Below are 113111 nucleotides of genomic sequence, written 5' to 3' on the forward strand. Positions count from 1 at the left end.
CTGCCGAAGGTCCCGGTCAAGGCCGAGAACGGCAAGCTGATCGCGGGCCCCGAGGCCTGAGAGCCGCCCGCAGCGGAACGACCGCGAGCGAAGCGACGGAACCTCACCGTCCGCCCACCTCAAGGGAGTTGAGCGCTCAGCCGACGGCAAGCCGCCCGGATCCGCGTACGCGCGTCGGTCAGGACGGGCGGCTACCCACCATGAGCGATCAGTGGCGAGCCGTGACCTCGCGCTAGGCCCCGGTTGTCGGTCCCCGCCAGTAGGGTGAGAGTCATGGCTGACCCCTCCACCTACCGCCCCAAGCCGGGACAGATCCCCGACTCCCCGGGGGTCTACAAGTTCCGCGACGAGCACCGCCGGGTGATCTACGTCGGGAAGGCCAAGAGCCTGCGCCAACGGCTCGCCAACTACTTCCAGGACCTGGCGAGTCTGCACCCCCGCACCCGCTCCATGGTCACCACCGCGTCCTCCGTCGAGTGGACCGTCGTGACCACCGAGGTCGAGGCGCTGCAACTCGAGTACACCTGGATCAAGGAGTTCGACCCGCGGTTCAACGTCAAGTACCGCGACGACAAGAGCTACCCGTATCTGGCCGTCACCCTCAACGAGGAGTACCCGAGGGTCCAGGTCATGCGTGGCGCCAAGAAGAAGGGCGTGCGCTACTTCGGCCCGTACGGACACGCGTGGGCCATCCGCGAGACGGTCGACCTGATGCTGCGCGTCTTCCCGGTGCGCACCTGCTCGGCCGGAGTCTTCAAGAACGCCGCGCGGACCGGCCGCCCCTGCCTCCTCGGGTACATCGGCAAGTGCTCGGCACCCTGCGTGGGCCGCGTCACCCCCGAGGAACACCGCGAACTGGCCGAGGACTTCTGCGACTTCATGGCCGGGCGCACGGGCGCGTACCTCCGCCGCCTGGAGAAGGAGATGGCCGCCGCAGCCGAGGAGATGGAGTACGAGCGGGCGGCCCGCCTGCGCGACGACATCCAGGCGCTCAAGCGCGCCATGGAGAAGAGCGCCGTGGTCCTCGCGGACGACACCGACGCCGACCTCATCGCCCTCGCCGAGGACGAGCTGGAGGCGGCCGTGCAGATCTTCCACGTCCGTGGCGGCCGCGTCCGCGGCCAGCGCGGCTGGGTCACCGACAAGGTCGAGGCAGTCACCACAGGAGACCTGGTCGAGCACGCGGTGCAGCAGCTGTACGGCGAGGAGAGCGGTGACGCCGTGCCCAAGGAGGTCCTCGTCCCCGCCCTGCCCGACCCGGTCGCGCCCGTGCAGGCGTGGCTGGCCGAGCGCCGCGGCAGCAGCGTCGACCTGCGCGTGCCGCAGCGCGGCGACAAACGCGCCCTCATGGAGACGGTCCAGCGCAATGCCCAGCAGTCCCTCGTCCTGCACAAGACGAAGCGCGCCTCCGACCTCACGACCCGCTCCCGCGCCCTCGAGGAGATCGCCGAAGCCCTCGACCTGGACAGCGCCCCGCTGCGCATCGAGTGCTTCGACATCTCGCACCTCCAGGGGGACGATGTCGTCGCCTCCATGGTCGTCTTCGAGGACGGCCTGGCCCGCAAGAGCGAGTACCGCCGCTTCCAGATCAAGGGCCGAGTAGGCGACACCCAGGTCTGGCACGGCGAGGGCCAGGACGACGTTCGCTCCATGCACGAGGTGATCGCCCGCCGCTTCAAGCGGTACATCGCCGAGAAGGAGAAGACGGGGGAGTGGGCCGAGGAGACCTCCCCCGAGGACGCCCTCACGGAGGAGGACGGCCGCCCCAAGAGGTTCGCGTACCCGCCGCAGCTCGTCGTCGTGGACGGCGGAAAGCCGCAGGTCGCGGCGGCCAAGCGGGCCATGGACGAGCTGGGGATCGACGACGTCGCGGTGTGCGGCCTAGCCAAGCGCCTGGAGGAGGTCTGGCTGCCGGACGAGGAGGACCCGGTGGTCCTGCCCCGCTCCAGCGAGGGCCTCTACCTGCTGCAGCGCGTACGTGACGAGGCGCACCGCTTCGCGATCGCCTATCAGCGAAAGAAGCGGGCCAAGAGGTTCCGGGCCGGGCCGCTCGACGCGGTGCCGGGCCTGGGCGAGACGCGCAAACAGGCGCTCATCAAACACTTCGGTTCCGTGAAGAAACTGAGATCCGCCACAATTGAGCAGATCTGCGAGGTCCCCGGGATAGGCCGCAAGACGGCCGAGACGATCGCCGTGGCCCTCGCCGAGGCGGCCCCGCCCGCCCCGGCGGTGAACACGGCGACCGGAGAGATCATTGAAGAAGAGGCACCCGTGACGGCGGAGGCCGCAGAGGCACCCGCGGGCGCCGTGGAGAGACGGGGGCAGGACACATGACAGAGCGCGAAGAAGACGGAGCACAGGTGAGTACGGCAACGGGCGCCACCGAGCCCGGCGGCGCCGCGGAAGCGGCCATCCCCGAGCTGGTGATCATCTCCGGGATGTCCGGTGCGGGCCGCTCCACTGCGGCCAAGTGCCTGGAGGACCTCGGCTGGTTCGTGGTCGACAACCTGCCGCCCGCGCTGATCCCCACCATGGTGGAGCTCGGCGCACGCTCGCAGGGCAACGTGGCGCGCATCGCGGTCGTCGTGGACGTCCGCGGCCGCCGCTTCTTCGACAACCTCCGCCAGTCCCTCGCGGACCTGGAGGCCAAGAACGTCACCCGGCGGATCGTCTTCCTGGAGTCGTCCGACGACGCCCTGGTGCGCCGCTTCGAGTCGGTGCGCCGCCCGCACCCGCTCCAGGGCGACGGCCGCATCACCGACGGCATCGCCGCCGAGCGCGACCTGCTTCGCGAACTGCGCGGCGACGCCGACCTGGTGATCGACACCTCCAGCCTCAACGTCCACGAGCTGCGCGCCAAGATGGACGCCCAGTTCGCCGGCGACGAAGAGCCCGAACTCCGGGCCACCGTCATGTCGTTCGGGTACAAGTACGGCCTGCCGGTCGACGCCGACCTGGTGGTGGACTGCCGCTTCCTGCCCAACCCGCACTGGGTCCCGGAGCTGCGCCCGTACACTGGCCTGAACGAGGAGGTCTCGGGTTACGTCTTCAACCAGCCCGGCGCCAAGGAGTTCCTCGACCGGTACACGGAGCTGCTCCAGCTGATCGCGACGGGCTACCGCCGCGAGGGCAAGCGGTACGTCACCATCGCCGTGGGCTGTACGGGCGGCAAGCACCGCTCCGTCGCCATGTCGGAGAAGCTCGCCGCGCGCCTCGCCACCGAGGGCGTGGAGACCGTCGTCGTCCACCGGGACATGGGGCGCGAGTGACCTCCCAGCCCCGTCGGGCGAGCGCCCCGCCCCGTCGGGCCCGGCTCACCCGCCTCAGCCGCAGGCGCTCGGCCCAGCCCAAGGTCGTCGCGCTCGGCGGCGGCATGGGCCTGTCCGCCTCGCTCGCCGCGCTGCGCCGGATCACCGGCGACCTCACGGCCGTGGTCACCGTCGCCGACGACGGCGGCTCCAGCGGCCGGCTCCGCGACGAGCTGGGCGTGCTCCCGCCCGGCGACCTGCGCAAGGCCCTGGCCGCCCTGTGCGGGGACGACGACTGGGGCCAGACCTGGGCCCGCGTCATCCAGCACCGCTTCCAGTCCAAGGGCGAGCTGCACGAGCACGCGGTCGGCAACCTGCTGATCGTGGCCCTCTGGGAGCAGCTCGGCGACCACGTCCAGGCGCTCGACCTGGTCGGCAAGCTGCTCGGCGCGCACGGCCGGGTGCTGCCCATGTCCGCCGTGCCGCTCGAGCTGCAGGCGCTGGTCAAGGGGCACGACCCGGAGCGCGCGGAAGAGGTGGGCACGGTCCGGGGGCAGGCCAACGTGGCGCTGACCCGCGGCGAGGTGCAGTCTGTGCACCTCGTGCCGCACGACCCGCCCGCCGTGCCCGAGGCCGTGGCCGCGGTCCTCGACGCGGACTGGGTGGTGCTCGGCCCCGGTTCCTGGTTCTCCTCGGTGATCCCGCACCTGCTCGTACCCGAGCTGCTCCAGGCGCTCACCGAGACCAAGGCCCGCAAGGTCCTCTCGCTCAACCTCGCACCGCAGCCGGGAGAAACCGAAGGGTTCTCCCCGCAGCGTCATTTGGAGGTTTTGGGACGACACGCCCCTAAACTCGCCCTGGACGTGGTGCTGGCCGACGAGGCCGCCGTGCCCGATCGCGACAGCCTCACCGACGCCGCCAAGCGTCTGGGGGCGGCGGTCGAGCTGGCGCCGGTGGCCGAGGCCGCAGGTTCTCCGAAGCACGACCCGGAGCTGCTGGCCGCCGCGTACGACCGTATTTTTCGGATGCATGGAAGGATCGGCCCATGGCGATGACGGCAGCGGTGAAGGACGAGATCTCCCGGCTCCCCGTCACCCGGACCTGCTGCAGGAAGTCAGAGGTCTCGGCGATCCTTCGCTTCGCGGGAGGCCTCCACCTGGTCAGTGGCCGCATCGTGATCGAGGCGGAGCTGGACACCGCGATGGCGGCCCGGCGGCTCAAGAAGGACATCCTGGAGATCTTCGGGCACGGCTCGGAGCTCATGGTGATGGCCGCGGGCGGCCTGCGCCGCGGCTCCCGCTATGTCGTACGCGTGGTGGCCGGTGGTGATCAACTGGCGCGCCAGACCGGCCTGGTGGACGGTCGCGGCCGTCCCATCCGCGGCCTGCCCCCGCAGGTCGTCTCGGGTGCCACCTGTGACGCGGAGGCCGCGTGGCGCGGCGCGTTCCTGGCGCACGGTTCGCTGACCGAGCCGGGCCGCTCCTCCTCCCTCGAGGTGACCTGCCCGGGGCCCGAGGCTGCGCTCGCGCTCGTGGGTGCGGCCCGCCGTCTGTCGATCGCCGCGAAGGCCCGCGAGGTGCGCGGCGTGGACCGCGTGGTCGTCCGTGACGGTGACGCGATCGGCGCGCTGCTCACCCGGCTCGGCGCCCACGAGTCGGTGCTCGCCTGGGAGGAGCGGCGGATGCGCCGCGAGGTCCGGGCCACCGCCAACCGCCTGGCCAACTTCGACGATGCCAACCTGCGCCGCTCGGCGCGCGCCGCGGTCGCCGCGGGCGCCCGTGTGCAGCGCGCCCTGGAGATCCTGGGCGACGAGGTGCCGGAGCACCTCGCGGCGGCCGGCCGGCTGCGCATGGAGCACAAGCAGGCCTCTCTGGAGGAGCTGGGCGCGCTCGCGGACCCGCCGCTGACGAAGGACGCGGTCGCGGGCCGTATCCGCCGCCTCCTGGCGATGGCCGACAAGCGGGCTCAGGACCTCGGCATTCCGGGTACGGAGTCGAACCTGACCGAGGAGATGGCCGACAACCTGGTGGGCTGACCGCTTAGCCGTCGTCGAGGCGGCAGCCACAGCATCCGAAAGCCGTCGGTGTCCGGAGAGATCCGGACACCGACGGCTTTTCTGTGCTCATCCCGGTCTGAGCCTCCCGGCCGAGGCTTCGTCGACGCCGGTCGTCTCACGCCTTGAGCGTGATCCGGGTTCCCGGGCGGCGTTTTCTCGTGGCACCAAGTGTCACTCGATGTTGTCGAGGTCACTTTCCTGAGCGACCGTCAGAACCTCTCCGAAGGGTCTCGCGAAACCTGCGGAGGCTGCCTCCGGACAGGTCCCGGAATGATCCCCTCCGGAGCCTCGGGGGTGACTTGCGCAGGCCTCGCCCGGTCGTCACACGGTGTGACAGCGGAGGTGTCGGAGGCGGCTCCGGAGGGTACTCAAATGAGGCCGCTTGCGCCCGTCTGATGGGCCAAGCGCTTGCTTCCCCGTGCCGATGACTCTGAGTGACGAACGGAGGGCCGTATCTACAAACAGGGTGTGGGTCACCGCAACTCGTACGGACCGTCTCGATGTCACTCGAACGACTCAGGAGAGGTAGGGTCGAAGGCGGTCGGGGACATCCCATTCAGCTCGCCGGCGCACAGACCGGCGTACCAACGAGGAGATCGGTTCGTGACGATCCGCGTAGGCATCAATGGCTTCGGTCGCATCGGCCGCAACTACTTCCGGGCGCTCCTGGAGCAGGGCGCGGACATCGAGGTCGTTGCCGTCAACGACCTGGGTGATACCGCGACCACGGCCCACCTGCTGAAGTACGACACCATCCTTGGGCGCCTCAAGGCCGAGGTCACCCACACCGAAGACACCATCACCGTCGACGGGCACACCATCAAGGTGCTGTCCGAGCGCAACCCCGCCGACATCCCCTGGGGCAGCCTGGGCGTCGACATCGTCGTCGAGTCGACCGGCATCTTCACGAAGAAGGAAGACGCCGCGAAGCACATCGCCGGTGGCGCAAAGAAGGTCCTGATCTCGGCTCCGGCCAAGGACGAGGACATCACCATCGTGATGGGCGTCAACCAGGAGAAGTACGACCCCGCGCAGCACCACGTCATCTCCAACGCCTCCTGCACCACCAACTGTGTGGCGCCGATGGCCAAGGTTCTCGACGAGAACTTCGGCATCGTCAAGGGCCTGATGACGACCGTGCACGCGTACACCAACGACCAGCGCATCCTTGACTTCCCGCACAAGGACCTGCGCCGCGCCCGTGCCGCCGCGGAGAACATCATCCCGACGACCACCGGCGCCGCGAAGGCCACCGCTCTCGTCCTGCCGCAGCTGAAGGGCAAGCTGGACGGCATCGCCATGCGCGTCCCGGTTCCCACCGGCTCCGCCACGGACCTGGTCGTCGAGCTCTCCCGCGAGGCCACCAAGGACGAGGTCAACGCCGCGTTCAAGAAGGCCGCGGAAGGCGAGCTCAAGGGCTTCCTGTACTACACCGAGGACCCGATCGTGTCCTCGGACATCGTCAGCGACCCGGCTTCCTGCACCTTCGACTCCTCCATGACCATGGTCCAGGAGGGCAGGACGGTGAAGATCCTCGGCTGGTACGACAACGAGTGGGGTTACTCGAACCGTCTGGTCGACCTCACCACCTTCGTCGGCGGCCAGCTCTGACCCGGATTTGATTCGGACAGGCAATTCGATGTGAGCTACGGGGCTCGGGCAGCGCGATCTCGCGCCGCCCGAGCCCCGTAGCTTGTTGCTCGGAAGCTTTCAAGGAGTCCCTGAGAAATGAAGACGATCGACGAACTTCTCGCCGAAGGCATCGCCGGAAAGCGGGTATTCGTCCGCGCCGACCTGAACGTGCCGCTGGACGGCACCACCATCACCGACGACGGCCGCATCCGCGCGGTGGTCCCGACCGTGAAGGCGCTCGCCGACGCGGGCGCGCGGGTCCTCGTCGCCTCCCACCTGGGCCGTCCCAAGGGCGCTCCGGACCCGGCGTTCTCGCTGGCCCCGGCCGCCGCCCGGCTCGGTGAACTCCTCGGCGCCGATGTGCAGTTCGCCACCGACACCGTCGGCGACTCCGCCAAGTCCGTCGTCGCCGGCCTCGCCGACGGCCAGGTCGCCGTCATCGAGAACCTGCGCTTCAACGCCGGCGAGACCTCCAAGGACGACGCCGAGCGCGGCGCCTTCGCCGACCAGCTGGCCGGCCTCGCCGACCTGTACGTGGGCGACGGCTTCGGCGCCGTGCACCGCAAGCACGCCTCGGTCTACGACCTCCCGGCGCGACTGCCGCACGCCGTCGGCTACTTGATCGCCAAGGAGGTCAGCGTCCTCAAGAAGCTCACCGAGGACGTCAAGCGCCCGTACACCGTGGTCCTCGGCGGCGCCAAGGTCTCCGACAAGCTCGCCGTCATCGACGAGCTCCTCGGCAAGGCCGACCGCCTCCTCATCGGCGGCGGCATGGCGTACACCTTCCTCAAGGCCAAGGGGCACGAGGTCGGTATCTCCCTCCTTCAGGAGGACCAGATCCCGGCCGTCAAGGAGTACATGGAGCGCGCGGAGAAGAACGGCGTCGAGCTGGTCCTGCCCGTGGACGTCCTGGTCTCCACCGACTTCCCGGACCTGAAGACCAAGGCCCCGGCCGACTTCGACACCGTCGACGCCGACAAGATCCCCGCGGACAAGGAGGGCCTGGACATCGGCCCCAAGTCCCGTGAGCTGTTCGCCTCGAAGATCACCGACGCCGAGACGGTGTTCTGGAACGGCCCCGTCGGAGTCGCCGAGCACCCCGACTACGCTGGCGGCACGACGGCCATCGCGCAGGCCCTGCTCGACAGCAAGGGCTTCACGGTGGTCGGCGGTGGCGACTCCGCCGCCGCCGTCCGCAACCTGGGCTTCGACGAGTCGAAGTTCGGCCACATCTCGACCGGTGGCGGTGCCTCCCTCGAATACCTCGAGGGCAAGACCCTGCCCGGCCTCGCCGCACTGGAGGACTGACCCCGAATGAGCACGCGCACGCCCCTGATGGCGGGCAACTGGAAGATGAACCTCAACCACCTCGAGGCCATCGCCCACGTCCAGAAGCTCGCCTTCGCGCTCGCCGACAAGGACTACGAGGCCGTCGAGGTCGCGGTCCTGCCGCCGTTCACCGACCTGCGCTCCGTGCAGACCCTGGTGGACGGCGACAAGCTCAAGATCAAGTACGGCGCCCAGGACATCTCGGCGCAGGACTCCGGTGCGTACACCGGTGAGATCTCGGGCCCGATGCTGTCGAAGCTCAAGTGCACCTATGTCGCCATCGGTCACAGCGAGCGCCGCCAGTACCACCACGAGAACGAAGAGACCTGCAACGCCAAGGTGAAGGCCGCCTACAAGCACGGCCTGACCCCGATCCTCTGCGTCGGCGAGGGCCTGGACATCCGCAAGGCCGGCCAGCAGGTCCAGTACACGCTGAACCAGCTCGACGGCGCCCTCAAGGACCTTCCTGCTGAGCAGGCCGAGTCCATCGTGATCGCCTACGAGCCGGTGTGGGCCATCGGCACCGGTGAGGTCGCAACGCCCGAGGACGCCCAGGAGGTCTGCGGCGCGATCCGCGGCAGGCTCGCCGAGCTGTACTCGCAGGAGCTCGCCGACAAGGTGCGCATCCAGTACGGCGGTTCGGTCAAGTCCGGGAACGTGGCCGCGATCATGGCGCAGCCCGACGTCGACGGGGCGCTCATCGGCGGCGCCGCCCTTGACGCCGACGAGTTCGTCAAGATCGTCCGATTCCGCGACCAGTGAGCCGGAGAACCGACAAGCACTGAGTATGCGGTAGCGACGTAACGTCGTACCCTTGCGGGGTCCGAGGCTTGCTTTTCTGAGCTTTTCGCTCATTCACGCGAGACTCGGGCCCCGTCGTCGTACAGATACCGAGGAAGTTGGTCCAGCCGTGGTTATGGGGTTCTCGATCGCCCTGATCGTCTTCAGCGGACTGCTGATGCTTTTGGTGCTCATGCACAAGGGCAAGGGCGGTGGCCTCTCCGACATGTTCGGTGGCGGTATGCAGTCCTCCGTCGGCGGCTCCTCGGTCGCCGAGCGCAACCTCGACCGCATCACCGTCGTGGTCGGTCTGCTCTGGTTCGCGTGCATTGTCGTTCTTGGCCTGCTGATGAAGCTCGACAGCTGACGCTTTATCGTCCTACCGGTTGACGCAGTATTGCCATCCGCCTTTTATGGGCGGCTTATTATGGCCGTGCGTCTCCGGGGCGAGGGTGTAACTCCGAACACTGGACGCGCGTTGGGCCTTACGTAGACTGGGGCACCCGCGGCACGGCCGCCGGTGAGCAACGCTGTGCAGCACTGTTACGCAGGGAGTTACGACCGTGGCAAGTGGCAACGCGATCCGTGGAAGTCGGGTCGGAGCGGGGCCGATGGGCGAGGCGGAGCGGGGCGAGTCCGCGCCGCGCCTGCGCATCTCCTTCTGGTGCTCCAACGGGCACGAGACGGTGCCGAGCTTCGCCAGTGACGCGCAGGTGCCCGACACGTGGGACTGTCCGCGCTGCGGATTCCCGGCCGGCCAGGACCGGGACAACCCGCCGGACCCGCCCCGCACCGAGCCCTACAAGACGCACCTCGCGTACGTGCGCGAGCGGCGCAGCGACGCGGACGGCGAGGCGATCCTCGCCGAGGCACTCGCCAAACTGCGCGGCGAGATCTAGGAATTGAGATCGGCCGGACACCCTCGGGGTGTCCGGCCGGATCTGTTTCGGAAGCCCGCCCGGGGCGGAATTCGATATTCCGGCTCAACTCCCCACGCACCCCCGTTCGTCGCCCCGGTCGATTGTCAGTGGCTCCGCCTAAGGTCGTGAAGTACCTGACTGGAGGGGGGAGTTATGACGGCAGTGGAGGCCACGCAGACGCTTGCGCCGTCCTGGCGCGGGGGATTCGGGCGGCTCTGGTCCGCGGCGATCGTCTCGCGCTTCGGGGACGCGCTGAGGATCGCGGCCCTGCCCCTGCTCGCCGCATCGCTGACGGACGATCCGATGCTGGTCGCCCTCGTCACCGCCTCCGGCTATCTGCCCTGGATCCTCTTCGGCCTGCTCGGCGGCGCGGTCGCCGACCGGGTCGACCAGCGCCGCGCCATGTGGGCCGTCGATCTCGTACGAGGGCTGCTGCTCGCCGGGTTCGCGCTCGCCGTGGGGCTCGGGCACGCCTCGATCGGGCTGCTGATCGCGCTCGCCTTCCTCCTCACCAGCCTGCAGACCCTCTTCGACAACGCCGCCACGGCCCTCCTGCCCGATCTGGTGCCGCCCGAGGCGCTCGGCAGCGCCAACGCCCGGTTGCAGACCGGGCAGATGCTCGTCAGCAGCTTCCTGGCCACCCCGCTCGTGCCGCTGCTCCTCGCCGCCGGCGCAGCCGTGCCGTACGCGGCGGACGCGGCCACCTACCTTCTCGCCGCGGCGCTCGTCGCCTCGCTGCGGCCGTCGCCCCGCGAGCGGGACGCGCGGCCCAGCGGGCGTACCTTGCGGGCGGACATCGCGGAAGGGCTGCGGATCCTGTGGCGGGACCGGACGTTGCGCGGCCTGTGCATATCGACCACGTTGTGCAACATCGGCGTCGGCGGGCTCATCGCCACCCTCGTCCTGCATGTGACGGGCTGGCTCGGCGCGGGCGAGGCGGCGTACGCGCTGTGCCTGTCGGCGTACGGCGTGGGCAGTGTGACCGGCGGGTTCTTCGCCAACCGGATCGGGCGGCGCATCGGCAGGCTGCGCAGCGTGCTCGTCGCGGGCGCCCTGCAGATCGGGCCGCTCGTCGCGATCGGCGTGATCCGCAGTGTGTGGGCGGTCGTGGTGGGCCTGGTCGTCTTCGGCTTCATGGGCATGGTGTGGAACGTCAACCAGGTGACGCTCATGCAGCAGCGCAGCCCCACTGCCGCGCTGGGCCGGATCAGCGCCGCCTTCCGGACCGTGTCGCTCGGCGGGACGCCGTTCGGCGCGCTGCTCGCCGGGGCCGTCGCGGCGGGGTGGGGGCTCAACACCCCGGCGCTTCTTGCCGCTGCGCTGTTCGTGCTCTCCGTCGCCGCGCTGATACCCGCGCTCAAGTCACCCGTCACCGCTCCTTAAGTCGGCCGACAGGGGACAGACAGCTCATACCGCTCGCTGATCAATTAGGTTGGAAGGGCAGCGGGGAAGTGCAGGATCAGGTAAGAGAGAAGGCTGAAGTCCGAGATGAACGCAGCAAGCCGCACCAGGCTCAACCAGTTGCCGGAGTGGACCGCGCTCGGCAAGCACCGGGAGCAGCTGGGCGACGCTCACCTGCGGGAACTGTTCGCCGCTGACCCGCAGCGCGCCGGGAAGTACACGGCGCAGGTGGGCGACCTGCACATCGACCACTCCAAGCAGCTGGTCACGGACGAGACCCTTGAGCTGCTGCGAGAACTGGCCGCCGCGACCGACGTGTTCGGGCTGCGGGACGCCATGTTCCGCGGCGAGAAGATCAACACCACCGAGGACCGCGCCGTCCTGCACACCGCGCTGCGCGCCCCGCGAGACGCCGTGATCGAGGTCGACGGGGAGAACGTCGTGCCGAAGGTGCACGCCGTGCTCGACAAGATGAGCGCCTTCGCCGAACGCGTCCGCTCCGGCGAGTGGACCGGCCACACCGGCAGGCCCATCAAGAACGTCGTGAACATCGGCATCGGCGGCTCCGACCTCGGCCCCGCGATGGCGTACGAGGTGCTGCGCTCCTACACCGACCGCAATCTGACGTTCCGCTTCGTCTCCAACGTCGACGGCGCCGATCTGCACGAGGCCGTACGGGACTTGGACCCGGCCGAGACGCTGTTCGTCGTCGCGTCGAAGACCTTCACCACGATCGAGACGATCACCAACGCCACCTCGGCGCGGAACTGGCTCCTGACCGGTCTTCAGGCCGGGCAGGAGGCCGTGGCGAAGCACTTCGTGGCATTGTCCACCAACGCCGGGAAGGTCGCTGAGTTCGGCATCGACACGGCCAACATGTTCGAGTTCTGGGACTGGGTCGGCGGCCGCTACTCCTACGACTCGGCGATCGGCCTCTCCCTGATGATCGCCATCGGGCCCGAGCGCTTCCGCGAGATGCTCGACGGCTTCCACCTCGTCGACGAGCACTTCCGCACGGCCCCGCCGGAGTCCAACGTCCCGCTGCTTCTGGGGCTGTTGGGGGTCTGGTACGGCGCGTTCTTCGACGCCCAGTCGCACGCGGTGCTGCCGTACTCGCACTACCTGTCCAAGTTCACGGCGTACCTGCAGCAGCTGGACATGGAGTCCAACGGCAAGTCCGTGGACCGGGACGGCAACCCGGTGGACTGGCAGACCGGGCCGGTCGTCTGGGGCACGCCGGGCACCAACGGGCAGCACGCCTACTACCAGTTGATCCACCAGGGCACGAAGGTCATCCCGGCGGACTTCATCGGCTTCGCCGAGCCGGTGGCGGATCTGCCGCCCGGTCTGGTCGGCCAGCACGATCTGCTGATGGCCAACTTCTTCGCGCAGACGCAGGCCTTGGCGTTCGGTAAGACGCCGGACGAGGTGCGGGCCGAGGGGGTGCCCGAGGAACTCGTCGCGCACAAGACGTTCCGCGGCAACCACCCGACGACCACGATCCTCGCCGCCGAGCTGACGCCGTCCGTGCTCGGGCAGCTGATCGCCCTCTACGAGCACAAGGTGTTCGTGCAGGGGGCGATCTGGAACGTCGACTCGTTCGACCAGTGGGGGGTCGAGTTGGGGAAGGTGCTTGCGAAGCGGGTGGAGCCTGCGTTGACGGACGGGGTCGAGGTGGAGGGCTTGGACGCTTCGTCCCGGGCGTTGGTGGCGAAGTATCGGGAGTTGCGGGGGCGTTGAGGGTCGGTACGCGGAAGGGACGGGGCTGGGTTTTCTTCCCCAGTCCCGCCCCTTCCCGGCTGTGCCTGATATGCGGCTGCCGCCGCGTGGCTGCGGCGCTTCGGGGGCCAGCCCACGGACCCCCTCCCCCAAGCTCTCGGCTGCGCTCGAGCAGGGGGACCCCCATCTCAAACGCCGGAGGGGCTGAATTCAGCTGATCACGGCGAAGCCGGCGGGTACAGGCCCCTCGGCAACTGCGAAGCCGCCGCCGAGTCCAGCAGCCACAGCGTGCGCGAGCGGCCGTGCGCGCCCGCTGCCGGGGCCTGGACCTCGCCCGCGCCGGACAGGGCGATGGCCACGGCCTGCGCCTTGTCCTCGCCCGCCGCGAGCAGCCACACCTCGCGGGCGGAGCGGATCGCGGGCAGGGTGAGGGAGATCCGCGTCGGCGGCGGCTTGGGCGCGCCGTGCACACCCACGACCATCCGCTCGGTCTCGCGCACCGCGGGCAACTCCGGGAACAGCGACGCCACATGGGTGTCCGGGCCGACACCGAGGAGCAGCACGTCGAAGGTCGGGGCCTCCGAGTGGTTCTCGGGCTGTGCGGCCTTGGCCAGTTGGACCGCGTACGCCTCGGCCGCGGTGTCCGCGTCGATGCCGTACGGGCCGTCCGACGCGGGCATCGCGTGCACCCGGGCCGGGTCGAGCGGCACCGAGTCGAGCAGCGCCTCGCGGGCCTGCGTGTAGTTGCGGTCCGGGTCGCCCTCCGGCAGGAACCGCTCGTCGCCCCACCACAGGTCGAGGCGGCTCCAGTCGACGGCGTCCCGCGCGGGGGAGGAGCCGAGCGCGGCGAGCAGGCCGTTGCCGTTGCGGCCGCCGGTGAGGACCACGGACGCGGAGCCGCGGGCGGCCTGCGCGTCCACGATCTTCGTGATCAGGCGGGCCGCGGCGGCCTGGGCCATGAGCTCCTTGTCGCGGTGGACGACGAGCTGCGGGGAGACGCTCACTTCGACCCCGCCTTCGAGCCGGAGGCTGCCGAAGTCGCCTTCTTCGCCTGGGACTTGGCGGCCTTCTTCGTACCCGAAGGCGCAGCCGTACGCGAACCCGAACCCGAAGCCGCGCCCGTACTCGCATCCGAAACCGGATCCGAAGCCGCAGCCTCGTCCGGCGCGGCAGCAGCAGCCGCAGCCGGCGCCGGCGGAACCGTCTCCGGCTGGACGAGCCGGTCCACGCCGTACTTCAGCGCCGAGGCGTACGTGTCGTCCGGGTCGAGGCGGCGCAGCTCCTCCGCGATCAGCTCGGCCGTCTCGCGCCGCTTCAACGCCACCGCGCGGTCCGGCTGTCCCTGCATGGAGAGCGTCGCGAGGGCGCCGTCGGGCCGGTCGAGGACGATCGGGCCGCCGTCGGTCTCCAGGCGTACCGCCGTGAGCCCCGGGCCGCTGGACAGTGAGCGCGTCACCGGCACGGAGAGCCGGTCGGCGAGCCACATGCCGAGCAGCTCACAGCTCGGGTTGAACTCCTCGCCCTCCACCTCGGCCGCGGTGACCTTGCAGGTCACCTGGTCGAGAGCGGCGGCCAGCATGGAGCGCCACGGGGTGATCCGGGTCCAGGACAGATCCGTGTCACCCGGCGTGTACGTCTCCGCGCGCGAGGCCAGCTCGTGGATGGGCTGCTCGCACGCGTACGTGTCCGTGACGCGGCGCTGCGCGAGCGCGCCCAGCGGGTCGTTGGCCGGGTCGAGCGGCGCGTTCACCGGCCACCACACGACGACCGGCGCGTCCGGCAGGAGCAGCGGCAGGACCACCGACTGGGCGTGGTTGAGGACGTCGCCGTACAGCCGAAGGATCACCGTCTCGCCGGTGCCCGCGTCCGCGCCCACGCGCACGTCGGCGTCCAGGCGCGAGGACGTGCGGTCACGCGGGGAGCGTGCGGCCCGCTTGATGACGACGAGGGTGCGCGAGGGGTGCTCGCGCGAGGCCTCGTTGGCCGCCTTCAGGGAGTCGTACGCGTTCTCCTCGTCGGTGACGATGACCAGCGTGAGCACCATGCCGACGGCCGGCGAGCCGATGGCGCGGCGGCCCTGCACGAGAGCCTTGTTGACCTTGCTGGCCGTGGTGTCCGTGAGGTCGATCTTCATGGGCGGCGCCAGCTCCGTCCGTCTCGTTCGAGCATTTCGTCCGCCTCGACGGGGCCCCAGGTGCCGGAGGGGTACTGCGCGGGCTTGCCACTCACGTCCCAGTTCTGCTCGATCGGGTCGAGGATGTTCCAGGACAGCTCGACCTCCTCGGTGCGCGGGAAGAGGTTCGAATCGCCCAACAGGACGTCCAGGATGAGGCGTTCGTACGCCTCGGGGCTGGACTCGGTGAAGGACTCGCCGTACGCAAAGTCCATGGACACGTCCCGGACCTCCATCGACGTGCCCGGCACCTTCGAGCCGAACCGCATCGTCACGCCCTCGTCCGGCTGGACCCGGATGACCAGGGCGTTGTGCCCGAGCTCCTCGGTCGCCGTGTGGTCGAAGGGGGAGTGCGGGGCGCGCTGGAAGACGACGGCGATCTCGGTGACGCGGCGGCCGAGGCGCTTGCCGGTGCGCAGATAGAACGGCACGCCCGCCCAGCGGCGGTTGTCGATCTCCAGCTTCATCGCGGCATACGTGTCGGTCGTCGACGCCGGGTCGATGCCGTCCTCCTGGAGGTAGCCGATGACCTTCTCGCCGCCCTGCCAGCCGGCCGCGTACTGGCCGCGGACCGTGTGCTTCGACAGGTCCTTGGGCAGCTTCACCGCGCCGAGGACCTTGGTCTTCTCGGCGGCGAGCGCGTCCGCGTCGAAGGAGGAGGGCTCCTCCATCGCGGTCAGCGCGAGCAGCTGAAGGAGGTGGTTCTGGATGACGTCACGGGCGGCGCCGATGCCGTCGTAGTACCCGGCGCGGCCGCCGATGCCGATGTCCTCGGCCATGGTGATCTGCACGTGGTCGACGTACGACCGGTTCCAGATCGGCTCGAAGAGGGTGTTGGCGAACCGGAGCGCCAGGATGTTCTGGACGGTCTCCTTGCCGAGGTAGTGGTCGATCCGGAAGACCTGCTCGGGCTTGAACACCTCGTGCACGATGGCGTTCAACTCGCGTGCGGAGGCGAGGTCGTGGCCGAAAGGCTTCTCGATGACGGCGCGCCGCCAGGAGCCCTCGCTCTGGTCCGCGAGGCCGTGCTTCTTCAGCTGCTGCACGACGTTGGGGAAGAACTTCGGCGGCACCGAGAGATAGAACGCGAAGTTGCCGCCCGTGCCCTGCGCCTTGTCGAGCTCCTGCATCGTCGACTTCAGCGTCTCGAACGCCTCGTCGTCGTCGAAGTTGCCCTGGACGAACCGCATGCCCTGGCTCAGCTGCTGCCAGACCTCCTCGCGGAACGGGGTGCGGGAGTGCTGCTTGACGGCGTCGTGCACTTCCTGCGCGAAGTCCTCGTCCTGCCACTCGCGGCGGGCGAAGCCGATGAGCGAGAAGCCCGGCGGCAACAGGCCCCGGTTGGCCAGGTCGTAGACGGCAGGCATCAGCTTCTTACGGGACAAATCGCCCGTGACGCCGAAGATCACCAGGCCCGACGGCCCCGCGATACGCGGGAGCCGTCGGTCCAGTGCGTCACGAAGCGGGTTGGCTCCGTCGACAGTGGGGGACAAGATCAGCCTTCCGAAGGGGCGAGGCGCTTGAGTTCCGCCTCGGTCGACTTGAGCAGGTCGTTCCAGGAGGACTCGAACTTGTCGACGCCCTCGTCCTCGAGGAGCTGCACGACCTCGTCGTACGAGATCCCGAGCTTCTCGACGGCGTCGAGCTCGGCGCGGGACTGCTCGTACGTGCCCGACACGGTGTTGCCGGTGATCCGGCCGTGGTCGGCGGTCGCGTCGAGGGTGGCCTCCGGCATGGTGTTCACCGTGTTCGGCGCGACCAGGTCGTCGACGTACAGGGTGTCCTTGTACGCCTTGTCCTTCACACCGGTCGAGGCCCACAGCGGGCGCTGCTTGTTGGCGCCGGCCTTGTCGAGCGCGGCCCAGCGGTCGGACGAGAAGACCTCCTCGTACGCCTCGTACGCCAGGCGGGCGTTGGCCAGGCCGGCCTTGCCGCGGGCGGCCTTGGCCGCGTCCGTGCCGAGGGCGTCGATGCGCTTGTCGATCTCCGTGTCCACGCGGGACACGAAGAAGGACGCCACCGAGTGGATCTGCGAGAGGTCCAGGCCCGCGGCCTTGGCCTTCTCCAGACCGGCGAGGTAGGCGTCCATGACGGCGCGGTACCGCTCGAGGGAGAAGATCAGCGTGACGTTGACGCTGATGCCCTTGCCGATGACCTCGGTGATCGCCGGCAGACCGGCCTTCGTCGCCGGGATCTTGATCAGCGTGTTCGGGCGGTCCACCAGCCACGCCAGCTGCTTGGCCTCGGCGACCGTGGCCGCCGTGTTGTGCGCCAGGCGCGGGTCGACCTCGATCGACACGCGGCCGTCCTTGCCGCCGGTGGCCTCGAAGACCGGGTGCAGGATGTCGGCGGCGTCGCGCACGTCCGCCGTCGTGATCATGCGGATCGCTTCCTCGACGGTGACCTTGCGGGCCGCGAGGTCGGCGAGCTGCTGCTCGTAACCGTCGCCCGAGGAGATCGCCTTCTGGAAGATCGACGGGTTGGTGGTGACGCCCACGACGTGCTGCTGGTCGATCAGTTCGGCGAGGTTGCCGGACGTGATCCGCTTGCGCGACAGGTCGTCCAGCCAGATCGCCACGCCTTCTTCGGAGAGGCGCTTCAGTGCGTCTGTCATGGAAATTGCATCTCCTGCTGTGATGAGGGGTGAGTCGTCGTGTACCGGCGTCAGCGCCGGGCGGCGGCCAGGGATTCCTTCGCGGCGGAGGCGACCGCGTCCCCGGTGAAGCCGAACTCCTTGAAGAGGACCTTCGCGTCCGCGGAGGCGCCGAAGTGCTCCAGGGAGACGATCCGGCCGGCGTCGCCCACGTACTTGTGCCAGGTCAGGCCGATGCCGGCCTCGACCGCCACGCGCGCCTTGACCGACGGCGGCAGGACGCTGTCGCGGTAGTCCTGCGACTGCTCCTCGAACCACTCCACGCACGGCATCGACACGACCCGGGTCGGGACGCCCTCCGCCTGGAGCTGCTCGCGCGCCTCGACGGCCAGCTGCACCTCGGAACCGGTGCCGATGAGCACGACCTGAGCCTCAGCGTTCTGCCCGGAGGGCCCTTCGGCGTCGAACAGCACGTAGCCGCCCTTGGCCGCGTCCTCGTTGCGCTCGTACGTCGGCACGCCCTGGCGGGTGAGGGCGAGGCCGTGCGGGGTGCCCTTGCCGAACTCCTTGGTGTAGCGCTTCAGGATTTCGCGCCAGGCGATCGCGGTCTCGTTGGCGTCCGCGGGACGGACCACGTTGAGGCCGGGGACGGCGCGCAGCGAGGCCAGGTGCTCGACCGGCTGGTGCGTCGGGCCGTCCTCGCCGAGGCCGATGGAGTCGTGCGTCCACACGTACGTCACCGGCAGGTGCATCAGGGCCGACAGCCGGACCGCGTTGCGCATGTAGTCGGAGAACACCAGGAAGGTGCCGCCGTAGATACGCGTGTGGCCGTGCAGCGCGATGCCGTTCATGGCCGCGGCCATGGCGTGCTCGCGGATGCCGAAGTGGATCGTCCGGCCGTACGGGTCGGCGCCCGGCAGCGGGTTGCCCTCCGGCAGGAACGAACTCGTCTTGTCGATCGTGGTGTTGTTGGAGCCCGCCAGGTCGGCCGAGCCGCCCCACAGCTCCGGCAGGACCGCGCCCAGCGCCTGCAGGACCTTGCCCGATGCGGCACGCGTCGCGACGCCCTTGCCGGTCTCGAACTCGGGGAGCTTCTCCTCCCAGCCGGCCGGCAGCTCGCCCGCGTTGATGCGGTCGAACTCGGCGGCGCGCTCCGGGTTGGCGGTGCGCCAGGCGGCGAAGGACTTCTCCCACTCGGCCTTGGCCTGCACGCCGCGCTCGAGCGCCTCACGGGTGTGGCCGATGACCTCGTCGGAGACCTCGAAGGACTGCTCCGGGTCGAAGCCCAACACCCGCTTGGTGGCGGCGACTTCGTCGGCGCCGAGCGCCGAGCCGTGCGCGGCCTCGGTGTTCTGCGCGCTCGGGGCGGGCCAGGCGATGATCGAACGGGCCGCGATGAACGACGGCTTGTCCGTGACGGCCTTCGCGGTCTGCAGCGCCTCGAACAGGCCCTTCGGGTCCAGGTCGCCGTTGGGCAGCTGCTCGACGCGCTGCACGTGCCAGCCGTACGCCTCGTACCGCTTGAGGGTGTCCTCGGAGACGGCCGTCTCCGTGTCGCCCTCGATGGAGATGTGGTTGTCGTCCCACAGCAGCACCAGGTTGCCGAGCTTCTGGTGGCCCGCGAGGGAGGACGCCTCGGCGGCGATGCCCTCCTGCAGGCAGCCGTCGCCGGCGATGACCCACACCGTGTGGTCGAACGGGGACTCGCCCGCGGGCGCCTGCGGGTCGAAGAGACCCCGCTCGTAGCGCGCGGCCATGGCCATGCCCACCGCGTTCGCGACACCCTGGCCGAGGGGGCCCGTGGTGGTCTCGACGCCCGTGGTGTGGCCGTACTCCGGGTGGCCCGGGGTCTTCGAGCCCCAGGTGCGGAACGCCTTCAGGTCATCGAGCTCCAGGCCGTACCCGGCCAGGTAGAGCTGGATGTACAGCGTCAGTGAGGAGTGGCCCGCGGAGAGGACGAACCGGTCGCGGCCCACCCAGTCGGCGTCGGCGGGGTCGTGCCGCATCACCTTCTGGAAAAGGGTGTACGCGGCGGGCGCGAGGCTCATGGCCGTACCGGGATGGCCGTTTCCGACCTTCTGTACGGCGTCGGCGGCCAGGATGCGGGCGGTGTCAACGGCCCGCTGGTCCAGATCGGTCCACTCGAGGTCTGTGGTGGTCGGCTTGGTGCTCACCCTGGGTCAGGGCTCCTCTCCACATGCTCTACATGTCGAACGTCGTCGTCGAACCTCGTCGTCCGCCGTCGAGCGTCGTCGACGCGCGGCGCCTCGTGCGCCGGTCTGCGTCGAGCCTACCGTCGCCCGAGCGTCCATTTTTTCGACTCGTTCCAGACTGCCGGGGGTCTGTCGCCTTCGCCTCCCGAGCGGCCTCGGCCGCAGCCTCCGCGGACGCCTCGGACACCCGCCCCGGCAACCGGCCCAACACGACCCACCCCCGCGAAGAGCCGGGTATGGCCTACGTCTACAGTGGCGTGGTACGCGCGAGCCTTTACCGGGTCTTCATGTTCAGGTGACACCCACGGTGGCTTGCTGGGAGTCTCTTTCAGGGGTGTGCGTGACGGCCGTCGAATCCCGTCCATCAGGTCGGGGCACCGCCAGCGCCGAGGGCGCGGCGGGTGAGCTCGGGGCGAACTCCGGCCGTCGGCCGATCGGTCCCCTCGTCATGGGGTTCGTGGCGCTGACCAAGCCCCGCATCATCGAGCTGCTGCTCATCACCACGGTCCCGGTGATGTTCCTCGCCGAGCAGGGCGTGCCCAACCTGTGGCTGGTCCTCGCGACCTGCTTCGGCGGCTACCTCTCCGCGGGCGGCGCCAACGCCCTGAACATGTGGTACGACCGGGACATCGACGCCCTGATGGAGCGCACCCGGAGCCGTCCGCTGGTCACGGGCCTGATCAGCCCCACCGAGGGCCTGGTCTTCGGCGTCTCCCTCGCCGTGATCTCCACGGTCTGGTTCGGACTCCTAGTCAACTGGCTCTCCGCCGCGCTCTCGCTCGGCGCCCTGCTCTTCTACGTCGTCGTCTACACGATGATCCTCAAGCGCAGGACCGCACAGAACATCGTGTGGGGCGGCATCGCCGGCTGCCTGCCGGTCCTCATCGGCTGGTCGTCCGTCACCAACTCGATGTCCTGGGCCGCCGTCATCCTCTTCATGGTGATCTTCTTCTGGACGCCGCCGCACTACTGGCCGCTGTCCATGAAGGTCAAGGACGACTACGCGCGCGCCCAGGTCCCGATGCTCCCGGTGCTCGCCTCCAACAAGGTCGTCGCCCGGCAGATCGTGCTCTACAGCTGGGTCATGGTCGGCATCTCGCTGCTGCTCCAGCCGCTCGGCTACACCGGCTGGTTCTACACCGCGGTCGCGCTGCTCACCGGCGGCTTCTGGCTCTGGGAGGCGCACGCCCTGCAGGCCCGTGCCAAGTCCGGGGTGACGGGCGCGAAGCTCAAGGAGATGCGCCTCTTCCACTGGTCCATCACCTACGTGTCGCTGCTGTTCGTGGCGGTCGCGGTGGACCCGTTCCTGCGCTGACGCACTCGACTCTCCGAACGCCGGGCGGCTGACCCTCAGCCGCCCGGCGTCCGTGTGTCAGGGGCCATAGCCGCCGCCGGTTACGCGCAAGTAGCATCACGGTATGGCAGACACCAAGGTCGACACCACGGTCGAAGAGAAGCCCGCGGACGCGCGCGCGGAGCGACAGGCGGCGAAGCTCGCCAAGCAGATCAACGCCTTCGCGAAGGCGCACGGCGGCGCCGAGGCGCAGGTCGCGTACATCGGGGAGCGCGGCTCCCGCATCGTGCTCGTCGGTGAGGACGGCGGCTGGGGCGACCTCGTCGCGCGCACCGACGCCGTGGCCCGCAAGGCCGTCGAGAAGTCCGGGCTCACCCTCCACGAGGACTTCGACGGCGAGTTCGCCGCCAAGGTCGTCACCGGCCGGTACGAGTGGTCGCGCATGGCGGGCATGCAGGTCGGGGGCCCGAGCAACACCTGAGACCGGGTTCACCCGTTAGGACCGTAGACGGACAGCAGTCCGCGCCACGGTCCACGCACGGGAGCCCGGATGATCGAGACACCGCCCCTGGTGGACCAGTGCTGCCACGGGGTGCTGCGTACGGAGCTGGGCCTCGGCACCTTCGAGGCCCACCTCGGCCGGGGCGAGGGCCCGCCCGCCCCCGGCACCACCTTCTTCGACACCCAGACCGGCTTCGCGGTGCGCCGCTGGTGCCCGCCGCTGCTCGGGCTCGAACCGCACTGCCAGCCCGCCCGCTATCTGGCCCGGCGCCGCGAGCTCGGCGTCGTCGAGGCCGGCCGCCGGCTGCTACGGGCCACCGGGATCGGCACGTATCTCGTCGACACGGGAGTGCCCGGCGATCTGACGGGGCCGCCCGAACTGGCCGCCGCGGGCGCCGCCGAGGCCCACGAGATCGTCCGCCTCGAACTCCTCGCCGAGCAGGTCGCCGACACCTCCGGCACCGTCGAGACCTTCCTCGCCAACCTCGCCGAGTGCGTGCACGGAGCCGCCGCGGGCGCGGTCGCCTTCGCCTCCGTCGGGGGCGCGCACGGCCTCGCCCTCGCGCCGGAGCCGCCGGACGCGGGGGAGGTGCGCGGGGCCGCCGCGCGCTGGCTCGCGGGGCGCCGTGTGGGCGACCGCCTCACCCATCCCGTACTGCTCCGGCACCTCGTCTGGATCGCCGTCGCCTCCGGGCTGCCGCTCCAGCTGCATGCGGGTACGGGCGATCCGCAGCGGTACGTGGGGGAGTTCGCGCGGGCCACGGCGGGGCTCGGCACGGATCTGGTGCTGCTGCACGGCTACCCGTACCACCGGCAGGCCGCGTACCTCGCCGGGGCGTTCCCGCACGTCTACGCGGACCTGGGGCCCGCGCTCGTACGGACCGGGGCGCGGGCGGCGACGCTGCTCGCGGAGGTTCTCGAACTCGCGCCGTTCGGCAAGCTGTTGTTCTCCAGCGGTGCGCACGGGCTGCCCGAGCTGCATGTGGTGGGGGCGCAGCTGTTCCGGGAGGCGCTGGGGAGGGTGCTCGGGGGGTGGGTGGCCGAGGGGGCGTGGTCGCGCTCGGACGCGGATCGCGTCGCTGGACTCATCGCGTCGGGGAACGCGCGCAGGGTGTACGGCCTTCCTTGATCCCCTCCCCGCCCCTTCCCGAAAGACTGCCGTCGGCACGGGGGCCAGCCCCCGGACCCCCGCTCCTCAAACGCCGGAGGGGCTGGTTTTTCAGGGGCGCGGGGAACTGCGCGACCAGCCACGACGGCGCAGCAGCCGAAACACAGCGCCGCAGGCTTTCGGGAAGGGGCGGGGCGGGGAGAGAACCAGGCGGTCAGACCGCTGACAGTTCCGGGTCCGGCTGGGCGGGAATGTCCGGCTCGCTGCGGGGGCGTTCCTGGAGGGACATCAGGACGCGTACCGCCGCGATCCACACCAGGCACGAGCCCAGCATGTGCGCGCCGACGAGGACTTCGGGCAGCTCCGTGAAGTACTGGACGTACCCGATCACGCCCTGCGCGAGCAGGATCAGGAACAGCGCGCGCGTGCGGGCGAGCGGACCGCGCGGGGCGTCGACCGCCTTGAGCACGAACCACAGGGCGAAGGTCAGCGACACCACGATCCAGGCGAGCACGGCGTGCAGCTTGGAGACGCCCTCCCAGTCGAGGCCGAGGGCGCCGATGTCCATGCGGGGTACGTCGCTGGAGTCACCGGCGTGCGGGCCCGAACCCGTGACCACCGTGCCGACCGCGACGAGCAGCCCCGAGGCGACGATCAGGCACCACACCAGCTGCTGCACGGCCTGGCCGACCAGCGGGCGCGGCGGTGCGTCGCCCTCGCCGTCGGCGGTGCGCACCCACATCAGGGTGGCGACGGTGATCAGCGCGGTGGAGAGCAGGAAGTGCGCGGCCACGGTGTACGGGTTGAGGCCCACGAGGACGACGATGCCGCCGAGGATCGCGTTGCCCATCACGATCCAGAACTGGGCCCAGCCGAGCCGGGTCAGGCTGCGCCGCATCGGCTTCTGCGAGCGGGCCGCGATGATCGCCCAGCCGACGGCCGCGCACAGCACGTACGTCAGGAGGCGGTTGCCGAACTCGATGTAGCCGTGGAAGCCCATCTCGGCGGTCGTGGTCAGCGAGTCGGCCGTGCACTTCGGCCAGGTCGGGCAGCCGAGGCCCGAGCCGGTCAGTCGCACGGCGCCGCCGGTCACCACGATCACGCAAGCAAGGATGAGAGCGCCGAGCGCCGCCCGCCGGACCGTCCGGTTCTCCGGAGTCCAGCGCTCGGCGATGAAGGCGAGCGGATTGCGCACGGCTTGAGCCAGCGTGGCTCGGGTCGATTTCGGCACGCGCACCATCGTAGAGGGGGCCTTGTGCATCGGTTCACGAGGGGGAGGGAAACCACGAAACCGGTACGGGACCGTACGGGCCTACTCCCAGCGGAAGAACCGGGCCGCCGCGCCGAGGCCGAGCACCGACCACACCGCGAGCACACCCACCGCGCCCCACGGCAGCGACGCCCCGTCCTGCAGTACGTCGCGCAGCCCGTCGGAGAGCGCCGAGATGGGCAGCAGGCCGAGCACCGACTGGGCGGCGTCCGGGAACTTGTCGAGCGGCACGACCACGCCGCCGCCGACGAGCAGCAGCAGGAACACCAGGTTCGCGGCGGCAAGGGTCGCCTCGGCCTTGAGCGTGCCGGCCATCAGCAGCCCGAGCCCCGAGAACGCCGCCGTGCCGAGGACCAGCAGCAGCGCCACGGACAGCGGGTTGCCGTGCGGGGACCAGCCGAGGGCGAGGGCGATCGCCGTCAGGAGCGCGATCTGCAGCACCTCGGTGACCAGGACCGACAGGGTCTTCGCGGTCATCAGCGCCCAGCGCGGCAGCGGCGAGGCGCCGAGCCGCTTGAGCACGCCGTACCGCCGCTCGAAGCCGGTGGCGATGGCCTGGCCGGTGAACGCCGTCGACATCACCGCGAGCGCGAGCACGCCCGGAGCGAGGAAGTCCACGGCCTTCCCCTCGCCCGTGTCGACGATGTCGACCGTCGAGAAGAGGACGAGGAGGAGCGAGGGGATCACGACCGTGAGGAGCAGCTGCTCGCCATTGCGCAGCAGCATCTTCGTCTCCAGGACCGCCTGCGCCGCGATCATCCGCCCGACCGGAGCGGCCCCCGGCTTCGGCGTGTACGTACCGGCGCTCATCCGCGCAGCTCCTTACCGGTCAGCTCAAGAAAAACGTCCTCGAGGGTGTGCCGCTCCACCGAGATCTTGTCCGGCATCACGCCGTGCTGCGCGCACCAGGACGTGACCGTGGCGAGCAGCTGCGGGTCGACGGCGCCGGTCACGCGGTACGAGCCCGGGGTGAGCTCGGCCGCCGCGCTGTCCATCGGCAGGGCCTTGAGCAGCGACGCCACGTCGAGCCCGGGGCGGCCGGTGAAGCGCAGGGTGTTCTCGGCGCCGCCCTTGCAGAGCTGCTCGGGGCTGCCCTGGGCGACGACCTTGCCCTCGTCGATGATCGCGACGTCGTCCGCGAGCTGCTCCGCCTCGTCCATGTAGTGCGTGGTGAGGACCACGGAGACGCCGTCGGAGCGCAGCTCGCGGACCAGGTCCCAGGTGGAGCGGCGGGCCTGCGGGTCGAGCCCCGCGGTCGGCTCGTCCAGGAAGACAAGCTCGGGCCGGCCCACCACGGCCATGGCGAGCGCGAGCCGCTGCTGCTGCCCGCCGGAGAGCCGCCGGTAGGTCGTACGGCCGCAGGAGCCGAGGCCCAGGCGCTCGATCAGGTCGTCCACGTCGAGCGGGTGGGCGTGCAGCTTCGCCATGTGGCGGAGCATCTCGTCGGCGCGGGCGCCGGAGTAGACGCCGCCGGACTGCAGCATCACGCCGATCCGTGGGCGCAGCGCCGCGGCCTGCGTGACCGGGTCGAGGCCGAGGACGCGGACCTGGCCGGCGTCCGGCCTGCGGTAGCCCTCGCAGGTCTCGATCGTGGTGGTCTTGCCGGCGCCGTTGGGGCCGAGCACGGCGGTGACGCCCTCGTGGGCCGTGAGGTCGAGGCCGTCCACCGCGGTCTTCGGTCCGTACCGCTTCACCAGGCCGCGTACCTGGAGGACGCCGCCTGCGACGGGCTCTTCATGCATGCCGGGAAGTCTAGAGAGCGCGCCCGGCTGCCCGGTACGGGGCCTGGTGGCTGCGCACCGAGGGGCCTGGTGGCTTCCCACTACGGACAAGCCGCGCGGCCCGCCCGGGGCCGTGGAAACACACAGAAATTAGGTGAACCTTAGTGATCGAGGCCACCGGGGCGGGGTCCGATCGCGGCTTGTCGGGGCCTGAGGAATTACGCAACAATGGCGTTGTGAAAAACGTTGGCGAGGCTCCGCAGGAGGAACTCGCGACCGGTGAGCGCAGTACGCGCAACCGCGTCGCGCGCTCCATCCTGGACCACGGCCCGTCCACCGTGGCCGAGCTCGCAGGCAGGCTCGGCCTCACCCAGGCCGCAGTGCGCAGGCACCTCGACGCCCTGGTCGCCGACGACGTAGTGGCGCCCCGCGAGCAGCGGGTCTACGGCGCACGCACCCGAGGCCGCCCGGCCAAGGTGTTCGCCCTGACCGACTGCGGCCGGGACGCCTTCGACCAGTCCTACGACAAGCTCGCCGCGGAGGCCCTGCACTGGATCTCCCAGGCGGCCGGCGGTGGGGAGCCCGGCGAGGCCGCGGTGGCCGCGTTCGCGCGCGCCCGGCTCGCCGCGACCGCCGAGAAGTACCGGGAGCAGCTGGCCGCAGCACCCCCCGAGCAGCGCACGGAGACCCTGGCCAGGGCTCTGACGGCCGACGGGTACGCTGCTACGGCGCGTAGCGCACCGGTCGGCGAGCAGCTGTGTCAGCACCACTGCCCCGTCGCCCACGTGGCGGAGCAGTTCCCGCAGTTGTGCGAGGCGGAGACGGAGCTCTTCAGCCGCCTGCTCGGCACCCATGTGCAGCGACTGGCCACCATCGCCCACGGGGACGGGGTGTGCACCACCTTCATCCCCGGCGTCGAGACCGTCTCGCCACAGCAAGAACCGAAGACCACCACAGCATCTGCAAGCACGGCCGGGAGGAACCCCGCATGACGCTCCCCATCGAGGAGACTGCTCACCCCGAGCTCGAGGGCCTGGGCAAGTACGAATACGGCTGGGCCGACTCCGACGCGGCCGGCGCCGCAGCCAAGCGCGGTCTGAACGAGGACGTCGTCCGCGACATCTCGGCGAAGAAGAACGAGCCGGAGTGGATGACGAAGCTCCGCCTCAAGGGCCTGCGCCTGTTCGACAAGAAGCCCATGCCGAACTGGGGCTCGGACCTGTCGGGCATCGACTTCGACAACATCAAGTACTTCGTGCGGTCCACCGAGAAGCAGGCCCAGTCCTGGGAGGACCTGCCCGAGGACATCAAGAACACGTACGACAAGCTCGGCATCCCCGAGGCGGAGAAGCAGCGCCTCGTCGCCGGTGTCGCCGCGCAGTACGAGTCGGAGGTCGTCTACCACCAGATCCGTGAGGACCTGGAGGAGCAGGGCGTCATCTTCGTCGACACCGACACCGCGCTGAAGGAGCACGAGGAGCTCTTCAAGGAGTACTTCGGCACCGTCATCCCGGTCGGCGACAACAAGTTCGCGTCGCTCAACACCGCGGTGTGGTCCGGCGGTTCCTTCATCTACGTGCCGAAGGGCGTGCACGTGGAGATCCCGCTCCAGGCCTACTTCCGGATCAACACCGAGAACATGGGCCAGTTCGAGCGGACGCTGATCATCGTCGACGAGGACGCCTACGTCCACTACGTCGAGGGCTGCACCGCGCCGATCTACCAGTCGGACTCGCTGCACTCCGCGGTCGTCGAGATCATCGTCAAGAAGGGCGCCCGCTGCCGCTACACGACGATCCAGAACTGGTCGAACAACGTCTACAACCTGGTCACCAAGCGCGCCGTGGCGTACGAGGGCGCGACCATGGAGTGGATCGACGGCAACATCGGCTCCAAGGTCACCATGAAGTACCCGGCCGTCTACCTGATGGGCGAGCACGCCAAGGGCGAGACCCTGTCCATCGCCTTCGCGGGCGAGGGCCAGCACCAGGACGCCGGCTCCAAGATGGTCCACATGGCGCCGAACACCTCGTCCAACATCGTCTCCAAGTCGGTGGCCCGCGGCGGCGGTCGTACGTCGTACCGCGGTCTGGTCGAGATCGGCGAGGGCGCCCCGGGCTCCAAGTCCAACGTCCTCTGTGACGCCCTGCTCGTCGACACCATCTCCCGCTCGGACACGTACCCGTACGTGGACGTCCGCGAGGACGACGTCTCCATGGGTCACGAGGCCACCGTTTCCAAGGTCTCCGAGGACCAGCTCTTCTACCTGATGAGCCGCGGTATGACCGAGTTCGAGGCCATGGCCATGATCGTGCGCGGCTTCGTCGAGCCGATCGCCAAGGAGCTGCCGATGGAGTACGCCCTGGAGCTCAACCGGCTGATCGAGCTGCAGATGGAGGGCGCGGTCGGTTAAGCACCGGCCGCGGGGAGCCGGTCAGCGGACCGGCTCCCCGCCCCAGACCCGCAGCTACACGTCTTGATCCAAGAAAGTGAGCACTACGACAGCCATGGCTGAGGCTCAGAATCTCCCGGTGGGCTCCACCACCGCCGGCTCGGTCGCAGTGGCCGCCGAGTCCACCGTCGCGACGCGCATGAGCGCCCCCCCGTCGTTCGACGTGGCCGACTTCCCGGTCCCGCACGGCCGCGAGGAGGAGTGGCGCTTCACGCCGCTCGACCGCCTCAAGGGCCTGCACGACGGCACCGCGAAGGCCGACGGCGCCCTGAAGGCCGAGATCGACGCGCCCGAGGGCGTCACCGTCGAGTCGGTCGGCCGGGACGACAAGCGCATCGGCAAGGCGGGCACGCCCGTCGACCGCATCGCCGCGCAGGCGTTCTCCTCCTTCGAGAAGGCCACCGTCGTCTCGGTCCCCAAGGAGCAGGTGCTCGACCAGCCCGTGCGCGTCACGCTGCACGGCGAGGGCGGCACCACCTTCGGGCACACCGTCTTCGACATCGGCGCCTTCGCCGAGGCTGTCATCGTCATCGACCACACCGGTGACGCCGTGCGCGCCGCCAACGTCGACTTCATCGTCGGCGACGGCGCCAAGGTCACCGTGGTCTCCGTGCAGGACTGGGACGACACCGCCGTCCACGTCTCCCAGCACAACGCCCTCGTCGGCCGCGACGCCAGCTTCAAGTCGGTCGTCGTGACCTTCGGCGGCGACGTCGTCCGCATCCACCCGCGCGTCAACTACGCGGGCCCCGGCGGCGAGGCCGAGCTGCTCGGCCTGTACTTCACGGACGCGGGCCAGCACCAGGAGCACCGCCTCCTGGTCGACCACAACGTCCCGCACTGCAAGTCCAACGTCGTGTACAAGGGCGCCCTCCAGGGCGACGACGCGCACGCCGTGTGGATCGGTGACGTCCTCATCGAGGCCGCCGCCGAGGGCACCGACACGTACGAGATGAACCGCAACCTGGTTCTGACCGACGGCGCCCGGGTCGACTCCGTGCCGAACCTGGAGATCGAGACCGGCGAGATCGTCGGCGCCGGTCACGCCTCCGCGACCGGCCGCTTCGACGACGAGCAGCTCTTCTACCTGATGGCCCGCGGCATCCCGCAGGTCGAGGCCCGCCGCCTCGTCGTGCGCGGCTTCTTCGCCGAGCTGGTCCAGCAGATCGGTGTCAAGGACATCGAGGAGCGCCTCATCGCGAAGATCGAGACGGAGCTGGAGGCCACCGTCTGATGGCCTTCGAACGCGCCTGCGACCTGAGCGAGCTGGAGGAGGACACCCCGAAGCGGGTGGAACTCGACGGCACGCCGGTCTCGGTCGTCCAGACCGAGGGCGAGGTGTTCGCGATCCACGACATCTGCTCGCACGCGAACGTCTCCCTCTCCGAGGGCGAGGTGGAGGACTGCCAGATCGAGTGCTGGCTGCACGGCTCCGCGTTCGACCTCCGCACCGGCAAGCCGTCCGGCCTTCCCGCGACGCGCCCCGTCCCCGTATACCCCGTAAAGATCGAAGGAGGCAGCGTCCTCGTTGACGTACGCGCCTCCCTCACCCAGGAGTCCTGAGGCACCCATGGCAACGCTTGAAATCCGAGACCTGCACGTCACCGTCGAGGCCGACAACGCCACGAAGGAGATCCTCAAGGGTGTCGACCTGACCGTGAAGCAGGGCGAGACCCACGCCATCATGGGCCCCAACGGCTCCGGCAAGTCGACGCTCGCCTACTCCCTCGCGGGTCACCCGAAGTACACGATCACCTCCGGCTCCGTCACCCTCGACGGCGAGGACGTCCTGGAGATGGAGGTCGACGAGCGCGCCCGCGCCGGCGTCTTCCTCGCGATGCAGTACCCGGTCGAGGTCCCGGGTGTCTCCGTCTCCAACTTCCTGCGCACGTCGGCCACCGCCGTCCGCGGCGAGGCCCCCAAGCTGCGCACCTGGGTGAAGGAGGTCAAGGAGGCCATGGAGCGCCTCAACATGGACCCGTCCTTCGCCGAGCGCAACGTCAACGAGGGCTTCTCCGGCGGTGAGAAGAAGCGCCACGAGATCCTCCAGCTCGAGCTGCTCAAGCCGAAGATCGCGATCCTCGACGAGACCGACTCCGGCCTGGACGTCGACGCGCTGCGCATCGTCTCCGAGGGCATCAATCGCGTCCGCGAGGGCGGCGAGGTCGGCACCCTCCTGGTGACGCACTACACGCGCATCCTGCGCTACATCAAGCCCGACTACGTCCACGTGTTCGCGGGCGGCCGCATCGTCGAGTCCGGCGGCGCCGAGCTCGCCGACCAGCTCGAGGCCGAGGGCTACGACAAGTACGTGAAGGGCGGCGCAACGGCGTGACACAGCTGCCTGGCCTCCTCGACACCGAGGCGATCCGCAAGGACTTCCCGATCCTGGATCGGGTGCTCCACGACGGCAAGAAGCTCGTCTACCTGGACAACGCGGCGACCTCGCAGACGCCGCGCCAGGTGCTCGACGTGCTCACCGAGTACTACGAGCAGCACAACGCCAACGTCCACCGCGGCGTGCACGTCCTCGCCGAGGAGGCCACGGCGCTGTACGAAGGCGCGCGTGACAAGGTCGCCGAGTTCATCAACGCGCCGAGCCGCAACGAGGTGATCTTCACGAAGAACGCCTCGGAGTCGCTCAACCTCGTGGCGAACATGCTCGGTTGGGCCGACGAGCCCTATCGCGTGGACAGCGACACCGAGATCGTCATCACGGAGATGGAGCACCACTCCAACATCGTGCCGTGGCAGCTGCTCGCGCAGCGCACGGGCGCGAAGCTGAAGTGGTTCGGTCTCACGGACGACGGCCGCCTGGACCTGTCCAACATCGACGAGATCATCAATGAGAAGACGAAGATCGTCTCCTTCACGCTGGTCTCCAACATCATGGGCACCGTCAACCCGGTCGAGGCCATCGTGCGCCGCGCGCAGGAGGTCGGCGCGCTGGTCTGCATCGACGCCTCGCAGGCCGCGCCGCACATGCCGCTCGACGTGCAGGCGCTGCAGGCCGACTTCGTGGCCTTCACCGGCCACAAGATGTGCGGCCCGACCGGCATCGGCGTGCTGTGGGGACGGCAGGAACTCCTGGAGGACCTGCCCCCGTTCCTCGGCGGCGGCGAGATGATCGAGACCGTCTCGATGCACTCGTCGACGTACGCTCCGGCGCCGCACAAGTTCGAGGCGGGCACCCCGCCGATCTCGCAGGCCATCGGCCTCGGGGCGGCGGTGGACTACCTCACCTCGATCGGCATGGACAAGATCGCGCAGCATGAGCACGCGATCACGGAGTACGCCGTCAAGCGCCTCCAGGAAGTCCCGGACCTCCGCATCATCGGCCCCACCACGGCCGAGGACCGCGGCGCCGCGATCTCCTTCACGCTCGGCGACATCCACCCGCACGACGTGGGCCAGGTCCTCGACGAGCAGGGCATCGCGGTCCGCGTGGGCCACCACTGCGCGCGGCCCGTCTGCCTGCGGTACGGAATTCCTGCGACCACGCGAGCGTCGTTCTATCTGTACTCCACTCCGGCCGAGGTGGACGCCCTGGTCGAAGGACTGGAGCACGTACGGAACTTCTTCGGCTAGGCCGCGGGAAACACGGAATCAGAGACGGACAGGGCTGACTGGTGAAGCTGGACTCCATGTACCAGGACGTGATCCTGGATCACTACAAGCACCCGCACGGACGCGGTCTGCGCGACGGCGACGCCGAGGTGCACCACGTCAACCCGACGTGCGGTGACGAGATCACGCTCCGGGTGAAGTACGACGGCGAGCGCATCGCGGACGTCTCGTACGAGGGCCAGGGCTGCTCGATCAGCCAGGCCAGCGCGTCCGTCCTGAACGAACTGCTCGTCGGCAAGGAGCTCGCCGAGGCGCAGCGGATCCAGGAAGTGTTCCTGGAGCTGATGCAGTCCAAGGGCAAGATCGAGCCGGACGACGCGATGGAGGAGACCCTGGAGGACGCCGTCGCGTTCGCCGGAGTCTCCAAGTACCCGGCACGGGTGAAGTGCGCTCTGCTGAGCTGGATGGCGTGGAAGGACGCGACCGCCCAGGCGTTCGGCGAGGACGAGACCCAAGCGAGGAAGACCGCATGAGTGACAACGAGACGGCCACGTTGAAGCCGGCCTCCGAAGAGGAGGTCCGCGAGGCGCTGATGGACGTCGTCGACCCCGAGCTGGGCATCGACGTCGTCAACCTGGGCCTGATCTACGGCATCCACATCGACGACGCGAACATCGCGACGATCGACATGACCCTGACGTCCGCGGCCTGCCCGCTGACCGACGTCATCGAGGACCAGGCCAAGTCGGCCACCGAGGGCCTGGTCAGCGAGCTGCGCATCAACTGGGTCTGGATGCCGCCGTGGGGCCCGGACAAGATCACGGACGACGGCCGCGAGCAGCTGCGCGCGCTCGGGTTCAACGTCTGAACCTCCCCGCGTACGTACGAAGAGGCCCCCGGAGCTCTGCCGCTCCGGGGGCCTCTTCGTGTGCTCGGCCGCTGTGCTCGGCCTCGTGTGCTCAGCCCTGGTACGGGGTGGGCGCGGGGGCCGGGGTCAGCGGGACGCCGGCTGCCTGGGCCAGGGTGACGTCGAGGCTTTCCTTGCGGATGCGCTGGTCGACGTAGAGGAGGCTGGTGGCGAGCTGGGGGAAGAGGGAGGTCACCAGCTGGCTGATCAGGGCGCCGAGCATGATGAAGAACATGAACACGCCCATGACGGCGAAGACTTCGGCGGGGTCGGGGTTCGGGCTCATGGTGCCGGCGGCGGGCATCGCCGAGAACATCCCGATCATGTTGAACGGGAGCTGGATCAAGTACCCGGCGATTCCCGCCATCAGGTGGACGAGCAGCGAGATGCCGAAGATCCGCCACCAGGAGCCCCGCACCAGGCGGGCCGAGCGGCGCAGTGCCGTGACCGGGCCCGCCGACTCGAAGACGGCGGCGGCCGGGGCCAGCGAGAAGCGGATCCACAGCCAGGTGACCAGCGGCATCATCGCGAACATGCCGAGCACCCAGAGCGCGAGGACCGGCCCGGGGTCGGTCCGGTCGGTGACCGAGACGACGGTGATCACCAGGCCGACGCCGGCGAGGAGCAGGATCGGCACCGCCACGATCAGGGCGGTGAGCAGGCCGGTGCCGATGACGGCCGGGACCCGCGCCATGGTGCGGCGCCAGACCGCGCCGAACGTGGACGGCTTGCCGAGCACCGCGTCCTGCAGGGCGGCCGGGCAGACCGCGGAGACCGTCGCGGACGCGACGATCATGACGAGAACGGCGAACACCCAGAGCGAGATCCCGGCCACGATCACCGGCTGGGTGTGGGTCCAGAGCGGCTCGTCGTGGTCAGGAGTGTCGGCGAAGGCGCGGAAGTGGTCGCCGACCAGGCCGTACGCCAGGCCCACCGCGAGGGCGAGGGCGAGGATCGCGCCGCCGTAGGCGATCAGCGATATCCCGAACAGGGACTTCCAGCAGCGGCCGACCGCGGCGAAGGTGCCGCCGAGGATGTCGCCGAGCTGCAGCGGGCGCAGCGGGATCACGCCGGGCTTCGGCGCGGGCGGCGGCCCCCACGCGCCCCAGCCGGGCCGGCCCCAGGCGTCCGGGCCGGGTGCTCCGGGGTACGGGCCGCCGGGCCCGGGGCCGTACGGACCGGGAGCACCCGGGTACGGGCCGGGCGGCGGCGCGGCCTGCGGTGTTTGCGGTGCCGGTGGCGCCTGCGGTGCCTGCGGCGGTTGCGGTTGCGGTTGGTGGTGTTGCTGCGGGTCCGGCTGGGGCTGCGGGCCCGGCCGGTCCTGCGCGGGCGGCTGGTCGTGCGGTTCCTGCGGGCCCTGCTGGTCGTGCTGTTGCTCGGCCGTCGGCTCCGGGTGCTCCGGGTGCTCCCCGCCGTTCGGTCCCTCGGGCCGCTCCGGCCCGCCCCGCCCCTTGTCCATCGACATGCGTGTTCGCTCCTGTGTCTTGTCCCCCTGGACCGGGACACGGTAGCGGGTCGTGATCGGGCCGGGCCTACCGGTGCGGACCCGGCGGCCCTATGTACACCCGTACACAAGGTTGCGTACGCTAGTACACATGGGATACGGACTGCTGGCCGCGGCCATAGCGGCGGAGGTGGCCGGGACGACGGCCATGAAGTACAGCGAGGGATTCACCCGCCTCTGGCCCTCGCTCGCCACGCTCGCCGGCTATCTCCTCGCCTTCACGCTGCTCGCGCAGACGCTGAAGACGATGCAGGTCGGCACGGCGTACGCGATCTGGGCCGGGGTCGGGACCGCCGCCGTCGCCGTCATCGGCATCCTCTTCCTCGGGGAGTCCACAAGCCTCGCCAAGATCGCCGGGATCGCCCTGGTGATCGTCGGCGTCGTGCTGCTCAACCTGGGGGGTGCGCACTGATGGCGGAGAGCAAGGCCGTGCGCAGGTACGACCCCGAGCGGCGGCAGCGGATCATCGACGCCGCGATCCGGGTCGTCGGCGCGAAGGGCATCGCGGGCCTCAGCCACCGCACCGTCGCCGCCGAGGCCGACGTCCCGCTCGGCTCCACCACGTACCACTTCAAGACCCTCGACGACCTCATGGTGGCCGCGCTGCGGCAGAGCAACGAGGGCTTCGCGAAGGTCGTACGGGAGCACGGCGGGGCCCTCGCCGACCCCGCCGCGGACCTCGCCGCCGAGCTGGCCCGGCTCACCGGCGAGTGGCTCGACGGCGACCGCACCGGCGTGGAGCTGGAGTACGAGCTCTACCTCGCCGCGCTGCGCCGCCCCGCGCTGCGCCCCGTCGCCGCCGAGTGGTGCGAGGAGGTCACCGAGCTGATCGCCCGCCGCACCGACCGGGTCACCGCCCGCGCGACCGTCGCCCTCATCGACGGGATCTGCCTCCAGGTCCTGCTCACCGGCGGGGCCTACGACGAGGCGTACGCACAGGAGATGTTGGCGCGAGTCATCGAGGGGCCCGCGGGGGCGTAGGGATCCGGCCGGGGTGAGCGCGGGGTCCGGGTGGGCGACCGGACGGTGAGACCGGTTCGCCTCGCCGGGGCCGCGCCGGTTAGGTTTCCTGTCATGACCGACACGACTTCCCGCACCACCGGCGCCGTCGCCGCCGGCCTCGCCACGATCACCGCCGACGGCACCGTTCTCGACACCTGGTTCCCCGCCCCCGAGCTCACCGCCGAGCCGGGCCCCGCGGGCACCGAGAAGCTCAGCGCCGAGCGCGCCGTCGAACTGCTCGGCGAGGGTGCCGCCAAGGCCATCGGCGAGGACGCCCGCCGCGGCGTCGAGATCGTCGCCGTGCGTACGGTCATCGCCTCCCTGGACGACAAGCCGCTCGACGCGCACGACGCGTACCTGCGCCTGCACCTGCTCAGCCACCGCCTGGTCCAGCCGCACGGCCAGAACCTGGACGGCGTCTTCGGCCTGCTCTCCAATAACGCCTGGACCTCGCTCGGTCCGGTCGCCGTGGACGACCTGGAGAAGGTCCGCCTGAACGCCCGCGCCGAGGGCCTGCACCTCTCCGTGACCTCGGTCGACAAGTTCCCGCGCATGACGGACTACGTCGCGCCCAAGGGCGTGCGCATCGCCGACGCCGACCGGGTCCGCCTCGGTGCGCACCTCGCCGAGGGCACCACCGTCATGCACGAGGGCTTCGTCAACTTCAACGCCGGCACGCTCGGCACGTCGATGATCGAGGGCCGTATCTCCGCGGGCGTCGTCATCGGCGACGGCTCGGACATCGGCGGCGGCGCGTCCACCATGGGCACGCTGTCCGGCGGCGGCAACGTCCGCATCACCATCGGCCAGCGGTGCCTCGTCGGCGCCGAGGCGGGCGTGGGCATCGCGCTCGGCGACGAGTGCGTCGTCGAGGCGGGGCTCTACGTCACCGCCGGTACGCGCGTGACGATGCCCGACGGGCAGATCGTGAAGGCCCGCGAGCTGTCGGGTGCGTCGAACATTCTGTTCCGGCGGAACTCCGTCACCGGTGCGGTCGAGGCTCGGCCCAACAACGCGGTGTGGGGCGGCCTGAACGAGGTTCTGCACTCCAACGACTAGTCGGTACGGGCGAGTTGTTCTGGGGCGACTTGCGGTTTCCGTCGGCTCGGTTGCCGTAAGTCGCCCTTCGGGCTCGTCCTCAAGCTCCCCCAGCCTCCGGCCGGGAGGTGCCCCCAGACGGGCTGGATTGAAGCGCCGGGCAGGCGGGGCTCAGCGCCTCGTACGCCGCCACCAACCGAGCCGTCCGCACCGCGTCCGCCGCCCGCAGCGGTGCCCGTACCGGGCCCGACGGCAGGCCGAGTGCGCCGAGCAGGGCCTTCGCCGTGACCGTGCCCGGCAGGCCGTCCGCCATCATCAGCTCGATCAGGGGCAGGGCGAGCCGCTGCAGCAGCGCCGCCCCCGCCGTGTCGCCCGCGTCGAACGCGTCGAGGATCGCCCGCAGTTCAGCGGGGACGACATTGGCCACCGTGCTGATGTAGCCCGCGCCGCCCACCGCGTACAGCGGCAGAATGAACTCCTCGCAACCCGTGTAGTACGCCAACTCCGTGCGCGACAGCACCTTCTGGGTGCCGAGCAGGTCGTACGCGCAGTCCTTCACGCCGACGATCCGCGGGTGCTCGGCCAGGCGCAGCATCGTCCCCGGCTCGATGCGGGTGCCGGTGCGGCCCGGGATGTCGTAGAGCAGCACCGGCAGGCCCGTGGTGTCCGCGACCGTGCGGAAGTGCTCCTCGACCGCGTCCTGCGGGGGCCTGCTGTAGTACGGGGTGAGCAGCAACAGGCCGTCCGCGCCCGCCCGTTCGGCCTGCCGGGCCAGCTCCTTGGCGTGCGCCGTGTCCGCGCTGCCGACCCCGGCCACGATCGACGCGCGCTCGCCCACCGCCTCCCGGACCGCACGGATCAGCTCCGCCTTCTCCGCGTCGCTCGTCGTCGGGGACTCGCCGGTCGTGCCGGACAGGACGAGCCCCTCGCAGCCGCCGTCGACGAGGCGCACCGCGAGCCGGGCCGCGCCTTCCCGGTCCAGGGCGCCGGAGCCGTCGAAAGGCGTGATCATCGCGCCGAGGGCGCGGCCGAAGGATGAGGTCATGGCTGCAGTCTCGGTACGCGGTCGCACGGACTCCACTTAATTCTGCTTCAGGGTACGAGTAAGCAGCGCTACACCCAGCGTGATCGCCCCGAACCGGCCCGGCCCCGCGCGGCCCCCCAGGCGAGGCGCTCGCCGCCGAACACGCTTGACCTCAACCGGACTTGACGTTCGAGCATGGTGATCACGGCGCTCGATCCGGGGCCGTACGACAACGGGAGGTCACCATGTCCGTGCAGATCAGCACCCTGCCCGAGCCGCGCAGGGACGGGGTCGGCGTCGTGCTCGCCAGTACCTGGAGCGTCGGCACGCCCGAGCGGCAGAAGGCCACGGTGGCGGCGATCACCCGGGCCTGGGAGAGCCGGGACTGGCCGCACGAGGGGCTGCTCTCGTACAGCGTGCACATCGGCACCGACGGCTCCACGCTGCTGCACTACTCGCAGTGGCGCGACCTCGACGCCTACGAGGAGTTCGTCGCCTCCGCGGCCAACGGGCGGGACGGCCGCAACGCCGAGATCGACGCCGCCGTGCCCGGCATCGAGCGGCAGGGGCTCGCCAAGTACGAGCCGTACCGGGGGCGTTCACTGAACGAGCGGGCCGAGCGGGCCGACTCGGCGCGCGTGCCCGGCTGCATCGTCATCGTCGACGTGCGCTTCACGGGGCCCGACCCCGCACGGCAGCGCGCCTGGGTCGACTCCGTCTTCGCGGCGCTCGACGGCGACGAGCCGCACCCGGGCGGCATCTCCGCGCACTTCCACACCAGCCTGGACGGCACCCGGGTGCTGAACTACGCGGAGTGGGAGAGTGAGCAGGCCCATGTCGAGGCGCTCGCCACCCCCGGCGAGGGCGTCGGCGCCGCCACCGAGGCCTGGCGCCGGGTGCAGCGGCACCCGGGCCTCGCCGAAGGCGGCAGCGTCAAGCGGTACCTGCCGGGGGTGAGCTTCAGCCAAGGGTGAGCGATCAGGGCCGGAAGCGCAGCACCTGCGGGTCGTGGTCGCTGTTCTGCCGCGCGAACTCGGCGTTGATGTGCACGCTGTCGTACGCGAACTCGCCGACCCCCGGGCTCGTCAGGATCTGGTCGAGGACCTGCGAGTTGCCCTGGTAGACGTACGAGTAACGCTCCGCGCGGGGAAGGGACTCGACGGCCGCGGTCAGCGCGCCGCCGTCCGTGAGCGTCTCCGTCGTCGCCGAGAACTCGAAGTCGTTGATGTCGCCGAGCACCACGACGTCCGCGCCCTTCTCCGCCTTCAGGACCTTCTGCACGAACGCGTTGACCGACGCGGCCTGCAGATGGCGCTGCTTCTCCGAGGAGCGGTTCGGCGGCTGGTGGCGCGAGACGAGTGACTCGTCGCCGCCCTTCGAGCCGAAGTGGTTGGCGATCACGAACACCGTGCGGCCACCGAACACGAACTCGCCGGCCAGCGGCTTACGGCTGTTCTCCCACGCCGCGTCCGCCGGGTCGACCCGGCCGGGGGACAGGGTCAGCGCCGCCCGGCCCCGGCTGCTCGTCACGTCCGTGCCGGTCGTGGCATCCCCGCCCGGCCGGTCCTTGAACGCCACCCGCTCCGGGTTGAAGAGGAACACCTGCCGGATGTTGCCGCCCGGCTCGCCGCCGTCCTTCTTGTCCTCCGGCTCGATCGAGCGCCACTCGTACGCCGGGCCGCCCGCCTTTGCGATCGCCGCCGTGAACTTCTTCAGCGTCTCCTCGGCGGACACCGTGCCGTCGTCCGTCGCGCCGTTGTCGTCCTGGATCTCCTCCAGGGCCAGGACGTCCGGGCTCGCCAGGTTGTCGACGACGGCCTGCGCGAGCGCGTCGAACTTGTCCTGCGGGTCCTTCGGGTCCAGGTTCTCCACGTTGTACGTGGCGACCGCCAGCTCCTCCGCGTCCTGCTTGCGGGTCTTCTCGCGCGCCAGGCCCTTGTCCGTGACCTCGCCGAGCGTGCGGGCCGTCAGCGTGTACCCGCCGAACTGGTTGAAGTCCAGGGGCCCTTCGGTCGTACCCGACAGGACGTCCCCGACGTTCGCCTTCGGGAAGGGCTGCTCCGCCGCCGGGGTCAGCGACTGGATCTGCAGCCGCCCGCCGTTCTGCGCCTCGTACGAGCCGTAGACCGTGCCGCCGCGCGGGCTCGGGTGCTCGTCCGGCTTCACCGTGACCCACAGCTCGTGGTACGCGTCCGTCGCACCGACCACACGCGCCTCGCCGACCGAGACGTTCATGCCCTCGAGGGACTCGTAGAAGTCCAGGGCGTACGCGTCCGGCTCCAGGGCCAGCTTCTCGATGCTGCCGCCGTCCGCCTCGTCGCCCTTCGGCGTGTACGCCGACGGCACCGCGCCCGCGTCGATCCGATGCGGCTTCGGCACCGCGCCGCCCGAGGACTCCACGGTCACCGTCGGCTTGGTGAGCTGCGTGACCGACTGGTTGCCCGAGTCGGCGCCGCCCGGCACGTACTCGGAGACCGTGCCCGAGACCCGTACGACGTCGCCGGGCTTCACGGTCGGCGTGGTCGAGCCGGTGTGCACGAAGACGCCCTCGCTGGTGGCCGGGTCGTCGTCGGGCGCCGTGTCCTGGATCCAGAAGCCGCGCGCACCGTACGTCCGCACGCCCGTCACCGTGCCCGGCACGTCCGTGACCTGTTCACCGGCGAGCGGCGAGAGTCGCGTACCGCCCTGGACGTCATGGATGCGGACCTCGGCGGCGGCGGCCGTGGAGGTGGTCGAGACGGTGATCAGACCGGCCGCGAGAGCGGCGGCGAGCACACCGGCGACGGCGGTCGATCTACGGGGAAGGCGGGCTATATGAGCGGGCATCGTCGGACTCCAGGAGGGTGTGGGGTGGAGTTGCACAGGCTCTACGCGCGTCAATCTCTTGTGTGGCCAAGGGAGTTGTCAAGGCTGCGCCGGTGTACGCCCGCCGAAGGAACGGCTGCCGGTCCATGAACCGGGTTGCTTGGGTGGAAATCCGTCTACGCTGGGGGCCGCCAAGCTCTGACCGTCCGAGGAGAACCACTCCATGTCCGCAGAACGCCCCACCCTGCCGCCGGTGCGGCTGAACTCCGAGGCGGAACTGGCGCGCGACGCGCTCGCCGTGCCGCTGCTCGCCCGCGCCGTGCGACTCGCCCGCTGGGCGGGGCAGGACACCCGGGTCGGGGCGGGCGGCGAACTCGTCGACGAGCAACTGCCCGCCGCCGCCGAGCTCCTCGGGTACGCCGCGGACGACGAGGACGGCCCCGGCTACGCGAGCGAGGCCTGGCGCGTGGCCGTCGACACCGGGCTCGTGGAGATCACCGAAGAACCGGGGGAGGGCGACGAGGAGGAGGCCGAGGCCACCGTCACCCAGGGCGAGGAGCTGGCCCTGCTCACCTCCGGCTCCCCGCAGGACGTCCTCGCCATCTGGCTCACCGCCCTCGACACCGTCCTCGCCGACGCCGCCGTACCCGACCTGGACGACCTGGTCGAAGCCCTGGAGGAGGGCGGCGAGATCGACCTCGACAGCCTCGGCTGGGACCCGGAGGCGGAGGCCGAGTTCCTGGAGGGCGTCCTCGGCAACCTCTACCTCCTCACCGTCGCCGAGGAGGCCCCGGCCGACGCCCCCGTGCCGCTGCCCGCGCTCGCCGCGTCGATGATCGTGCCGGACGACATGGGCGAGCCCAGCGACGACGTCCTGGAGCAGGTCTCCGACGCGATGATGCGGCTCGACGACCAGTTCCGGCTCCTCGAACCCGTCGGGCTCGTCGAGTTCACGCCCGTCGACGAGGCGCTGATGGCCGAGGCCGGTGAGGAGCCCGCCGAACTCTCCCCGGACGAGGAGGACATCAGCCGCTACGGCATGGTCCGCCTCACCCCGCTCGGCCTGTACGGCGTGCGTTCCCGCATGCTCGACGCCGGGATCGACGCACCCGCTGTCGGCGACCTCGCCGACAAGGGCGCCGACGTCCTGCTCGCCGCGACCGCCGACTTCCCGGAGCGGGCCGCGCTCGCCGAGACCGAGCTGTGGCTGCGGCGGCACCAACCGCTGCCCGCCGCACGGGAGTTGCTCGCCGCAGCCCGTGGCGGCGACGAGGAGGCACCGCTGCGGCGGCTGCGCTGCCAGCAGGCCCTGTCGCTCGTCGGCGACGAGGCCGAGCCGGCGCTCCGCGAGGTCCTCGACGATGCTGAGCTGGGCGGGCTCGCCCGGGTCTGGCTGGCCGAGCGCGGCGCGGCCGACGTGCCGCCGCCGTCGGAGGCGATGGTGTACTGGCTGACCATCGACACCGTCGCCGCGCAGCTCGCCGCCGAGGGCAACTCGGACGAACTCCAGGGGCTCGTGGAGGGGTTGGCCGCCCAGCACGGGGGGTTCTTCGACACGGCCTGGCGGGTGGACCACCCCGCGACGGCGGATGTGCTTGAGGCGATGGGGCGGTTGCACCCCGACAAGAAGGTGGCCAAGGAGGCCCGCAAGGCGGCCTTCAAGGCCCGGTCGGCCGGCCGCTAGCCCCTCCACTGTTGTGGGCAACTGTTCCGCAGGGCGGAACGCCTGCCCACAACGCGGGGGGTGTGGGAGCGGGAGCTGGACTCTCGGCTTCCCGGTGCTCAACTCCGCAGGTGCGAGGCCCCGTTGAGGTCCAACACCGTGCCCGAGGCCCACTCCGCCAGTGGCGAGGCGAGCCACAGGACCGCCGCCGCGATCTCCTCCGCGTTGCCGACCCGGCCGAACGGCGACTGCGCGCGGATCGCCTCGCCCTCCGCGCCCTCAAGCCGCGCAGCGACCCGCTCCGTCTCGAAGAACCCCGGTGCGACCGACGCCACCCCGATCCCGTACGGCCCGAGCGACACCGCCAGGGACTGGCCGAGCGCGTGCACCGCCGCCTTCGTCGCCCCGTACGCCGGGTGGTCCGGCTCGCCCCGGAACGCGCCGCGCGAGCCGACGTTGACGATGCGCCCGCCCGTGCCCTGCGCGATCATCCGGCGCGCGGCGAGGTGGCTCAGGTTGGCCGTGGCCAGCAGGTTCACCGCGACATGCTGCTGCCACTGCGCGGCCCACTCCCCGTACGGCGTCTCCGGATGGGGGTGCCCCCATGCCGTTCAGGCTATGGGGGAGGATGGCGGACGTTGACGGCGGCGTTGTTCACCAGCACGTCGACGCCGCCGAGCCCCTCGAACGCCTCCTCGGCGACGCGCGCCGCACCGGCCGGGTCCGAGATGTCGCCGCCGACCAGGACATGGCCCGTGCCGTCGAGCGAGGCGTAGGTCGCATCGGCTTCCGTGCGGCGGGAGTTGTAGTGCACCGCGACCCGGTCGCCGTTCGCGGCGAAGGCTCGGGCGACGGCGCGGCCGAGGCCTCGGGAGGACCCTGAGACCAGGACGCGGCGGCCGGTGGCAGGCAGGTTCATCGAAGCGGCTCTCCAGACGTCGGGCGGTCGTACCGTGTTCAACCGCCGTTTATACGCGGCCGCGACCCTGAGCCCCGACCCACCCCACTTGGTAACACCTGGACCACCGCTTCAGGAGAGACGATGCCGCTCAGCCGCAGGGAATTCACCAGACGCACCGCCGTCGCCGGAGCGGGGGTCGCCGTGGTCGGCGCCGCCGGGGTGCTCGCCACCACCGACGGGGCCCTCGCCAGCCAGGACACCGCCGACGCCGCGGAGCCGACGGCGAAGGGCACGGGACCCGGCTACGGCCCGCTCGTCGCCGACCCCGCCGGCATCCTCGCCCTGCCCGCCGGATTCTCGTACCGCATCATCACCCGCACCGGCGAGACCCGCCTGGAGAGCGGCGAGTCCACCCCGTCCAACCATGACGGCACCGCCACCTTCGAGGGGCCGCGCGGCTCGACCCTGCTCGTCAACAACCACGAGCTGAAGGGCCCGCGCTCCAAGTGGGAGCACCCGGTGCCGCTCGTCGAGGGGCTCGTCTACGACCCGGCCGCGTCCGGCGGCTGCACCGTCGTCGAGGTCCGGCCCGGCGGCGAGGTCGCCGAGTGGGTCGGCATCGCCGGCACGTCCACCAACTGCGCGGGCGGGCGCACCCGTTGGGGCACCTGGCTGACCTGCGAGGAGAACTCCGACCTCGCCGGCGAGAACGGCATGACCAAGGACCACGGCTACGTCTTCGAGGTCGACCCCCTCGACCGCCGCGCCAACCGCGACCCCAAGCCTTTGACGTTCTTCGGCCGCTACGACCACGAGGCCGTCGTCGTCGACCCGCAGCGCGGCCACGCCTACCTCACCGAGGACGACGCCGAGCCCAACGGCCTGTTCTACCGCTGGGTCCCGCCACAGGGCTTCGAGCACGGCCGCGGCAAGCTCCGCGCGCTCGCCGAGGAGCAGGGCGTCGACGCCGGGGTGCTGCAGGCCCCCAGGTGCTACGACTCCGGCGGCCGGTTCGTGGACGACCTGTCCCGTGCGACGAAGATCGGCGTCGTCTACGGCGTGGACTGGGTCGACGTCCCCGACCGCGACGCGCGCACCACGCCCGTACGGCAGCAGTTCGGCGCCGACGAGGTCACCCGCGGCCGCAAGCTCGAAGGCATGTGGTGGGCCGACGGCGGCGCGTACATCGTCTCCTCGTACGCCCGCGACGAGAGCCCCGGCGAGCCGCACGACGGGCAGGTCTGGTTCTACGACCCGCGCCGCCGGACCCTCACCCTGAAGGTCCTCCTCGGCGTCAACGCCGACCCGTCGAAGGACGGCGCGTTCGACGGCCCCGACAACATCACCGTCTCCCCGTACGGCGGGCTGATCATCGCGGAGGATGGTGAAGGCAAGCAGCATCTGTTCGGCGTGACGGACAGCGGCCGTACGTACCCGATCGCGCGCAACGACCTCGCTGTGACATCAGCCGCTGACGCGGCGGGCGGCACCGAAGCCGAGCCGGAATACAGCGAGTTCACCGGCGTCGTCTTCTCGCCCGACGGCAGCACGCTCTACGCCAACATTCAGGACCCGGGCATTATGGTCGCCATCGACGGGCCCTGGAAGCGGCAGTAGAAAAACCCTTGGCGCCCCGACCGCCCCTGCTCCTAAGGTAATTCTTGCTGAACGCACCTCCCGGTGCGAAGGCAGCGGCTACTTCCTCTCAAGAATTCACGCCGCAGCCGTCTTGAACTCGGGAGGCCAAGGCACTGGTGAGCCCGGTGCGCAGGCAACGGTTACTTCTTTGATCGAACGGTTGCGGGTTCGAGTCCCGTCATCGACTCAGGGTCGGTGTAGCTCAATTGGGTAGAGCATTCGGATAGTCCGTCGCCGATTCAGATCTCGGGCTCCGCCAGGGCCGTACGCCTCCCCTGACCCACAGCATTCGTACTCGACTCGTACTCGATCCGTACTCGCTGAATTCGGGGGAATTCTCATGGCGCGTTTCAACACCCGCAGCTCCGGCCCGCGCGGCACCTCGCGCGTGACGTCCACCGGCCGCACGCTCCGCACGTACGAGGGCGGCCGCGGCACCGAGCGGGACGCACGCTCCGAACTTTTCCTGCTCTCGATCGCCAACTTCGTGGCCCAGCAGACCTTCTACGAGGACGGCACCGCCCGCGACGACCGCTTCGCGCAGCTGGTGCACCGCCTCGCCGTCGAGGACCCGGAGTGGACCGCGGGCCTGCTCGCCTGGCTGCGCGGCGAGGGCAACCTGCGCACCGCGGCCCTCGTCGGCGCCGCCGAGTACGTCAAGGCCCGCCTGGACGCCGGGGCCACCGAAGGACCGTCGAACCGGCAGGTCATCGCCTCCGTGCTGCGCCGCCCCGACGAGCCCGGCGAACTGCTCGGCTACTGGACCGCGACCTACGGCCGGGCCGTCCCGAAGCCCGTCAAGCGCGGCGTCGCGGACGCGGTGCGGCGGCTCTACCACGGCAAGTCCCTGCTGAAGTACGACACTTCGAGCAAGGGCTACCGCTTCGGCGACATCCTCAACCTCGTGCACGCCGCGCCCGACCCTGACAAGCCGTGGCAGGGCGACCTGTTCCAGTACGCGCTCGACCGGCGGCACAACCCGGACACGGCCGTCCCGCCGGACTCGGTGCCGGTCCTCGCCGCGCACCGCGCGCTGATGGAAATCCCGGTCGCCGAGCGGCGCGCCGTCGTCACCGCGCCCGACGGGCCCGAGCGGCTCGCCGCGGCCGGGATCACCTGGGAGGCCCTCGCGGGCTGGCTGCAGGGGCCGATGGACAAGGCCGCCTGGGAGGCCGTGATCCCGTCCATGAGCGCGATGGCGCTGACCCGTAACCTGCGGAACTTCGACGAGGCCGGGGTCTCGGACGACGTCGCGCAGCAGGTCGCCGCGAAGATCTCCGACCCGGCCGAGGTGGCGCGCTCGCGGCAGTTCCCCTTCCGGTACCTCGCCGCGTACCAGCACGCGCCGTCGCTGCGCTGGGCGTACCCGCTGGAGCGGGCGCTCGGGCACTCGCTCGCCAACGTGCCCGCGCTGCCCGGCCGCACGCTGGTCCTCGTCGACCGGTCCGGGTCCATGTGGGGCCGCCTGTCGGAGCGTTCGGAGCTCAACCGGGCCGACGCCGCGGCGATCTTCGGGGCGGCGCTCGCGATGCGGGCCGAGTCGGCGGAGCTGGTGCAGTTCGGCACGACCAGCTCCTCGGTGACCTGCCGTGCGGGCGAGTCGGTCCTCAAGGTCCTGGAGCGCTTCGGCAACCTGGGCGGCACCGACACGACCGCGGCGGTACGCCGGTTCTACCGCGGCCACGACCGGGTCCTCATCGTCACCGACGAGCAGTACACGTACAGCCGGCACGGCGACCCGACCGAGCAGGTCCCGGCGGACGTGCCCGTCTACACCTGGAACCTCGCGGGGTACCGGGCGGGCCACGGCGAGTCGGGCAAGCCGAACCGCCACACCTTCGGGGGTCTCTCGGACGCTGCTTTCCGCATGGTTCCGCTCCTGGAGCAGGGGCGGGACGCGGACTGGCCGTGGGTGGCGTGAAGCCTCCGGCCGGACACGGGTCCGCCCCGCACGGGGGTGGGGGCGGACCCGTACACGACCTCCGGGTGGGTTCGGCCGGGTCCGTTCGGCCGGCTCAGAGGGTCAGGGTGCGGATCAGCTTGTCGCGCCTGAAGTCCCTTGACTCGACGGTGAGTTCACCGCCCTCGCCGACCAGGAGCCGGAGGCCCTGCGACTCGGCGCCGGAGAGGGCCTCCTCGCCGCCGCTGCCGTCCGGGCCGTACATGGTCTGGATGAAGCCGGTGTTGACGACGGTGAACCCGGCCGGGTCGCCGCCCTCGACGACCTTCTTGGCGGCCCAGTCGTCGCGGTTCAGGTCCCAGTGGGTGTGCCCCGAGAAGAACACCACGTTGGGGTGGCGGCCGAGGATCGTCAACAGGTCGGCCTCGTCGACGAAGTCCTGGTCGTAGAAGCGCGCCGCGTCCGGGCCCACCGTGCCCGAGACCGTGCCCGGCAGCACGTGGTGGCTGAAGACCAGGACGTGCGGCTTGTCCGCGTGCGTCGCCAACGCACCGTCCAGCCAGTCGAGTTGGGACGCACCGAGGGTCACGAACGGCGGGTTGGTGCCGTTCTTCGCGGGCGCGGTCGTCCCGATGAAGAGCAGTGGGAGACCTGCGGCCGTGGTCTGCGAGTACACGTCCGGCATGCCGGTGTACTGCAGGAACCGCTTGACCTGGGCGTCGAAGGGGTCGGAGTTGTACTGCTCGTGGTTGCCGAGCGCGGCGAGCACCCGCTCCGGGTGGCTGTGCGCGGCGAGCGTCCCGTACAGGTCCTCGTACTGCTGCACCGTGCCCTGCGCCACCAGGTCGCCGGCGATCACCAGGGCGTCGGAGCGGCCGAGCGCGGCGAGGTTGTCGAGGGCGCGGCCCAGGTCGGCGAGGTCGCCCTGGACGTCGCTGATCACGTCGAGGGTCGCGGCGGCCGTCGGCTTCGGGCGGGCGGCGGCCTGGCCGGCGGTGAGCCCGCCGAGCGGAATCGTGGCGAGCGAGAGACCGCCCGCCGTGAGGATGCTTCTGCGGCTGGGGGGAGTCATGGGCGGCAAGGTAACTGCCCCTGGGTGACGGGTCGTTGGACGGAACGCAGCGGGTTCTTGGACTCGTCGTGAGCGGCCGGGGCCGGCAACGGATGCATCCCCCGGTGGACGGAGAGACGATGGAAGGAAGGGGTCGGCCGGGGGCATGGCGGCGGCGTCGACCGATCCGTCCCGTCCGTATGCGAAAGAACGGAGGACGCGATCATGATCGAGGTCAAGGCGGTAGAGAAGCCGGACGAACGGCGGGACTTTCCCCGCGGTCACCTCGAAGCCGTCCATCTGACAGGGCTCGACTTCGCCGTGGGCACCTTCGAGCCCGGGTGGCGCTGGTCCGAGTCGGTGGCCCCGCTCGCCGGGACCGACACCTGCCAGATCCACCACAACGGCTATGTCGTCCAGGGCCGGATGCACATCACGATGGACGGCGGCGGCGAGGCCGAGGTCGGCCCGGGAGATGTGTTCGTGTGCCCGCCCGGTCACGACGCGTGGGTCGTGGGTGACGAGCAGGTCGTGCTGTACGACTTCGCCGGCGCGATGGCGCAGGATTACGCGAAGCCGGCGAGCTGACAGCCGCCCGCGGCGCCCTTTGCCGGCGTTCCCGGTGCTCCCGGCGTTCCCGGTGCTCCCGGCGTTCCCGGCGCTTCCCGGTACGCGGCAGGGCGGTCACGCATGTGCATGTGCGTGACCGCCCTGACTGCTGCTGTGCGACGCCGGTCGTGCGGCGGGTCGGCTAGAGCGCCTGTGCTGCGGGCTTCACCATGCCGCGGACGGTACGGGACTTCACGAAGTCGCCCATGCCCGTCATCTCCCACTCGCCGGAGAACTGGCGGATCAGCTTGGCCATCATCACGCCGGTCTGCGGCTCGGCGCCGGTGAGGTCGAAGCGGACCAGCTCCTCGTCGGTCGCGGCGTCGATCAGGCGGCAGTAGGCCTTGGCGACCTCGTTGAACTTCTGGCCCGAGAACGAGTTCACGGTGAAGACCAGGCCGGAGACCTCCTGCGGCAGCCTGCCCAGGTCGACGGTGATGACCTCGTCGTCCCCGCCGCCCTCGCCCGTGAGGTTGTCGCCGGAGTGCTTGATCGCGCCGTTGAGGATGGCGAGCTTGCCGAAGTAGCAGCTGTCGACATGGTTGCGGCTCGGGCCGTACGCGATGACCGAGGCGTCCAGGTCGATGTCCTTGCCGCGGAACGCGGGCTCCCAGCCGAGGCCCATCTTGACCTGGGAGAGCAGCGGCCGGCCGCCCTTGACCAGGGACACCGTCTGGTTCTTCTGCAGGCTGACGCGGCCCTTGTCCAGGTTGATCTTGCCGGTGCCGGGCGCCGGCGGACCGCCCGCGGGGGCCGGCGGCGCGGGCGGCGGAGGCGTCTGCGCCATGGCGCGGGCGGGCTCCGGAGCGGGCGGGGCCGGCGGGGCCGCGGGCGCGGGCGGCGGGGTCTGGACGGGCGCGGCGACCGGGGCGGCGGGGGCGGGCGCGGCCGGCTCCTCGTCGACGGAGACGCCGAAGTCGGTGGCGATGCCGGCCAGGCCGTTGGCGTACCCCTGGCCGACCGCGCGGGCCTTCCACGCGCCGTTGCGGAGGTAGATCTCCACGACGACGAGCGCGGTCTCGGAGCCGAGCTGCGGCGGTGTGAACGTGGCGAGCGTGGCGCCGCCGTCCGCGTCCCGGATGGTGGCGGTGGGCTCGATGCCCTGGAAGGTCTGTCCTGCGGCGTCCGGGCTCGCCGTGACCACGATCTTCTCGATGCCCGCCGGGACCGCCGCCGTGTCCACCGTGATCGCGTCGGGCGCGGTGCCGCCGCCCGACTGATAGGTGACACCGGGGCCCGAGGGCTGGTTGTAGAAGATGAAGTCGTCGTCGGAGCGCACCTTGCCGTCGGCGGTGAGCAGCAGGCCCGATACGTCGAGCCGCACCGGGGCGGCGACGTCCACCGTCACGCGCGCGGCGGAGAGAGGGATGTTCGAGCCGGGGGTCATAGCTGTCATGCCTGGGGTAACGAGCGACCCCGCTTTACCGTTCCCTTACTCCGCGACGAATCCGCGTGCCGAGCAGTGTCGGGAGGCGTACGGGGGCGGGGCCTCGACCAGCTCGCCACCGATGAGTTCCGGACCCGGCAGGGGTCTCCCCTACGAGATCCTTCCGACCCGTACGCCCCAGGGAGCGCCCCATGACCGACGGAACCGTCGACCTCACCCCCCAGACGCGGATCGTCGCCCGCCTCGCCGAGCGCGTGGACGACGCCCGCCTCGGTGATGTCACACCGTGTCATGACTACGCCGTACGCAATCTGCTCGGCCATCTCACGCAGCTCGCCGTCGCGTTCCGGGACGCCGCCCGCAAGGAGTTCGGCCCGACCACCGACACCGACCCGGGCAGCAGTGTCCCCGACATCGGGGCGGACTGGCGGGCGGAACTGGCCAAGGCCCTCGACGAGTTGGCGGAGGCGTGGCGGGAGCCGGCGGCGTGGGAGGGGGAGACGCGCGCGGGCGGGGTGACGTTGCCCGCGGCGGTGATGGGGGTGGTGGCGGTGGACGAGTTGGTGATCCACGGCTGGGATCTGGCCCGTGCGACCGGCCAGGAGTATGTGCCGGACCCTGAGTGCCTCGCTGCCGCGTACGACTTTCTGGATCAGTCTCGGGTTCCCGAGGCGCGGGGCACGATCTTCGGCCCGGTGGTGGAGGTTCCGCCCGAGGCGCCGCTCCTCGACCAGGCGATCGCCCTCTCCGGCCGCAACCCGTCCTGGCCTGCGACCTGATCCCTCCCCTCCCCGCCCCTTCCCTGAAGTCCTCAGCGGACGGCTCCGGGGGCTGCGCCCCCGGGCCCCCATCCCGGGGCTGCCGCCCCTGGACCCCGCTTCGGGGCTGCGCCCCGCGCCCCTGTCGGGGCCCGTATCGCCGCCGAATTCAGCCCCTCCGGCGTTTGAGGAGCGGGGTCCGGGGCGGAGCCCCGCGGTCGACCGCAGGTCTTTCGGGGAGGGGAAGTGATCGACGGTCACCGGAGCGCCGCCCGCATGACCGCCTCCGCCACCGGCGCCGCCAACCCGTTCCCGCTGACCTCCGACCGCTCCGCGCCCGAGTCCTCGACCAGGACGGCGACCGCGACCTGCTTGCCGGACGAGTCCTGCGCGTAGGAGGTGAACCAGGCGTACGGCGTCTGGGAGTTGTTCTCGCCGTGCTGGGCCGTGCCCGTCTTGCCGCCGACGGTCAGGCCGGGGATCTGGGCGTTGGAGCCCGTGCCCTCGTCCACCACCGTCTGCATCGCGGACGTCAGCTGTTCGGCCGTGCTCTCGCTCACCACCCGGTGCGAGGACGCCTCGGACAGGTCCTCCAGGGTCGAGCCGTCGCCGTCCGTCACCTCGGACACCATGTGCGGGTCGACGAGTTCACCGCCGTTCGCGAGGGCCGCCGAGACCATCGCCATCTGCAGCGGCGTCGCCGTCACGTCGAACTGGCCGATGCCGGACAGCGCCGTCTGCGCCTTGTCCATCTCCTCCGGGTACACGCTCTCCGAGGCCCGCACCGGCACGTCCTGCTCGGCGTCGTTGAAGCCGAACTTCTCCGCCGTCGCCCGCACCTCGTCCGCCCCCAGGTCGGCGGCCATCTTCGCGAAGACGTTGTTGCAGGAGTACTGCAGGGCCGTACGGATCGTCGCGTTCTCGCAGGGCGCCGCCGCGTTCTCGTTCGGCAGGACCGTGCTCGTGCCGGGCAGCGTGTACGGGTCGGGGCTCTCGGTCCGCACGTCGACCGAGTCGTAGAGGCCGTTCTCCAGCGCGGCAGCGGCGACCACCAGCTTGAACGTGGAGCCCGGCGGCAGCGGCTGGCGCAGCGCCCGGTTCACCATCGGCTTGTCCTCGTCCTCGGTGAGCGCCTGCCACGCCTCCCCGTCCGTGGATCCGCTGATCTTCGACGGGTCGTACGAGGGCGTGGAGACCATGCCGAGGATCTCGCCGGTGCCCGGGTCGACCGCGACGGCCGCGCCCTTGGTGTCGCCGAGCGCCTCGTACGCCGCCTTCTGCACGGCCGGGTCGATGGTCGTGACGACGTTCCCGGGGTCGGCGTGCTTGCGGGTCAGCAGGTCGACGGGGTTCTTCAGACGTTCGTCGGTGCCGTCGAGGACGTCCTGGTAGATGCCCTCCAGCTGGGTCGCCCCGTACACCTGCGAGCTGTAGCCGGTGACGGCCGAGTACAGCTCGCCGTCGGTGTACGTGCGCTTGTACGCGAGGTCGCTGCCCTTGGTCCTCTCCGAGTCGGTGACCGGATCGCCGGCCACCACGATGTCGCCGAGCGGGTACGCGTACTGCTCGATGGTGCTCCGCCGGTTGTGCTTGTCGTCTGCGAGCGCCTCGCCGTCGTAGAACTGCACCCAGGTCGCCCTCAGCAGGAGGGCGAGCACGAGCAGCAGCGAAAAGACCGAAGCGCGCCTGATCGTCTTGTTCATCCCACAGAGGTGACGAGCCGGACGGAGCGCGGTGTTCCGGTCGGGCGGGTTTCTCAGGAACTCTTCATCTGCAACTCTTCATCTGCCCCGGGGACGGCTACCGCTACGTTCCGCCCACCACACCCGCCTCGTACGCCGCGATCACCGCCTGTGTGCGGTCCCGCGCGCCGGTCTTCGCGAGGACCGCGGCGACATGCGACTTGACCGTCGCCGGGCCGACCTCCATCCGGCGGGCGATCTCCGCGTTCGTCAGGCCCGTCGCCATCAGGCGCAGCACCTGGCCCTCGCGCTCGGTGAGGCGTCCGACCCACGCCGGGGGACTCGCACGGACCTGCGCGTGGGCCGTGGCCAGGGACCGTACGGCCGCCGGGAACAGCAGCGAGTCCGTGCCGGCGACCAGGCGCACCGCCTGCACCAGCTGCTCCGGCTCGGCCCGCTTCAGGAGGAACCCGGAGGCCCCGGCGCGCAGCGCGTCGTACACGTATGCGTCGTTCTCGAAGGTGGTGACGACCACGACGCGCGGCGGCTCGGCGAGCGTGGCGAGGATCTGCTCGGTGGCGCGGATGCCGTCGATCTCCGGCATCCGCACGTCCATGAGGACCACGTCGGGCCGCTCGGCGCGCACCACCGACACCGCCTCCGCGCCGGTCGCGGCCTCCCCGACCACCTCGATGCCGGGCTCCGCGTCGAGGATGACCCGCAGCGCGGTGCGCACCATCCGCTCGTCGTCGGCGAGGACGACGCGCAGCGCCGGTGCCGGTGTGGTCATGAGCGTGCCTCCACAGGCAGTCGTACGTGCAGGGTCCAGACGCCGTCGGCCGCGCCCGCGTGCGCCGTGCCGCCGAGCAGCCCGGCGCGCTCCTCGATCCCGCGCAGGCCGCGCCCGCCGCCGGTCCGCGGCGCGGTGTCGGACGGTGCGGTGTCGGACGGTACGGGGTTGGTCAGTACGAGCGTCAACTCCTCGTCGGTCACGGCCAGTTGGAGTCGGACCGGGGCCCCGTTCGCGTACCGCAGCGCGTTGCTGAGGCCCTCCTGCACGATGCGGTAGCCCTCGCGGCCGACGAGGGCGGGCAGCGCCGCCAGGTCTCCGTCGACCTCCGCCGCCACCGTCAGGCCCGCCGCGCGTGTACGGGACAGCAGTCCGTCGAGGTCGTCGGCGAGGGTCGGCGCGGGCGCCGCAGCCGCATCGTCGCCGGTCCGCAACAGGCCGAGGACCGCGTCGAGTTCGCCGACCGTGCGCCGGGTCGTGTCCTCGATCGCAGCGAGCGCCTCGCGTACGAAGTCCGGGTCGCTGTCGAGGACCCGGCGGGCCGCCCCCGCCTGCAGGGTGACGGCGCTGAGCGCATGGCCGACCGAGTCGTGCAGCTCACGCGCCAGCCGGTTGCGCACGGCCAGGTCGGCGGCGCGGGCCTCGGCCGCCGCGAGCCGGTCCGCGGGCGTCGGCCCGAGCAGCCGCGGCGCGCACCGGGCGAGCACGGCGGCGGCCCCGGCGGCGTACCCGGCGAGCGCGAGCAGCAGGGCGAGACCGGCGACCGGGGCGAGGGCCAACCCCCAGGAGTCCACGAGGAGTTGCGGAATGCTGAGGCGCGAGTCCCGCAGCGCCGGGAAGAGCGGAAGGACGACCAGGACCACCGCGAACGGCGGCGTCGCCAGCATCGCGCCGCTGAGCACCGCGCCCACCCCGAGGTGCAGCGCGAACCAGGCGGACGCGCGCCCCCGAGCCGACCAGGAGCGCGCCGCCCCCTCCGCGAGCCCCTCACCCGCCACCTCACCCTGCACCCCGCACAGCGCCCGTACGAGACCGACCGCGAGCGGTCGGGCCAGTGGGAAGGCGGCGGCGGTGAGCGCGGCGAGCGGCACGGCCACGGCGAAGCAGGCGAAGAGGAAGGGGACCGAGCCGAACAGCAGCGGCTCGCCCGGGAAGAGCGGCCCGACGGCGACCGCCGCCACCAGCATGTACGGCATCAACAGGGCCCCGCCGAGCACCAGATGGACCCAGCGCAGCCGCGCCCGCCGCCCGAACAGCGCGCTCGCCGCGCCCCGCACGCTCACCCCGTGCGCCGGACCGCCGCGGAACGCTCCGCGAAGAAGTACGCGCCGACGGCGACCACCAGCGTTCCGACGATCATCTGGACAGCGTAGGTCAGGTGCAGCAGGCCCGACGGCTGGTTGGACAGGTCGTCGACGCCGGTCAGCGCGGCCAGGGTCATCCAGCCGCCCCAGCAGGCGAGCGCGCCCGAGCCCACCCAGGCCAGGGCGAGCGGCACGCGCAGCGGCAGGGTTCCGCCGCGTCGGAAGGCCAGCATCAGAACGCCCGCGGCGGTGGCCGCGGCGAAGCCGACGTGCATCCACTCCAGGGCGTAGAAGTCGCTCGTACGCCCCGCCGCCCGGGACGCGTTCAGGCCGGCCGCGCTCCCGCTGCCCCACAGCGCGTGCAGCGCCGCGGGCACCAGGGTGAGCAGCGCGGCGGCGGTGGCAGCGGCGCGCTGGGCGGGCGCGGTCGGCAGGCCCGCGGGCAGATCCCGCACGGCGCCCTGCCACAGCCGGCCCCAGCGCCGCCCCGCGTAGGCGACGGCGAGCACGCCGAGCGCGAGGCCCTGCACGATGAACCCGCCGTAGACGACGCCGAAGACCCACTCGTCGAGGAACGCGGTGGAACGGCCGCCGGCGGTGGCGGTGCTGCCGCCGAACGTCCGCACCAGGAGCTGCAGCGGGAACCCGGCGAGGATCGGCGCGAGCAGCCCGGTCGCCACCCACAGCGGCAGGACCAGGAGCCAGGCCCGTACGCGCAGCCCCCAGGGCCGGGTCAGGAGCAGGGCGAGGACGACGACGGCGATGTCCATGAGGACGGTCAGGCCGTTCGCGACGGCCATCGCCGTGGGGTGGTCGAGCAGCGAGCTGTGGTCGGGAATCCCCACTCTGCTGCCCGCGATCCAGGCGACCTTGAGCGTCACATAGGGCAGACAGGCGAGGATCGCGAGGGCCCGGACGCCCTTCAGGAACCGGCCGGGGCGCGGCGTTTCGAGTACGGGAACGGTGAGCTGTGTCATGCCTCCACGCTCCCGTCCGGCGCGCCGCCCCACGTCCCACCGTGGGACGAACCGCCTCCGCCGCGCGGGGGAGGCGCGGTACGCCGGTACGAGGAGGTCTCAGTCCAGGCGGAGCACGTACTCGGGGATCTCCGCGCCCCGCGCGTGCGCGTACCCGCTCTCCCGCGCCGTCACCGCGAAGCCGCACTTCTGCAGCACCCGGAGCGAACCGGCGTTGTCGGCGGCGGTGCGCGCGTACAGCGGGCGCTCCGGGACCTCGGCGATCAGCGCCCGCAGCGCGGCCGTCGCGATGCCGCGGCCCCAGAAGGAGCGGTCGATCCAGTACGTCACCTCGCGCTCGCCCGGCTCGCCGTACACCGCGGCGCTGCCGATCACGTCGCCGTCGACGAGGACCGTGCGGGTGACCGCCGACGAGCTGCGGATGCTGTTCCAGTGGCCCTCGAACAGCTCCCAGTCGACGGTCCTGGGCGAGGTGAACGCGGCGACGCGGGCGGACTCCGGGTCGTTCATCTGCCGGAAGAACACGGGCAGATCGCTGTCGTGGACGGGACGCAGCGCGACCTCGTACGCGGGCGCTTCAGGCTTCGCTTCGGGCTTCTCCATCAGAGCCTCCGGGTGGCGAGGGTGAGTCGGTCGCGGGCGTCGAAGAGGGCGTCCTTGATCATCTGCTCGTGCTGCGGCGTGAGCCGCGCCACCGGCACCGAGCAGCTGACGGCGTCCCGCGCGGGCGTGCGGTACGGGATGGCGACGCCGAAGCAGCGCAGGCCGAGGGTGTTCTCCTCGCGGTCCACGGCGAAGCCCTGCTCACGGACCTGGTGCAGCTCCTCGATGAGCCGCTCGCGGTCCGTGATCGTGTTCTCGGTGAGCGGCGCGAGCGTCTCCGGAAGCAGCTTGCGGACCTGCTCGTCGGTGTGCGTGGCGAGCAGGGCCTTGCCGAGCGAGGTGGAGTGCGCGGGCAGGCGGCGGCCGACGCGGGTGAAGGGCCGCAGATAGTGCTGGGACTGGCGGGTGGCCAGATAGACGACGTTGACGCCGTCGAGCCGGGCCAGGTGGATGGTCTCCGAGGTGTCGTCGGAGAGCCGGTCGAGGGTGGGCCGGGCGGCTGCCACGACCTCGTCGCCGTCGATGTACGAGGTGCCCACGAGCAGCGCCCGCACCCCGATCCCGTACCGCGTGCCGGTGGCGTCCGTCTCCACCCAGCCGAGCTCCACGAGGGTGCGGAGGAGCATGTACAGGCTGGACTTGGGGTAGCCGACGGCCTCCTGGACCGCGGCGAGGGAGTGCATTCCGGGCCGGCCTGCGAAATACTCGAGCAACTCCACGGTGCGCACCGCGGACTTGACCTGCGCCCCACCGCTGGCCTCGGCAGCCGACATCGCCCTTGACCCCTTCGTTGGCCTGCACATAGCCTCCGACCACATTCACCCTCGGAGACGTCGTTCACCATAACGAACGCCCTGGTGAGTGGGGCCACGTCGGCGGGTGATTCCCACGGCCATCGCGTGGCGACGCACCATCAGTCACATCTGGTCACACCAGGAGGAACCGGCCGTGGCAGCAGCACCCCCCGCCCCAGTCTGGAGTGTCGATCCCCGAACGGGGAAGCCGCGCGAGCAGGTCGCCGTGGAGGCCACCCCCGAAGAGGTCGACCAGGCGGTGCGGTCCGCCCACGCCGTACGGGACGCGCTCGCCGGGCGCGAGGTCCGCGCCGCGTTCCTGCGCACCGCCGCCGACCTGCTCGACGAGAGCGCCGACCACGTGATCGAGGCCGCCGACGCGGAGACCGCCCTCGGTCCGGGCCGCCTCACCGGCGAACTCGCCCGTACGACCTACCAGTTGAGGTCCTTCGCGGACGTCGTGGACGAGGGCGCCTACCTCGACGTGCTGATCAGCCGCGCCGACGCCACGCAGACCCCGCCCTGGCCCGACCTGCGCCGCTACAAGGTCCCGCTCGGCGTCGTCGCCGTGTACGCGGCCTCCAACTTCCCGCTCGCCTTCTCCGTGCCCGGCGGCGACACCGCGAGCGCGCTCGCCGCGGGCTGCCCCGTCGTGATCAAGGCCCACCCGGACCACCCGGCCACCGCCGAGCTCTGCGCCGACGCGCTGCGCCGCGCCGCCGAGCGGGTCGGACTGCCCGGCGACGTCGTGCAGTTGGTGCACGGCTTCGACGCGGGCGTGGAGCTCGTACGGCATCCGCTGGTCAAGGCGGCCGGGTTCACCGGTTCGGTACGCGGCGGACGCGCGCTCTTCGACGCGGCGGCGGCCCGCCCCCAGCCGATCCCCTTCCACGGCGAACTCGGCTCGCTCAACCCGGTCGTGATCACCGAGGCGGCCGCGGCCGAGCGGGCCGAGGAGATCGGCGCCGGGCTCGCCGCGTCCATGACGCTCGGCGTCGGCCAGTTCTGCACCAAGCCCGGACTCGTCCTCGCCCCCGCGGGCGAGGCCGGCGACCGCGTGCTGAAGGCGCTCACGCACGAGGTCAGCGAGGTCGAGGCGGGCGTCCTGCTCGACCACCGGATGCGTGCGGCGTACGTCGACGGGGTGCGTGAGCGGGCCGAACTCCCGGACGTGGACGCCCCGGTGACGCCCGGCGCGGGCGGCGAGCACACCGTCGGCGCGGGCTGCCTGACCGTGCCCGCGGCCCGGCTCGCCGCCGAGGGTGCGCACGATCTGCTCCTGGAGGAGTGCTTCGGCCCGGTCACGGTGGTCGCGCGGTACGCGGACTCGGCGGAGGCGAGTGCGGTTCTGTCCCGGCTTCCCGGCAACCTGACGGCGACGGTGCAGCTGTCGGCGGCAGAGAAGGCGGGGGAGAGCGAGCGGGGCGCGGAACTGCTCGCCGAACTCACGCCGCTCGCCGGGCGCGTGCTCGTCGACGGCTGGCCCACGGGCGTCGCGGTGGCCCCCGCCCAGCACCACGGCGGCCCGTACCCCGCGACGACCTCCACCTCCACCTCGGTGGGCGGCACGGCGATCGAGCGCTGGCTGCGCCCCGTCACGTACCAGAACACCCCCGAGCCCCTCCTCCCGCCCGAACTCCGCGACGGCAACCCGCTGGGGCTGCCGCGGCGCGAGGGGCGAACGGCATGAGGCTCCCCGAACTGCCCTTCGTGCTGCGGCCGCTCGGCCCGGACGGCGGCTGGTCGTACGCGGACGCGGCGCTGTCCGGCCGAGCGGGTCCGGGCCAGGACCGCTTCGTCCCACCGGGCGGCTCCGCCCTGGATCCCGCCTCGGACGCACCCCGCCTGCTCGGCACGCCCTCGGGCGACTTCCAGCTGATCGCGCGGGTACGGGCGGGGCTGCGGGCGCCGGGCGACGCGGGGGCGCTCTACCTGCACGTCGGCGAGCGCGAGTGGGCCAAGCTGTGCCTGGAACTCTCCCCGGACCGGCCGTACGTCTGCTCGGTCGTGACCCGCGGCCACTCGGACGACGCGAACGCGTTCGAGGTGGACGGGGACTCGGTCTGGCTCCGTGTCGCCCGCACGGGGTCGGCGTTCGCGTTCCACGCCTCGACGGACGGCACGCACTGGACCTTCGTCCGCGTCTTCACCCTCGGCACGCCGGAGGAGGTCGGTGCGGCCCAGGTCGGTTTCCTGGCGCAGTCGCCCACGGGGGAGGGGTGCGAAGTCCTCTTCGACTCGGTGGAGTTGAGGGGGCGGGGGGTGCGGAACCTGCGAGACGGCTCGTAGGTCGGCTCTTCTCCCCACCCCGCCCCTTCCCGAAGTCCTCACCGGACAGGCCCCGGGGCTGCGCCCCTGGCCCCCCTTCGGGGCTGCGCCCCATGCCCCGGCCGTCTTTCGGCTCCCCCGCCATCGCGGCCGCTCGCGCAGTTCCCCGCGCCCCTTATCGGGGCTTCGCCCCGGTCCCGGATCGTCTTTTGACTGCCGCGCCGTCGGGGCTGGTCGCGCAGTTCCCCGCGCCCCTAAAAGCCTGCCCCTATCGGGGCAAATGCGGCGCCTCCCGCGTTTGAGGAGCGGGGGTCCGGGGTGGAGCCCCGATAGGGGCGCGGGGAACTGCGCGATCAGCCACGACGGTGCCGCAGGCGAGCAGCGACCGGGTCCGGGGTTCAGGGGCGGCAGCCCCAGGCAAGTCGGGGCGGAGCCCCGGGGTGGGGGTCCGGGGGTCTCCCCGGAGTCGACCGCTGAGGCCACGCGGCGCCAGCCGCATATCGACACAGCCGGGAAGGGGCGGGGAGGGGAGAATCAGCCGGGACGACGCAGCCGCAGCGTCAACACCCCCGTAACCACCAACACCCCCGCCCCCACCACCAAACTCACCCGCAACCCCACCAAGAACCCCCCATCGAGCAACGCCCCGAACAGCGCGATGCCCAGCCCCCCGGCGACCTGGCGGGCCGCGTTCAGAACCCCCGCCGCGACCCCCGCCCGCTCCGCGGGAACCGCCTCCATCACGGCGGACGTCAGCGGCGGAACGGTCAACGCCACCCCCACCCCCACCGGCACGAGCAGCAGCGCGAGCAGTACCGCGGGCGTCGAGCGGTTGACGTACAGCAGAAGCAGCAGGCCGGGCACGGCGACGGCCTGCCCGACGAGCATCGGCAGGCGCGCCCCGTACCGCCCGGCGAGCCGCCCCGCCACGACGTTCGTGGCGACGATGACCGCGGTCATGGGCAGGAACATCAGCCCCGCTTCGAGCGCCGTACGCCCCTGCACCTGCTGGAAGAAGAGGCTGAAGACGAAGATCAGGCCGTAGAACGCGACGCTGCACGCCACGCCCACCGCCACCGCGACCGCCACCGTCCGTTCCCGGAACAGGCCGAGCGGCACCACGGGGTGCGGCTGCCGCGTCTCGACCCGCAGGAACAGCGCCCCGGCGACGACGGCCACCGCCCCGGCCACGGCCCCCGCCGTACCGCCCTCGATGACGGCGAAGGTGAGCGCGGTCAGGGACACGACCGCGGTCAGCTGGCCCGGCAGGTCGAGCGGCGCGGGCCGGCGTTCGGTGCGCGGCGCGCGGGCGAGCAGCAGCAGGGCGACCGCGCCCAGCGGCAGGTTGACGAAGAAGATCCCGCGCCAGTCCCACGCCGTGGTGAGCGCACCGCCCGCGACCGGCCCGAGCGCGAGCGCCGCCGAACCGCCCGCCGCCCACAGCGAGACGGCCCGCGCCCGCCGGGCGGGGTCGGTGTGCGCCTGGCGTACGAGGGAGAGCGACGCCGGCAGGACCACGGCGGCGGCGACGCCCTGCACGACGCGGGCCGCGATCAGCGCACCGAGTCCGGGCGCGAGCCCGCAGGCCACGGAGGCGAGGGTGAACAGGGCGATGCCGATGCCGTACGCGCGCGCAGCGCCCGCCCGGTCCGCGAACGCGCCGGTGGAGAGCATGAGGGCGGCGAACGCGAGGACGTACGCGTCGACGACCCACTGCAGCCCGGCCATGCCGCCGCCGAGCGCCTCGCCCATCGTGGGCAGCGCGACGTTGACGACGGACGCGTCCAGGGTGATGAGGGCGAAGCCGAGCAGGGAGGCGAGGAGCGTGAGGGCGGGGGAGGCCGGGCGCGGGGCGCGACCGCCGCCGCCCGGCCTCAACTCCCGCTCGTCCGGGCCGTGTTGGGACTTCGAGGTGTGAGCGGTGACTTCCATGACGCCCAGAGTGTCGATCTTCGCGGCCGTACAGTAGTGGCCCGAATGCCATACGTCCGGAGGTTCTGGCCATGACCGCGCCGCAGACGGAAGCCGAGACGCATACGGAAGCCGTGCCACGCAGGGGCGCCGTGCCGCATCGGGTTGCGGTGATCGCGCCCTCGCCGGTGTCGATGTTCAACCTCGCGATCCCCGAGCTGTTCTTCGAGAAGGTGCAGGTGGACGGCCGTCCCGGGTACGAGCTCACGCTGTGCACGGCCGACCCGGGCCACGTCGTCACCACCGGCGGGCACGCGCTCCGGATCGACCGAGGTCTGGAGGCCGCCGCCGACGCCGACACGGTGATGATCGCGGGCACCGGCGACCGCTACACCCCCGACCCGCGCACCGTGGCCGTGGTGCGGGACGCGGAGGCGGCGGGCCGGCGGATCGCGTCGATCTGCAGCGGGGCGTTCGTCCTCGCGGAGGCGGGACTGCTCGAAGGGCGCGCGGCGACGACGTACCACGGCCTGGCCGAGGAGCTGCGGCGCCGCTATCCGTCGGTGGACGTGCAGGGCGACGTCCTCTACGTGCAGGCCGGGCAGGTCATGACGGCCTCCGGGTACGCGGCGGGCATCGACCTCTGCCTGCACATGATCCGCACGGACTACGGGGCGGCGGTGGCGAACACCGTGGCCCGGCAGGCCCTGGTCGCGCCGGTGCGGCCGGGCGGCCAGACCCAGTTCACCGAGACGCCGCTGCCGCCGGAGCGGGGCACCGCCGTCAAGGACACCCGCGGCTGGGCGATGCGGAACCTGGACCGGACGCTGACGCTCGCCGATCTGGCGCGGCACGCGGGGGTCAGCGTGCGCACCCTGACGCGCCGGTTCCACGCCGAGACGGGGGTGAGCCCGCTGCAGTGGCTGCTGCATCAACGCATCGAGCGGGCCAAGGAGTTGCTGGAGACGACGACGCTGCCGATGGACCAGGTGGCGCGGGCGTGCGGCCTCGGCACGGCGGACTCGCTGCGCGGGCACGTGCACCGCCGCACGGGCCTCACCCCGTCCGCGTACCGGACGACGTTCAGTCGGCTGCCGACGAGAACGGGCTGACGAGGAAACCGTTTCTGACGCCGCGCCCCCTCTGCGACACTCCCCCCATGCTGACCATCAGAGACGCCGACGCGCAGGACTGGGACCGGATCTGGCCGTTCTGGCAGCGGATCGTGAGTGCGGGGGAGACCTACTCCTGGGACCGGGACACCCCGAAGGAGCAGGCGCGGGCGCTGTGGATGCCGCCCGGCGGGCGGGTGTTCGTCGTGGTCGACGACGCCGACCCGGACACCGTCCTCGCCTCCGCCTCCGTCAAGCGGAACTACGGCGGCCCCGCCGCCCACGTCGCCAACGCCGGCTTCATGGTCGACCCGGCGCACACCGGCCGCGGCATCGGCCGCCGCCTGGCCGAGCACGTACTGGAAGAGGCGAAGAAGGACGGGTACGAGGCGATGGTCTTCAACGCCGTCGTCGAGACCAACCCGGCGCTCGCCCTGTGGACCTCCCTCGGCTTCGCCGTCGTCGGCACGATCCCCGAGGCCTTCGAGCATCCGACGCGCGGGCGGGTCGCCCTGCACGTGATGCACCGCAGGCTGTGACCCCGCTCGCTCGCCCGGCGGGCGGGGAATGCGCGGATCCGGCCGTACGTTGACCGCTGAGCGGAGGTCGCCTCCGTACACGTACATCCCCCCGTACCGAGATGAGACACGTTCGGCGAACTACTGTTCGACAGTTCGCTCTCATAGGTGCATGCGGGGGCTCGCGGTCTTGGCGTCTTGGCGTCAGGCTAAAGTCGCCTTGTCCGACAACGGAGTTGGCGGACCTACCGCCGGGCGGGCGGGAAGTCAGGCCTGTGGAGGCACCGTAAGGCCACCTTGCTGGTGGCAGGCGCCCGTGAAGCAGGAACCCAAGGGGGTGTCGCGTAGCGGCGCTGACCGGAATCGTCTGCTCCCTAGCAGGCGAGGGCGTCAAATCGGCAAGGCCCGTTCCCGAAACAGGGTCCCGCGCAAGGCTCGCGGCTGCCAGGGTCGGCTCCGTGGCATCGACCGCCAGGTCGCTTGTCAGGGCCCGCCCGGCAGGCCTGCCGTCGAGGCCGCCGGCCTCGACGAGGCCGAGGCGAAGGCGGTGCTCGCCGACGGGACCGCGTACGCCGACGACGTGCGCGCCGACGAGCGGGAGGCCGCGGAACTGGGCGCCACCGGCGTGCCGTTCTTCGTCCTCGACCGGCGCTACGGCGTCTCCGGCGGCCAGCCCGCCGAGGTGTTCACGCAGGCCCTGGAGCAGGCCTGGGGCGACCGCGCCCCGCTGACCGCCCTCGGGTCGAACGCGGAGGCCTGCGGACCCGACGGCTGCGAGGTGCCGCAGCCGTAGACGTAGCGGCAGCCGTAGCCGCAGGTCAGGGCGACGTATAAGCACTGCTTGGGCTCACCCCGTAACAACGCGCAATGGACGAGGGGTTGGGCCGCACCGCAGAGTGGAGCCATGGAGAGCCTCTCGGGTGCGGCCTTCGCACCGCAGACGACGTATCTGAACACCGCCAGCAGTGGCCTGCTCCCCGCCGACGGCGTGGCCGCGGTACAGCAGGCCGTCGCGGCGGTGGCCGCCGGTCGGGCGGGGGACATGTTCGCCGATGTGGAGGCCGCGCGGGCCGCCTTCGCCCGGATCGTCGGCGTCCCCGCGAGCCGGGTGGCCGCGGGCGACTCCGTCGCCGTCTACACCGGCCTGATCGCCGCTTCCCTGCCGGTGAGCGCCGAAGTCCTCCTCGCCGAGGACGACTTCAGCTCGCTGGTCACCCCCTTCCACGTCCGCGCCGACCTCAGGGTCCGCAAGGTCCCGCTCGAAGAGCTCGCCGAGGCCGTGCGCCCCGGCACCGACCTCGTCGCGTTGAGCCTGGCCCAGTCAGCCGACGGCCGGATCGCCGACCTCGACGCGATCCGCGCCGCGGCCCGCGCCCACGGCGCCCGTACGCTCGTCGACGTCTCGCAGGCCGCGGGCTGGCTGCCGTACGACGCGTCCGAGGACGACTTCGCGGTGGCGGTCGCCTTCAAGTGGCTGCTCTGCCCGCGCGGCGTCACGTTCCTGGTGGTGCCGGAGGACCTCGGCTCGCTCACCCCGTACCTCGCGGGCTGGGTCGCGGGCGAGGTGCCCTTCGACAGCTGCTACGGGCCGGTCCACGAATTCGCCCACTCCGCCCGCCGGTTCGACGTCAGCCCCAGCCTCCTGTCGTACGTCGGCGCCCGGCACGGCCTCGACCTGGTCGAGAAGATCGGGGTCGAAGCGGTGCACGCGCACGACACCGCGCTCGCCGACCGTTTCCGGGAAGGGCTCGACCGGCTCGGGCACACGCCCGTGCACGCGCCAGGATCGGCGATCGTCTCGGTGCCCGGACTGGGCTTCCGGCAGCAGGAGTTGAGCCGCGCGGGCGTCGAGGTCTCGGACCGTGCGGGCAACCTGCGGGCCGCGTTCCACCTCTACAACTCGGCCGCCGACGTGGACCGGCTGCTCGACGTGCTCTCGGGCTGAACTCCCCTGCGCGATACGACAGTTGGCCCGGCTCCCTCAAGGGGAACCGGGCCAAGCGTCACATCACGGGGTCACCGCGAGGGCCTCACCGTACCGGGGTGAAGTCCCGTGCGCCGATGTACTCGGGGCGCCGGACGGGTGCCGCGAAGGGTTCCTGCGCCGTGTTCTCCACGCTGTTGAAGACGAAGAACACGTTGCTCCGCGGGAAGGGAGTGATGTTGTCCCCGCTGCCGTGCATGGTGTTGCAGTCGAACAGCACGGCCGAGCCGGCGTTGCCGACCCACTGGGCGATCCCGTACTCGTCGGAGAGAGTCGTCAGCGCCTCGTCGGAGGGGATGCCCGCGTCCTGCATCTGCAGGGAACGCTTGTAGTTGTCCTTCGGCGTGGCGCCCTCACAGCCGAGGAAGGTGCGGTGCGAACCCGGCATGAGGAGCAGGCTGCCGTTGTACGCGTAGTTCCGCGTGAGCGCGATGGACACCGAGACGGTCCGCATGTTCGCGAGGCCGTCCTCCGCGTGCCACGTCTCGAAATCGGAGTGCCAGTAGAAGCCGGAGGCGCCGAAGCCGGGCTTCACATTGATCCGTGACTGGTGGATGTAGACGTCCGAGCCCAGGATCTGCCGGGCCCGTCCGACGACGCGCGGGTCCGCCGCCAGCTTGGCGAAGACCTCGCTGATCTTGTGCACCTCGAAGAGGGAGCGGATCTCCTGAGTGCGGGGCTCCACGATGGAACGCTCGTCGGCGCGCATCCTGGGGTCCAGGGTCAGACGGTCCAACTCCGCCTGGTAGATACCCACTTCGTCCTCGGGGACCAGCTCGTCGACCTGGATGAAGCCGTCCCTGTCGAACGCCGACAGCTCCGCGGCCGCGAACGGCCCCTGGGTACCCGGCTCGGACCACACGACGGGGTCCTTGCGCTCGGTCAGCACCTCGGCGGCGCCTCGGGTCGGGTACAGGTCTGCGGTGCGTTCGGGTGCGGTGGTCATGGTGTTGCCTGCCTCTCCTCTCGTACGGCCCTGTTCGGGATGTACCCGGCCGCCGCACCCCGCCCCCGAGGCGGGGTGCGGCGGCCGGGAGTCAAGGGGGGCTCACGCCCCCGGCATCAGGTCCCGAGGGACCTGGTCGGGGCTGCTCAGCCCTCGTCCGGCTCCGTGAGCAGCGGGTACACGCCGTTCTCGTCGTGGTCCTCGCGGCCCGTGACGGGCGGGTTGAAGACACAGATGCAGTGGAAGTCCTCCTTGATACGCATCGTGTGCTTCTCGTGCCCGTTCAGCAAGTACATCGTGCCCGGCGTGATGGTGTACTTCTCGCCGGTCGTGTCGTCGGTCAGCTCCGCCTCGCCCTTGGTGCAGACGACGGCCTCGATGTGGTTGGCGTACCACATGGAGGTCTCGGTGCCGGCGTACAGGATGGTCTCGTGCAGCGAGAAGCCGACGCGCTCCTTGGCGAGCACGATGCGCTTGCTCTCCCACGTGCCCGAGGCGGACTTGACGTGCCGGTCGGTGCCTTCAATGTCCTTGAACGAACGGACGATCACGGTGAGTTGGTTCCTTTTCTCTTACGTGCGTACGGCTGACGGAAGGGCGCTCAGGCGGTCTCGCGGACCGCGCGCGCGAGGGTGCGCAGACCCTCGTCCAGCTCCTCCGGCGTGATGGTGAGGGCGGGCAGGAGTTTGACGACCTCGCTCTCGGGACCGGAGGTCTCGATCAGCAGACCCAGCTCGAAGGCGCGCTTGGCGACCTTGCCGGCCCGGTCCTTGTCGTTGAACTCCAGGCCCCACACCAGACCGCGGCCGCGGTACTCGGCGGTGGCCTCGGGGTGCTCGGCGCGGATCGCCTTCAGGGCCTGCTCGACCTGCTCGCCGCGGGCGAGGGTCTGCTTCTCCATCTGGCCGTCCGCCCAGTAGGCGTCCAGCGCGGCCGCCGCGGTGACGAACGCCGGGTTGTTGCCGCGGAAGGTGCCGTTGTGCTCGCCCGGCTCCCAGATGTCCAGCTCGGGCTTGAACAGGGTGAGCGCGAACGGCAGGCCGTAGCCGGAGATGGACTTCGAGACGGTGACGATGTCCGGCACGATGCCCGCCTCCTCGAAGGAGAAGAACCCGCCGGTGCGGCCGCAGCCCATCTGGATGTCGTCGACGATGAGCAGCATGTCCCAGCGCTTGCACACCTCGGCGAGCTGGCGCAGCCACTCGGCGCGGGCCACGTTGATGCCGCCCTCGCCCTGGACCGTCTCGACGATCACGGCGGCCGGGGTGTTCAGGCCGGAGCCCGAGTCCTCCAGGAGCCGCTCGAACCAGATGAAGTCCGGGGTCTGCCCGTCGAGGTAGTTGTCGAACGGCATGGGCGTGCCGTGCACCAGCGGGATGCCGGCGCCGGCGCGCTTGAAGGCGTTGCCGGTCACGGCGAGCGAGCCGAGCGACATGCCGTGGAAGGCGTTGGTGAAGGACACGATCGACTCGCGGCCCTTGACCTTGCGGGCCAGCTTCAGCGCGGCCTCGACGGCGTTGGTGCCCGTCGGGCCCGGGAACATGACCTTGTACGGCAGGTCGCGCGGGCGCAGGATCGTGTTCTGGAAGGACTCCAGGAAGGCGCGCTTCGCGGTGGTCGACATGTCGAGGCCGTGCGTGACGCCGTCGCGCTCGATGTAGTCGATGAGGGCGCGTTTCAGGACCGGGTTGTTGTGCCCGTAGTTGAGCGAACCGGCACCGGCGAAGAAGTCGAGGTACTCGTGGCCGTCCTCGTCGTACATACGGCTGCCCTGCGCGCGGTCGAAGACCGTCGGCCAACCGCGGCAGTAGCTGCGCACCTCCGACTCCAGGGTCTCGAAGACGCTCAGGTCCGGCTGGGTGATGGTCACAGCGAATCTCCTCCTGGGAGATGAAGGCGTGGGGGGGCCGAGTGGATGGGTCGGTACTGGCGGGTGGTCTGCGGGCCGCTCGGGGCGGCCCGCCGGCGGGTCAGTACGGCAGCGGCTCGATGCGGTAGAGCACTTCGGGCTCGTGGCCGCCGTCGGGGAACTGCTCGGCGCTGAACAGCACTTCCCGCTTGAGGTCGGCGCCGTGGCGCTGCGCGAACGACGTGAACAGGCGCTGCGACGCGGTGTTGTCGGGCGAGATGGTGGTCTCCAGGGACCGCAGGGGGTGCTCCTTCGCTACCTGCGCGGCCAGCCCGTCCAGCATCGCGGCGGCCAGACCGCGGCCGCGCTGTGCGGCGTCGACGGCGACCTGCCACACCAGGAGGGTGTGCGGGCGCTCGGGCCTGATGTATCCCGTGATGAACCCGACCGCTTCGCCGTCCGCGTCTCGTGCGATCACCGAGGTGCCGGCGAAGTCACGGCACCACAGCAGGTAGCTGTACGAGGAGTTCAGGTCGAGGGTCTTCGAGTCACGGGCGATGCGCCAGAGTGCGGCTCCGTCCGTCACCTCCGGGGTGTCGAGCCGCAAGTCCCCCGGCATTTCGCGAAAGGCGGTACGGGCACTTGCAAGGTCTGCTTGTGCGGCTGTCATGCATATTGAATTTACCGACCGAAAATGGAAATTGCATCGCGAGAAGGGGTTACCTGAACGGCCTCTGTGTGTTATCACGCGGGCGTGCGCGCTCGCGCAAACAGCTCGCTGGATGACCGAGTTTGTCCGGATATTCCGGGTCGAATCGCTGCGCGTGTGGCGTCGGTCACAAGGAGGAAACCCTCACGAGATCTGCCCGAATTACGTCGTTTGACGTTCGCAGAATCTTTGCGTTTAGGACCGGGGAAAGCGGGCAGAAGAATACGGGAAGCTGCGCTCGAAAAGCAGCTCCCCGTATTCATGAATACGCGATTAATTTATGGCCCCGGAAGTTTTCAGCGCCGGAGTCGGCTTTGGCCTGCGCGAATTCCCTCTCGTTTCGCGTCGGCCATCCAAAACTACTCCCAGATCGCGGTCACCGCGCGCCGAGCCGCTTCCAGGTCGACGCCGAGCCCGGCCTCGCCGAGCGCGGCGCCGAGGGCGGCCAGGCTCGCGTGCACCACGCCGCGGGTCGCGTCGGGGCCGTAGTGGTTGACCCGGATCATCTCCTTGGCGAGCGCGCCCCCGCCCGCCGCGAGCGGCAGCGCCGGGTCGGCGGCGAGGGCCCGTGCCACCAGCTCGGAGGCGTCCACGCCCGCCGGGGCGCGCAGCGTGGTCGCGACCGGCGCCGCGTCCCGTGCCTCGTACACGTACGGCTCCAGGACGCCGAGCGCCTCTGCGCCCGCCCGCGTCGCCGCCGCGGCCGTCGCGTGCCGGGCCATGACCGCGTCCAGGCCCTCCGACTCGATCCGCTCCACGCAGGCCTCCAGGGCCAGCATCTCCAGCTGCGCCGGGGCGTGCAGGAGCGCCTTGCGGCCGCCGTCGATCCAGCGCGCCTTCCAGTCCAGGAGCGAGAGGTACGAGGCGCGCGGCGCCCGCGGGTTCTCCGCGAACCGCTGCCAGGCGCGCTCGCTCACCGACACCGCCGAGACGCCGGCCGGGCCGCCCATCGCCTTCTGCGCGCCGATGATGCACATGTCCACGCCCCAGGCGTCCGGAAGGACCGGCTCAGCCCCGATCGAGGCCACCGCGTCCAGGTAGAACAGCGCGCCGTGCTCCCGTACGACCTCGCCGATCTCGGCGACCGGGTTGGTGTTGCCGGTCGCCGCCTCCGCGTGCACCAGGGAGACGAAGTCGATCTCCGGGTGCTCGGCGAGCGCCTGGCGCACCTGGTCCGCGGTGACCGCCGTGTGGAACGGCACGCTCAGGTCGATCACGGTGGCGCCGCAGTCCCGCAGCCAGTTGCCGAAGGTCTGGCCGTACGGCCCCGTGACCACGTTCAGCGCGGTGGAGCCCGGCCGGGCGCCGGAGCGGATGCAGGCCTCAAGCGGCAGCAGCGCCTCGCCCTGCATGATCACGACGTCCTGCTCGGTCCGCAGGAGTCGCGCCACCCGCTGCTCGATCGCGGCGAAGTGCGCGGGGGTCAGCGGAGCCAGGTCGAGGAAGGGGTGCGTCACGGTGGTGCTCTCTTCTTGACGGTCCCGCGGCCCCGAGGAGGCCGCGGGCTGCTTGACGTGTTCGTGTCCGGGTGCCGGTCCGAGCGTACCGAGTGCGATCTAGGCTGCGGGCATGAGTGATTCACGGGCGCGGGCAGGGGCGCAGACAGGCGTGCTGAGGGTTCGGGGGCGGGTGCTCGTCGGGCCGGAGGACGTGCGGGACGAGCTGTGGGTGGTCGGCGGGCGGGTGAGCTTCACGCGGCCGCCGGGCGCGGACGACGTGACGACCGTCGAGGGCTGGGCGCTGCCCGGCCTCGTCGACGCGCACTGCCATGTGGGGCTCGACGCGCACGGGCCGGTCGACGCCGAGACCGCCGAGCGGCAGGCCCGCACCGACCGGGACAACGGGACGCTGCTGATCCGGGACGCGGGCTCGCCCTCCGACACCCGCTGGATCGACGACCGCGAGGACCTCCCGAAGATCATCCGCGCCGGCCGGCACATCGCCCGCACCAAGCGCTACATCCGCAACTACGCCCACGAGATCGAGCCGGACGAGCTGGTCGCGTACGTCGGGCAGGAGGCGGAGCGCGGCGACGGCTGGGTCAAGCTCGTCGGCGACTGGCTGGACCGCTCCACCGGCGACCTCGGGTCCTGCTGGCCGCGGGCCGAGGCCGAGGCCGCGATCGCCGAGGCGCACCGGCTCGGCGCCCGCGTCACCGCGCACTGCTTCGCCGAGGACTCGCTGCGCGACCTGGTCGAGGCGGGCATCGACTGCATCGAGCACGCCACCGGCCTGACCGAGGACACCATCCCGCTCTTCGCCGAGCGCGGCGTCGCCATCGTCCCGACCCTCGTGAACATCGCGACGTTCCCGAAGCTCGCGGCCGGCGGCGACAGCAAGTTCCCCATCTGGGCCGACCACATGCGCCGCCTGTACGACCGCCGCTACGACACCGTGCGCTCCGCCTACGACGCCGGCATCCCCGTCTTCGTCGGCACCGACGCGGGCGGCGGGCTCGCGCACGGCCTCGCCGCCGCCGAGGTCGTCGAGCTCACCAAGGCCGGCATCCCGCCGCTCGCCGCGCTCTCCGCCACCACCTGGGGCGCCCGCGACTGGCTCGGCCGCCCCGGCCTCACCGAGGGCGCGCCCGCCGACCTCGTCGTGTACGGGGAGGACCCGCGCGCCGACGTACGGGCGCTCGCGGCGCCGCGCCGGATCGTGGTGAACGGCAACGTCGTGGGGTGACCATGCGGCGGGCAGGGGGCGCAGGGGCGCGCGCGGCGTCGGGTTGACGCACCCGTGCCCCCGCGCACCCGCCGCTCGTTTTCCACTTTCCGCGACCGGTGCGAGCGCTTCCGTGCGACAACTCCCAGGTCCGGCAAGGGGTGTGGCGCGGGAGACGGAAGGGAACGCGTGTGCCGTCGGAATCGAAAACGAGGGCGGAAACCCCACGTTGGAGTGAAGTGACCTGATGTCGCTGCCGGTTCACTCCTGGTGCGTAACGATGCCGGGGTCCGGGTCGCCCGCACCGCACCGACGGCTCTGTACGACTGACCCCGTACGTCCGTCTCCGTACGACTGTCCCCGTACGGCGGTGCCCGCGGCTCCCTGTCCCTGAGCGTGCGCGCTCATGTCCCCTGGGGGTTCCACCACCGTGAACAGCAACACCTTCCGCACGCCCGCGCCGCGCACCCGGCGGTTCGCCGCCGTCGCGGCCGCGACGGCGCTGGCCGCAGGTCCCGCGGCCCTCGCCGGCGCCGTGCCCGCCCACGCCACGGGCGGCGACGGCAAGTCCAGTGCGGTCGTCCTGCGCGCGGGGCTCGACGTCTCGCTGCTCGACAAATCCGTGAACGTGCCGGTCAAGACCTCCCTCAACGAGGTCCAGGCGCCCGCGTCCGCCGAGAAGACGGCGCTCACCGTGGACGTCGAAGGCCTCGACCAGGAGCGGCCGTTCAGCATGGTGCACGCCGAGGCGGCCTCGGCGAAGGCCACCGCCGACCGGCACAAGGCCGAGGGCCGTACGCATCTCGCGCGGGCCAAGGTGCACCTGCCGGGCCTGCCCGCGGTGCCGTTGATCGAGCTGGAGAACGTCACGTCGAAGGCGGTGTGCGTGGCGGGCGAGCGGCCGGTCGCCGAGGCCGACGTGGTGGGCTCGGTGACCGTGCTCGGCAAGCGGGTCACGCTCTCCGCGGCCGGACCGACGCATGTGCGGGTGCCCGGCGTGGGCGAGGTCCGCCTCGACCTGGCGAAGAAGCACACCACGACCCGTACGGCGGCGGCCTCGGCGCTCGAACTCAAGGTGTCCGTCAACCCGTTGAATCTCAACATCGCCGAGGTCGACGGCCTGGTCACGCTCGCGGGCGCCACCTGCGAGTCCCCGGCCGCACCCCCGAAGGAACCGGTGGACCCGGCGGACCCGGCGCCCGAGCAGCCGGACGGGGACGAGCCGAAGGAAGAGCCCCGGCCGCAGGGCGGCGCGCAGTCGCAGAACCTCGCGGAGACCGGCGGCGACTCCTCGACGCCGTACGTGGCGGGCGGCGCGGTACTCCTCGTGGCCCTGGGCGGCGGCGCCCTGTACGCGGCCCGCAGGCGCGCCTGAGCGTCCGCGCCCCGATACGTGGGGGAGGGGCGGCCGCCTGCCCTGTGCCGCCCCTCCCTCACTCGACTCCCGTACGGATCAGGCCAGTTCGTACGAGGGTCTCAGCGGCTCGCAAGCACCAGGGCCCGGTCGAGGGCCTGGAGCAGGCGGCCCGTCGTCGCCCGGTCCCGTACCGCGAGGCGGAGCCAGCTCTCGTCCAGGCCGGGGAACGTGTCGCCGCGGCGCAGGGCGAAGCCCAGGTCGCGCAGGTGGGCGCGGACCGCCGCCGCGCGCTCGACATGGATCAGGACGAACGGCCCCTCGGCCGCCCGCACCGCCGTGACCTCCTCGAACTCGGCGAGACCCGCGAGGAGATGGGCCCGGTCGGCGGCGATGGCGTGGGCCGCGGACTCCGCCTCCGCCAGGGCGCGCGGCGTCATGCACGCCTCGGCCGCGGCGAGCGCGGGCGTGGACACCGGCCACAGCGGCTGGGCGCGCTCAAGCTCCGCGATCGTCTCCGGCGCGGCCAGGACGTACCCGATCCGCAGGCCCGCGAGCCCCCAGGTCTTGGTGAGGCTGCGCAGGACCACCAGGCCCGGCACGTCCGTGCGCCCCGCGAGCGCCTCCCGCTCGCCCGGCACCGCGTCCATGAACGCCTCGTCGACCACCAACGTCCGCCCCGGACGGGCCAGTCGGGCGAGCAGCTCCGCCGGGTGCAGGACCGACGTCGGGTTGGTGGGGTTGCCCACCACCACCAGGTCCGCGTCCTCGGGCACCGCCGCCGGGTCGAGCCGGAAGCCGTCCTCGGCGCGCAGGAGCACCCGTCGGACCTCGTGCCCCGCGTCCCGCAGCGCTGCCTCCGGCTCCGTGAACTGCGGATGCACGACGACCGGCCGCCGCACCCGCAGCGCCCGCGCGAGCAGCACGAACGCCTCCGCCGCGCCCGCCGTCAGCAGCACCCGCTCCGGGGCGAGGCCGTGCCGCGCGGCGACCGCGGCCCGCGCCCGGCGGCCGTCCGGGTAGGCGGCGAGGGAGCCGAGGGACCCGGCGATGTGCTCGCGCAGCCACGAAGGGGGCGTGTCCGTACGGACGTTGACCGCGAGGTCGGTCAGCTCCGCGCCGTCGTCCCTGACCTCCGCGTCGCCGTGGTGCCGCAGGTCGTGGGCGGCCGCGGAGGGGGGCGGGGTGTCAGTGTGCGTGTGCGTGTTCATGTCTGTCCTGAGGTGCGTGCCGGGCAGGGGGCGTCTGTCGTCCTTCGTCGGCCGTGGGCACGGGGCCCACCGCGACGGCCTCGCGATGGCGGCGTACCACCAGGTCGAGCAGGGCCGGGTCCGGGCCGACGACCGCCGCCGTGCGCACCTCGACCTCCGGGTGCGCCTCCGCCCAGCCCTCGGCCTGCGCCCGCAGCCGCTCCGGCACGGCCCCGTCGAGCAGGAAGTACGGCAGCACCACGATCCGCCGCGCCCCGAGCCGCGCGCACCGGTCGAGCCCGCTCGGCACGTCCGGCGCGGCCGGCGACACGAACGCCGCCTCCACGCCCGCGTACCCGCGCCCCTCCCACAGCAGCCGCGCCACCCGGTGCACCTCGGCGTTGGCCTCCGGGTCGGCCGAGCCGCGGCCGACGAGTAGGACCGTGACCCCGCCCCGGTCGCCCGGCGTGCGCGCGCCCGTCCCGAGCGCGTCCTCGACCCGCCGCTCCAGGGCGTCGAGCAGTACGGGATGCCCGCCGAGCGGCAGCCCGTACGCGTACGACACCGCAGGCTGCCGCTCCCGCGCGCGCTCCAGGGCCGAGGAGACGGCGCGCTCGGCGTGGGCCGCGGGGGCGAGCGTCAGCGGTACGGCGGTCAGGCGGGCCGGGCCGCCACCGGCGAGGAGCTCGGCGACGGCCGGGGCGAGCGCCGCGTCCGGCAACTGCGCCAAGTGGCCGCCCGCCACCGGGAGTTCGGGGCTGTGCCGGCCGAGCGCGTCGACGAAGTCGCGGAGCGCCGCGGCGCCGGCCGCGTCCCGGGCGCCGTCGTCCGCGACGAGCAGCACCGGCCGGGACGCGGCCGATTCGGTCGGAGGTGTGGTCACTCGGTCTCCTCGGGGAGGTACGGGAAGGAGTCGGGGGAGAGGGCGAGCGCGCAGGTCGCCCGCGCGGGCCGGCCCTCGGGGCTCGACCTGCGCTTGGGCACGAGCAGCCGGCCGCCGCCCGCGAGCGCCGCGGCCTCGGCGACGGACGGCGTGCCGACGGCGGTGAGCGCCGCGCCCGCCGGGTTGGGCACGGCCACCCGCGCCAACTCGGCCGCGGAGTACGTCAGGAGAGGCACGCCGAGCGCCCGCGCGGCCCCCGCGACGCCGGGCTCGTCCGCCTTCGCGTCCACCGTCGCGAGCGCGTCGAGGCCCTGCTCGGCCCGGCCCGCCTCGCGCAGCACGGCACGCACCAGGCCGAGCACCTCGTCGACCGGGACGCCGCGCCCGGCGCCCACACCGGCGATCAGCGCGCCGGGGTGCGGCGGCGCAGTGGCCATGGGCGGTTCCTCTCGGTTCGAACAGCGGGGGCGGACACGGGTGGGGCAGGTGTGACCAGGAGATATCAGGTGTGTCGGAGGCGGAAGGGGCCGGGTCCATCGGCTAGCAAGAGCCCATGGCGGTGATCGTCGCGCTCGGCGCGTTCCTGATGACGCTGGTCGGCGGCTGGACGGCGCAGCGCGTCACCGACCGCAAGCACCTCGTGCTCGGCTTCGCGGGCGGGCTCATGCTCGGCGTCGTCGGCCTCGAACTGCTGCCGGAGGCCCTGGAGGCCGCGGGCCGTGAACTGCACGGCGTGCCCCGGGCGTTGCTGCTGTTCGTCGGCGGCTTCCTCGTCGCGCACGTCGTGGAGCGGCTGCTCGCCGTACGGCAGGCCGCACACGGCTCCGACGGGCGGGTGCCGCAGGTCGGGCTCACCGCGGCGGCCGCGATGGTCGTGCACAGCCTGATGGACGGCGTGGCGCTCGGCGCGGCCTTCCAGTCGGGCGGCGCGATGGGCCTGACCGTCGCCCTCGCCGTCATCAGCCACGACTTCGCGGACGGCTTCAACACGTACACGATCACGAGCCTGTACGGGAACGCCCGGCGCAAGGCGCTCGCCATGCTGTTCGCCGCGGCGGCCGCGCCGGTCGTGGGGGCCGCGTCCACGATGCTCTTCACGCTGCCCGAGGAGTTCCTCGGCAGCTACCTCGGCTTCTTCGGCGGCGCGCTGCTCTATCTCGCGGCCGCGGAGATCCTGCCGGAGGCGCACCACGACCACCCGGCGGTGCCGACGCTGTGCAGCACGGTGGCGGGCGTCGGCTTCGTGTGGCTGGTGGTCGGCGCGGCGGAGTGAGCCCGCGCGGGCCCTCATGACGGCAGGACTCCCCGCCCGAACGAGACCCGGCCGCGCCGGCCCTCGACCACGGCACGGAGGTACGGCTGCGGGGCGGCCGTGATCCGCGGGGCGACCGCACCGGCGCGGAGCGCGTCGAGCCCGGCCCGTACGGCGTCCGGGTCCGGGTGGCCGGCCTCGAACGAGAGCAGCGGCAGCGGGGGCAGGCCGCGCTGCGTGGGGTGGGTGCTCGTGCCCCAGTCGAGCAGGAACGGCAGCAGTCCGTCGAACCCGCTGCGCCCGCGCGGCTGCGGATACGTCAACTGCCAGCCCAGCAAGGCCCCTTCGGGCGTCCGCCGGGACATGGACACCGGCTCGCCCGGGTCGTGCCCCTGCGTTCGCGCGTACGCGACCCGCTCCGCGATGCCGTCGACCCGCACCGCCCAGTTCACGAGCCGGGCCGACGTCAGTGCGTCGATGCCGAACCAGCGCGGGCCCCGCGGGGCGGGCTGCTCCGGGTCCGGCCCGACGATCTCCAGGTACGCCCCGTCCCCGAGGGCCCCGCCCCCGAGCCCGTACAGGAAGTTCCGCGTCCCGTGCCCGAGGTGCCGGCCGCCCTCCGCAGGGGGCACCCCGGTCGCCTCCGCCACATCGGCGACGGTGCGGTCGAGGTCGGGCGTGGCGAGGACCAGGTGGTCCAACCGGGCGTCCGCGTACGGGGGTCGGGCGGTCATGAGCCGCAGCCTGCCACGAACCTGCGGGCCACGTCCGGGGTGGCCGCCCAGTGGGTGTGCAGATAGCTGGCGTGCACACCGCCCTGCACGAAGCCCTCCACCCTCCCCCGAGCTCTCGACTTCGCTCGACCAGGGGGGACCCCCACCTCCGGCAGATGCATGCCCCACGCGGGGGTCGGCCCCGCGCCCGGCTCGATCACCGTGCGGTGGAACTCGTGCCCGCGCAGCCGCGTACCGGTCGCCGCGAGCGGGCTGTCCGACACGGCGACGGCCTCCCGGTAGCCCAGGGTCAGCCGCTCCGACATGCGTGCCTCGGCGTCGAGCACCCCGCACATCGGCTTCCCGTCCAGGGACTTCGCGAGGTACAGCAGGCCCGCGCACTCGGCGGCCACCGGCGCACCGCTCCGCGCGAGCTCGGCCACGGCCTTGCGCAGCGGCTCGTTGGCGGACAGCTCCGGCGCGTACACCTCGGGAAAGCCGCCGCCGATCACCAACCCGGCGGTCCCGTCGGGGAGTTGCTCGTCGCGCAGCGGGTCGAACGGCACGACCTCGGCCCCGGCGGCGGTGAGCAGCTCGGCGTGCTCGGCGTACGAGAACGTGAACGCGGGCCCGGACGCGAGCGCCACGACGGGTCGGGCCCCCTGCGCCTGAGGGAGAGTCCCCGCGGCCGGGTCCCACTGCGCGTCCGGCAGGGCGGGCGCGCTGCGGGCCAGGGCGAGCAGGCCTTCGAGGTCGCAGTCCGCCCGTACCTGCGCGGCGAGCGCGGCCACCGACTCCAGGGCCTCGGCCCGCCGCTCCGCGACCGGCACGAGCCCCAAGTGCCGTGAGGGCGCCTTGACCTGACTCTCCCGGCGGAGCGCCCCGAGCACCGGGACGCCGGACTCGCCGAGGGCGTCCCGGAGGAGCTGCTCGTGCCGGTCGGAGCCCAGCTTGTTGAGGATGACGCCCGCGAGCCGCACCTCCGGGTCCCAGGACGCGAAGCCGTGCACGAGCGCGGCCACCGACCGGGACTGCGAGGAGGCGTCCACGACCAGCACCACGGGCGCCTTGAGGAGCTTCGCGACCTGCGCGGTGGACGCCAACTCGCCCTGCCCGGACGCCCCGTCGTACATCCCCATGACGCCCTCGACCACCGCGAGGTCGCAGCCCGCCGAGCCGTGCGCGAACAGCGGGCCGACCAGGCCGGTGCCGCACATGTACGCGTCCAGGTTGCGGCCGGGGCGGCCGCAGGCGAGCGCGTGGTAGCCGGGGTCGATGTAGTCGGGCCCGACCTTGTGCGGGGACACCGCGAGCCCGGCCTCGGCGAAGGCCGCCATCAGGCCGGTGGCCACGGTGGTCTTGCCGCTCCCCGAGGAGGGCGCGGCGATGACGAGACGCGGTACGGAGGTCACGACGCGAGACCCCTCTGGAGCTCCTTGACCGGCATCACCACTCGATGCCTCGCTGGCCCTTCTGGCCCGCGTCCATCGGGTGCTTGACCTTGCCCATCTCGGTCACCAGGTCCGCGAAGTCGAGCAGCGGCTGCGGCGCGTTCCGCCCGGTGATCACCACATGCTGCTGACCCGGCCGGTCGCGAAGGACGGACACGACCTCCTCGACGTCGATCCAGCCCCAGTGCATCGGGTACGCGAACTCGTCGAGCACGTACATCCGGTACGTCTCGGCCGCGAGGTCCCGCTTGACCTGCTCCCAACCCTCGAGGGCCTTCTCCTCGTTGGAGGAGTTGTCGCCCTGCAGGTCGCGCTGGACCCAGGACCAGCCCTCGCCCATCTTGTGCCAGTCGACGGTGCCGCCCTCGCCGGAGGCGCCGAGCACCTTCAGGGCCCGCTCCTCGCCGACCTTCCACTTCGCGGACTTCACGAACTGGAACACCCCGACAGGCCAGCCCTGGTTCCAGGCGCGCAGGGCGAGCCCGAACGCGGCCGTCGACTTGCCCTTGCCGGTGCCGGTGTGCACGGCGACGAGCGGGCGGTTGCGGCGCTGGCGGGTGGTGAGCCCGTCGTCGGGCACGACGGACGGCTGTCCCTGAGGCATCAGGCGGCCTTTCGGATCGAGGAGGTCGAGGAGATCGAGGAGTGGGAGGAGCTGCCGGCCGCGTCGCGTACGTCGCGGACGAGTCCGGCGATGTTGTCCGCGCGCAGCTCGTCGAGGGTGACGGCGCTGCCGCCGAGGTTCCGGGCGAGCTCCGCGGCGAGGCCGAGCCGGACCGGGCCCGTCTCGCAGTCGACGGTGACCGAGGCGACGCCCTCGGCGGCGAACAGGCCCGCGGCACGCGCCGCGCGGGCGACGGGCTCGGGCCCGCCGGTGGCCCGGCCGTCCGTCACGACGACGAGCAGCGCACGCCGCGCCGGGTCGCGCAGCCGCTCGACGCGCAGCACGTCGTGCGCCCGCAGCAGGCCCTCGGAGAGCGGCGTACGGCCGCCCGTGGGCAGCTGCTCCAGGCGCGCGGCGGCCGCGTCCACGGACGACGTGGGCGGCAGCGCCACCTCGGCGCCCTTGCCGCGGAACGTCACGAGGCCCACCTTGTCGCGCCGCTGGTAGGCGTCGAGCAGCAGCGAGAGCACGGCGCCCTTCACGGCGCTCATCCGCTGCCGCGCCGCCATCGACCCGGACGCGTCCACCGCGAACAGCACGAGGTTGCCCTCGCGCCCCTCGCGGGTCGCCTGCCGCAGGTCGTCCCGGCGTACGACGAGCCCGGGGCCCGAGCGTCCGCGCGCGTGCTGGTGCGGGGCCGCGGCCTGCACGGTCGCCGCGAGGTGCAGCTTGCCGAGCGCGCCCTGCGGCCTGCGCGAACCGGTCGTACGGCCGTGCTCGGTGCGGGCCCGCGAGCGCCGCCCGGCCGCGCCCGCACCGGTGCCGGGCACGGTGAGCAGCTTGGCGCGGAACGGCTCGGAAGCTCCAACAGGGGCCTGTTCAGGGGCGGTTGAGGCCGCGGGCTGCTGCTCGCGCTCCTGGTCCGTCTCCTGCTCGGTGGACTCGGGGCGCGGGGCGTCCTCGGCCGCGCCGCCCTGCGGCGGCACCTCGGGCCCGTCGCCGCCCTGCGGGGGCTGCCCGCCGCCGTCCGGGCCGCCGGGGCCGTCCGGGTCGCCGGGCCCGTCGGGCTCGGGGTCGGGCTCCGGGTCGTCGTCCTGCTCCTCCGGGTCCCCGAACTCCTCCAGGGTCTCGTCGAGCTTGTCCTCGTCGAGGCCCGGCGCGTCGAAGGGGTTGCGGCGCCTGCGGTGCGGCAGGGCGAGCAGCGCGGCCTGCCGTACGTCCTCGGCGGCCACGTCCTCGCGCCCGGCCCACGCGGCGAGCGCGGTCGCCGTACGGGCCATCACGATGTCCGCGCGCATCCCGTCGACCTCGAACGCCGCGCAGGTCGCGGCGATCTGCCGCAGCGCCGCGTCCCCGAGCCGCACGTTCGGGAGCAGCGCGCGCGCCGCCACGATCCGGTCCCGCAGCTCCGCCTCGTCGGCCGCGAACCGCGCCGCGAACGCCGCCGGGTCGTCGTCGTACGCGAGCCTGCGCCGCACCACCTCCACCCGCTGGTCGGGCTCGCGGGACGCGGCCACCTCGACGGTCAGGCCGAACCGGTCCAGCAACTGCGGTCGCAGCTCGCCCTCTTCGGGGTTCATGGTGCCGACGAGCAGGAACCGCGCGGCATGCCGTACGGACACGCCCTCGCGCTCCACGTACGAGGCGCCCATCGCGGCCGCGTCGAGCAGCAGGTCGACCAGGTGGTCGTGGAGGAGGTTGACCTCGTCGACGTAGAGGATGCCGCGGTGCGCGTCGGCGAGCAGTCCGGGCTCGAAGGCCTTCACGCCCTCGGACAGGGCCCGCTCGATGTCGAGGGCGCCGACGAGCCGGTCCTCGGACGCGCCGACGGGCAGCTCGACCATCCGCGCGGCCCGGCCGTCGGCGGCCACGGACTCGTGCGGCCCGTCGGGGCAGTTCGGGTCGGGCGCGGCCGGGTCGCAGGAGAACCGGCAGCCGGACACGACGGCCACCTCGGGCAGCAGCGCCGAAAGGGCGCGTACAGCCGTGGACTTGGCGGTGCCCTTCTCGCCGCGCACGAGCACGCCGCCGACGGCGGGCGACACGGCGTTGAGCAGCAGCGCGAGCCGCAGGTCGTCCTGGCCGACGAGGGCGGTGAAGGGGTAGGGGGTGTTCAAGGGGTGGCCTCCTGGGGGGTCACGCTGAGTTCGGCTGGCCCGGCAACTGTCAGCCCGTCCGGTACTTGACGAGCCGGCTCAGCCACAATCAGCCCGTCCGGCGCTTGAGGACGAGGCCGTTCAGGCCGATCCGGGGTCTGGGGCGGAGCCCCAGGAGGGACGAAGGGGAGGGACGAGGGCGCCCCGCCCTCGATCAACTTCAACAGTGCGTCCGTGTCCGCGTGTTCCTCGATCAAATCCCCGAGCCGGTCCAACTGCTCCTCGCGCAGCGAGCCGAAAGACGTGTCCGGGGCGGGCACGAAACGTCGCCCCGCGGCCCGCGCGACCTCCCGCAGGAACGCCCGCCGGAACCCGTCGGACTCCAGGGACCCGTGCCAGTGCGTGCCCCACACGGAGCCGACACGGCACCCGTCGAGGAACGGCTCGCCGCCCTCGACGGAGGCCACGCCGTGGTGGATCTCGTACCCCTCGACCCGCTCGCCGAGGGCCGAACCCACGGGCCGGGCCAGGGTCTTCTCGCGCGCGAACCGCACCCGTACGGGCAGCAGTCCGAGCCCGTCGACGGCACCGGCGCGGGACTCGACCTCGTCCTCGATGTGCTGGCCGAGAGCCTGGAAGCCGCCGCAGATGCCGAGCACGGGGCGGCCCTCGGCGGCGCGGCGGGCAAGGGCGTCGGCGAGGCCGCGCTCCCGCAGCCAGCCAAGTGCCTTGACGGTCCCACGCGTTCCGGGCACCACCACCAGGTCCGCGTCGGCCAGCTCCTCGGCCCGGTCCACGAACCGCACGACGACGCCCGGCTCGGCGGCGAGCGCGTCCACGTCGGTGAAGTTGGACATCAGCGGCACCGCGCACACCGCGACCCGCAGCACGTCCGCGCCGACCGGCGGCGCGACGACGGACTCCCGCACGGCGCCGCGCAGCGACACGCGAAGCCCGTCCTCCTCGTCGATCCCGAGGCCGTGCGCGTACGGCAGAACTCCGTACGTACGCCGCCCGGTGAGCTTCTCCAGCATGTCGAGCCCGGGTTCGAGCAGCGTCACGTCGCCCCGGAACTTGTTCACCAAGTACCCGGCGACCAGCGCCTGATCGGCCTCGCTCAGCAGCGCCGTCGTACCGAAGAACGAGGCGAAGACCCCGCCCCGGTCGATGTCGCCGACCACGACGACGGGGAATCCGGCGGCGCGCGCGATGCCCATGTTCACGATGTCGGTACGCCGCAGATTGATCTCGGCGGGGCTGCCCGCGCCCTCGCAGATCACCGCGTCGTACGTGCTGCGCAGTTCGGCGAGGCAGTCGGTGACGGTGCCCAGCAACTGCTCCTGCCGCCCGCCGTGGTAGCCCCGCGCGCTCATCTCGCCGACCGGCTTGCCCATGAGGACGACCTGGCTGGAGCGGTCCCCGCCGGGCTTGAGCAGCACCGGGTTCATCAGCGCGCTCGGCTCGACCCGGGCGGCCTGCGCCTGCATGGCCTGCGCCCGCCCGATCTCGGCGCCCTCCCGCGTCACGAACGAGTTCAGCGACATGTTCTGCGCCTTGAACGGCGCGACGGACACACCCTTACGGGCAAGCCACCGACAAATCCCGGCGGTGACAACGCTCTTACCGGCATCGGAGGTGGTCCCGGCAACCAGTAGACCGCCGCTCATGAGCTCGCTCCCCTTCCCCGTTGTGGGCATCTGTTCCGCAGGGCGGAACGGGTGGGCACAACCCCCGGTGCCGGGCGCCCTGAAGTCAACGCCCAGACGGACCGCGCAAGAGCACAAGCACCGAGTGCAAGCCAACTCACCCGCCGAGAAAGCCGAACCGCCCGTTCAACATCAGCCACTTCGACGGCCCGCCCCGAGGCGTTGAGCACCGGCCGCTCCTCAACCCGCCCCCCATACGACAACGTCCCCCCGAGCCGCACCCCCAACGCTCCGGCGAACGAAGCCTCCACGGGGCCCGCGTTGGGACTGGGATGCTTCCCGGCGTCCTCCCGCCAAGCCCGCACCGCGGAGCGGGGAGACCCCCCGGAGACCACAGCGAGGACCGCGGTCAACCGAGCCCCGCCCCACCCCGCGACATCGTCGAGCCGAGCGGAAGCCCACCCGTACCGCCGGTACCGCGGCGACTTGTGGCCGACCATCGCGTCGAGCGTGTTCACGGCCCGGAACGCGACAAGGCCCGGCACTCCGCCGACGGCGCCCCACACGAGCGCGCCCACGACGGCGTCGGAGGTGTTCTCGGCGACGGACTCGACGACGGCACGGGCGATCCCGTCCGCGTCGAGCGCCTGCGGGTCGCGCCCGCACAGGTGGGGGAGGCGCTCGCGGGCGGCGTCCACGTCGCCCGCGGCGAGCGCGTCGCCGATGGCGCGCGCCTCCCGGCCGAGCGAAGTCCCGCCGACCACGGCCCAGGTGGCGGCGGCGGTCAGGGCGACGGAGGCGGCGGGGGAGCGGCGCACGGCGGCCGCGGACAGCGCGGCGGCGGACACTGCGCCGCCCACGCAGACGGCGGTGTGCAGGGCGCCCCAGCCGCGGTGGTCCCGCCACAGGGTTCGTTCCACGGCGCTCGCGGCACGGCCGAACGCGGCGACCGGATGGCCTCGGCGGGGATCGCCGAGCAGCAGGTCGCCGAGGAGGCCGGCGGCGGCGCCGTACGCGAAGACGCGATCGGCACGCACCTCAGACTGCCGTCACGCCTCGAAGGAACGGGGCACCCGTACGGAGACGGGTCGTACGGGATGGGCCGGAGACATCCGAACGGCAGCCGCGCATGGCGTTGTTGTCCTCACTCAGGGTCCGCGCCCTGGTTCGACGTGAACGGCGGCGGGAGTTCCTGGCTCCCGGGGCGTCAACCCCGGTGACAGTGGCGGGACCGCGCCGGATTCGCACCGGCTTCCTCTCCTGACCGTCGTCTTGGCTCGGGCAGTCCACCACGCCCGAGAACGCCCGTCAACTCCGCTTTGACCTGCGGCGGAAGAGTGTGCGGAGGCCCACAGCGAACCGCCCCGCCGCGGCCCTCCGAAGAGCCGTGACGGGGCGGTTCGTCGCGTATGTGCAGGGTCAGCTGACGATCAGGAAGATCCCGTACGCCACCGCCGCCGCGCAGAGTGCGAAGCAGGCGTACGCGCCGGTGCGGGCCAGCGGCGCGGAGCCGCCCTGCGTGGTGGCCGCCTCCTGCTTGGAGAGGCCGACGATGCCGAGGGTGAAGAGACCCACCAGGGCGACCGTCGCCACGAGGCTGACGCCGAAGACGGAGCCGAGCGCCGCCCAGTCGATGTCGATCATGCGTGTTCCTTAGCTCGCTGGTCCGGACGCCGGATCAGACGGTCGCACCGGCGGGCCGCGTGGAGTCCGCGGCGGCGCCGGCCTGGGCCGGTATGGAGGGCTCGGCGTCCTCGCCCGCTTCCGCGGTGGCGGTGGCCGTGGCGGTCGCCGTGCCGGAGACACCGGTCGGGGGCGGGGTGACGGCGGCGATGGCGGTGGTCACGACGCCCGCGGGCTCCGTGTCCGCCGGGACGCCGGCGTCGGCGGAGGCGGCGGCCGCGGGGGCGTCCGCCTCGTTGACGTTGTTGTGGTCGACGACCTGGCGGCGCGAGATGACCCAGATCGCGAGGCAGGACGCGACGAGGAAGACCGCGACGGCCGCGATGCCCCAGCCGCCCTGGCGGGCCACGAACTCGGCGCCCGCGGCGACCAGACCGGCGGCCGGCAGGGTCAGACCCCACGCGACGAACATCCGGGTCGCCGTGGACCAGCGCACGACGCCGCCCTTGCGGCCGAGGCCCGAGCCCATGACGGCGCCGGAGCAGGAGTGCGTGGTGGAGAGCGAGAAGCCCAGGTTGGACGAGGCCAGGATGACCGCGGCGGCCGAGGTCTGGGCGGCGAAGCCCTGCTGCGGCTGCAGGTCGGTGAGGCCCTTGCCCATGGTGCGGATGATGCGCCAGCCGCCCAGGTACGTGCCGAGGGCGATGGCCAGGCCGGCCGAGACGATGACCCAGACCGGCGGGTTGGAGCCCGGCGCGAGGGCGCCGCCGGCGACGAGCGCCAGCGTGATGATGCCCATCGTCTTCTGCGCGTCGTTGGTGCCGTGCGCGAGGGAGACCAGACCGGCGGAGGCGATCTGCCCGGCCTTGTAGCCCTTGGCGCTCGACTGCTCGCCGACGTTCTTGCCGAGCTTGTACGTCAGGCGCGCGGCGAGGAACGCGGCGATGCCGGCGACCAGCGGCGCGGCGACCGCGGGGATCAGGACCTTGGTGACGACGACGCCGCCGTTGACGCCGCTGACGCCGATGGAGGCGATCGTCGCGCCGATCAGGCCGCCCATGAGGGCGTGCGAGGAGCTGGAGGGGAGGCCGACCAGCCAGGTCAGCAGGTTCCAGAGGATGGCGCCGACGAGCGCCGCGAAGATCACTTCAGGCTGGATGCCGTCTTCTCTGACCAGTCCGCTGGAGATGGTCTTGGCGACCTCGACCGAGAGGAACGCTCCGACGAGGTTCAGCACGGCGGACATGGCCACCGCAGCCTTGGGCTTCATAGCGCCGGTCGAGATGGTCGTGGCCATCGCGTTGGCGGTGTCGTGGAAACCGTTCGTGAAATCGAACACGAGAGCTGTCACGATCACAATCGCGAGCAGCAGCGTGATGTGTTCCATTTACCCAGGCAATCGTTCGACGTCAGTGGCTCGTGGAACGTAGGCAACCTGGGTGAACGGAAAGTGAACTGGAGCGGGCGGTGGAGTGGCTCGGGTGGGCTGCTTGTGGGCAAGCATCCGGTGGCCCGGATTCCCTTTGCCGTTCCGGCTGTTCGACACGGTCGCCGGCGCGGTTGCCTACGGGCCCGGAATTGGGGCCTCCGCAAGACTCTCGCGCTCCTCGGAAGGCCGCACTCCGGTCGTACGCCGATCAGCGGCCGAACCCCTTCGGGCGGGCCCGAAGAGATCCTGATCACCCCCGGCCGACGGGCGCCGACGAGCCCGCTCCGGCCCTGGCAGGATCGCCTCATGACGGAGAGCGCAGACCCCATGACACAGAGCGGCGCGGACCCCACAGTGCAGAGCACGGAACAGGCAGGCGGCGCGGCCGAGTTGGCGCGCGCCTGGGCCCACCTCGTCGCGACCGCCCGCCGCGCCGCCGACACCGGCCTGGTCGTCGGCACCTCGGGCAACGTCTCCGTACGCGTCGGCGAGCTGATCCTCATCACCCCCAGCGGCGTCCCGTACGACCGGCTCGCGCCGGAGGACCTGGTCGCCGTCGACCTCGAAGGGCGGCAGGTGCACGGCAAGCTCAAGCCCACCAGCGAACTCCCGCTGCACCTGGCCGCCTACCGCGCCACCCCCGCCCGCGCCGTCGTCCACACCCACGCCCTGCACGCCACCGCCGTCTCCACGCTCGTCCCGGAACTGCCGCCGATCCACTACATGGCGGCCGACCTCGGCGGCCCCGTCCGCGTCGCCCCGTACGCCCTCTACGGCACCCCCGAACTGGCCGAGCACATGCTGGCCGCACTGCGCGACCGCACCGCCTGCCTGCTCCAGAACCACGGCGCCGTCACCTACGGCGACACCCTCGACCAGGCCTACGACCGCACCGCCCAACTGGAGTGGATGAGCCGCCTCTGGCTCACCGCCCACGCCGTCCCGGGACACACCCCGAGCCTCCTCGGCCCCGCCGACCTCGCGGCGGCCGGGCGACAGCTGAAGGGGTACGGCCAGGGCGGGCGCTGACCCCCGCCGCCCGGCCCCGCGCGTGCGGCCCGGTGCGCGGCGCCCGCCGAGTGGCCCGACTCCCGGTCCCCGCCGACACTGGAGCGCATGCGACCCGTATCGGCCGCCGCCGCGGCCCTCACCGCCGTCATCGGCGCAGGCACGGCCGCCGTCGCGGCCGGGCGGTACGCGAGCGACGCCGCGCTCAAGGCGCGCTCGGGCTGCCCGCTGCCCACCGACCCCAAGCTCACGGTGCACAAGGCCGACGGCGACCGGATCACCCTCACCCGCGCCCTCGCCGCCCTGCGCCCCGGCACCTACGGGCTCGGCGGCGACGGCTCCCACGCGATCGTCGGCCCGGTCCTCGAAGGCGAGGCCACCGCCGCCGACACCGTCGTACGCCGCCTGGAACGCGTCACCCACGGACACCTCGAACCCGGCGCGAAGGTCCGGCTCACCCCGCAGGTGCACATCGGCAACCCGCGCGACGCCCTCGGCCTGGAGCACGCCGACGTCGACGTGCCCGGCGAGCTCGGCGGCCTGCCCGCCTGGTTCGTGCCCGGCGGCCGCGACACCTGGGTGATCACCGTGCACGGACTCGGCACCACCAGGGAGCACCCCATGGTGGTGATGGACCTCCTGCACCGGCTGCGCCTGCCCGTGCTCGACCTCGCCTACCGCGGCGACGTCGGCGCCCCGCGCCAGCCCGACGGCCTCGCCCACCTCGGCGACAGCGAGTGGCGCGACCTCGACGCCGCCATCCGCTACGCCGTGCGCTACGGCGCCGAACGCGTCGTCCTGTACGGCTGGTCCACCGGCGCCACCATGGCCCTGCGCGCCGCCGCCCACTCCGCGCTCCGCGACCGCGTCACCGGCCTCGTCCTGGACTCCCCGGTGCTCGACTGGGAGCTCACGCTGCGCGCCCTCGCCGCCGCCCGGCACACCCCGGCCCCGCTCCTGCCGCTCGCCGTCCGCGCGGCCCAGGGCCGCACGGGCCTCGGCGACGGCCGCGCCGCCGAGGCCGCCGACGCCGCCGCCCTGCGCGTCCCCACCCTGCTCGTGCACGGCCCCGACGACACCCTCGCCCCCTGGCTCCGCTCCCGCGAACTCGCCGCGCAACGCCCGGAGTTGGTCACCCTGTACGCCGTCCCGGACGCCCCGCACGCCGCGATGTGGAACGCCGACCCGCAGGGGTACGAGGAGACGCTGCGCCGCTTCCTCACCCCGCTGATGTAGGAGGCGCGCACTTCCGGCTGTTCCCGGCTCCGGGGGCGCACGTCCCGGGTGACCGGCGCCACTCAAGCGGGCGCGGCTTTCCTGCATCTATGCCCGTAAGAGTCAGATTTCTTCCGGCCGGGGCGAGGCGGCCATAGCGGGCACAACCACCGGCATCGGACGCCAACTCGGGGTTCCGTTTGGGCTTTCGAGCCCCGAGCGGGAAGACTGCCCCCGTGACGTCCCGTAACCCGCGCGACTCCAGGCTCAGACTCGTCGGCCCCCGCACGCTCGCCACCGCCCCACAGGCCGTGGCCGAGCGGCGCACACGGCGCTCCGCGCCACGCCCTCCCGAGGGCACACCCGCACCCGCCGTGCTCGCCCGGATGGCGCGCGCCGAGCTCGCCGGCGCCGCCCGGATCGCCCGCTGGGCCGACAGCGCGCCCGGCCGCGACTCCGGCCTGCGCCCCGGCTGCAGCGGCACCCTCACCGAGTCCGCGGCCGAACGGGCCGCAGCCGACCTGGAGTTGACGCCCCGCCAGGCCCGCGCCGACTGGGACGCCGCCCGTCTCGCAGGCCTCGTCGAGGTGCACGGCGGCGACGCCCGCCCCGGCTGGCGGCTGCGCGCCTGGGACCGCGACGACTCCGCCGTGCTGCGCGGCTGGGTCGCCCTGTTCGACGCCTGGTCCCTGGTGCGGCCCGCGCCGGCCGAGGAGGAGGCGGCCGCCGTCTCCGAGGTCATCGAGGCCATGCCGCAGGTGCTCTCGCTCCTCCAGCTCTCCGCGGGCCCCGTCCCCGTGGCGCAGCTCCTCGACCTCCTGGAGCAGCGCGTCACCGAACTCCGCGACGAGCGCTGCGAGATCCCCTTCGGACCGCAGCCCGCGCCCCCTCCGGCCCCCGGCCCGCTCTCCCCGCTGCTCGACTGGGCGCTGCGCGGACTCGCCCGCGTCGGCGCGCTCACCCTCGACGACGGGCACGCGACCCTTACGCCGCTGGGGAGTTGGGCGGTCTGGGTCAAGCTGGAGCAGATCATCGTCGCCGCGCAGAGCCCCGCGGGGAACATCGAGCACGCTGCCGAGGAGATGCTCCGCGGCTGCGCCCGCCTCCGCCCCAACGCCGCCCGCGCCGAGTACCGCGCCTGGCTCGCCGCCCGTCCCGTCGGCAGTGCCGTCACCGAGCTCCTCGACGCCGCCCGTGGCGACGACGCCTTGCTGCGCGGCCTCGCCTTCGAGGCCCTGCGCGTCGTCGGCCCACCCGCGGAGGCGGACGTAAGGGCTGCCGCGTCCGAACCGCCGTTGCGCCCCTACGCGTTGATGTGGCTCGCCGAGCAGGAGGGCGCGGACCCGGAGGACGTGCACACCGCGCTGACCCGCGAGGAGTCGACCTGGCTCTGGGTGGACACGGCGGCGGCCGTCGCCGACCACGGGGAGTCCGAACTCCTCGTACGGCACCTGGAGTCGGCGATACAGCCCACGGTCCCGTCCCTGCTCCAGGAGGTCCGCGCGGTGGGCCACCCCCGCACGGTCCAGGTCCTGGTGGCCCTGGCCGCGGCCCACCCGGACCCGGCCCTGGCGAAGGCGGTCCGCAGAGCGGCCTTCCAGGTCCACACGGGCGGCGCGTAGCGCTGCGCCCCCGGACCTCGCTTCGGGGCTTCGCCCCGTGCCCCGGTCGTTTTTCGGCTCCCGCGCCGTCGTGGCTGGTCGCGCAGTTCCCCGCGCCCCTAAAAACCAGCCCCTGACGGGGCACCCCCCCCGCCCAATTCAGCCCCTCCGGCGTTTGAGGAGCGGGGGTCCGGGGGCTGGCCCCCGAAGCGGACCGCAGGTCTTTCGGGAAGGGGCGGGGAGGGGATCAAGCAACACCCGGGCTAGCGGAAGGTGTTGCAGCGAGCCATGTCCCCGTACCGAAACCCCTCGTAGAACCATTGCTGCCGCTGCTCCGCGGACCCGTGTGTCCAGGACTCCGGCGTCACCCGCCCCTGAAACCGCTCCTGGATCCGGTCGTCCCCGACCGCCGCAGCCGCATCCAGCCCGTCCCGGACATCCGCATCAGTCACCTGCGTGATCAGCGGCCTCCCGGTCTGCGGATCGGGCGTCCGCGTCGCCCGCCGCGCCCACACCCCCGCGTAGCAGTCCGCCTGCAGCTCGACCTTCACGGCGTTGCTGTCCGCGCCCGTACGCCCGTCCTGAGCCCGCCGCAGCGTTCCCATCAGGTTCTGCACGTGGTGCCCGTACTCGTGCGCCACCACGTACGCCTGCGCGAACGGCCCTCCGCTGGAGCCGAACTCGGACCGCAGCTCCTGGAAGAAGCCCAGGTCCAGATAGACCTTGCGGTCGCCGGGGCAGTAGAACGGCCCGACCGCCGAGGTCGCGTTGCCGCAGGCCGTGCTCACCTGCCCGGTGAAGAGCACCGTCCGCGCGCCGGAGTAGCGGGCCTGCCGGCGCTGGAACTCCTGGTCCCAGAAGTCCTGGACGCTGTTGACCACCGCCACCGTCCGGCAGTCCTCCGCCGCGTTCGCGTCCTGGCCCGTCAGACACGACCTCTGCACCTGCGCGGCGCTCGACGACGACACCGAGGGCTGGTCGTTCTCCGACGTCAGCCCCAGGTCGTCGGGTCCGACCCCGAAGAAGAGCCCGAGCAGCAGCGCGATCACCCCGGCGAGACCGCCGCCGATCGTGGCCCGGCCGCCGGGGATCCGGCTGCCGCGTACGTCCTGAACCTCCGACGTGTCGAGCCGCGCATCGTCGTCGAACTGCATGCGGGTACCACCCTCTGCTCCTCGCCGGGGCGGTCACCCCGCCACCCTGCGCCGAGTATCTGGCAGTTCATCCCGACCTGCCCCTCGGCTCGGCCCCCCGGCTCGGCCCCTCGGCTCGGCCCCCCGGCTCGGCCCCTCGGCTCGGCCCCTCGGCTCCGCCCTCGAAGCGGGCGCGGCCGAACGAGGGAGGCCCGTCCGAGCCCCGGCCGTGTCGCCCCCACGGCCGGGGCCGGCCCCGTATCCCGCGACTACGCTCTCCGCCTGATCCGGCACAGAACGGGGGAGACGTGACCACTGCGGAAGCGGAGACGGCCCCCCGGCTGCCCCGCCCGCTCCACGCACTCCTCGCCCTCCTTCTCGCTCTCCTCCTCGCGGCGCTCGCCCTGCCCCTGATCCGAGCCGTCCACGACGTACGCCCCGCGCCCTACGGCGACCGGCTCACCGTCCACGCCCACCCGACCCACCCGAAAACCGGCACAGCGAGCGAAGAACCGGCACTACAGAAGAAGAGCCGTGCAGTCGTGGCATACGACACCTCCACCCGTCGGCCCGTATGGACCCACACGCGCGGAGGCCGCCGACCGCTCGCCGTGCTCCCCGCGCCCGGCCACGCCTTCACGCTCTGGGACGACGGCCTCGTCACCGACACCGCACGGACCGGCAGCGCCGTGCGCTGGCACCGCGCCATCCCCGCGGGCGCCGACTGGCTGCGCACCCCCGCCGCCCGCGGCGGCGCCGGAGTCCTCCGCGTACTCGACCGCGCGAGCGGCGCCGAGGCCCCACCGGGAGCCGGAACCGAGGCCCGCATGCTCGCCGTCGTCACCCCGCAGCGCATCACCGCGTACCGCGCGGAAGACGGAGACCTGCGCTGGGTGCTGCCCGCCCGCACCGGCTGCGCCTTCGAACCGGCCAGGGCCGTGCACCGCGCCGGCGCCCTGCTCGTCGCCCAGCCCTGCGGCGAGCCGGACACACCCTGGTCGGAGCAGCTCGTGGCGGTCGACGACCTGGGCCGCGTCGTGCCCGACCGCAAGCCCCTCGGCAACGCACTCCCACCGGAAAAAGTGCTTGCACACCCCCGTTAGAATTGCCGTATGGCCATTCTCCTCGCGCATTAGACGGCGTAGACCGCGCGCCCCAGCCCCGTCCGCCGTCCCTTCCTTCCCGCCTGGAGTCTGTCCGTGATCACCGCAACCGGCATCGAGCTGCGCGCCGGCGCCCGAGTCCTGATCGAGAACGCGTCCTTCCGCATCGCCAAGGGCGACCGCATCGGCCTCGTCGGTCGCAACGGCGCCGGCAAGACCACCCTCACCAAGTGCCTGGCCGGCGAGGGCCAGCCCGCCGGCGGCACCATCTCCCGCTCCGGCGAGGTCGGCTACCTGCCGCAGGACCCGCGCACCGGCGACCTCGACGTGCTCGCCCGCGACCGCGTCCTCTCCGCCCGCGGCCTCGACGTCCTCATCCGCAAGATGCGGGAGAACGAGGAGCGCATCGCCAACGGCAAGGGCGGCACCCGCGAGAAGGCCCTCAAGCAGTACGAGCGCCAGGAGACCGAGTTCCTCACCAAGGGCGGGTACGCCGCCGAGGCCGAGGCCGCCACCATCGCCGCCGCGCTCGGCCTGCCCGACCGCGTGCTCGGCCAGCCGCTGCACACCCTCTCCGGCGGTCAGCGCCGCCGCGTCGAGCTCGCCCGCATCCTCTTCTCGGACGCGGACACCCTGCTCCTCGACGAGCCGACGAACCACCTCGACGCCGACTCCATCGCCTGGCTGCGGGACTACCTGAAGACGTACCGCGGCGGCTTCATCGTGATCTCCCACGACGTCGACCTGGTCGAGACGGTCGTCAACAAGGTCTTCTACCTGGACGCCAACCGCTCCCAGATCGACGTCTACAACATGGGCTGGAAGCTCTACCAGCAGCAGCGCGAGGCCGACGAGAAGCGCCGCAAGCGCGAGCGCCAGAACGCCGAGAAGAAGGCCGCGGCCCTCAACTCGCAGGCCGACAAGATGCGCGCCAAGGCCACCAAGACCGTCGCCGCGCAGAACATGGCCAAGCGCGCCGAGCGCCTGCTCTCCGGCCTGGAGGAAGTGCGCCAGTCCGACAAGGTCGCCAAGCTGCGCTTCCCGGAGCCCGCCCCCTGCGGCAAGACCCCGCTGATGGCCGAGGGCCTGTCGAAGTCGTACGGCTCCCTGGAGATCTTCACCGACGTCGACCTGGCCATCGACAAGGGCTCGCGCGTCGTCATCCTCGGACTCAACGGCGCCGGCAAGACCACGCTCCTGCGCCTCCTCGGCGGCGCCGAGAAGCCCGACACCGGCCAGGTCATCGAGGGCCACGGACTCAAGCTCGGCTACTACGCGCAGGAGCACGAGACCCTCGACCCGGAGCGCACGGTCCTGGAGAACATGCGCTCGGCCGCCCCCGACCTGGACCTCGTCGACGTCCGCAAGACCCTCGGCTCGTTCCTCTTCTCCGGGGACGACGTGGACAAGCCCGCGGGCGTCCTCTCCGGCGGCGAGAAGACCCGACTGGCCCTCGCCACCCTCGTCGTCTCCTCGGCGAACGTGCTGCTGCTCGACGAGCCCACCAACAACCTCGACCCGGCCAGCCGCGAGGAGATCCTCGGCGCGCTGCGCACGTACAAGGGCGCCGTCGTCCTCGTCACGCACGACGAGGGCGCCGTCGAGGCGCTGCAGCCGGAGCGGATCATCCTGCTCCCGGACGGCGTCGAGGACCTGTGGGGCGCGGACTACGCGGACCTGGTCGCCCTCGCCTGACCCCTTGACGTACTTGCCGAGGCCCGCCCCGCAGCAAACGGGGCGGGCCTTCTGCTGTCCACGCGGCCCCGGCCCGGCCCCTGCGCGGGCCTGATCAACTCCGTATGGATCATTCGCCGGACGCGTGATCCATCATCTGCGTGAGATCTCCTCGTACCGAGGTGTGTCGTACACGGATTTCCCCGCTCCGCCCCCACTCCCGCCCGAGCCTCCGACCGTACGGCGCTGACCTGGCGCTTCGCGGACGCACCCGTTCGGCCGTACGTGCCGACGGTGGCGGAGTCGCCGATTCCGCAAGTGGTGTCCGCTGTCCGCGCAATGAACCTCGTCACATGGACCTTGCCGAATGGGTGGCCAGGACGCCCGGGAGGGGTGATCATGAGAAGTCCAGAGCGCACTTCCCATGAGGAGGCACGGGTGGCCGAGACTCTGAAGAAGGGCAGCCGGGTTACCGGCGCCGCGCGCGACAAGCTCGCGGCAGACCTGAAGAAGAAGTACGACGGCGGTGCGAGCATCCGGGCACTGGCCGAAGAGACGGGCCGTTCCTATGGCTTCGTGCACCGGATGCTCAGCGAATCAGGAGTCACGCTGCGGGGACGCGGCGGAGCCACGCGCGGCAAGAAGGCCGCCACGGGCTGAGAATCGGGCGGCTCACCGACTTCGATGGTGGCCACCCGGTCGATCCGCTGATCGGCCGGGTGGTTACTGTGCAGTCACTTATGTCGACTGCTGTCCCATCGGAGGCACCCCATGGCTTCGCCCGAACCCCAGCACGCAGCCGAGACCGAGCCGACGGGCGCGACCGAAGTGTTCGCCAAGGACGGTGTACGACTCGCCGTCGACGGCGCGACCGCGACGGTCACCCTCACCAACCCGGCCAAGCGCAACGCCCAGAGCCCCGCGCTGTGGCGGGCGTTGGCGGAGGCCGGGCGCGCGCTGCCCGGCAGCGTGCGGGTCGTCGTGCTGAGCGGCGAGGGCAAGTCGTTCTCCGCCGGGCTCGACCGGCAGGCGTTCACGCCCGAGGGCTTCGACGGCGAGCCGTCGTTCCTCGACATGGCGCGCGGTGAGGACGCCGAGCTCGACGCGACCATCGCCGAGTACCAGGAGGCGTTCACCTGGTGGCGGCGCAGTGACCTCGTCACCATCGCCGCTGTCCAGGGCCACGCCATCGGTGCGGGCTTCCAGCTCGCGCTCGCCTGCGACCTGCGGATCGTCGCGGACGACGTGCAGTTCGCCATGCGCGAGACCAGCCTCGGCCTGGTGCCCGACCTCACCGGCACGCACCCCCTCGTCTCCCTCGTCGGGTACGCCCGCGCCCTGGAGATCTGCGCCACCGGACGGTTCGTGCACGCCGAGGAGGCGGAGCGCGTCGGGCTCGCCAACCTGGTGGTTCCCGGTGCCGAACTCGACGCCGCGGCGCGGGACTTGGCGGCTGCGCTGCTCGCCGCGCCCCGTGATGCCGTCATCGAGACCAAGGCCCTCCTCCAGGGTGCGGTCCACCGCTCCTACGAGGACCAGCGCACCGCGGAACGCGCCGCGCAGGGCCGCCGGCTGCGGGACCTGGCGGGGCTGGGGGAGTAGGCCTTTCCGGGGCCGGGCGGTTGGTTTGCTCCCCGCGCTCCTCAAACGCCGGAGGGGCTGAATAGTGCCCCGATAGGGGCGCGGGGAACTGCGCGACCAGCCACGACGGCGCAGCACCCGAAAGACGGCGCAGCAGCCGCGGCAGCCGCAAATCGACACAGCCGGGAAGGGGCGGGGGGGGGGAAGTTCACGTGGTCGCGGTCACGACTACCGCCGCCGCCCCGACAACCCCCCGCACCGCCCGTACGACATCAAGGACCCGCCGGTCCCCGGTCACGACCAGCTCGAAGCGGGGATGCGGCGACCGCAGGACCCGTACGTCCACGACGCCCGGCACGGCCCGTACCGCCACAGCCGTCGCGTCCTCGTCCCGCGCGGCCGGCGGGGTGTACTCCTCGGGCCGGGGCGGCGACGGCGCCGCGTCCAGCAGCTCCGTCACCCGCAGATCCACCTCCGCCACCACAAGCCCGACCCGCTCCACCGCCGCAGCGGCCAGCGCCTCCCGCACCCGCGTCGCCGTCGACGGCAGCGGAGCGTCCGCCGTCGCCGCGAGCTCCGCGGCGATGCGCAGGGGCCCCGGCGGCAGCGCGCTCGGCGGGGCCGGGACGGCCGGCTCGCCCGCCGCGTCCGGGGCGGCGAGGGCGAGGCGGAGTGCGTCGATCCGTACCCCGGCGACCGCCGCACCCGCCGGGCGCAGCAGCCGGGCCGCCGCCCGCTCCGCGATCCACGCCCCGTCCGCCGCCTCACCGAGCGGCAGCAGCCGCCCGAGGCGGAGCACCTCACGCACCTCGCGCACCGCGCGCGTGCGGGCGGCCACGGGGTGTGCCTCGTCGTCCGTGGACCGGTCAGCCGTCATTGCACCAGCCTGCCGCATCCCCTGGCGCGAAGGAGGCCAACCGCACTTAATGTGGGCAAAAGGAGCGCATCACCCCCTTCGATTGGGACGAACGCGATGAGCGACACCGAAGAGCGAGGCAGGCCGGGGGCCGTACGGGCGGCGGAGAGCGCCCAGTCCAGACGAGGCGGCGGCGATCCGGGCAGCCGGGGTCGCACCACCATCGCCGACGGCGTCGTCGAGAAGATCGCCGGGCTCGCCGCCCGCGAAGTGCCGGGCGTGCACGCCATGGGCACCGGGATCTCCCGCACGTTCGGCGCCGTGCGCGACAAGGTGCCGGGGGGCGCCAAGGCCGTCACGCGCGGTGTGAAAGCCGAGGTCGGCGAGGTGCAGACGGCGCTCGACCTGGACATCGTCGTCGAGTACGGCGTGGCCATCGCCGATGTGGCCCGCGCCGTACGGGAGAACGTGATCGCCGCCGTGGAGCGGATGACGGGCCTCGAGGTCGTGGAGGTCAACATCGCCGTCGGCGACGTGAAGCTGCCCGAGGAAGAAGAGGAAGAGCAGGAGACCCGAATCCAATGAGCCCGGTGGCTAGGAGCGTGCGATGAGCATGGCGTTGGTCGGCCTGCTGGCCGGCATGGGGCTCGGATTCGCCGCGTACTTCGGCGGGTTCGGCGCCTTCCTCCTGGTGGCCGCGCTCGGCGCGGTCGGCTTCCTCGTGGGGCGGTACGCCGACGGGGACCTGGAGCCCGGCGACCTGTTCCGCGGCCGGGGCGAGGCGCGCGGCGAGCGGCGCCGGTAGCGGCGGGATGACGACGGCGGCAGCGGCGGTGGCGGCGAGATGACGGTGGCGGCGATCGAGCCGGGCGAGCGCGGGGCGACCCGGATCGCCGACCGCGTCGTCGCCAAGATCGCCGCGCGCGCGGCCCGCGAGGCGCTGCGGGGCGGCGTGCCCGAGGGCGGCGACGCACCCAGCGCCACGGTCACCGTGCACCGCGGCAGCGCCCATGTCCGCATCAGCCTCGACCTCGACTACCCCTGCGACATCGGCGGCCAGTGCGGCGCCGTGCGTCGTCAAGTCACCGAGCGGGTAGAGGCGTTGGCGGGGATGGCGGTGCCCGAGGTGACCGTTCAGGTGGAGCGGCTGCACTCGGCGCGCTCCCGGGCCGCGGAGCAGGGGAGGACACGATGAGCGAGCGAGACGACGACAACACCGCCGACCGCCCCGGCGACACCCGCCCGCTCCTGCAGAAGCAGAACCCGGACAGGCTCGACCAGTCCGCGTCCGCCGCCTCGTACACCCCGGTCCTGACCCCGCCGGAGGGCGGCGAGCACCGGCACAGGTGGTCGGTGCGCCGGTGGCCCGCCGTGGTCGTCGGACTGCTCGGCCTCGGCGCGGCCGGGCTGCTGCTCTACGACGTGGCCGCGGTGCGCGCCGACCGGCCCGCGATGCGCTGGCGGCACGTGCTCGGCGAGCAGCTGGCCGAGCGCTCCCTCGACGATCCGTGGGTGCTGGCCGGCGCGGGCGTCGCGGCCCTGCTCGGCCTCTGGCTGCTGCTGCTCGTCGTCACCCCCGGCCACCGCTCGACGCTCGCGATGCGCAGCGGCGAGCAGGACGTACGCGCCTGGCTGGACGCGGAGGCCGCCGCCCTGGTGCTGCGCGACCGCGCGATGGAGGTGCCGGGCGTGCGCTCGGTGCGCGTACGGGTGCGGCGCGCGAAGGTCGACGTACGGGCGGTCGCGCACTTCCGTGAACTCGACGACGTACGGGCCGACTTGGACACCGTGCTCGGCGACGGCATCGCCGCGCTCGGCCTGTCCCGAGCGCCGGCCCTGAACGTGCGCGTCGCCCGACCCGGAAAGCGGGGCTGAACGATGCTGCGCACCGTCAACCGCATCCTGCTCGCCCTGGTCGGCCTCGTCCTGCTGCTGCTCGGCGGCACGGTCCTGGCCACCGGGCTCGGGGCGCCGATGCCGTCGTGGTGGGTGTACGACGGCCGGGACGACGTGCTGTTGAGCGACGCCGACCGGGCCAGGTGGCGGGACGAGCCGTGGTTCTGGCCGGTCGTCATCGCGGCGCTCGCCGTGCTCGTGCTGCTCGCCCTGTGGTGGCTGGTCGCCCAGACGCGGCGCGGCCGGCTCGCCGAGGTCCTCGTCGACAGCGGGGACGGGGAGGGTGCGCTGTTGCGGGGCCGCGCACTGGAGGACGTGCTCGCCCGTGAGACGGAGGTCCTCGACGGGGTGGAGCAGGTCGGCGTACGGCTCACCGGTCGCCGCTCCACGCCGCGGGCCCGGGTCCGCATGCTGCTCGCCCCGCACGCGGAACCGGCGGTCGCGCTGCGCCTGCTCACCGCGGACTCCCTGGCCACGGCCCGTACGTCGGCAGGCCTGGCGCACCTGCCTGCCGAGGTACGGATGCGGGCGGTCAAGCACCGGGCGCGGCGGGTGAGTTGAGGGGGCGGGGCTTTCTGGGGGCCAGCCCCCGGACCCCCGCTGCTCAAACGCCGCAGGGGCTGTTTTCCAGGGGCGCGGGGAACTGCGCGACCAGCCACGACGGTGGGAAAGCCGGACGACAAGCGCCGCAGGCTCGGGCTCAGAAGCTCCGCAGCGCGCCCCCGTCCACCGGGACCATCACACCCGTCACGTACGACGCCGCAGGCGACAGCAGGAAGGCCGTCGTGCGGCCGAACTCCTCCGGGGCGCCGTACCGGCCGAGCGGGATCTTCGACTCGTTCGCGGCGCGGGCCGCCGCCGGGTCGGGCGAGAGACCGTCGAGCTGCTTCAGCCGGTCCGTGGCGATACGCCCCGGCAGCACGCCGACGACGCGGATGCCGCGCGGGCCCACCTCGTCCGCGAGGGACTTGGCGAAGCCGGCGAGACCGGGGCGCAGCCCGTTGGAGATGGTGAGGCCGGCGATCGGCTCGTACACCGAACCGGAGAGCACGAACCCGATGACGCCGCCTTCGGAGAGCTCCGCCGCGGCCGTGCGCGCGAGCCGCACCGCGCCGAGGAAGACCGACTCGAACGCCGACTGCCACTGCTCGTCGGTGTTGCTCGCGGCGGTGCCCGGGGCCGGGCCGCCGACGCTGATGAGGACGCCGTCGAAGCGGCCGAAGCGCTCGCGGGCGGTGTCGATGAGGCGGGCGGCGGCGGCCGGGTCGGCGTTGTCGGCGGCCACGCCGACCGCGTTCTCGCCGAGCGCTGCCGCGGCCTCGGTGACCGACTTCTCCTCCCGGCCGGTGATGACGACCTTCGCGCCGTCCGCGACCAGGGCCTCCGTCGTGGCGTGGCCGAGCCCTCGGGTGGCGCCGGTGACTACGTAGACACGGTCCTTCAGTCCAAGATCCATGGCCCTATCCTGCCGGGTCCGCGGGGGCGGAGGCGAGGCCGTCCACGAGCTGGTCGCGCCGGGCGGCTACGCGGGCGCGGGCACGTCCTCGGCGGGCGTCGACTCGGCGGCGCTCTCCCGGTCGCGGCGCTCCCGGCGGACCATCACCCACCAGCCGACGGGCACGCCCCCGGCGAACAGCCACCACTGGATCGCGTACGCCATGTGCGGGCCGATCGAGTCGTGGTCGGGGGAGCCGATCAGCTCGGGGGAGCCGCCCTTCGGCTCGGGCGTGGTCAGCTCGACGTACCCGCCGAGGACCTGCTTGCCGAGGGCCTTGGCCTGTTCCTCGCTGTCGATCAGCATGGTCTGGCGCGGCGGCAGACCCTCGAGGTCCTTGATGCCGCTGCCGCTGGTGGTCTCGTCGGCCATCAGGCGGCCGACCACGGTGACTTCGCCGGCGGGCGGCGCGGGCACCTTCGGGAACGCCTTCTGGTCGGACGCCGCGGGCACCCAGCCGCGGTTGACGAGCAGCACCTTGCCGTCGGTGAGGACGAACGGCGTCAGTACGTGGAAGCCGACCTGGTCGTCGGCGTTGGTGCGGCGGCGGACGACGACCTCGTGCTCGGTGTCGAACGTGCCGGTGGCCTCGACCTGCCGCCAGTAGTCCTTGCGCGGGACGGTGTGCCCGGGGGACGTGAGCTCCTCGACGGGGGCGGGCTCGGCGGCCAGGTTGTCGGCGATCAGGGTGTTCTGCGCGACCCGGTGCTCGTGCCGGTGCAGCTGCCAGAAGCCCAGCTCGACCATCACGGGGATGAGGACGAGGGCGAGGAGGGTGGTCAGGACCCACTGCCGGGACAACAGGAAGCGGTACACGACGTCGACGGTACCCCGCACACGACGGCCCCCGACGGGTGGGGTCCCGTCGGGGGCCGCTGTACGCGAGCCGGGGCTCAGCAGTTCGGAGCCGGTGGTCAGACCTTGTCGACGATGCCCACCTTCCCCTCCGAGCGGGCACAGTGCGCCCCGCAGTAGAAGTGCCCGTCGGCCTCGACGCCCTGCCCGATGATCTGGCACCGGCAGTGCTCGCAGATCGGCGCCATGCGGTGGATGGCGCAGGAGAAACAGTCGAAGACGTGCACCGCGCCCTGCGCGTGCACCTCGAAGGACAAGCCGTAATCGTTTCCACAAACCTCGCAACGTGCCATGCGCCACAGGGTGGGACCCGGGCCTGCCGCGGCGGGTCAGGCATGCGGGGCGGGGCGGCGACAATCACTCGGTCGCGGCCCCGCCGCTCACCCGTCTGACGGTCGTTCGGCGGCCGTCCGACGGCTGTCCGGCGGTCCGCTCACTTCCCGTCGGCGGGAGCGACGTCCCGGAGCAGCTGGCCGAACGCGGCCTCGTCGAGCACCGGTGTGCCGTACGCCTTCGCCTTGACGACCTTCGACGTGCCCGCGTCCGGGTCGTTGGTGACGAGCAGGCTGGTGAGGCGGGACACGCTCGTCGCGACATGCAGGCCGGCCTCGACGGCGCGGTCCTCCAGGAGTTCGCGCTCGGTCGAGGTGTCACCGGAGAACGCCACCCGCATGCCCTGCTTGAGCGGTTTGCCGTCTTCGTACCGCCCGGGGTTCGGGTACGGGCACGCCGGGCGCTTGCGGTTGGGGCGCCAGCCGCCCGGCCGGTACGAACCCTGGCGGCCGATGTGCGGGGCGGCGGGGGAGTCCTGCCACTCGGTCAGCGGGCGGCACTCCAGGAGCGGCAGCCGCACCCCGTCCCCGGCGGCGGCGTGCAGGCTCGGGCGGAACGCCTCGGCGAGCACGCGCGCGTCGTCCAGGGCGTGGTGCGCGCGCTGCTGTACGACGCCGAAGTGCGCGGCGAGCGACTCCAGCTTGTGGTTGGGCAGCGGCAGGCGCAGCTCCTTGGAGAGCGCGATGGTGCACAGGCGCTGGCGGACCGGGGCGGTGAGGCGCGCACGCGCGTACTCACGGGCGATCATCGACCAGTCGAAGACGGCGTTGTGCGCCACGAGGACGCGGCCTTCGAGGCGGGCGGAGAACTCCTCGGCGATCTGCGGGAAGAGCGGGGCGCCTTCGAGTACGTCGCTCGTCAGGCCGTGGATCCACACCGGGCCCGGATCGCGCTCCGGGTTGACCAGCGTGTACCAGTGGTCCTCGACGTCGCCGTGGGCGTCGAGCTGGTAGACGGCAGCCGACACTATCCGGTCGTCCCTGGCGAGGCCGGTGGTCTCCACGTCGACGACCGCGTACCCCGATGGGTACGCGGCCGGCCATGGCGCTGCTGTCGTGCGGTCTTCGAGCATGGTCCCTGAGGATACGGCCCGGCACTGACAACGCGGACACGTGGTCCGCCGCCCGCGACCGGATCCGTCAACTCCTCCCGGGCGTACGGGAGTCGGGGGCCGGGCCGGTCGCCGCCCCCTCACGGGGCGCTGGGCGGGGTGCTCGGCGGGGCGCTGGGCGGGGTGCTCTCAGAGGTGCGCGGCGAGGCCTTCGGCGGGGTGCTCGGCGGGGTGTTCAGGAGGCCGTCGACCAGGGCCCGCACCGAGACCGTGAACAGCTTGTCCGGCTGGGGGCCGCGGGCCAGGGCGCGCGCGAGCGCCGGGTCGTCCGCGCCCTCGCCCGCGCCCTGAATGTCCCACAGCTCCTGCTCGCCGGGCCGCTGCACCGGCGAGCGGGCGCGGTTGCGCTCGACGAGCACGAAGCCGACCGCCTGGAACAGCACGGCCCGCACCGCCTCGGCGGCCGGGGCGCCGCGCAGTCCCGCCGCGTGCACCTCGTCGACCAGGGCGCGGGCGGCGGGCTGGAACATCCGCTCGGTGAGGCCGCGTTCGTGCACCATCGCGATCAGATGCGGGTGGTCGAGCAGCCGGCGGCGCAGCGCGCGGGCCACGGACACCACACGCGCGGCGGGCGTTCTCCCGCGCGGGGTGATCGCGCCGAGCTCCACGACGGTCCGCTCGACGAGCGCTTCGAGGAGCGACTCGCGGTTGCCGACGTGCCAGTAGATCGACGTGACCGCGGTGCCGAGCTCGGCGGCCAGCTTGCGCATCGTCAGCGCGCCGGGGCCGTGCTGCTTGACCAGGGCGGCGGCCGCCGCGAGCACCTGCTCGCGGGTCAGCGACGGCCGCACGGGCCCGGAACGACCTGCCACAGGACCCCCAACTCCGTTGCCCGCACGCCTCTTTACCCTTCATCGAGCACGGTGTAACTGTGTTACAGACCCCCGGGTGAGTACGTCGAGGCACAGACGCGCACGACCTACGAAGGGCGGTACGACATGGCACGGATACGGTACGGCGCACGCTCCGAGGCGGAGATCCGCGCGGCCCGCGGCGCGAGCGCGAAGCTCCCCGACATCTGGTCCACCGGAGTCGTCGCGGTGTGGGAGACCGACCCGGACGCGGTCGCCGCGGTCCTCCCGCCGCCGCTGAAACCCACCGGACGGCCCCTGGTGCGGGCCAACATCAGCAAGGTCGACCTGCCGGGCTATCCGCTCGGCGCGGGCTCCGTCGCGGTCGCGGCGGAGCACGGCGGGGTCACCGGCTGGTACCCGCTCGTCATGCCGATGACCCACGAGCGGGCCCTGATCGGCGGCCGCGAGGTCTTCGGTGAGCCGAAGAAGCTGGGCGAGGTCACCGTCGAGCGGGACGGGCTCGTCGTGCGCGCGGCGCTCGCCCGGCACGGCATCGCGTTCGTGGAGGTGCGCGGCGCGGTCGGCGAGGAGCTGCCGCTGCCGGAGCCCGTGCGGAAGACCGACTTCTACTTCAAGTTCCTTCCCGCGGTGGACGGTTCGGGTCTTGAGGACGACGCCGCGCTCGTGCACTGCGTACGCCACGAGAAGGTGCGCAGGCTGGAGCGGATCACCGGGGACGTGGTGCTTCGCGAGTCGATGTACGACCCGGTGGCGGACCTCCCGGTGCTCTCGCTCGTCGAGCTGACCATCGGTGAGAAGACCACCGACCAGCAGGGCCGGGTCGCCGAACGCGTCAGCGCCGAGGCCCTGCTGCCGTACATCCACCAGCGGTACGACGACCCGCAGCAGATCCTCGACGGGCCGCCCGAGGGGAGCGTGTGATGGAGCTGCGCCCCGGACAGGTCGCCGTCGTGACCGGCGCGGCGAGCGGGATCGGGTTCGCCATGGCCCGCAGGTTCGCCGCCGACGGCCTGAAGGTCGTCCTCGCCGACGTGGAGAAGGCGGCCCTGGACGAGGCCGCCGCCGAACTGCGCGCCACCGGCGCCGAGGTGCACGCGCGCGTGGTGGACGTTTCCGAGCGCGACTCGGTCATGGAGCTCGCGGAAGCGGCGTACGACGCTTATGGCGTCGTGCATGTGCTGTGCAACAACGCGGGCGTCGGATCGGGCGCCGAGGGCCGGATGTGGGAGCACGAGCCCAACGACTGGAAGTGGGCGTTCGCCGTCAACGTGTGGGGCGTCTTCCACGGCGTGCAGGCCTTCGTGCCGCGGATGCTCGCGGGCGGCGAGCCGGGCCACATCGTCAACACCTCGTCGGGGGACGGCGGCATCGCACCGCTGCCCACCGCGTCCGTGTACGCCGTCACCAAGTCCGCCGTGGTGACCCTCACCGAGTCCCTGTACGCGCACCTGAAGGCGGAGCACGCGCGCGTGGGGGCGTCCGTGCTGTTCCCCGGTCCGCACATGCTGCGCACCGGCCTGTGGGAGTCGCACCGCAACCGGCCCGAGCGGTACGCGAAACAGCGGCCGCGCCGGACCCCGTACCGCAGCCTCGACCAGTGGGAGGCGGCGATGAAGGAAGCCGGGCAGGAGGTGCGGTTCACGTCCGTCGAGGAGGTCGCCGACTTCGTCGCGGACGGCATCGGGGAGGGGCGCTTCTGGCTGCTCCCGGAGAGCGAGCACAGCGACCGGCAGATCCGGGCGCGCTCGCAGTCGATGCTCGACCGCTCCGACCCCGCGTACCTCGAACGCTTCATCCTGGACTGAAGGGAGCGCTGCCGATGAGCGCCCAGGACCCGTACCTGATCATCTCCTCCGACTGCCATGCAGGCCTTCCCACCGAGGAGTACCGGCCCTACCTCGACTCCCGCTTCCACCGCGACTTCGACGAGTTCCTCGCTGGGCGGGACCGCCGCCGGGAGGAGATGACGCGGCTCGGGGTGCGCAACGAGGCCTTCGCGAGCAAGTGGTTCAGCGACAACGAGGAGGGCCTGAAAGGCGGTTGGGACCCGGCACAGCGCCTCAAGGAGCTCGACGGCGACGGGGTGGCCGCCGAGGTCGTCTTCCCCGACGCGGACGCCGTCGACAGCCGGACCGCGGCCCCGTTCGGTGTGGGCCTCGGCCTCTCCGGCGACCAGGACCCCGAGCTGGGCATGGCGGGCGCGCAGGCGCACAACCGCTGGCTCGCCGAGTTCGTCGGGCAGAATCCCGAACGGCACTGCGGCGTCGCCCTGTTGCCCGTCACCGGCGAGGTGGACCGGGTCGTCGCCGAGATCCACCGGGCCAAGGAGTCCGGGCTCGGCGCGCTGATGATCCCGTCGATGTGGGTCGACAAAGCGCCCTACCACGACCGGCGTTACGACCCGGTCTGGGCGGCCGCCGCCGAGACCGGAATGCCGCTCGTCACGCACTCCGGCGCCGCGCCCCGGCACGAGTACGGCGACCACCTCGGCATCTACGTCAGCGAGGTCACCTGGTGGCCCGCCCGGCCGCTGTGGTTCCTGCTCTGGTCCGGCGTCTTCGAGCGGCACCCGGACCTCAAGTTCGGGGTGGCGGAGTCGGGTTGCTGGTGGCTGCCGAACCTGCTCTGGTTCATGGACCGGCTCTACCTCGGCGCGCACGGCGGCAAGAAGCTCTCGCCGTTCGCCGAGCTGAAACGGCCACCGCACGAGTACCTGGACCGGCAGGTGTTCGTCTGCGCCACCAACACCAAGCGCCGCGAACTCGCCCAGCGGTACGAGATCGGCGTCGACAACATCCTCTGGGGCTCCGACTTCCCGCACCCCGAGGGGACGTGGCCCGACACGCGCGCGTGGCTGCGGAAGACCTTCCACGACATCCCGGTCGCCGAGACCCGCCGCATGCTGGGCCTCGCCGCCGCCGAGGTCTTCGGCTTCGACACCGCGAAACTCGCCCCTATAGCGCGGCGTATCGGCCCCACCCCCGCCGACCTGGGCCAGGACGAGGACCAGAGCGCCGTCGAGGCCTCCTGGGCCCGCTCCCGCGCGGTGGGCCGACACTGGCTCACAGAGCACGATTTCCCGGTCCTGGGGGTGAGCTGATGCGGCCCGACGACCGCTACACCGTCATCTCCGCCGACTGCCACGCGGGCGCCGATCTCCTCGACTACAAGCCGTACTTGGAGGCGATCCACCACGACGCCTTCGACGCCTGGGCGGCCGCTTACGTCAATCCGTACGAGGACCTGCTCGCCGACACCGCCGACAAGAACTGGAACTCCGAGCGCCGCATCGCCGAGCTCGAAGCGGACGGCATCGTCGCCGAGGTGGTGTTCCCCAACACCATCCCGCCGTTCTTCCCGTCCGCGTCCCTGATGGCCCCGGCGCCCACCCGCGCGGAGTTCGAGCAGCGCTGGGCGGGCCTGCGCGCCCACAACCGCTGGCTGGCCGACTTCTGCGCGGCGGCCCCGGGGCGCAGGGCCGGGGTCTTCCAGATCCTCCTCAACGACGTGGACGAGGCGGTGCGCGAGATCCGCCGCTGCCATGCCGCGGGCCTCACCGGCGGACTGCTGCTGCCCGGCACACCGCCGGGTTCAGGACTGCCCGAGCTGTACGCGGCGGCGTACGACCCGATCTGGGCGGTGTGCGCGGAGCTCGGAGTTCCGGTCAACCACCACGCGGGCTCCGCGTCACCGCCGCTCGGCGAGGAGCCGGCGGCGCGGGCGGTGTTCATGGTGGAGACGACCTGGTTCTCGCACCGGGCGCTGTGGCACCTGATCTTCGGCGGGGCCTTCCGCCGCCACCCCGGCCTGAACCTCGTCCTCACCGAGCAGGGCTCGGGCTGGATCCCCGGCGTGCTCGACCTGCTGGACTACTACCACGGGCGCCTGGTCTCGGCCGCCACGAAGGCGGGCGCGGGGGCGAGTACGAAGGCCGGTGCGGGGGCGGTCACCGCCGAGTCCAAGTTCGGTGCGGGGCTTGCCGATTCGATGGGCAAGGGCCCGTCCGCCGTCTGGGCCGAGAACTGCTACGTCGGGGCCAGCTTCATGCGGCCGCACGAGGTGCTGCTGCGCGAGCGGATCGGCCTCGACAAGATCATGTGGGGCAGCGACTACCCGCACGACGAGGGCACGTACCCGTACAGCCGCGAGGGCCTCAGGGCCGCCTACGCCGGGCTGCCGCCCACGGAGGTCGCGGCCATGGTCGGAGGTAACGCGGCCCGCGTCTACGGCTTCGACCTGGACCGCCTGGACGCCCTCGCGGCGAAGGCCGGCCCCACGGTCGCGGAGCTCGCCGAACCCCTCGACACCCCGCCCCCCGACGCCACGTCGCCGGTCTTCGCCCGCGGGGGGTCGGTACGGGTGTGGTGAGGGTGCGCGGGCCCGGTGCGCCATGCCGGGCCTGAGCCGGGTCGGGAACGGTCCTGTTGATGTCGGGTGCAGGCGGAAGGGCTCGGGCCGCTCATGTACGTCTGACGTTCATGCACATCTGTCGCCGCGACGTCTACCGCAACTATTGACCCGTCGACGGTGGCGGCGGCCCGCCGGCCGGCGGGCGCGGTGTAGAAGGCCCACAGCAAAGAACGGCTTACCGGAAGTAATACTTGTCGGTAACTGCATCTAGTCGGGGCCGCCCGCCCGCCTTTACGGTGCACCCATGTCCCCGAATCTGCCCGATGTAGTGCTGTGGTCCATACCGGCGTTCGTGCTGCTCACGATCATCGAGATCGTCAGCTACCGCCTCCACCCCGACGAGGAGTCCGCGGGCTACGAGACCAAGGACGCGGTCACCAGCATCGGCATGGGACTGGGCAGCCTCGTCTTCGACTTCCTGTGGAAGATCCCGATCGTCGCCATCTATACCGCGGTGTACGAGCTGACACCGCTGCGCGTGCCCGTCCTGTGGTGGACGATCCCGCTGATCCTGCTGGCCCAGGACTTCTTCTACTACTGGCAGCACCGCGGCCACCACGTCATCCGCATCCTGTGGGCCTGCCACGTCGTGCACCACAGCAGCCGCAAGTTCAACTTCTCCACCGCGCTGCGCCAGCCCTGGACCAGCCTCACCGGCTGGCCGTTCTACCTGCCGCTGATCGCGCTCGGCGTGCACCCGGCGGCCCTGGCCTTCTGCTACTCGGTCAACCTCGTCTACCAGTTCTGGATCCACACCGAGCGCATCGACAAGATGTGGCGGCCCTTCGAGTTCCTCTTCAACACCCCCTCGCACCACCGCGTCCACCACGCCTCGCAGGGCAGCTACCTGGACCGCAACTTCGGCGGCATCCTGATCGTCTGGGACCGGCTCTTCGGCTCGTTCGTGCCCGAGACCGACCGCCCCGTCTTCGGCCTCACCAAGAACATCGAGACGTACAACCCGATCAAGGTCGCCACCCACGAGTACGTGTCGATCGCCAAGGACCTGAAGGCGGCGCGGAGTTGGCGCGAGCGGGGCGGGCGGCTGTTCCGCGGGCCCGGCTGGTCGCCCGTGCCGCCCGCCGAGGCGCAGCCGCAGGAAGCGGTCGCGGAGGGCGCCGCGTGAGCCGCGAGCGGCTGCTCCTCGCCGCCTTCGGCCTCGCCCTCGCCGGCGACCTGACGTCCCTGCTCGCCGAGTTCACGCCCGGCCACACGGTCTTCAAACCGCTGCTCATGCCCCTGCTCGCGGCGTACGCGGTGTGCGCGTGGCGGTCCGGCGAGGGCACGGCGGGCGTGCCGCGGCTGCTCGTCGCCGCGCTCCTCTTCGGCTGGGGCGGCGACACCCTGCTGCTCTTCGACGCCGAACTCGCCTTCCTCGGCGGCATGGCCTCCTTCGCGGCCGGCCACGTCTGCTACCTGCTGCTCTTCGCGCGGTACGGGAAGGGGCGCCCGTACACGCTCGCGCTCGGCCTCGGCTACGGGGCGGCGCTCGCCGGCACGGTCGCGCTGCTCTGGTCCGACCTGCCGGCCGACCTGCGCGTCCCGGTCGCCGGATACAGCCTGCTGCTCACCGCCATGGCGTTCCGCTCGGCGCGGCTCGGGCTCGCGGCGGGCGTCGGCGGGGCGCTCTTCCTGCTCTCCGACACCCTGATCGCGACCGGGATCGCCGAGTGGCCGCAGCTGCCCAGGCCGGACTTCTGGGTCATGCTCACGTACGCGGCGGCCCAGTACCTGCTGACCTCGGGAGTCCTCGCGGCCCGCCCCGAAGCGACCCCCGAAGCGACCCCCGACGCGAACCCCGAGGCGACGCCGGAGGCCCGTACCACCGCTTGAGCTCTCGTGGTGGCTCAGCCCCAGAGGGGCCGTTCCCACCACACCGGTCCGGGCACGGCCGTCAGAAGCGCCGAGACCGCGACAACCACTGCGAGCACCAGGACCTCGACCCGTGCCGGGACGATCGCCGCGTACGGGTCGGGGGAGCGCCGCAGCCGGACCCGCGCGGCCACGGCCAGGGCGGCGATGGCGGCGACAAGGAGCAGCTTGGCGATCAGGACCCGGCCGTAGGCGGTCGTGAACACCGAGTCGAGGGGCAGTTTGCGCAGCGTCGAGCAGATGCCGGTGGCCGTGACCCCGGCGAACAGAACCGCCGCCACGCGCGCGTAGAGGCCGAGAAGCGCGGCGCCCGCGGTGGGCCGCGCGCGCCAGGCCCGCATCGTGCGCAGCACCTGCAGCAGGCCGCCCGCCCACAGCGCGGCACACGTCAGGTGGACGAGCGTGAGCGCGCTGCCGATCAGCGGGTCGTCCTCCCGGCCGAGGTCGGGGTGGGCGCGCAGCGCCTCCGCCACGATCGCCGCGGCGAGCGGCAGCGTGGCGGTGCCGGGCCTTCGCGACCGGGCGCAGAACCCGGCGGCGGCGAAGGCGTTGACCTCGACGAGTGCGAGCAGCCCGTCCGTCGTGTCGTACAGGCGGCCGGGGTGCAGCTCGGCCGGCGAGCCCGGTACGAGGTTGCCGTTGGCGACGATGAGCGCGAGCCCCACGGCGGAGGCCGCGCCGACGAACGCCGCGACGAGCGCCCAGCTGCGCGGCGTGCCGCCCGGCGCGTCCGGCACCCGCCGCGACAGCCACGCCGCCGCGGACTCCCCTACGAGCACGCACAGCGCGGCGAACATCGTGATCCGCAGCAGCGTGACGACTCCGGCGCCGGGCGGACGGGCCTCGCCGGTGCCGTCGAGGGCGAGGGAGGGGCCGAGCAGGGGGACCAGGGCGGCTGCGGTGACCAGGACGAGCACGGCGAGCGCTCGCCGTGCGGCGGGCTTTTCGGTTCCTGTACGGGTATCTGTGCCTGCGGCTGCTTCTGCGGTGGCGGATGGTCTGGACATGCTCACTGACCGATCGTCACCGCAACGCACGAGCAGAGCAAGCCGATCCTTCCCGGAGCCCCCAGCAACCGACTACAGGGGCTCCGCCCCGGACCCCGGCTGTCGTTCGGCTGCCGCTTCGTTGTGGCTGGTCGCGCAGTTCCCCGCGCCCCTGTTCCGGGGGCTTCGCCCCGGATCCCGGCTGTCGTTCGGCTGTCGCGCCGTGGTGGTTGGTCGCGCAGTTCCCCGCGCTCCTGTTCCGGGGGCTTCGCCCCGGATCCCGGCTGTTGTTCGGCTGCCGCTTTGTTGTGGCTGGTCGCGCAGTTCCCCGCGCCCCTATCGGGGCACCCATTGCCAGCCCCAGCCCACAAAGTTCAGCCCCCCCCAGCCCCGCCAAAGTTCAGTCCCAGGCACCTGTGAGGCGGCCAAGTCCCCCAGGCGCCCGAGAAGCAGAGCCAATCCCCCAGGCGTCTGAGGGGGCGGTGGGCCCAAAAATCAGCCCCTCCGGCGTTTGAGGAGCGGGGGTCCGGGGGCTGGCCCCCGAGGCGGGGTCCGGGGTGGAGCCCCGTGGTGGGGTTCAGGGGCGACAGCCCCGGGAGCGGGGGGGGCTGGGGGCGCAGCCCCCGGAGCCGTCCGCCAGGACTTTCGGGAAGGGGCGGGGAGGGGATTAAGAACCCTCCGCCCACCGAGCCGCATCCGTCCCCCAACCCCCACTGGCCCACCCCCAGTTGAGGGGGCCGCCCTCGTAAGACACCGGCGGCAGCGCATGCCGCAGGCGGCCGAGCGGGCTGTCGGTCTCCGTCACGTCCGCGGACGCGTCGTACGACGTGCCGCCGCCGCCCCGACGCCCCGCCGCAGGCAACCCCAGCAGCCAGTGCGCGGTACGGGCGAGGGCCAGGCGCACGAGGCGGGCCCCGGGCGCGGAGAACCGTTCCGTGCAGGCCCGCAGAACGGCCGCAGCGAGGAGATACCCCGTGCCGTGGTCAAGCGCCTGGGCGGGCAACGCGCCAGGCCGGTCCGACGACGGCTCCCGCTCGACGTCCGCGATGCCCGTCGCCGCCTGGACCAGGCTGTCGAAGCCGCGCCGCTCCGCCCACGGCCCACTCCGGCCCCACGCGGACAGCTGCGCGACCACCACGCCCGCGCGCCGCTCGGCCAGGGCGTCGGGCGTGAGCCCGAGCCGGTCGAGCGCGCCGGGACGGTAGCCGGTGACCACCACGTCCGCGCCGGCGAGCAGCTCGTCGAACGTCGCACGGTCCGTCGGCCGGCCCAGGTCGAGCAGCGTCGACCGCTTGCCGAAGCCCGTGTCCGCGTGCAGGTCGGCCAGCTCGGGCAGGCCCGGCGCGTCCACGCGGAGCACGTCCGCGCCGAGCAGAGCGAGCGTACGAGTGGCGACCGGCCCGGCGAGGACCCGGGACAGGTCAAGGACCCGCAAACGCCCACCACGCGCGCGTGGTGCACGATTTCCGAGCCGCTCCCGGTGCACCAACGGCTCGGCCGCGACCACGGCGCCCTGCTCATGAGTGGCCCACTGTGCGCGCGTACGCAGTGCCACCGCGAGCCCGCCCGCGGCGTACACCCGCTCCTCGACGTCGACGGCCCGCAGCTCCGCGAGCGCCCGCTCCACGCCCTCCACCGCGTCGTCCCGCAGCCCGAGCGCAGCGAGCAACGCGCCCCTGTGATGCGGGTAGTTGGCATGCGTACGCACCCACCCGTCCGCCGTACGCCAGAACCGCGACAGCGGCGCGAACGTGCTCGGCTCCCGGCCGTCCACCCGCAGCTGCCGCTCGCTCGTGAACGCCGTCGCCACCGCCCCGTCGTCCACCCGCACGCGCGGCACCGCCCCGCCACCGTCGTCGCACCCCGACGCGTACTCCGCCGCCGCGAGCGAGCACACGGCCACACACGCGCGTGCCGCGTCAAGCACCGGCAGACGGGACGGAAGCAGCCCCGAGAAGCCCCCCTCGTACGTCACGGAGGACAGCAGAGCGGCCGGGCCTTCGAGCGCGGACCAGGCCTGGACGACGGCGGCAGGGTGCGGAGCGTCACCGGAAGACATGCGCCCATGACAGCACAACGCACGGAAACGGGCCGCCCGTTGACCGGACGGCCCGTACCCGAGCGGAAGGGTCAGTCGCGGACCGCGTCCAGGGCGTCCACGATGCCGAAGCCGTAGAAGCCGTTCAGGTTCTCGCCGCCCTCGCAGACCGCGTCGACCTTGCCGTCACCGTCGGGGTCGTACGGCTCGGTCGGGCAGCCCGGGTTGTCCGCCTGCTCCTTGAGGAGGCGCTGCAGCTCGGCCGGGCTCGCCTTCGGGTGCGTGGACTTCAGCAGCGCGGCCACACCGGCGGCGTGCGGCGACGCCATCGAGGTGCCCTGCAGCCAGCCGTACTGGTTCTCCGGCATGGTCGACAGGATCCGCCCGTTCTTCGACGGGTTGTCCGGGATCTGGTACTTGTCGCCGCCCGGCGCCGCGACGTCGATGACGCCCTTGCCGTACGTGGAGTAGTACGACTTGAGGCTCTTGTCGCCGGTCGCGGAGACCGTGACCACGCCCGGCAGCTGCGTCGGGAGGTCGAAGCACTCGCTCGGGTCGATGGTGCGCTCCACCGGCGTCGAGTCGTCCGGCGAGGAGTCGTCCACGATGGCGTCCGAGGCCAGGTCGTGGTTGGAGTTGCCGGCGGAGGCGAGGTTCAGGGTGCCCTTGCGCTGGGCGTACAGCTGGGCCCGGTTGACCGCGTCGACGATGCCCTTCTGGTCCGGGTCGTCCATGCAGTTGTACAGCCACGGGTCCACGTAGTAGCTGTTGTTGGTGATCTCGATGCCCTTGTCGGCGGCGAACACGAAGGCGCAGACCACGCTCTCCGGGTAGAACAGCTCGCTGACCGGGTCGGCCACCTTGATGCCCGCGACCTTCACGCCCGGGGCCACGCCCGCGACCCCGATGCCGTTGCGCGCGGCGGCGATCTCGCCCGCCACGTGCGTGCCGTGGTAGTGGTCAGGCTTCTCCGGCCGCCAGGCGCCCGGCGAGGTGTCCGCCTTGCCGCCGACGCAGTTCGCGGACTGCGAGGCCGAGAAGTTGGGGGCCAGGTCCGGGTGGGTGTCGTCCACGCCGGTGTCGATGACGCCGACCGTCACCTTGTCGCTGCCCGGGTTGATCTTCGCGGCCTTGTCGGCGCCGATCGCCCGCAGGTCCCACTGGTCGGCTTCCATCGGCTCGGCGTCCGCGGCCGCCGCCTTGGTGCTCGCGGCGGGGGCGTCCACATACTGCGGGGCGCCCTCCTCCGTCGTACCGGCCGCCTCCAGCGGGGCCGTACGGGTCGCGCCGGCGGACTGCACACCGCGCGCCTTGCGTATTTCCTTGCCGAAGTCCGGGTTCGCCGAGTGCACGACGATGACGCCGATGCGGTCGTACGCGACCACGACCGTGCCGTCGGCCGCGGCTATCGCCTTCTTCACCGAGGCGATCGTGTCGGAGTCCACCTTCGTGTTCACCACGTAGGCCAACTTCGGGGCGTCCGCGGCCACTTGGGTCTGCTCGCCCTGGGGCGCGGCCGCAGACGCGGAGCCCGGCAGCAGCCCGAGCGTCGCCGTCGAGAGGGCGACGGCCAGAGAGGCCGGCGCGGCGAGGCGGCGGCGTCTGGAGCGCAGATGAGTCATGGGGTCTCCACTTCATCCGTAAACAAAAAGCCCGAACACCAGCCGTGCTCGGGCGTCACTTGGCGCGAAGCCAAGGCCTGAACCTAGCGCCGCCCATCCCTGACCGGCAACGACTTGCCATAGAAAGATGGGGAGTTGAGGTGCAACGGGCGCGCCGCCGTGCGGTTGCGGTTGGGTGAAGCAAGCATCTAACCCCTGTTGGATCACGTGTCGATGGGCCTAGCATCGCCATCCGGCCCGCGTGACCTTCATCACTTGCCAGCGCGAGGTCGAGCCCGCAGACCAACGCACCCGTGTCGCTAGGAGAATCCGTGGCCACCGATGCACCACCACCGTCGAAGGGCGGTTCACAGAACAGTCCGGCGACGCCCACGACGGAGCAGTTCGTCGAGGTGCAGAAGGGTGCGGAATTCGGCGAACTGCGCCGTTCGCACCGTTCTTTCGCCTTCCCGCTGACGATCGCGTTCATCGCCTGGTACCTGCTGTACGTGCTGCTCTCGAACTACGCGGGCGGCTTCATGGGCGCCAAGCTGTTCGGCAACATCAACGTCGCCCTCGTCTTCGGGATCCTGCAGTTCGTCAGCACGTTCGTCATCGCCTGGCTCTACTCGCGGCACGCCGCGAAGAAGCTCGACCCCAAGGCCGAGGCGATCAAGTCCCGTATGGAGGCCGGAGCATGAGCGAGACGACGGTCCAGGCCGCCACCCTCGCGGCGTCCGCGGTCAGCGAGCACCAGCCGCTGATCATCACGCTGTTCGGCCTCTTCGTCGTGGCCACCCTCTTCATCACCGTCTGGGCCGGCCGGCAGACCAAGGACGCCGCCGACTTCTACGCCGGCGGCCGCCAGTTCACCGGCTTCCAGAACGGCCTCGCCATCTCCGGCGACTACATGTCCGCGGCCTCGTTCCTCGGCATCGCCGGCGCCATCGCGCTCTTCGGCTACGACGGCTTCCTGTACTCCATCGGCTTCCTCGTCGCCTGGCTGGTCGCG

The 113111-nt window shown here is 72.0% G+C and carries 108 protein-coding genes, 1 pseudogene and 1 riboswitch (2 of these 110 running past the window's edge); of the genes and pseudogenes, 61 read left to right on the forward strand and 48 right to left on the reverse strand.

Going from position 1 to position 113111, the window contains the following annotated elements; genetic code table 11:
* The 12 genes from QIS96_RS13500 to pgi form a co-directional block, all read left to right on the forward strand.
* Positions 1–60, forward strand: the end of a protein-coding gene (locus QIS96_RS13500) for a Rieske (2Fe-2S) protein (protein ID WP_282542774.1). The gene continues 372 nt to the left of window position 1, outside the view; 60 of the gene's 432 nt are visible here — the last part of the coding sequence; its start codon lies off the left edge, out of view; its stop codon occupies positions 58–60.
* Positions 61–273: 213 nt separating this feature from the next.
* Positions 274–2334, forward strand: coding sequence for an excinuclease ABC subunit UvrC (gene uvrC, locus QIS96_RS13505; RefSeq protein WP_282542775.1), 2061 nt, complete (start codon positions 274–276; stop codon positions 2332–2334).
* Entirely contained in the window at positions 2331–3269 is a 939-nt protein-coding gene (gene rapZ, locus QIS96_RS13510; protein ID WP_282542776.1) for an RNase adapter RapZ, read from the forward strand. The genes uvrC and rapZ overlap by 4 nt, the downstream gene beginning before the upstream one ends.
* On the forward strand, positions 3266–4303 hold the full coding sequence (locus QIS96_RS13515) for a gluconeogenesis factor YvcK family protein (RefSeq protein WP_282542777.1): 1038 nt from the start codon (positions 3266–3268) through the stop codon (positions 4301–4303). The genes rapZ and QIS96_RS13515 overlap by 4 nt, the downstream gene beginning before the upstream one ends.
* Entirely contained in the window at positions 4294–5283 is a 990-nt protein-coding gene (gene whiA / locus QIS96_RS13520) for a DNA-binding protein WhiA (protein ID WP_282513679.1), read from the forward strand. Before QIS96_RS13515 ends, whiA begins: the two co-directional genes overlap by 10 nt.
* 624 nt (positions 5284–5907) lie before the next feature.
* Entirely contained in the window at positions 5908–6915 is a 1008-nt protein-coding gene (gap, locus tag QIS96_RS13525) for a type I glyceraldehyde-3-phosphate dehydrogenase (protein WP_282542778.1), read from the forward strand.
* Positions 6916–7032: 117 nt separating this feature from the next.
* On the forward strand, positions 7033–8244 hold the full coding sequence (locus tag QIS96_RS13530; RefSeq protein ID WP_282542779.1) for a phosphoglycerate kinase: 1212 nt from the start codon (positions 7033–7035) through the stop codon (positions 8242–8244).
* A 6-nt stretch (positions 8245–8250) separates the two neighbouring features.
* A complete protein-coding gene (tpiA, locus tag QIS96_RS13535; protein WP_282542780.1) occupies positions 8251–9027 on the forward strand; it encodes a triose-phosphate isomerase in 777 nt (258 codons plus the stop codon).
* 154 nt (positions 9028–9181) lie between these two features.
* Complete coding sequence (gene secG / locus QIS96_RS13540) at positions 9182–9412, forward strand: preprotein translocase subunit SecG (RefSeq protein WP_282542781.1); 231 nt, start codon at positions 9182–9184, stop codon at positions 9410–9412.
* A 196-nt stretch (positions 9413–9608) separates the two neighbouring features.
* Positions 9609–9944 carry an RNA polymerase-binding protein RbpA gene (locus QIS96_RS13545; protein WP_078077905.1) on the forward strand — a complete coding sequence of 112 codons (336 nt, stop codon included), beginning with the start codon at positions 9609–9611 and terminating at the stop codon, positions 9942–9944.
* A gap of 174 nt (positions 9945–10118) precedes the next feature.
* The gene (locus QIS96_RS13550; RefSeq protein ID WP_282542782.1) at positions 10119–11348 is read left to right on the forward strand and encodes an MFS transporter; all 1230 of its coding nucleotides are present in this window, start codon (positions 10119–10121) and stop codon (positions 11346–11348) included.
* A gap of 105 nt (positions 11349–11453) precedes the next feature.
* Positions 11454–13106, forward strand: coding sequence for a glucose-6-phosphate isomerase (gene pgi / locus QIS96_RS13555; protein WP_282542783.1), 1653 nt, complete (start codon positions 11454–11456; stop codon positions 13104–13106).
* 197 nt (positions 13107–13303) lie between these two features.
* Here the strand turns inward: pgi and pgl are convergent, their stop codons facing one another.
* The 5 genes from pgl to tkt are packed head-to-tail and all read right to left on the reverse strand — an operon-like array spanning position 13304 to position 20025.
* The gene (gene pgl / locus QIS96_RS13560; protein WP_408907182.1) at positions 13304–14044 is read right to left on the reverse strand and encodes a 6-phosphogluconolactonase; all 741 of its coding nucleotides are present in this window, start codon (positions 14042–14044) and stop codon (positions 13304–13306) included.
* Positions 14045–14085: 41 nt separating this feature from the next.
* A complete protein-coding gene (gene opcA / locus QIS96_RS13565; protein ID WP_282542785.1) occupies positions 14086–15219 on the reverse strand; it encodes a glucose-6-phosphate dehydrogenase assembly protein OpcA in 1134 nt (377 codons plus the stop codon).
* Complete coding sequence (gene zwf / locus QIS96_RS13570) at positions 15216–16757, reverse strand: glucose-6-phosphate dehydrogenase (protein ID WP_408907183.1); 1542 nt, start codon at positions 16755–16757, stop codon at positions 15216–15218. The genes opcA and zwf overlap by 4 nt, the downstream gene beginning before the upstream one ends.
* A complete protein-coding gene (tal, locus tag QIS96_RS13575; protein ID WP_282542787.1) occupies positions 16754–17872 on the reverse strand; it encodes a transaldolase in 1119 nt (372 codons plus the stop codon). The genes zwf and tal overlap by 4 nt, the downstream gene beginning before the upstream one ends.
* A gap of 50 nt (positions 17873–17922) precedes the next feature.
* Positions 17923–20025, reverse strand: coding sequence for a transketolase (tkt, locus tag QIS96_RS13580; RefSeq protein ID WP_282542788.1), 2103 nt, complete (start codon positions 20023–20025; stop codon positions 17923–17925).
* A gap of 379 nt (positions 20026–20404) precedes the next feature.
* On the opposite strand from tkt, the gene QIS96_RS13585 reads away from it, so the two are divergent.
* The 3 genes from QIS96_RS13585 (at position 20405) to QIS96_RS13595 (ending at position 22988) form a co-directional block, all read left to right on the forward strand.
* Entirely contained in the window at positions 20405–21379 is a 975-nt protein-coding gene (locus QIS96_RS13585; protein ID WP_282542789.1) for a heme o synthase, read from the forward strand.
* Positions 21380–21482: 103 nt separating this feature from the next.
* A complete protein-coding gene (locus QIS96_RS13590) occupies positions 21483–21839 on the forward strand; it encodes a hypothetical protein (RefSeq protein ID WP_282542790.1) in 357 nt (118 codons plus the stop codon).
* A 69-nt stretch (positions 21840–21908) separates the two neighbouring features.
* Positions 21909–22988 carry an amidohydrolase family protein gene (locus tag QIS96_RS13595; RefSeq protein ID WP_282542791.1) on the forward strand — a complete coding sequence of 360 codons (1080 nt, stop codon included), beginning with the start codon at positions 21909–21911 and terminating at the stop codon, positions 22986–22988.
* Between the two features lie 193 nt (positions 22989–23181).
* On the opposite strand, the gene QIS96_RS13600 is transcribed toward QIS96_RS13595, so the two are convergent.
* Genes QIS96_RS13600 through QIS96_RS13610 form a run of 3 tightly spaced genes read right to left on the reverse strand, consistent with a single transcriptional unit; the run spans position 23182 to position 25979 of the window.
* The gene (locus QIS96_RS13600) at positions 23182–24228 is read right to left on the reverse strand and encodes a COX15/CtaA family protein (RefSeq protein ID WP_408907177.1); all 1047 of its coding nucleotides are present in this window, start codon (positions 24226–24228) and stop codon (positions 23182–23184) included.
* Between the two features lie 51 nt (positions 24229–24279).
* Entirely contained in the window at positions 24280–25047 is a 768-nt protein-coding gene (locus tag QIS96_RS13605) for an ABC transporter permease (RefSeq protein ID WP_282542793.1), read from the reverse strand.
* Entirely contained in the window at positions 25044–25979 is a 936-nt protein-coding gene (locus QIS96_RS13610) for an ABC transporter ATP-binding protein (RefSeq protein WP_282542794.1), read from the reverse strand. The genes QIS96_RS13605 and QIS96_RS13610 overlap by 4 nt, the downstream gene beginning before the upstream one ends.
* A gap of 215 nt (positions 25980–26194) precedes the next feature.
* Between QIS96_RS13610 and QIS96_RS13615 the strand changes: the two genes are divergently transcribed.
* From QIS96_RS13615 to QIS96_RS13650, 8 genes are all read left to right on the forward strand, one after another.
* Positions 26195–26950, forward strand: a complete 756-nt coding sequence (locus tag QIS96_RS13615) for a helix-turn-helix transcriptional regulator (protein ID WP_282542795.1) — start codon at positions 26195–26197, stop codon at positions 26948–26950.
* Positions 26947–28371 carry a Fe-S cluster assembly protein SufB gene (gene sufB, locus QIS96_RS13620; RefSeq protein ID WP_282542796.1) on the forward strand — a complete coding sequence of 475 codons (1425 nt, stop codon included), beginning with the start codon at positions 26947–26949 and terminating at the stop codon, positions 28369–28371. Before QIS96_RS13615 ends, sufB begins: the two co-directional genes overlap by 4 nt.
* A gap of 94 nt (positions 28372–28465) precedes the next feature.
* Positions 28466–29644, forward strand: a complete 1179-nt coding sequence (gene sufD / locus QIS96_RS13625; protein WP_282542797.1) for a Fe-S cluster assembly protein SufD — start codon at positions 28466–28468, stop codon at positions 29642–29644.
* Positions 29644–29973 carry a non-heme iron oxygenase ferredoxin subunit gene (locus tag QIS96_RS13630; RefSeq protein WP_282542798.1) on the forward strand — a complete coding sequence of 110 codons (330 nt, stop codon included), beginning with the start codon at positions 29644–29646 and terminating at the stop codon, positions 29971–29973. The genes sufD and QIS96_RS13630 overlap by 1 nt, the downstream gene beginning before the upstream one ends.
* Positions 29974–29980: 7 nt before the next feature.
* Positions 29981–30745, forward strand: coding sequence for a Fe-S cluster assembly ATPase SufC (gene sufC, locus QIS96_RS13635; RefSeq protein ID WP_282542799.1), 765 nt, complete (start codon positions 29981–29983; stop codon positions 30743–30745).
* Positions 30742–31998, forward strand: a complete 1257-nt coding sequence (locus QIS96_RS13640) for a cysteine desulfurase (protein WP_282542800.1) — start codon at positions 30742–30744, stop codon at positions 31996–31998. The genes sufC and QIS96_RS13640 overlap by 4 nt, the downstream gene beginning before the upstream one ends.
* A 41-nt stretch (positions 31999–32039) precedes the next feature.
* A complete protein-coding gene (gene sufU, locus QIS96_RS13645; RefSeq protein ID WP_282542801.1) occupies positions 32040–32510 on the forward strand; it encodes a Fe-S cluster assembly sulfur transfer protein SufU in 471 nt (156 codons plus the stop codon).
* A complete protein-coding gene (locus tag QIS96_RS13650) occupies positions 32507–32845 on the forward strand; it encodes a metal-sulfur cluster assembly factor (RefSeq protein ID WP_282513705.1) in 339 nt (112 codons plus the stop codon). The genes sufU and QIS96_RS13650 overlap by 4 nt, the downstream gene beginning before the upstream one ends.
* A 91-nt stretch (positions 32846–32936) precedes the next feature.
* Here QIS96_RS13650 and QIS96_RS13655 read toward each other — a convergent pair whose 3' ends face one another.
* On the reverse strand, positions 32937–34349 hold the full coding sequence (locus QIS96_RS13655) for a hypothetical protein (RefSeq protein ID WP_282542802.1): 1413 nt from the start codon (positions 34347–34349) through the stop codon (positions 32937–32939).
* Positions 34350–34479: 130 nt separating this feature from the next.
* Between QIS96_RS13655 and QIS96_RS13660 the strand changes: the two genes are divergently transcribed.
* From QIS96_RS13660 to dapD, 3 genes are all read left to right on the forward strand, one after another.
* Positions 34480–34800, forward strand: a complete 321-nt coding sequence (locus tag QIS96_RS13660) for a DMT family transporter (protein ID WP_282542803.1) — start codon at positions 34480–34482, stop codon at positions 34798–34800.
* On the forward strand, positions 34800–35369 hold the full coding sequence (locus QIS96_RS13665) for a TetR/AcrR family transcriptional regulator (RefSeq protein WP_282542804.1): 570 nt from the start codon (positions 34800–34802) through the stop codon (positions 35367–35369). The genes QIS96_RS13660 and QIS96_RS13665 overlap by 1 nt, the downstream gene beginning before the upstream one ends.
* Positions 35370–35462: 93 nt before the next feature.
* Positions 35463–36449 (forward strand): 2,3,4,5-tetrahydropyridine-2,6-dicarboxylate N-succinyltransferase, encoded by a 987-nt coding sequence (gene dapD, locus QIS96_RS13670; RefSeq protein ID WP_282542805.1) that lies wholly within the window; start codon positions 35463–35465, stop codon positions 36447–36449.
* Between the two features lie 79 nt (positions 36450–36528).
* Here the strand turns inward: dapD and dapA are convergent, their stop codons facing one another.
* Positions 36529–37473: a 4-hydroxy-tetrahydrodipicolinate synthase gene (gene dapA, locus QIS96_RS13675; protein ID WP_282542806.1), complete on the reverse strand. Its 945-nt coding sequence runs from the start codon at positions 37471–37473 to the stop codon at positions 36529–36531.
* Between the two features lie 224 nt (positions 37474–37697).
* On the opposite strand from dapA, the gene QIS96_RS13680 reads away from it, so the two are divergent.
* Entirely contained in the window at positions 37698–38426 is a 729-nt protein-coding gene (locus QIS96_RS13680) for an antibiotic biosynthesis monooxygenase (RefSeq protein WP_282542807.1), read from the forward strand.
* A gap of 4 nt (positions 38427–38430) precedes the next feature.
* On the opposite strand, the gene QIS96_RS13685 is transcribed toward QIS96_RS13680, so the two are convergent.
* A complete protein-coding gene (locus QIS96_RS13685) occupies positions 38431–40278 on the reverse strand; it encodes an endonuclease/exonuclease/phosphatase family protein (RefSeq protein WP_282542808.1) in 1848 nt (615 codons plus the stop codon).
* A 202-nt stretch (positions 40279–40480) separates the two neighbouring features.
* Here QIS96_RS13685 and QIS96_RS13690 point away from each other — a divergent pair, with 202 nt between their 5' ends.
* On the forward strand, positions 40481–41941 hold the full coding sequence (locus QIS96_RS13690; protein ID WP_282542809.1) for a hypothetical protein: 1461 nt from the start codon (positions 40481–40483) through the stop codon (positions 41939–41941).
* Between the two features lie 98 nt (positions 41942–42039).
* On the opposite strand, the gene QIS96_RS37840 is transcribed toward QIS96_RS13690, so the two are convergent.
* Both QIS96_RS37840 and QIS96_RS37845 read right to left on the reverse strand, forming a co-directional pair.
* Positions 42040–42459, reverse strand: a complete 420-nt coding sequence (locus tag QIS96_RS37840; RefSeq protein ID WP_408907178.1) for an SDR family NAD(P)-dependent oxidoreductase — start codon at positions 42457–42459, stop codon at positions 42040–42042.
* A gap of 77 nt (positions 42460–42536) precedes the next feature.
* The gene (locus tag QIS96_RS37845; RefSeq protein ID WP_408907179.1) at positions 42537–42839 is read right to left on the reverse strand and encodes an SDR family NAD(P)-dependent oxidoreductase; all 303 of its coding nucleotides are present in this window, start codon (positions 42837–42839) and stop codon (positions 42537–42539) included.
* Positions 42840–42962: 123 nt separating this feature from the next.
* On the opposite strand from QIS96_RS37845, the gene QIS96_RS13700 reads away from it, so the two are divergent.
* Positions 42963–44438 (forward strand): alkaline phosphatase PhoX, encoded by a 1476-nt coding sequence (locus QIS96_RS13700; protein WP_282542810.1) that lies wholly within the window; start codon positions 42963–42965, stop codon positions 44436–44438.
* Positions 44439–44799: 361 nt separating this feature from the next.
* A complete protein-coding gene (locus QIS96_RS13705; RefSeq protein WP_282542811.1) occupies positions 44800–46380 on the forward strand; it encodes a TROVE domain-containing protein in 1581 nt (526 codons plus the stop codon).
* A 94-nt stretch (positions 46381–46474) separates the two neighbouring features.
* Here QIS96_RS13705 and QIS96_RS13710 read toward each other — a convergent pair whose 3' ends face one another.
* The gene (locus QIS96_RS13710; RefSeq protein ID WP_282542812.1) at positions 46475–47431 is read right to left on the reverse strand and encodes a DUF4073 domain-containing protein; all 957 of its coding nucleotides are present in this window, start codon (positions 47429–47431) and stop codon (positions 46475–46477) included.
* A gap of 204 nt (positions 47432–47635) precedes the next feature.
* Here QIS96_RS13710 and QIS96_RS13715 point away from each other — a divergent pair, with 204 nt between their 5' ends.
* Positions 47636–47998: a cupin domain-containing protein gene (locus tag QIS96_RS13715; RefSeq protein WP_282542813.1), complete on the forward strand. Its 363-nt coding sequence runs from the start codon at positions 47636–47638 to the stop codon at positions 47996–47998.
* A 163-nt stretch (positions 47999–48161) separates the two neighbouring features.
* Here QIS96_RS13715 and QIS96_RS13720 read toward each other — a convergent pair whose 3' ends face one another.
* A complete protein-coding gene (locus QIS96_RS13720) occupies positions 48162–49406 on the reverse strand; it encodes a TerD family protein (protein ID WP_282542887.1) in 1245 nt (414 codons plus the stop codon).
* A 191-nt stretch (positions 49407–49597) separates the two neighbouring features.
* On the opposite strand from QIS96_RS13720, the gene QIS96_RS13725 reads away from it, so the two are divergent.
* On the forward strand, positions 49598–50185 hold the full coding sequence (locus QIS96_RS13725; protein WP_282542814.1) for a TIGR03086 family metal-binding protein: 588 nt from the start codon (positions 49598–49600) through the stop codon (positions 50183–50185).
* A gap of 236 nt (positions 50186–50421) precedes the next feature.
* Here the strand turns inward: QIS96_RS13725 and QIS96_RS13730 are convergent, their stop codons facing one another.
* The 6 genes from QIS96_RS13730 to QIS96_RS13755 form a co-directional block, all read right to left on the reverse strand.
* Entirely contained in the window at positions 50422–51867 is a 1446-nt protein-coding gene (locus QIS96_RS13730) for a peptidoglycan D,D-transpeptidase FtsI family protein (RefSeq protein ID WP_282542815.1), read from the reverse strand.
* 103 nt (positions 51868–51970) lie between these two features.
* Positions 51971–52636 (reverse strand): response regulator transcription factor, encoded by a 666-nt coding sequence (locus QIS96_RS13735; RefSeq protein WP_282542816.1) that lies wholly within the window; start codon positions 52634–52636, stop codon positions 51971–51973.
* Positions 52633–53913, reverse strand: a complete 1281-nt coding sequence (locus tag QIS96_RS13740; protein WP_282542888.1) for a sensor histidine kinase — start codon at positions 53911–53913, stop codon at positions 52633–52635. Before QIS96_RS13740 ends, QIS96_RS13735 begins: the two co-directional genes overlap by 4 nt.
* Positions 53914–53915: 2 nt before the next feature.
* A complete protein-coding gene (locus QIS96_RS13745; RefSeq protein ID WP_282542817.1) occupies positions 53916–54917 on the reverse strand; it encodes a hypothetical protein in 1002 nt (333 codons plus the stop codon).
* A gap of 99 nt (positions 54918–55016) precedes the next feature.
* Positions 55017–55520 carry a GNAT family N-acetyltransferase gene (locus QIS96_RS13750; protein WP_282542818.1) on the reverse strand — a complete coding sequence of 168 codons (504 nt, stop codon included), beginning with the start codon at positions 55518–55520 and terminating at the stop codon, positions 55017–55019.
* Positions 55520–56293, reverse strand: coding sequence for an IclR family transcriptional regulator (locus QIS96_RS13755; RefSeq protein ID WP_282542819.1), 774 nt, complete (start codon positions 56291–56293; stop codon positions 55520–55522). The genes QIS96_RS13750 and QIS96_RS13755 overlap by 1 nt, the downstream gene beginning before the upstream one ends.
* A gap of 175 nt (positions 56294–56468) precedes the next feature.
* On the opposite strand from QIS96_RS13755, the gene QIS96_RS13760 reads away from it, so the two are divergent.
* Complete coding sequence (locus tag QIS96_RS13760; RefSeq protein ID WP_282542820.1) at positions 56469–58004, forward strand: aldehyde dehydrogenase (NADP(+)); 1536 nt, start codon at positions 56469–56471, stop codon at positions 58002–58004.
* Positions 58001–58603, forward strand: coding sequence for a DUF1349 domain-containing protein (locus QIS96_RS13765; RefSeq protein WP_282542821.1), 603 nt, complete (start codon positions 58001–58003; stop codon positions 58601–58603). The genes QIS96_RS13760 and QIS96_RS13765 overlap by 4 nt, the downstream gene beginning before the upstream one ends.
* 513 nt (positions 58604–59116) lie before the next feature.
* Here QIS96_RS13765 and QIS96_RS13770 read toward each other — a convergent pair.
* A complete protein-coding gene (locus QIS96_RS13770) occupies positions 59117–60514 on the reverse strand; it encodes an MFS transporter (protein ID WP_282542822.1) in 1398 nt (465 codons plus the stop codon).
* A 173-nt stretch (positions 60515–60687) separates the two neighbouring features.
* Between QIS96_RS13770 and QIS96_RS13775 the strand changes: the two genes are divergently transcribed.
* The 4 genes and pseudogenes from QIS96_RS13775 (at position 60688) to QIS96_RS13790 (ending at position 64068) form a co-directional block, all read left to right on the forward strand.
* Positions 60688–61605: a GlxA family transcriptional regulator gene (locus tag QIS96_RS13775; protein ID WP_282542889.1), complete on the forward strand. Its 918-nt coding sequence runs from the start codon at positions 60688–60690 to the stop codon at positions 61603–61605.
* Between the two features lie 50 nt (positions 61606–61655).
* The gene (locus QIS96_RS13780; RefSeq protein WP_282542890.1) at positions 61656–62144 is read left to right on the forward strand and encodes a GNAT family N-acetyltransferase; all 489 of its coding nucleotides are present in this window, start codon (positions 61656–61658) and stop codon (positions 62142–62144) included.
* Between the two features lie 493 nt (positions 62145–62637).
* Positions 62638–62916: pseudogene (locus tag QIS96_RS13785) on the forward strand (DsbA family oxidoreductase); the annotation flags it as partial.
* A gap of 111 nt (positions 62917–63027) precedes the next feature.
* Positions 63028–64068 carry an aminotransferase class V-fold PLP-dependent enzyme gene (locus QIS96_RS13790; RefSeq protein ID WP_282542823.1) on the forward strand — a complete coding sequence of 347 codons (1041 nt, stop codon included), beginning with the start codon at positions 63028–63030 and terminating at the stop codon, positions 64066–64068.
* Between the two features lie 85 nt (positions 64069–64153).
* Here the strand turns inward: QIS96_RS13790 and thpD are convergent, their stop codons facing one another.
* The 5 genes from thpD to QIS96_RS13815 all read right to left on the reverse strand — a co-directional run bounded on the left by thpD (position 64154) and on the right by QIS96_RS13815 (position 69068).
* Positions 64154–65053 (reverse strand): ectoine hydroxylase, encoded by a 900-nt coding sequence (gene thpD, locus QIS96_RS13795; protein WP_282542824.1) that lies wholly within the window; start codon positions 65051–65053, stop codon positions 64154–64156.
* Positions 65054–65199: 146 nt separating this feature from the next.
* Complete coding sequence (locus tag QIS96_RS13800) at positions 65200–65604, reverse strand: ectoine synthase (protein WP_282542825.1); 405 nt, start codon at positions 65602–65604, stop codon at positions 65200–65202.
* 50 nt (positions 65605–65654) lie between these two features.
* Positions 65655–66923, reverse strand: a complete 1269-nt coding sequence (gene ectB, locus QIS96_RS13805; protein ID WP_282542826.1) for a diaminobutyrate--2-oxoglutarate transaminase — start codon at positions 66921–66923, stop codon at positions 65655–65657.
* Between the two features lie 100 nt (positions 66924–67023).
* Positions 67024–67572: a diaminobutyrate acetyltransferase gene (gene ectA, locus QIS96_RS13810; RefSeq protein ID WP_282542827.1), complete on the reverse strand. Its 549-nt coding sequence runs from the start codon at positions 67570–67572 to the stop codon at positions 67024–67026.
* 398 nt (positions 67573–67970) lie between these two features.
* Positions 67971–69068, reverse strand: a complete 1098-nt coding sequence (locus tag QIS96_RS13815) for a pyridoxal-phosphate-dependent aminotransferase family protein (RefSeq protein WP_282542828.1) — start codon at positions 69066–69068, stop codon at positions 67971–67973.
* Positions 69069–69180: 112 nt separating this feature from the next.
* Between QIS96_RS13815 and QIS96_RS13820 the strand changes: the two genes are divergently transcribed.
* Together QIS96_RS13820 and QIS96_RS13825 are read left to right on the forward strand one after the other, a co-directional pair.
* A complete protein-coding gene (locus tag QIS96_RS13820; RefSeq protein WP_282542829.1) occupies positions 69181–70296 on the forward strand; it encodes an amidohydrolase family protein in 1116 nt (371 codons plus the stop codon).
* A 409-nt stretch (positions 70297–70705) separates the two neighbouring features.
* On the forward strand, positions 70706–71650 hold the full coding sequence (locus QIS96_RS13825) for an SCO1860 family LAETG-anchored protein (RefSeq protein WP_282542830.1): 945 nt from the start codon (positions 70706–70708) through the stop codon (positions 71648–71650).
* Positions 71651–71751: 101 nt separating this feature from the next.
* Here the strand turns inward: QIS96_RS13825 and cobC are convergent, their stop codons facing one another.
* Genes cobC through QIS96_RS13840 form a run of 3 tightly spaced genes read right to left on the reverse strand, consistent with a single transcriptional unit; the run spans position 71752 to position 74139 of the window.
* Positions 71752–72840 carry an Rv2231c family pyridoxal phosphate-dependent protein CobC gene (gene cobC / locus QIS96_RS13830; protein WP_282542831.1) on the reverse strand — a complete coding sequence of 363 codons (1089 nt, stop codon included), beginning with the start codon at positions 72838–72840 and terminating at the stop codon, positions 71752–71754.
* Positions 72818–73702 carry a sirohydrochlorin chelatase gene (locus QIS96_RS13835; protein ID WP_282542832.1) on the reverse strand — a complete coding sequence of 295 codons (885 nt, stop codon included), beginning with the start codon at positions 73700–73702 and terminating at the stop codon, positions 72818–72820. The genes cobC and QIS96_RS13835 overlap by 23 nt, the downstream gene beginning before the upstream one ends.
* Positions 73699–74139 (reverse strand): cobalamin biosynthesis protein, encoded by a 441-nt coding sequence (locus QIS96_RS13840; protein WP_408907180.1) that lies wholly within the window; start codon positions 74137–74139, stop codon positions 73699–73701. The genes QIS96_RS13835 and QIS96_RS13840 overlap by 4 nt, the downstream gene beginning before the upstream one ends.
* 116 nt (positions 74140–74255) lie before the next feature.
* Between QIS96_RS13840 and QIS96_RS13845 the strand changes: the two genes are divergently transcribed.
* On the forward strand, positions 74256–74975 hold the full coding sequence (locus tag QIS96_RS13845) for a ZIP family metal transporter (RefSeq protein ID WP_282542833.1): 720 nt from the start codon (positions 74256–74258) through the stop codon (positions 74973–74975).
* Between the two features lie 14 nt (positions 74976–74989).
* Here the strand turns inward: QIS96_RS13845 and QIS96_RS13850 are convergent, their stop codons facing one another.
* The 8 genes from QIS96_RS13850 to QIS96_RS13885 all read right to left on the reverse strand — a co-directional run bounded on the left by QIS96_RS13850 (position 74990) and on the right by QIS96_RS13885 (position 84474).
* Positions 74990–75688: a VOC family protein gene (locus QIS96_RS13850; protein WP_282542834.1), complete on the reverse strand. Its 699-nt coding sequence runs from the start codon at positions 75686–75688 to the stop codon at positions 74990–74992.
* Positions 75685–77079, reverse strand: a complete 1395-nt coding sequence (locus tag QIS96_RS13855; protein ID WP_282542835.1) for a cobyrinate a,c-diamide synthase — start codon at positions 77077–77079, stop codon at positions 75685–75687. The genes QIS96_RS13850 and QIS96_RS13855 overlap by 4 nt, the downstream gene beginning before the upstream one ends.
* A gap of 34 nt (positions 77080–77113) precedes the next feature.
* Entirely contained in the window at positions 77114–77722 is a 609-nt protein-coding gene (cobO, locus tag QIS96_RS13860; RefSeq protein ID WP_282542836.1) for a cob(I)yrinic acid a,c-diamide adenosyltransferase, read from the reverse strand.
* On the reverse strand, positions 77722–79839 hold the full coding sequence (locus QIS96_RS13865; protein WP_282542837.1) for a putative cobaltochelatase: 2118 nt from the start codon (positions 79837–79839) through the stop codon (positions 77722–77724). The genes cobO and QIS96_RS13865 overlap by 1 nt, the downstream gene beginning before the upstream one ends.
* On the reverse strand, positions 79836–81485 hold the full coding sequence (locus QIS96_RS13870; RefSeq protein ID WP_282542838.1) for a cobyric acid synthase: 1650 nt from the start codon (positions 81483–81485) through the stop codon (positions 79836–79838). The genes QIS96_RS13865 and QIS96_RS13870 overlap by 4 nt, the downstream gene beginning before the upstream one ends.
* On the reverse strand, positions 81482–82501 hold the full coding sequence (locus tag QIS96_RS13875) for a cobalamin biosynthesis protein (protein ID WP_282542839.1): 1020 nt from the start codon (positions 82499–82501) through the stop codon (positions 81482–81484). The genes QIS96_RS13870 and QIS96_RS13875 overlap by 4 nt, the downstream gene beginning before the upstream one ends.
* A gap of 127 nt (positions 82502–82628) precedes the next feature.
* Positions 82629–82748, reverse strand: a riboswitch (cobalamin riboswitch).
* A 135-nt stretch (positions 82749–82883) separates the two neighbouring features.
* Entirely contained in the window at positions 82884–83105 is a 222-nt protein-coding gene (locus tag QIS96_RS13880; RefSeq protein ID WP_282542891.1) for a hypothetical protein, read from the reverse strand.
* 37 nt (positions 83106–83142) lie between these two features.
* Positions 83143–84474, reverse strand: a complete 1332-nt coding sequence (locus QIS96_RS13885; protein ID WP_282542840.1) for an inorganic phosphate transporter — start codon at positions 84472–84474, stop codon at positions 83143–83145.
* Between the two features lie 369 nt (positions 84475–84843).
* Between QIS96_RS13885 and QIS96_RS13890 the strand changes: the two genes are divergently transcribed.
* From QIS96_RS13890 to QIS96_RS13900, 3 genes are all read left to right on the forward strand, one after another.
* Positions 84844–85545 (forward strand): class II aldolase/adducin family protein, encoded by a 702-nt coding sequence (locus tag QIS96_RS13890; protein ID WP_282542892.1) that lies wholly within the window; start codon positions 84844–84846, stop codon positions 85543–85545.
* Between the two features lie 87 nt (positions 85546–85632).
* Positions 85633–86760 (forward strand): alpha/beta hydrolase, encoded by a 1128-nt coding sequence (locus tag QIS96_RS13895; RefSeq protein ID WP_282542841.1) that lies wholly within the window; start codon positions 85633–85635, stop codon positions 86758–86760.
* 215 nt (positions 86761–86975) lie between these two features.
* Positions 86976–88361, forward strand: a complete 1386-nt coding sequence (locus QIS96_RS13900) for a hypothetical protein (RefSeq protein WP_282542842.1) — start codon at positions 86976–86978, stop codon at positions 88359–88361.
* Between the two features lie 242 nt (positions 88362–88603).
* Here QIS96_RS13900 and ypfJ read toward each other — a convergent pair whose 3' ends face one another.
* Complete coding sequence (gene ypfJ, locus QIS96_RS13905) at positions 88604–89494, reverse strand: KPN_02809 family neutral zinc metallopeptidase (protein ID WP_282542843.1); 891 nt, start codon at positions 89492–89494, stop codon at positions 88604–88606.
* 287 nt (positions 89495–89781) lie between these two features.
* Here ypfJ and QIS96_RS13910 point away from each other — a divergent pair, with 287 nt between their 5' ends.
* From QIS96_RS13910 to QIS96_RS13925, 4 genes are all read left to right on the forward strand, one after another.
* Positions 89782–90576 carry a hypothetical protein gene (locus tag QIS96_RS13910; RefSeq protein WP_282542844.1) on the forward strand — a complete coding sequence of 265 codons (795 nt, stop codon included), beginning with the start codon at positions 89782–89784 and terminating at the stop codon, positions 90574–90576.
* A gap of 96 nt (positions 90577–90672) precedes the next feature.
* Complete coding sequence (gene abc-f / locus QIS96_RS13915; RefSeq protein ID WP_282542845.1) at positions 90673–92271, forward strand: ribosomal protection-like ABC-F family protein; 1599 nt, start codon at positions 90673–90675, stop codon at positions 92269–92271.
* 417 nt (positions 92272–92688) lie between these two features.
* The gene (locus QIS96_RS13920) at positions 92689–92910 is read left to right on the forward strand and encodes a helix-turn-helix domain-containing protein (RefSeq protein WP_058851518.1); all 222 of its coding nucleotides are present in this window, start codon (positions 92689–92691) and stop codon (positions 92908–92910) included.
* A gap of 111 nt (positions 92911–93021) precedes the next feature.
* A complete protein-coding gene (locus QIS96_RS13925; RefSeq protein ID WP_282542846.1) occupies positions 93022–93852 on the forward strand; it encodes an enoyl-CoA hydratase/isomerase family protein in 831 nt (276 codons plus the stop codon).
* A gap of 187 nt (positions 93853–94039) precedes the next feature.
* Here QIS96_RS13925 and QIS96_RS13930 read toward each other — a convergent pair whose 3' ends face one another.
* Positions 94040–94708, reverse strand: a complete 669-nt coding sequence (locus QIS96_RS13930) for a nucleopolyhedrovirus P10 family protein (RefSeq protein ID WP_282542847.1) — start codon at positions 94706–94708, stop codon at positions 94040–94042.
* 96 nt (positions 94709–94804) lie between these two features.
* Between QIS96_RS13930 and QIS96_RS13935 the strand changes: the two genes are divergently transcribed.
* From QIS96_RS13935 to amaP, 5 genes are read left to right on the forward strand one after another with little or no spacing between them, the layout of a single operon-like run.
* Positions 94805–95272, forward strand: a complete 468-nt coding sequence (locus QIS96_RS13935) for an Asp23/Gls24 family envelope stress response protein (protein ID WP_282542848.1) — start codon at positions 94805–94807, stop codon at positions 95270–95272.
* Positions 95273–95294: 22 nt separating this feature from the next.
* Positions 95295–95492, forward strand: a complete 198-nt coding sequence (locus tag QIS96_RS13940; RefSeq protein ID WP_282542849.1) for a hypothetical protein — start codon at positions 95295–95297, stop codon at positions 95490–95492.
* A gap of 39 nt (positions 95493–95531) precedes the next feature.
* Entirely contained in the window at positions 95532–95882 is a 351-nt protein-coding gene (locus QIS96_RS13945) for an Asp23/Gls24 family envelope stress response protein (RefSeq protein ID WP_282542850.1), read from the forward strand.
* The gene (locus tag QIS96_RS13950; protein ID WP_282542851.1) at positions 95879–96562 is read left to right on the forward strand and encodes a DUF6286 domain-containing protein; all 684 of its coding nucleotides are present in this window, start codon (positions 95879–95881) and stop codon (positions 96560–96562) included. Before QIS96_RS13945 ends, QIS96_RS13950 begins: the two co-directional genes overlap by 4 nt.
* 3 nt (positions 96563–96565) lie before the next feature.
* Positions 96566–97144 (forward strand): alkaline shock response membrane anchor protein AmaP, encoded by a 579-nt coding sequence (amaP, locus tag QIS96_RS13955; RefSeq protein ID WP_282542852.1) that lies wholly within the window; start codon positions 96566–96568, stop codon positions 97142–97144.
* A 139-nt stretch (positions 97145–97283) separates the two neighbouring features.
* Here amaP and QIS96_RS13960 read toward each other — a convergent pair whose 3' ends face one another.
* The 5 genes from QIS96_RS13960 to QIS96_RS13980 form a co-directional block, all read right to left on the reverse strand.
* A complete protein-coding gene (locus QIS96_RS13960; protein WP_282542853.1) occupies positions 97284–98039 on the reverse strand; it encodes an SDR family oxidoreductase in 756 nt (251 codons plus the stop codon).
* Between the two features lie 66 nt (positions 98040–98105).
* Positions 98106–98894 carry an SURF1 family cytochrome oxidase biogenesis protein gene (locus QIS96_RS13965; protein ID WP_282542854.1) on the reverse strand — a complete coding sequence of 263 codons (789 nt, stop codon included), beginning with the start codon at positions 98892–98894 and terminating at the stop codon, positions 98106–98108.
* Positions 98895–98992: 98 nt separating this feature from the next.
* A complete protein-coding gene (locus QIS96_RS13970; RefSeq protein WP_282542855.1) occupies positions 98993–99226 on the reverse strand; it encodes a hypothetical protein in 234 nt (77 codons plus the stop codon).
* 140 nt (positions 99227–99366) lie between these two features.
* Positions 99367–100338, reverse strand: a complete 972-nt coding sequence (locus QIS96_RS13975; RefSeq protein WP_282542856.1) for a DEDDh family exonuclease — start codon at positions 100336–100338, stop codon at positions 99367–99369.
* A gap of 119 nt (positions 100339–100457) precedes the next feature.
* Positions 100458–101189 (reverse strand): TetR/AcrR family transcriptional regulator, encoded by a 732-nt coding sequence (locus tag QIS96_RS13980; RefSeq protein WP_282542857.1) that lies wholly within the window; start codon positions 101187–101189, stop codon positions 100458–100460.
* Positions 101190–101315: 126 nt separating this feature from the next.
* Here QIS96_RS13980 and QIS96_RS13985 point away from each other — a divergent pair, with 126 nt between their 5' ends.
* From QIS96_RS13985 to QIS96_RS14010, 6 genes are all read left to right on the forward strand, one after another.
* Complete coding sequence (locus QIS96_RS13985; protein ID WP_282542858.1) at positions 101316–102113, forward strand: acetoacetate decarboxylase family protein; 798 nt, start codon at positions 101316–101318, stop codon at positions 102111–102113.
* A complete protein-coding gene (locus QIS96_RS13990; protein ID WP_282542859.1) occupies positions 102113–102997 on the forward strand; it encodes an SDR family NAD(P)-dependent oxidoreductase in 885 nt (294 codons plus the stop codon). The genes QIS96_RS13985 and QIS96_RS13990 overlap by 1 nt, the downstream gene beginning before the upstream one ends.
* 14 nt (positions 102998–103011) lie before the next feature.
* On the forward strand, positions 103012–104292 hold the full coding sequence (locus QIS96_RS13995; protein WP_282542860.1) for an amidohydrolase family protein: 1281 nt from the start codon (positions 103012–103014) through the stop codon (positions 104290–104292).
* Positions 104292–105560, forward strand: coding sequence for an amidohydrolase family protein (locus tag QIS96_RS14000; protein WP_282542861.1), 1269 nt, complete (start codon positions 104292–104294; stop codon positions 105558–105560). Before QIS96_RS13995 ends, QIS96_RS14000 begins: the two co-directional genes overlap by 1 nt.
* 286 nt (positions 105561–105846) lie before the next feature.
* Positions 105847–106728 (forward strand): sterol desaturase family protein, encoded by an 882-nt coding sequence (locus QIS96_RS14005; protein ID WP_282542862.1) that lies wholly within the window; start codon positions 105847–105849, stop codon positions 106726–106728.
* Entirely contained in the window at positions 106725–107435 is a 711-nt protein-coding gene (locus tag QIS96_RS14010) for a lysoplasmalogenase (protein WP_282542863.1), read from the forward strand. Before QIS96_RS14005 ends, QIS96_RS14010 begins: the two co-directional genes overlap by 4 nt.
* 14 nt (positions 107436–107449) lie before the next feature.
* On the opposite strand, the gene QIS96_RS14015 is transcribed toward QIS96_RS14010, so the two are convergent.
* The 3 genes from QIS96_RS14015 to QIS96_RS14025 all read right to left on the reverse strand — a co-directional run bounded on the left by QIS96_RS14015 (position 107450) and on the right by QIS96_RS14025 (position 112120).
* Complete coding sequence (locus QIS96_RS14015; RefSeq protein ID WP_282542864.1) at positions 107450–108481, reverse strand: CopD family protein; 1032 nt, start codon at positions 108479–108481, stop codon at positions 107450–107452.
* Between the two features lie 646 nt (positions 108482–109127).
* Positions 109128–110519 carry a CoA transferase gene (locus QIS96_RS14020; RefSeq protein WP_282542865.1) on the reverse strand — a complete coding sequence of 464 codons (1392 nt, stop codon included), beginning with the start codon at positions 110517–110519 and terminating at the stop codon, positions 109128–109130.
* A gap of 71 nt (positions 110520–110590) precedes the next feature.
* A complete protein-coding gene (locus QIS96_RS14025; RefSeq protein ID WP_282542866.1) occupies positions 110591–112120 on the reverse strand; it encodes a S8 family serine peptidase in 1530 nt (509 codons plus the stop codon).
* A gap of 311 nt (positions 112121–112431) precedes the next feature.
* Here QIS96_RS14025 and QIS96_RS14030 point away from each other — a divergent pair, with 311 nt between their 5' ends.
* Both QIS96_RS14030 and QIS96_RS14035 read left to right on the forward strand, forming a co-directional pair.
* Complete coding sequence (locus QIS96_RS14030; RefSeq protein WP_282542867.1) at positions 112432–112800, forward strand: DUF485 domain-containing protein; 369 nt, start codon at positions 112432–112434, stop codon at positions 112798–112800.
* Positions 112797–113111: the 5' portion of a solute symporter family protein gene (locus tag QIS96_RS14035; protein ID WP_282542868.1), read on the forward strand. 1320 nt of this gene lie beyond the right edge of the window; the window shows 315 of its 1635 coding nt (coding positions 1–315); the start codon lies at positions 112797–112799; its stop codon lies beyond the right edge, outside the window. Before QIS96_RS14030 ends, QIS96_RS14035 begins: the two co-directional genes overlap by 4 nt.

It is taken from the genome of Streptomyces cavernicola, assembly GCF_029968035.1.
GTDB lineage: Bacteria > Actinomycetota > Actinomycetes > Streptomycetales > Streptomycetaceae > Streptomyces > Streptomyces cavernicola.

Coding starts and splice junctions, on each gene's coding strand:
- uvrC (WP_282542775.1), top strand. CDS start 274: ATGGCTGACCCCTCCACCTACCGCCCCAAGCCGGGACAGATCCCCGAC.
- rapZ (WP_282542776.1), top strand. CDS start 2,331: ATGACAGAGCGCGAAGAAGACGGAGCACAGGTGAGTACGGCAACGGGC.
- whiA (WP_282513679.1), top strand. CDS start 4,294: ATGGCGATGACGGCAGCGGTGAAGGACGAGATCTCCCGGCTCCCCGTC.
- QIS96_RS13530 (WP_282542779.1), top strand. CDS start 7,033: ATGAAGACGATCGACGAACTTCTCGCCGAAGGCATCGCCGGAAAGCGG.
- tpiA (WP_282542780.1), top strand. CDS start 8,251: ATGAGCACGCGCACGCCCCTGATGGCGGGCAACTGGAAGATGAACCTC.
- secG (WP_282542781.1), top strand. CDS start 9,182: ATGGGGTTCTCGATCGCCCTGATCGTCTTCAGCGGACTGCTGATGCTT.
- QIS96_RS13550 (WP_282542782.1), top strand. CDS start 10,119: ATGACGGCAGTGGAGGCCACGCAGACGCTTGCGCCGTCCTGGCGCGGG.
- pgi (WP_282542783.1), top strand. CDS start 11,454: ATGAACGCAGCAAGCCGCACCAGGCTCAACCAGTTGCCGGAGTGGACC.
- pgl (WP_408907182.1), bottom strand. CDS start 14,044: ATGGCCCAGGCCGCCGCGGCCCGCCTGATCACGAAGATCGTGGACGCG.
- opcA (WP_282542785.1), bottom strand. CDS start 15,219: ATGAAGATCGACCTCACGGACACCACGGCCAGCAAGGTCAACAAGGCT.
- tal (WP_282542787.1), bottom strand. CDS start 17,872: ATGACAGACGCACTGAAGCGCCTCTCCGAAGAAGGCGTGGCGATCTGG.
- QIS96_RS13590 (WP_282542790.1), top strand. CDS start 21,483: ATGGCAGACACCAAGGTCGACACCACGGTCGAAGAGAAGCCCGCGGAC.
- QIS96_RS13595 (WP_282542791.1), top strand. CDS start 21,909: ATGATCGAGACACCGCCCCTGGTGGACCAGTGCTGCCACGGGGTGCTG.
- QIS96_RS13600 (WP_408907177.1), bottom strand. CDS start 24,228: ATGCACAAGGCCCCCTCTACGATGGTGCGCGTGCCGAAATCGACCCGA.
- QIS96_RS13605 (WP_282542793.1), bottom strand. CDS start 25,047: ATGAGCGCCGGTACGTACACGCCGAAGCCGGGGGCCGCTCCGGTCGGG.
- QIS96_RS13610 (WP_282542794.1), bottom strand. CDS start 25,979: ATGCATGAAGAGCCCGTCGCAGGCGGCGTCCTCCAGGTACGCGGCCTG.
- sufB (WP_282542796.1), top strand. CDS start 26,947: ATGACGCTCCCCATCGAGGAGACTGCTCACCCCGAGCTCGAGGGCCTG.
- sufD (WP_282542797.1), top strand. CDS start 28,466: ATGGCTGAGGCTCAGAATCTCCCGGTGGGCTCCACCACCGCCGGCTCG.
- QIS96_RS13630 (WP_282542798.1), top strand. CDS start 29,644: ATGGCCTTCGAACGCGCCTGCGACCTGAGCGAGCTGGAGGAGGACACC.
- sufC (WP_282542799.1), top strand. CDS start 29,981: ATGGCAACGCTTGAAATCCGAGACCTGCACGTCACCGTCGAGGCCGAC.
- QIS96_RS13650 (WP_282513705.1), top strand. CDS start 32,507: ATGAGTGACAACGAGACGGCCACGTTGAAGCCGGCCTCCGAAGAGGAG.
- QIS96_RS13655 (WP_282542802.1), bottom strand. CDS start 34,349: ATGTCGATGGACAAGGGGCGGGGCGGGCCGGAGCGGCCCGAGGGACCG.
- QIS96_RS13660 (WP_282542803.1), top strand. CDS start 34,480: ATGGGATACGGACTGCTGGCCGCGGCCATAGCGGCGGAGGTGGCCGGG.
- QIS96_RS13665 (WP_282542804.1), top strand. CDS start 34,800: ATGGCGGAGAGCAAGGCCGTGCGCAGGTACGACCCCGAGCGGCGGCAG.
- dapD (WP_282542805.1), top strand. CDS start 35,463: ATGACCGACACGACTTCCCGCACCACCGGCGCCGTCGCCGCCGGCCTC.
- dapA (WP_282542806.1), bottom strand. CDS start 37,473: ATGACCTCATCCTTCGGCCGCGCCCTCGGCGCGATGATCACGCCTTTC.
- QIS96_RS13680 (WP_282542807.1), top strand. CDS start 37,698: ATGTCCGTGCAGATCAGCACCCTGCCCGAGCCGCGCAGGGACGGGGTC.
- QIS96_RS13685 (WP_282542808.1), bottom strand. CDS start 40,278: ATGCCCGCTCATATAGCCCGCCTTCCCCGTAGATCGACCGCCGTCGCC.
- QIS96_RS13690 (WP_282542809.1), top strand. CDS start 40,481: ATGTCCGCAGAACGCCCCACCCTGCCGCCGGTGCGGCTGAACTCCGAG.
- QIS96_RS37845 (WP_408907179.1), bottom strand. CDS start 42,839: ATGAACCTGCCTGCCACCGGCCGCCGCGTCCTGGTCTCAGGGTCCTCC.
- QIS96_RS13700 (WP_282542810.1), top strand. CDS start 42,963: ATGCCGCTCAGCCGCAGGGAATTCACCAGACGCACCGCCGTCGCCGGA.
- QIS96_RS13705 (WP_282542811.1), top strand. CDS start 44,800: ATGGCGCGTTTCAACACCCGCAGCTCCGGCCCGCGCGGCACCTCGCGC.
- QIS96_RS13710 (WP_282542812.1), bottom strand. CDS start 47,431: ATGACTCCCCCCAGCCGCAGAAGCATCCTCACGGCGGGCGGTCTCTCG.
- QIS96_RS13715 (WP_282542813.1), top strand. CDS start 47,636: ATGATCGAGGTCAAGGCGGTAGAGAAGCCGGACGAACGGCGGGACTTT.
- QIS96_RS13720 (WP_282542887.1), bottom strand. CDS start 49,406: ATGACCCCCGGCTCGAACATCCCTCTCTCCGCCGCGCGCGTGACGGTG.
- QIS96_RS13725 (WP_282542814.1), top strand. CDS start 49,598: ATGACCGACGGAACCGTCGACCTCACCCCCCAGACGCGGATCGTCGCC.
- QIS96_RS13730 (WP_282542815.1), bottom strand. CDS start 51,867: ATGAACAAGACGATCAGGCGCGCTTCGGTCTTTTCGCTGCTGCTCGTG.
- QIS96_RS13735 (WP_282542816.1), bottom strand. CDS start 52,636: ATGACCACACCGGCACCGGCGCTGCGCGTCGTCCTCGCCGACGACGAG.
- QIS96_RS13745 (WP_282542817.1), bottom strand. CDS start 54,917: ATGACACAGCTCACCGTTCCCGTACTCGAAACGCCGCGCCCCGGCCGG.
- QIS96_RS13750 (WP_282542818.1), bottom strand. CDS start 55,520: ATGGAGAAGCCCGAAGCGAAGCCTGAAGCGCCCGCGTACGAGGTCGCG.
- QIS96_RS13755 (WP_282542819.1), bottom strand. CDS start 56,293: ATGTCGGCTGCCGAGGCCAGCGGTGGGGCGCAGGTCAAGTCCGCGGTG.
- QIS96_RS13765 (WP_282542821.1), top strand. CDS start 58,001: ATGAGGCTCCCCGAACTGCCCTTCGTGCTGCGGCCGCTCGGCCCGGAC.
- QIS96_RS13770 (WP_282542822.1), bottom strand. CDS start 60,514: ATGGAAGTCACCGCTCACACCTCGAAGTCCCAACACGGCCCGGACGAG.
- QIS96_RS13775 (WP_282542889.1), top strand. CDS start 60,688: ATGTTCAACCTCGCGATCCCCGAGCTGTTCTTCGAGAAGGTGCAGGTG.
- QIS96_RS13790 (WP_282542823.1), top strand. CDS start 63,028: ATGGAGAGCCTCTCGGGTGCGGCCTTCGCACCGCAGACGACGTATCTG.
- thpD (WP_282542824.1), bottom strand. CDS start 65,053: ATGACCACCGCACCCGAACGCACCGCAGACCTGTACCCGACCCGAGGC.
- ectA (WP_282542827.1), bottom strand. CDS start 67,572: ATGACAGCCGCACAAGCAGACCTTGCAAGTGCCCGTACCGCCTTTCGC.
- QIS96_RS13820 (WP_282542829.1), top strand. CDS start 69,181: ATGAGTGATTCACGGGCGCGGGCAGGGGCGCAGACAGGCGTGCTGAGG.
- cobC (WP_282542831.1), bottom strand. CDS start 72,840: ATGAACACGCACACGCACACTGACACCCCGCCCCCCTCCGCGGCCGCC.
- QIS96_RS13840 (WP_408907180.1), bottom strand. CDS start 74,139: ATGGCCACTGCGCCGCCGCACCCCGGCGCGCTGATCGCCGGTGTGGGC.
- QIS96_RS13845 (WP_282542833.1), top strand. CDS start 74,256: ATGGCGGTGATCGTCGCGCTCGGCGCGTTCCTGATGACGCTGGTCGGC.
- QIS96_RS13850 (WP_282542834.1), bottom strand. CDS start 75,688: ATGACCGCCCGACCCCCGTACGCGGACGCCCGGTTGGACCACCTGGTC.
- cobO (WP_282542836.1), bottom strand. CDS start 77,722: ATGCCTCAGGGACAGCCGTCCGTCGTGCCCGACGACGGGCTCACCACC.
- QIS96_RS13870 (WP_282542838.1), bottom strand. CDS start 81,485: ATGAGCGGCGGTCTACTGGTTGCCGGGACCACCTCCGATGCCGGTAAG.
- QIS96_RS13885 (WP_282542840.1), bottom strand. CDS start 84,474: ATGGAACACATCACGCTGCTGCTCGCGATTGTGATCGTGACAGCTCTC.
- QIS96_RS13890 (WP_282542892.1), top strand. CDS start 84,844: ATGACACAGAGCGGCGCGGACCCCACAGTGCAGAGCACGGAACAGGCA.
- QIS96_RS13895 (WP_282542841.1), top strand. CDS start 85,633: ATGCGACCCGTATCGGCCGCCGCCGCGGCCCTCACCGCCGTCATCGGC.
- ypfJ (WP_282542843.1), bottom strand. CDS start 89,494: ATGCAGTTCGACGACGATGCGCGGCTCGACACGTCGGAGGTTCAGGAC.
- QIS96_RS13925 (WP_282542846.1), top strand. CDS start 93,022: ATGGCTTCGCCCGAACCCCAGCACGCAGCCGAGACCGAGCCGACGGGC.
- QIS96_RS13930 (WP_282542847.1), bottom strand. CDS start 94,708: ATGACGGCTGACCGGTCCACGGACGACGAGGCACACCCCGTGGCCGCC.
- QIS96_RS13935 (WP_282542848.1), top strand. CDS start 94,805: ATGAGCGACACCGAAGAGCGAGGCAGGCCGGGGGCCGTACGGGCGGCG.
- QIS96_RS13940 (WP_282542849.1), top strand. CDS start 95,295: ATGAGCATGGCGTTGGTCGGCCTGCTGGCCGGCATGGGGCTCGGATTC.
- QIS96_RS13945 (WP_282542850.1), top strand. CDS start 95,532: ATGACGGTGGCGGCGATCGAGCCGGGCGAGCGCGGGGCGACCCGGATC.
- QIS96_RS13950 (WP_282542851.1), top strand. CDS start 95,879: ATGAGCGAGCGAGACGACGACAACACCGCCGACCGCCCCGGCGACACC.
- amaP (WP_282542852.1), top strand. CDS start 96,566: ATGCTGCGCACCGTCAACCGCATCCTGCTCGCCCTGGTCGGCCTCGTC.
- QIS96_RS13960 (WP_282542853.1), bottom strand. CDS start 98,039: ATGGATCTTGGACTGAAGGACCGTGTCTACGTAGTCACCGGCGCCACC.
- QIS96_RS13970 (WP_282542855.1), bottom strand. CDS start 99,226: ATGGCACGTTGCGAGGTTTGTGGAAACGATTACGGCTTGTCCTTCGAG.
- QIS96_RS13975 (WP_282542856.1), bottom strand. CDS start 100,338: ATGCTCGAAGACCGCACGACAGCAGCGCCATGGCCGGCCGCGTACCCA.
- QIS96_RS13985 (WP_282542858.1), top strand. CDS start 101,316: ATGGCACGGATACGGTACGGCGCACGCTCCGAGGCGGAGATCCGCGCG.
- QIS96_RS13990 (WP_282542859.1), top strand. CDS start 102,113: ATGGAGCTGCGCCCCGGACAGGTCGCCGTCGTGACCGGCGCGGCGAGC.
- QIS96_RS13995 (WP_282542860.1), top strand. CDS start 103,012: ATGAGCGCCCAGGACCCGTACCTGATCATCTCCTCCGACTGCCATGCA.
- QIS96_RS14000 (WP_282542861.1), top strand. CDS start 104,292: ATGCGGCCCGACGACCGCTACACCGTCATCTCCGCCGACTGCCACGCG.
- QIS96_RS14005 (WP_282542862.1), top strand. CDS start 105,847: ATGTCCCCGAATCTGCCCGATGTAGTGCTGTGGTCCATACCGGCGTTC.
- QIS96_RS14015 (WP_282542864.1), bottom strand. CDS start 108,481: ATGTCCAGACCATCCGCCACCGCAGAAGCAGCCGCAGGCACAGATACC.
- QIS96_RS14020 (WP_282542865.1), bottom strand. CDS start 110,519: ATGTCTTCCGGTGACGCTCCGCACCCTGCCGCCGTCGTCCAGGCCTGG.
- QIS96_RS14025 (WP_282542866.1), bottom strand. CDS start 112,120: ATGACTCATCTGCGCTCCAGACGCCGCCGCCTCGCCGCGCCGGCCTCT.